The following is an 84606-nucleotide window of genomic DNA, read 5'->3' on the forward strand; positions in this document are numbered from 1 at the left end:
TCCAGCATGTCTTTCAGCTGCTCTGCAATGTTGATCAGCGGCAACAGGGTTTCCTTATCGCCCGCTTCGAATTCCAACAGGTGCATTGCATCCAGCAGGTCGCTCCAAGCCTCTTTGACTTCTTCTTCGGTTGCGTCCGCATCGTCATAGACTTCCTGTGCCTTTGCCAGGGCATTCTCGAAGAATTCCTTAGCAGACGGCACCAGGCTGTCGATCACGTCCTGCGGCACAGCGTTGGCCTCTTCCAATACGATACCCAGGATGCTCTTATCCACGCTTGTGAACGTGAAGCACAGGGTCGTGCTCTCGCCCGGCATCGTGAAGGTGTACGTGCAGCCGTCCGCTGCAAACTCGATGTCCTCGCCGTTGAGCTGCGCTCCGGAGAACGCGCCCTTGGTCGGGGTGAAGGTGAAGGTCAGCTCTTCACCCGGCTGTACCTTTGCGCCGTAGATCGCATCTGTGAAGATGATTTCCTCCGCTTCGCCCTCGACGCTCATCGATGCGTTGCCGCTCCACTGTACCGTCAGCAGCTGCGGTTCCTTCGGCAGTTCCGTCACATGTACGGATGCGCCTTCTGCGGTATACGGGACCTCTTCGCCATTCCAATCGCTCAGCACGATGTCTTTCAAGCCAAACGTGTAATCGCCTTCCGCCATATCTGCGGATGCGGTAAACTTCGCCGTAAACAGGCTGTCCAGATCCACCGGCAGGCCCGCTTCGAGATCCCCAGAGATGTATCCAAAGTTTACCTCCAATACATCGTCATGGATGCTATAGGCCATCTCGTCCTTGATCGCCTCGTTCGGCGTAACCTCGGTGCAGGTCATGCCTTCCGGATACGTCATGATCATCTGCAAGCCTGCTACAGGGCCTTCCAGCGTATCCAGGCCGCCGATCGTGCCCTTCACTTCAAACTCGCTGCCCGCTGCAACCGTCTCCGGCGCTTGCAAGCCGAGTTTTACACTTTTTTCTCCTACCGGTGTAGCCGGCTCGAACTCTGCCGTTACAGTCACACCATAACCAGGCATGACAAATGTATTGTTCTCAACAGGTACCGTTGTCTCTGGATCATCCGTCTTATACACCTTTAACGTGCCGTCCTTCAGACGATAGCTCGTCGCAGGAGTCACAGTCAATTCGATGGTCTCCCCTTCGGAAGCCTTTTCCGAAGAAACCGCGATTGCCCCATTCTCCGTAGGTGCTACTGCAACATCATACTCATACGGCTCAATCACAAAATCATCGAACATTATCCATTCCAATGTCCCATTCTTTGCCTGCGTATAAATTTCAATATGCATCTGCCCATTGGTTACGGGAACATCCTCAATCTCAACCTGCGTCCATTCGGAATTTCCGGCGGAGAGATCCACATATTTAAGCCCGCTTCCAGTGGAACCTTGCCCAAAGTCCTTGACGACAAAGCAAGCCGCACAGGGATCGGCAGTCGAGCTCGTAAACGGCGTATTTTTCACCCAAACAGATGCACGATACATTCCGTTCGGAAGGTTCTTTACGATCTGGTAAGTACTGCCGTCGTAGCCGTTGCTGCCCCAGTGCATTCCGTACCAATCGCCGCTGTGGGCCCCGCCCAGGTCGGGTTTGCTCTCCACATAGAAATTGCCATTACCGCCTGACCGATACCAAATTTCCCATCCCTCAGGCTGCTGCCCATTATAGGTAGACAATTCGAAGGATGCGTTATAGACCAAGGACGTTCTGGGGATCGACAGGTTAAACGGTATCTCTACCGTATCTCCAGAGGCGTTCTTCAAAATAACGGTACCGGAAAGGGCGCCTACCGTGTCGTCCGTCGCTTCTGTTTTCTGAAAGTCTGTGATCGAGGCTGTCATCCCATCATAGGAATCCAACATATCCTCTACTTCCGCCAACAGGGATTCCTCTGTAATGCCGTTATCCAGCATCATCTCTCCCAGGACGCTCTCCACCATGGATGCAATCGCATCCATATCCTTGCTCATCTCGATGTTGAAGTCGTCAAAGTAGATGTACTCGCCAGCTGCGGCATCGGAGTAAATCTCCAAATGCATCTTACCGCTGGTCACCGGGATGCCTTCGATCCGGATCTCGGTCCATTCGTCCGTCTGTGGAATTTCTGCGTACACAAGCCCCTGATCGCTCGGCTGGAAATTTTTCGCCACCAAACATGCGGAGGCCGGGTCCCCTTCCTTAGTGTGCTCACTGGCTTTCACCCAAACGGAAACGTCATAAACGCCATCCTGCAGATCGCTCAAACTATAGTACAAGCCGCCGCAATAATCTGCGTCGCCCTTTTGTACCGCATAGTAATCGCCGGAATGGGCATCACCCTTCTCAACATAGAAGTTTTCCAGCTTGTTTTCATTCGCCCATTCATCCCATACCAGGGCATCCAATTCTCCTTCGCTTTCACCCTCCGTGGTCAATTCAAAGGAACTGTTGGGGATTCTGGATTCGGGGATATAACGGATAGCGGGAGCTTCTACAAAGTCCGCCTCCTCGCCAATCCGAATCGCAAGGCCAGGCTCGGAATAATCCTCCGTTTTTGCGCTCAGGCCGATGCGTGCAAGCAACTCTCCGGAGAAAGTAATGGTCTTCCCATCCTCGCTGATGGTCACGCCTTCTGTATTGGTGATATTCTCAGCGGTGTCGCCCATCAGATCCTGCGCATAGATTTCCTTGCCATGCAAATCCTGGTTGAACGTAAGGGAAAGGTTGTTGTAATAGCCGAATACGCCGATCAGCCCGGTGAGATCGCCGGCATTCAGAGCAACGTCTGCCTTTGCAACCTGATACCCCGTATCGGTCGAAGTCCGGCCATATGTACCGATGCTGATTGCGCCGTTCGGGTTGCGGCTTGCCGCCACAAAGGGCTTCGGTCCGCCGTCCACCGCCGTTACAACCGGCATATCAATTCCGCGCGCAATGACAGCCGGCGCTTTCTGGGTTACTTCGCGGCCTTGCACCCGGCCCCAATCCCAGGTGTCCTCCTCGCTGTAAACCCAGGTATCCGCCAACGCTTCGTCGGAGATCACCGTCTGATAAGCATCCATCCGATAGGCGGGGGCAACCCTCTGCCACATGGTGGCACGCTGCACTTCGTCCAGCATTTTGCGGATCGGACGTGTTTCCGTAAACGTTTCATCGCCGCCAAAGAAGATGTTCGGCAGGCTACCGGAACTTGCATCTCCAATGTCATAGCGCATCACGCCAAAGATCAACCCCAACGCCGAACACATGTATACCTCGTCTTCACCATTAATCAACCCCAATTGACGGCCATTGGTGTAGGCCTGCTCCAATTGGCGTCCAATGCGCTCAAACGTCGTGGCAATGGACAAATTTCCGTTGACATCGTACGTACGGTACACATCGGAATAGCTGGCACAATAGGCGCTCCAATCGACATTGCCTTCGGAGAGGCGCGTACCGTTGTCCGCATCGCTGTTGAGCGTTCCATAACCGGTGATATGTTCAATGACCAGCTCCGGATAGATTTCATCCGCCAAGTCGCTGACCATCTGCCGCCATCCGGCGTCGCCCGAATGATTTCCCCAGTCGATCTTCCAGTAATCCACACCGGCGTATTTGCTCCATTCCAAGCGTTCCCGCCAATAGTCCTCATTCCAGGTCCCATCCTGTTCGCTGGACATCTCGCTCGCGCAGACCCAGACGCCCGCGCCCTTCCAGCCAGCATTTTCGATGTTCTCAACCAAGGTCTTCAGACGCTCTTGGGGCGTATCGCCATAATCCGGAAATTTATCCGGGCTGACAAGGAAGCTGCCAAAATAGCTGCCGTTTCCTCCCTTGGGGAGATCCCAGCCGTCATCCAGCAGGAAAATCAGATCTTGTTTGGAATCCTGATAAGCTGTGTTTACCCAGCCATTTTCACCAAACAACTGCTCATGGTTTAACATATCCCGCGGGATATTGGAATCCATTGCAGGCGTATAGTCGTCACTGTACGCAGCCCAATCCTGAAAACTCCACGTGCAAACATAGTTTGGTGTTTCCGTATTTGGCTCGTCCGGGATTAAATCGACCGGTTCTGTAGCTGCGGCAGCAGGGGCCTTTCCTGCTGTTTGGACGCTTGCCATTGCTGAAACAGGAAGCATCTGCATCAACAGACAAAGGACGACCACCAGGGATATCCATCTCTTTTTTTTCAAACCTTCCACTCCTTTTCTCTAACTCCTTAAATCCCATAAGGGCACAGAAAATCCCAATAGATTCTCTTAGCCCTTTGCCATTATGCGGCCCAAAAGCACGGCACGCCATGCATGACGGCGAATCGGAAATCTATGGGAAAAATGTTTTTACATAGCTCCATCATAGGCCGCATATAAGCGCTGCTTTTCTCCCCCCTTCCCTATCCGATCCATTTTCTAAGTAACCATTCTATATTTTAACATCCATGTAATAAATATTCAATCTTAACTATTTTACAAAACGAAATGATTGTTTTTAGGTTATTTTTACAATTTGCGTACACAGTTAATTTTAATATGGGCTCTTTGCCTGCGGAACTACCAGCAAAAAATATATATGTTTATGCTAAGGCCATACAAAGAGCTGGAAAAAAGATGGGATTCTATTCCGGCGATTCCCAGCAAGAATAAAGCCTCTAATAAATGACGAAACTGTCTATAAGTGACTTGCAAGGATTCCAACGTTCTTCGCAAACAATTTTTTGCGCTTACGCGATTCCGTATCGAGGAATGCTGCTTCGCTACGTCATCTATGCACTCTATGTACAGGCCTTTGAATCATACGATTCTCGTCGCTTGTCCGCTTTTATCCTATCGGAATGATTGGGGGATCGTTCATCATGGAGAAGCACATCCTGATCCTGGCGACCACCCACGACTTCCTTTGGAAATTCGAGCGGGAGGACGTCAAACGATTGCAGCGCATGGGCTACATCGTGCATTACGCGACAAACACCCTAGAGCCCCATTATGTCTCCTATCAGAAAGAAATTCAAAAAATGGGCGTGTTCCTGCACCACATCGACATTGCCCGGTCCCCCTTCGTTTGGCAGGATAATCAACGGGCGCTGCATCAGCTTTTGCAGCTGATCCATCGCTATTCCATTCAAGCCATCCATTGCCACACACCGGTGGGCGGGCTTTTGGGACGTTTCGCTGGAAAGTTATGCCGGGATCGGGATCTAATTGTGATCTACACGGCGCATGGATTCCATTTTTACAAGGGGGCGCCGCTGTTCAACCGATCGGTCTATTACCAAGTGGAAAAAATTCTGGCACGGTATACCGACATCCTGATTGTGATCAATCAGGAAGATTACCAAGCCGCCCAAACCTTTCGATTAAAGCCCAACGGCCTCCTCTATCATATTCCCGGCATAGGGCTTGATCTGGATACATTTCAACCTTTCTCCGAGCAGCAGCGTGAATCCCTGCGGGAAAAGCAAGGGATTGGAAAGGACGATTTTTTCCTGGTCTCCATTGGGGAACTCAACGAAAACAAAAATCAGAAAATCGTCCTGGAAGCTCTGGCGGAGATGAAACGACGTCAAAAGCATCTGAAACACCTTCGATACGGCGTCTGCGGGGATGGGTTCCTTCGGGAACGCATGGCGGGATGGATCGGGGAAATGGGACTGACCGAAAACGTCGCCTTGTACGGCTATTGTACCGACATCCCAAAAATCCTCGGCTGTGCGGACGCTTCCATTCTTCCCTCCAAGCGAGAGGGATTGGGGATGGCCGGTCTGGAATCGCTAGCAATGGGGGTCCCGGTCATCGCAGCGGACAACCGCGGGACTCGGGAATATATGAAACACGGGCAAAATGGGTTTGTCTGCCGCCACAACACAGCGGAAGAATTCCGGGAAGGAATTGAAACCATCCGAAAGCTGGACGGGCCCAAAAAAGAGAACATGAAGGCCCTTTGCAGGGAATCCGCAAAACCTTTTGCCAAAAGCCATACAAACGCCCTCATGCAGGAAATATATTCCGAAGTGAGCAAGCGGATCGAACGGAGCGTCTATGAAAAACAATATAAAAATCAGCGTCATCATGGGGGTATATAATCCGGCCTCGCAGGAACGCCTCTTCCGCTCCGTGCAGTCTGTGATCGACCAGAGCTTTGCAGAGTGGGAGCTCCTGCTCTACGACGACGGTTCACAAGCCCCCTTCACATCTTTGATTCAAGCAGCGGCAGCGTTGGACCCTCGCATCCTTTTGCTACACGGCCAGCAGAACCGCGGACTGGCCCACGCGCTGAATGTCTGCATCCGTTCGGCTTCCGGTTCTTATATCGCCCGGATGGACGATGACGACGTTTCCAAGCCGGACCGCTTTCAAAAGCAATTGGACTTTTTGGAAACGCATTCACAATATCAGTGGGTGGGTTCCCTTGCGGAATTGGTGGATTCCCACGGCGTCTGGGGCATCGAATCCGTGCCGAAGACCCCGCAAGGCAGGGATTTCCTTTGGAATTCCCCGTATATCCATCCTTCCGTCCTGTTTCGGGCAGGGGTGTTGCTCGGACACGGAGGATACGACCCATCCAGTTCCGTGGTTCAGTGCGAGGACTATGAATTGTTCATGCGGCTTCACAGCCGGGGAAACCAGGGATACAACTTGCAGGAACCCCTTCTGCAATACTGGGAGGACCGCGAATCCTATCGCAAGCGGACCTACCGGCGGCGCATTCGGGAAATGAAGGTGCGGTACCATGGGTTCCAGGACCTGGGCATTTTGCGTCCAGGGACGTTTTTTTATGTGATGAAGCCTCTGCTGGTGGGCGCGGTTCCGGCTTCCGCTCACCATTCGATCAAACATTGGAGGAAGAAGAAACCTCAGCAGATGCCAAAATAAGGGAGAGACAACCAAGCATGAGGGACGCACAGCAAAACCGGCTGGAACAATACCGGGACGATCTCAAGGGGAATCCCGCCATGGAGCGGCGCATCCGGGGATTACCCGCCGCGGGGAACGACCCGATGGCGGCCGTCTGCCAATATGTATTGGCGCCGGCCCTGGGAGGATTTACCCTGTGGCTTCTCTACCATACCCTGAAAAGTGGGAAACAACGGCTCTATTTTCTGGCGCGGGACGGGTATCTGATGTCCCGGGCCGCGCTTCTCTTTTGCGAAACGTTGCAGCTTCCCCTCGTCTGCCGGTACCTGAGCTGCTCGCGCTATTCCCTGCGGATTCCCTTCTTTCATCTGGATCAGGGGGCCGCCCTCGATGCAATCTGCCGGGGCGGAATCCACGTTACGCTCGATCAGATTCTCGCGCGGGCAGGGCTCACCGAACAAGAGCGGAGGCTCGTCGCCGGGGCGCTCTCCCTTCCGTGGAAGGCCGGGGACGTGATTCCCTACGCCAAGTTACAAGAGGTCCGCCGCCGTCTGCAACAGTGCGAGCGCTTCCTCGACTCGATGGACCGTCATTCCCGCGCCGCCATGCCCGGATTGGCCGGATACCTGCAACAAGAGGGATTGCTGGAGGAAGTGCCAGACGCGATCGTGGACAGCGGCTGGGTGGGTTCCATGCAGATGGCCTTAAACGAAGTCCTTGCTTCCATGGGACGGACAAAGCCATTGGAGGGGTACTACTGGGGCCTGTATGCCCTGCCCCCTGGCGCGGACCGTGGCGCATACCATTGCTACGATTTCGCGCCCGATCATGGCCTAACGCCAAAAATCTTTTTTAATAACTGTCTATTTGAGGCCATTTTCACCGCTCCTCACGGGATGACGACCGGATACCGCCGGATGGGGGAACAATATCTTCCGCATTATGGGCTCTCCGATGCGCACAGGAATGCGTTTGTCCATCGGCTGGAACGCCTGATGATGCCTTACATCGAACGGCTGGCAGACGAGACCAAGGAAACCGGCCTGCAGCCGGAGGCCATTGCGCGCGACAGGGAAACCATCCAGCGTCTGCTGGCAAGGTTTATGACCACCCCCTCCAAAGCGGAGGCGGAATGCTTTGGAAATCTCCCCTTTTCGGACGACGTTTTGGAGGGCGGAGAACAACCCCTTGCCGCCCCGCTGACGGAAAAAGAACTCGCAGAAAACCATTTATTCCATAAGCTCTTTGCCCTTTCCGGAAAAACAAAAAAGCCGGTACGGGAAAGCGCCTGGTATGAGGGAAGCGTCGTGCGCTGTGGAAAGCATATCCGCTATCATTTGTGGCAGTATACCCTCTATAAATGGATGCGGTATAGCAAAAAGCAGATGCAAACTCGAAGAGGGAAACGGAGGGATCGCAAACATGATTGACGCACAACAGGGAAAGCAATATGCGTTTGTCATCCGGCAGTTGACGGCCAGGGAACTCAAGCGAAAATATGCCCGCTCCTATCTGGGAGTCATCTGGAGCGTCCTGAATCCCCTTCTCTCCATGGTGGTCCTCTCCCTGATCTTTTCCCAACTGTTCCGCCGCTCCATCGAAAACTATCCCATTTATTACCTGACCGGCAACATCCTATGGCAGGCCTTCACAGTGGCCACCAATTCCTCCATGACCTCCCTAGTGGACAATAAAATGCTGTTGCTCAAAGTCAAATTCCCCATGGAGTTGTTTATCCTCACCCGGGTGTATACCGCCCTAATCAATCTCGGCTATTCGCTCATCGCCTATGTCATCATGCTCTTTGTATTCCAGGTATCGCCCAAATGGACCATGCTCTTTTCCCCATTGATCATTCTCTTCCTGTTTCTGTTTTCTCTGGGGATCTCCTATATGCTGGCCACAGCCTACGTCTTTTTTGGGGATGTCAAGCACCTGTATACGGTGCTGCTGACCATCTGGATGTATTGCTCTGCGATTTTTTACCCGGTCGAGCAGCTTCAGGGGATTATCCGGGTGGTAATCTGGAACAACCCGCTCTATACATTCATCCACTGCATGCGGAAAGTCGTGATGATGGGGGCGCTGCCGGAGCGCATCGAATGGTTCCAGATGCTATTTTGGAGTCTGGGCGTCTATGCCATCGGTTCTTTAATCTTTCAAAAGAACCGGAATCGGATTATGCAGAAACTTTGATGGAGGCGGGTGTTCAAATGCCATCCGAAAACAAGCCAGCCATAGCGCAAGGGCAAAAAAGCAAACCAGAACCCGCCATTGTCGTAAGCCATGTAAGCATGCTGTTCAAACGGGCCAAAGATGAGGCCACCAGCGTCAAAGAGCTTCTGGTGCGGGCCGTGCGGGGACAGAACCACTACGAGATGTTCAAGGCACTGGATAATATTAACTTGACCATCCAAAAAGGCGAAGTTGTCGGCATCATCGGTACGAACGGCTCCGGAAAAAGCACCTTGCTCAAGATCATCTCTGGGGCGCTGATTCCCACCCGCGGCAAGGTGCTGGTGGACCGAAAAAGCGTTCAGCTTCTCACCCTTGGGACGGGTTTTGATCCCGAGCTGACCGGCCGGGAAAACGTCTATTTAAATGGCGCGATCATCGGATACCCCAAGAGCTTCATCGATCAAAAATACCGCGCGATTGTCCAATTTGCGGAGTTGGAAGGTTTCATGGAGGAAAAGGTACGCAACTATTCCTCCGGCATGGTCTCGCGTCTTGGCTTTGCCATTGCGACCATCCGGGATACCCCGGAAATTCTCATTCTGGATGAAGTTCTAAGCGTGGGCGACATGTTCTTCCGGCAAAAAAGCGAGGCCCGTATCCGCGAAATGATCCACGGCGGTTCCACGGTCCTGATGGTCTCCCATTCCACCTCGGTCATTCAAGCCAATTGCTCCAGGGCTGTCTGGATTGAAAAGGGCCGCCTGCGGGCGGATGGCAATCCAAAAGAGGTCTGCCGCGCTTATGAAACATTGAAGGAGATGTGAGCATTGAAGGAGTGGATCTATCATCTCCTGGTCAACCGGGTGCCCGGAATCCGGGACCGGTATCTCCACCAAAGGCAAAACACCACCGCGCGCTGGAAGGTTCTTTTCTATCTGCTGTGGCTGAACGTTCAGTACTACCTTCTGTTCCGGCGGAGCTTGGGGCGCCCGGAACGCTTTCCTTTTTATGAGGAAAAGCGTCTCTACAGCGGCGGAAGCGAATCGTCCCTCAGCGAGCGGGAATCCCCGGAGGCCTTTGCCGCGAAGCTGATGTCCTTCGACGTGATTTCTATGGATGTATTTGACACGCTCCTGTTCCGGCCCTTCTCCGAGCCGGCGGACCTGTTTTATCTAGTGGGCATGGAGCTGTGCTATCCCGACTTCCGGCAGATCCGAATCGATGCGGAAGAACAGGCGCGGAAAAACAAGCAAAGGGAAACCGGTACGCGGGAAGTCACCTTTCAAGAGATCTGGGAAGAGATAGAGCGGGAAACTGGAATTCCGAAAGAACGCGGCATGCAGGTGGAAAGCTCGTGGGAACTGCGGTGTTGCTTCGCCAATCCGTACATGCTCCGCGTCGTCAAGGCTCTGCAAGCGCAGGGAAAAACCATTGTTGCAACTTCCGATATGTATCTACCCTCTGGTTTCATCCAGGAATTATTGCATCAATGCGGCTATGGAACCCTTTCCAATGTGTTTGTCTCCTGTGAATTTGGCGCGTCCAAAAGTGACGGCCATCTCTACGAGAAAATCCGAAAGCGCTTCGGCGAAGCGAAATCTTATGTGCATGTGGGGGACAACCGCCATTCCGATCTGCAAGAGGCCCAACGTCACAGGATGCAAGCGATCCTCTATCCCAATGTTCATCAGCAGGGGAACCGCTTTCGTCCGGAAGACATGTCCTCCATCACTGGCAGCATCTACCGCGGGATCGTCAACGCACAGATGCACAATGGGCTTTCCTCCTATTCGCAGGAATACGAATATGGCTTTATTTACGGAGGGCTGTTTGTAGCGGGATACTGTCAATTTATCCATGATTATGTAAAAGCGCATGACATTGAGAAAATCCTATTCCTGTCAAGGGACGGTTCGGTCTTGATGCAGGCATACCGGCGGGTGTATCCCGATGAAACAGAGACAACCCAATATGTCTATTGGTCCAGGCTGGCAGCCACGAAGCTGACAGCCGGTTACTATAAAGAGGCGTATTTCCGCAGGTTCCTGTTTCACAAAACCGATCAAACGTATACCGTCCGGCAGATCCTGGAGAGCATGGAGCTTGGCCATCTCTTAGAACCGCTTTGCCATACAGTGGAAATCGAACCGAACGCGGAATTGACGTATAAAAATGTCGGAAGGATTAAAAAATATTTCATGGACGCTTGGGAACAGGTTTTGGACGCCTACCAGGAACAGGTGGACGCGGGAAAAGCCTATTATTCCCAGGTCTTGCAGGGGTGCCGTAGCGCCGCAGCGGTCGACATTGGCTGGGCAGGCAGCGGGGCCATTTCCCTTGACGCCGCCGTGAACCGCCTGTGGGGGCTCCGCTGCGACATCACCGGGATTTTGGCCGGGACCAATTCCTGCTATAGCTCGGAACCCGACGCGGGAGAGAGCTTCCTATTCCAGGGGAAACTGGTCGGCTATCTGTACTCCCAGAGCGAAAACCGCGATCTTTGGAAATTCCACGACCCGGCGCAGAATCACAACCTCTATTGGGAACTCCTGCTCGGCGCGCCGGAGGGAAGCTTGAAAGGCTTTTACTGGGATCGAAACGGGAACTGCGAGTGCCGTTTCAAAGAATCCCGGGCCGACGCTGCACGGGTCCGTGAAATCCACCGGGGAATTCTGGATTTTGTCCAGCAATTCTTGGAAGTGGAACGCCGCCTTGGGTGTTCCATCCCCATCCATGGGCGGGATGCCTATGCGCCCATGCTCAGCGTGTGCAGCCGAAAAAACAAAGCGTTTCGAAAAGGTCTGGAGGGGTTGATGGATGAAATACACATCGCCTAGCATATCGGACAAGCCGCTCGTCCTATACCATGCGGTGAGTTCCTACCAGCTGTTGGAGGTGATCCTGCACCGCATGACCTACCACAGCCGGGAACGGGCCGTGCTGATCCTTCCGGACTTCATCACCCAAAAGTACCCGCAATATAAGAAACTGGTGACACGGCGTCTGTTCAACGAGGTGTATCTCTTCCCCTATCTCCACATTCTACACCGGGAGGAGCAGCAGATCTTGGAAGATGTGAAGCTGTGTTATGAGCAGATCATCCCCCACCCCATCACAGATTTCTCCGAAATCTATGTGGCGGGGGCGCACTTTTATTTTTCGCTCTACTTGATTCAAAACCGGATGCCCTTCCACTTTTTTGAAGATGCAGCGGGGATGTTGAGCCGGTCAAACGAACTGTACGAAACCTTGGCCGCAAGTTTCCCCACCCATGCGAGGATCGCCCGCAAGCACCGGTTGTTCAACGGCGAAAATCCCTACATTTGCAGCGTCATCTGCCTAAAAAAGGCGCAGACCATCGACGTCTCCGGGGAGCGGTATGTGGACTTCTCCGTGGAAGAAGTCCTACAAAATCTGCCGGAACGGAAGCGGAACCATTTGATCCACTTCTTTCTCAAGCACCGCCTTTGGACAAAGGCGGAAGCCATCCTATTGACGCAGCACTTTGCCAACCTCAATATGATGAGTGAAGAGGAACAGATTCGCTCCTACAAACTCCTGCGGGTCAACGTCCTTCAGGACGTCCCCCTCATCATCAAAAAGCATCCGGACGATTTCTTAAACTATCGGAAAATCTTCCCGGACGCGGAATGCATCAAAGAGATCTTCCCTGCGGAATTGCTCCCCTATGTGTTTTGGCACAAACCTACATCCATCTACACATTCGATTCCACCAGCTGCGAAAATCTCGGGAACCATTTTTTGATTCAGAAAATCGAGAGGAAATCCTATGCTGAATAACAAAGTTTTGCTTGTTGTGAATTCCGTCTATCAGCTTTTCACCGCTGTACACATGAAGCGAAGCATCCTCGCGGAAAAGGAGGCCGACCTGCTTGTGACGGACATCACCGCAGTTTTGCACACATACATCCCCCGCCTCAAGGAAACCGGGCTATTTGCCCAAGTGATCTTTGGAAAGACGAAGGAGTGGAACCAAAAATACGCGGCGGCAAAAGGGGACACGCTCGACGAAGGCTTTCAGAACGCCTCCCATACCCTGCGCTGGATGCTGAACGAAGAGCTTGCAGACTATTCGGAAGTCTATTTTTCCAACTTCGATCCATTTATCCGCATGTTGGCGTGCCAATTCGACCGCCCCTCCTGTGAATTCATCTGGTATGAGGATGGTTTTTCAACCTATGTGATCGACTATCTGCGGGAAGACCGCGCGCCGATCAACCGCCATCCGGCGGGAGGAAAGATCCGGGAGAAAGTGCGCCGGGTGCTGCTCTATGAACCGCACCTCGCCTTGCGCGGGGACCACCTCATCAACCAAGCTCTTCCCAAAGTCGACCGGAACGATCAGGAATTAAAGCTTCTGCTCAACTATATTTTCGATTACCAAAAGCCCGAGGAGCGCATGGATTTCATCTTTTTGGAGCAATCCTTCCGCGCCGAGGGCATCCAAACCAACGACCTTGCATTGATGCGTCTTTGCCAGCAGGCCGTCGGCCCCGGCCGGTTCCTGGTGAAACCCCACCCGCGCAACCCGGAAAACGTGCCCTTTCAATTGGGCCTGACCAGAAAATATCCCACCGAAGCGCCCTGGGAACTGTTTCTATTCAACGAAAACCCGGAGCATTGCACAACGATCACCGTCTGCTCCAACGCAGCGCTCACCAGCCGCATTGTATTCGGGATGGATGTCAATACGGTCATGCTGTACCGCCTGTTTGAGGGCAAAGTCCTCTGGAAGGAAGACGCCATCCTCAAGCAATATCTGCGCAAGTTCCGCCGGCAGTTCGCCGGGAACAATTATTACGTACCGCAAACGGTCTATGAACTCCAGGATATTCTCACGTATTTAGGAGGCCGCCATGAACCAACCGATCAAAGTTTCCATCATTATTCCCGTGTATCAGGTCGAAAACTATCTTGAGCGGGCTGTGGATTCCGCCATTGCGCAAACCCTGCCAGAAAAGGAGATTATCTTGGTGGACGACGGCAGCGATGACGCTTCCCCGCAAATCTGCGACCGCTACGCCCAGGAGTATCCGGATTTGATTCATGTCATACACAAGGAAAACGAGGGGCTCGGGCTGGCCAGGAACACCGGCGTGCGGGCCGCCAGAGGCGAATTCATCGCTTTCCTTGACTCAGACGACACCGTCGAGCCGGAGATGTACGAGGAACTGTATCAGAAGGCCGTCGAACAGGACGACGACATCGTGATGTGCGATGTAAAAATCATTTATGTCGACGAAAACAGGACCAGCACCGTATCATCCTACCCGCGTGAGCAGATCGACCTATCCGATTATATCGCCAATGGGAACAACATCACCTATAGCGTCAACAAGCTCTTCCGGAGGACCATCTGGGAAGAAAACCAGTACGAAAAAATGCTGTTTGAGGACATCTCCCTGATTCCCTCCCTGATTACCCGTTACCCGCGGATCGGTTACGTCCCCAAGCCCTTCTACAACTACTACCGGCGAGCCAACACCATTTCCACTTCCCTGGTGGGGAATATGGTCGACATCATCCAGGCCTTTCGGAATTTTATCGAAACCAGCGACCAGGACTACCGGGAAGAAGTGATCTATTGCGTCGCCAAACAGCTGTATTGGAATATGATGCAATCCAGGGTGCTCTTCCGGGCGGATTTCATCGACCTGCTCAAAGAGTATCAGAAAGATTTCCTGCTCAATCCGTATCTTGCCAAGGATGGGAAGACGCGCAGCATCCTGGATTTCCTGCGGGAGGAGATCATCCCGGACAAAATCATCTGCGTACATTTTGGCCGTCCCCTCCCAACCGAATTTTTGGAGGAAATCCAGGAAACCCTTCCAAAGACCAAACTGATCGACGCGGACGAGCGCTATTTTGCGCAGGAACAGCTTCCGGAAAATGTACACCAAGCCTGGGATGCGGGATATGTCTCCTATGTGGAGGAATACTGCGCGCTGAAGATTCTGTGCGCGGAGGGCGGGATCGTCCTCACCCCGGACATGCACGTCCAATTGAACTTAAAAAAATTGCGTCTCAACCGGATCTTTTTCGGGTTTGAAAACGAAGAGGAATTGACCACCGGCTGCTTTGGGGCGGTCAAGGGGCACTACGTGATTCAGGCCCTGCTCAGCACCTATGAGATGGACACCATCTTCAACAAGGCCTTTCTTCCGCTAAAAGACCGCCTTCGGGATTTTCTCGTCCTCCATTTTCATTTAAAGGTAAATGGCCGCAAACAGCTTTTAAAAAAGGAAATCCAGGTGTACCTCCCCAGCGTGCTCGCCTACGACATGAAGGACGGGGAAAATTGTTGCAAAATCGGGGCGTATCCCGTCCCGGATGGATACGAACTGATCAGTGGGCCCGTATTAAAAATGTGGTCGGACCGCCTGCTGGAAAACTGGAACCTCTACAAGCAGGAGCTGAACCGGAAGCCGTCCGTTCCCGCGAAAGCAGCGCCCGCCAAGCCTGCCCCAGCGCCTGGAAAAGTACCCCCGCCGGATTGGTACCAAAAGGAGCTGGACCGGCGCATCCAGGAGGTTGTGGACACCTACGAACACTCCACAAGCTGGCGGATTACCAAGCCGATCCGCGCCATCGGCAATTTCTTAGGAAGGTGAGGAAACCGTTATGCGCACCATCGCAATCATTCCAGCACGATACGGTTCCAGCCGGTTTCAAGGAAAGCCCTTGGCGGATCTCTGTGGAAAGCCCATGGTCTGGTGGGTGTACAACCAGGTGTCCCAATCGAAAAAAATTGACGCCGTCTATGTGGCCACGGACCATGCGGCCATCCAGCAAGCTTGCACAGAGCTTCACATCCCCTGCCTGATGACGTCGCCCGCAAACCGGACCAGTACGGAGCGCATCTACGAGGCCGCACAATCCCTTCCGGCGGACATTTATCTCTGCATCAACGGGGACGAGCCGCTGATCGACCCGAACATCGTCGAGCAAGTCATCCCCAACCGGAAAGAGGGGTTCTTCGCCGCAAATCTGATGACCAAAATCCACTCTCCCGTCGAAGTGGTCGATGAGACAAACATCAAAGTAGTGACGGACGAAGCGGACAACGCATTGTTCCTATCCCGCAGCCCGATCCCGCATCCAAAGGCCAGCGTTCACTTCGACTATTATAAACACCTGGGGGTCCTCGCCTATTCCATGGAAGCACTGCGGTTTTTCGCAGAAACCCCCAAAGGGGCCCTGGAAAAAATCGAGGACATCAACGAACTGCGCTTTGTCGAGCATGGGAGAAAGCTCCGTATGATCGAGGTGGACGCGCACACGCTGTCCGTAGATACGCCAAAGGATCTGGATTATGTCCGGGGCGTCCTGCAAGAAAAACTGGAACGGGGGGAAATCAAACTGTGAGCATTCAAGTGTTGGATTGTACACTCCGGGACGGAGGGTATATCAACGACTGGCGGTTCGGCCGCAGGACCATCGCATCTATCTTGGATAAACTGGAAAACGCCAAAATCGACATCATCGAATGCGGGTTCTTAACCGGTATGGTCGAGGAAAAGGAGTGTTCCCTCTTTAACAGCACCGCCGATATTGAAGCAGTGCTGCCAAAACAGCAGAGGAACTCCATGTACGTGGCCATGATCGCCATCGGGGAGAAAGAGCTGCATCCATCCAAACTCGCTCCCTATGATGGAAACAGCATCGATGGGATTCGCCTGACCTTCCACAAAAAGGAAATCGAAACGGCGATCGATTGGGCCAAAATTATCATGGAAAAGGGCTACCGCGTCTTTATGCAGCCTGTGGGGACAGTCTTTTACAGCGACATCGAGCTGCTCCAACTGGTGGAAAAGATGAACCAGCTCAAACCGTATGCATTCTATATTGTAGATACTTTGGGAAGCATGTACCGCAACGAGGTTTCCCACCGCTTCTATCTGATCGATGAGAACATGGACCCCGAAATCCATCTGGGCTTCCATGGGCACAACAACATGCAGCTCGCCTTTTCCAATGCACAGGTTCTGGGGAAGATCCAGACCAAACGCACCCTGATTTTGGATTCCTCTGTCTATGGAATGGGGCGGGGCGCCGGCAACCTTCCTACAGAACTCATCACCCAATATATCAATAAGAATATTTCCTCCCGGTACGATGTGACCATGGTCATGGACATCTACGATGAGTACATCGCCAACATCCGCAAAAAATACGAATGGGGCTATACGATGCCCTACCATATTGCCGCCAACCATGTCTGCCATCCAAATTACGCTGCCTATCTCATCAACAAGCAGACCCTCACCATGAAGGACATCGAAAAGATCATCCAATCCATTCCGGACGCCTACAAAGTTTTGTACGACCGGGTCTTGATTGAACAGCTCTATACGCAGTATCAGAGCCGGAAAATCGACGACAGCGCTTCCGTTCAAACGATCACCGGTTGGATTCGCGGAAAAAAACTCCTGCTTCTGGCGCCGGGAAAAAGCCTTTTATCAAAGTACGAGGAAATTATGGCGTTTATTGGCCAAGAGAAGCCGTTTGTTATCTCCGTCAATTTTTTGGACCCAAAATACCGCATGAACGCCTGCTTTGTCAGCAATCACAAGCGCATGGATGTTATCGGGCAAGAGCTTCAACGTTTCCCGGATATCCACACCATTTTGACCTCGAATATCCCAGATACCGGCCGGGAAGACTGCCTCTATGTGGACTACGACCGCTACACAAATGCGGATGAAATGATCTCCGACAACGCAGGGTTGATGTTGCTGAAGCTATTGGCATATTGCGGGGCGGCCGAAATCTATTTGGCAGGTTTCGACGGCTTCCACCACAAACACAATGGCAACTACTACCGCAGGGAACTCAACTTAAAGGTGAACGAAGAGGAGATCCTGGAAAAACAAATCCGCATCCGAAAGCAACTGGCGGAACTCTCTAAAGCCATCCACATCCACTTTTTAACGCCTTCCGTATACGAATAAAAAAGGCCTACGAGTATCCGCAAAAAAGAGAAGGCCGGTTGCATCCATCAATCGATCTTCTCTTTCATCAAAAACGAAAGGCGCGTTTTGCATATCCTCGAATCGGGTTGCAAAACGCGCCTTTCTATAAAGGGTTCAATCAATCTGTTAAATAAAGGTCAACAGCACAAAGTTCAAAATAAACAATACCGTTGCGCCCCAAAGAATCGGATGAATTTGTTTCGCCTGCTTTTTGCAGATCTTGGTGATGCAATAGAAGATAAAGCCTGCCGCAATACCATAGGAAATGCTGTAGCAGATCGCCATGAAAATACCCGCAAAGAATGCCGGGATTGCCTCGTCAAAATCATCCCATTTAATTTCCTTAAATGCCGACAGCATCATAATGCCGACAACCACCAACGCAGGCGCAGTCGCCGCAAAGGGGATCGCGCTGACAAACGTCGCCAGGAACGCGCTCACTGCAAAGCACAGCGCAACCACTACGCTGGTCAGGCCTGTACGCCCGCCGGCGCCGATGCCTGCGGCGCTCTCCACGTAAGTCGTCGTGTTGGATGTTCCGAGGATCGCGCCGATGGAAGTGGCCGTTGCATCTGCAAACAGGGCCTTGTCCATCTTGGATTTAAAGCCCACACTGGTCTCCATAGTCTTTTCATCCTGATCACTGAAGATGCCCGTACGGCGTCCCGTGCCAATAAAGGTTCCGATCGTATCAAACGTATCCGAGAGGCTGAAAGAGAAAATCGTGACCAACACCAGCGGGATCTTCGACGCATCCGAGAACAGGGAGCCTAAGCCTTCGCTGGTAAAAATCGCGCCAAAGGTCGTGGGCAGCTGCTGGCATGCCTCCGTAAAGCTGATGGTTTCCGTGGTGGTGGTTACGCCCATCGGGATACCCAGCAAAGCCGTCACAACAATGCCAATCAGGATGGCGCCCTTGACTTTGCACACAAGCAGGACAATTGTCAATGCCAGGCCGATCAGGAACAGCCAGAAGGACGGCTGGTTCAAAGTCGCCAACGCAGGCACACCGGAATCAAAAGTAATAATACCCACGTTCAACAAACCGATATAGGCAACAAAAATGCCGATTCCGCCGCCAATGGCATTCTGCAAGCTGCGGGGGATCGCTTTAATGATATATTTGCGGACTTTTGTAACCGTGATAATAATATTGATTAATCCGCAAATAAAGACCATCGACAAGGCTTGCTGCCAGGTAAAGCCGAGTGTGAAGCAAACCGTATAGACAAAAAATGCATTCAAGCCCATTCCTGGCGCCAACGCATAGGGGACATTCGCCACCAAGCCCATGACCAATGTGCCGATAATGGACGAGATAATCGTTGCTAAAAACACCGCTCCCCATTCCATACCGGATTGGCTCAACAAAGTCGGGTTTACCGCAATGATATAGGCCATTGCGAAAAACGTTGTGAAACCGGCGACAAGTTCTCTGCCTACTGTCGTCCCGTTTTGCTTGAGTTTAAAAAACCTCTCCATAAAGTCCTACCTGCCTTCCTTGTATTTTATCGCCTATGCGTCTCTCTATCACTGTCCCGAAACCATACTCCGCAATGGGTTCTGCTCCACTTCACTTTACAATGACATGCCAAATAACCTTCTTCCCGATTTTCATTTTAAAGCCGCATAGAAGGGACACAAGAGAAACCGCTGGGATATCAGGGTGGATAAACGCTTGGCTCTCTATGAAGCAGAAGCGCTCATTTTGCCTCAAAGACGTTCTATAAACACCATGGGCATAGACATCCTCCAAAATGCCAAACGCCATTTGTCTGACCTTTTCAAAACTCCATCTGTTTCTGGAAGATCGTCATCGATGGGTTACCGGACAGACTTACCCGCCATATAGAACAACAATAGCATGGGAAAAGCGTTTCTAACTTCCTTTGGCGCTCTAAAAGCAAACGTCAACCGAAATAATAAAAAAGCCGGCCACTCTTTCTAAAGTGACCGGTACATACAAATGGGATGGACACTTTAGATGCTGTCTCCGGCGCGAGCGGTCCAGCCCGGAAAAGAAAAAGAGTCTGAACGCGCCGTGCGTCCAGACTCGGTCTGGTTGCGGAGGCAGGATTTGAACCTACGACCTTCGGGTTATGAGCCCGACGAGCTACCGGACTGCTCCACTCCGCGATATTTCCGCACCCTCTCTGTGAGTGCAGAAATTATTATACTACACTTCCATATAAAATGCAAGTCTTTTTTATAATTTTTTCGTTTTCCCCTTTTCATAGAGGAAAACCAGCCCCATCCCCAATGCAACACAGATAACTGCGGCAACCATTCCTGCCACAAAAGCCGAAAATTGGTTATTTTCTCGAAAAACGGTTTCCCTTGTTCCTTCTTCCGTTTGGCCCAAAGGGACGCCAGCCTCCGCAGCGCTCTCTGCCGCTTCCTCTGTTTCGCCCACCTTGAAAGGAATATAAGGCTCTTCTCCGCTTTGCGGGGACTCCCCATCATTCGATTTTGCAGCGACATTCGAGCCGGAATTGCCGCCCGCCATCCCTGTGCCGCCGGCCCCCGCCCTTTCCGAAGCCGAACCGCCTTCTTCCGCACGAACAACGGACACCGTGTATTGCTTTGTTGTTTTGCGATCCTCCGAACGTACGGTTACAACGATCTCCGTGGTGCTTCCCGCCTTATAGAGCGTCTTTCGATTGATGGAAACTGTTGCCCCTTCCGAGGCGTTCGCCTGAAAGGTCACGGACTGCACATCCGAATCCACGGGTAATGTATATTCCAAAATGTCCGGGGAAAATGGCGGCTCCAAAGTCCCTTCGGACGGCTGTAACGCGGTGAGAAAACACGGGGATGATGCGGCGGAAGCGGATTCTTCCAACGCCCGGTTCACAGTAACCGTATACACCTGCCGGTTCTTTTTGTCCAATGACACAGCGGTAATTTTGATTTCCGTCGAAGTCCCCGCGCGATTCAGCTTTTCCCGGCTGACACTGACCGAACCGTCCTCTCCCGCCCTTGCCTGAAAGGTCAAAGACTGTACGTCCGCGCCGACATCCAACGCATATTCGGTCACGTCTGGCGAAAAGGCTGGACGCAGCTCCCCGGCCGATGGGATCAGTTCGGCCAAATAAGCTTCCCATTCGGGTTCCTCCGGTTCTTCGGCCCGGTTGACGTCCACAAGGTATTGCGTCTTCTGTTTTTGATTCTCCGAAGTGGCGGTAATGGTAATCGAAGTCGTTGATCCGGCTTTTTGCAGCGTTTTCCGGCTGACACTGACCGTTCCATTCTCCCCTGCCTGCGCGTCAAATGTAACGCTCGACACCCGATATGGGACATCCAAGGTATAATGATAGATATCGGCTGAAAAGGATGGGGACAGCTTTCCCGAGGATGGCTCCAAACTCTCCAAAAATGCTCTGTCCGATTTTGGCGGGAGCACTTCAAGCGGCGCCTTCCCTTCACAACGGGAATCCAGCTGTTCCCCTTGCCAGTTACAAACTTGATCGACCACGACCTCCAATTCTGTTTCGCCAGCCGGAGCCCCCTCATTCACCTCAAAAACATAAGTTAAAATGGTTCCGGACAGAGCGGGTGCATGGCCTAAATCCACATTACACACATACGTGCTACGCACAGGATTGTTCGTCCCATCTGTCTGCAAGGTTTTATTTTTGATCTGGCTGGACGGTTCTACACGCAAAAAGGAAAGGCGGGTATCGTCGTACGCGATGGAAACGCAAAAGCCCGCAATGTCCTTTTGGGCCGTTGTGGTATCCACGGTCAATTCTATGCGTTCCCCACCATAGTAGGACTCCCTATCTACCGAGAATACAAACGGTGTTTCCGTCTCCAAGGAAGCTGCAGCCGCCACCGTTCCTAAATGAAAAAGGGCAATAACTGAAAGGAGGAGTCCCAATACCCGTTGCAGCATTGTGTACCTCCTCCATTTTCTGTTTCCTATCGTTTCCCGGTAATCAGGCCGTCACTGTTTCCATGGCCTCCGTCGTGCGCAATTCCCGCAAGCGGCGTTTCCTGAGGATCTGCAAGCGGAACCGGTTATACCGTTGGATCACGGCAAACGGCAAATTCCCCAACAAAATCAAAAACGCAAACAGAAGCCCAATCCCTAGGGAATTGACCACTAGCATCACGACTCCGCACAGGCAGTTGGTAAGGTGCATCCACTCCCCGCGGCAGGTCTCCATAATAAACTCATCCAGATATTCAATAGAGACATCTGTCAAATGTGCCTTGGAGAAGCCGCCTTTCCCGATATGCTGCGGCAATTTATCCTTCCAAAGTTGAATCTTCAAATTATCCCGATACCAGCGCCCGCCCTTCTCCCATTTTTTCGGCAAGTAGCGCGACTTAGTGGCATCAAAAAAAGCGGTGGGGATCTTAACGCAAGCTAAGAATACCGCCACGTGCCATGCTGCAATGATAATTACACTCCAGAGGAATATCTGGAGGCCCGACAAATCTCTTAGCACGAACATTCCTTCCTTCGAAAAATCATCACTGTCTTTTAAAAAGCGATGGATTCTATCATGTATTTATGTTACCATGGGCAATGAGGTCGAAAATATACGTAAAAATATCGTTACTATTATAATACAAAGAAAAGGAGCATGCAACATGAAAGCACTTTTTATCGGCGGGACAGGAACCATCAGCAGCGCCATCTCCTCCCTGGCCATCGAGAAGGGCGTAGAACTCACGCTTCTCACACGCAGCGGAAATGGCCCGGAAGGCGCTGAACGCCTGATTTGTGACGTAAACGATGAAGACCGCGCTTTTTCCGTTTTGAAGGGCCGTTCCTTCGACGTCGTCGTGGATTTTGTTGCATTCCGTCCAGAACAGGTGGAACGCGATATCCGCCTCTTTCAAGAGCGGACCGGCCAATACATCTTTATCAGCTCCGCCTCCACCTATCAAAAGCCGCTGGCACACCCGGTTATTACAGAGAGTACCCCGCTGTACAACCCTTATTGGCAGTATGCGCGCGACAAAATCGCCTGTGAAACTTTGCTGATGGCAGCCTATCGTTCCACCGCCTTCCCCGTCACCATTGTCCGCCCCAGCCATACTTATGGGGACTGCAGCGTTCCTGTCGCCATCCATGGCGCGCAAGGGAGCTGGCAGGTGCTTGCCCGGATGCTGGAGGGGAAGCCGGTCATTGTGCATGGCGACGGGCTTTCCCTGTGGACGTTTACCCACAATACGGATTTCGCCAGAGGGTTTTATGGCCTGATGGGGAATCCTCATGCGATTGGGGAAGCGGTCCATATCACCAGCGATGAGACGCTCACATGGAATGCAGCATTTGCAGCGATCGGGCGTGCGCTCGGCGTTGAGCCTATTTTGCAGCATATCTCGTCCGACCTGCTGTCTGCGCTTCGTCCGGAGCTTTTAGGGACGCTCTTGGGGGATAAAGCAAACTCGGTGATCTTTGACAATTCCAAAATCAAACGGCTTGTGCCGGGCTTTTTCGCCACGGTGCGTTTTGATGAAGGCGTAAGGCGCACGGTGGAATATGTGCGCTCCCATCCGGAATGCCAAAAGGCAGACCCAGAATTCGACGCTTGGTGCGACCGCGTCATTAAGGCATATTCCTCTTGTGTACGGAGCTTTTAAAAAGATCAGGGCGGCCTAACGTATGGTTAGGCCGCCCGTTCTATTTGCCCTATCATCCATGCCATTGTGTGCTGTTTATATATGGATCGACGGTGCAGAATGCCCTTTGGCCTTTCTGCGGCGTTCATTTCTCTTCTCCGCTGCACGCCCAACCGCCTTCTCCAGTTCCACAACAACCAGTGGGACAAAGGCCAGCGCTGTGACAATCAGCCATTGCTGGGGTACCAGGGCAACCGTCTTGAAAATCTGGGCCAATGGCGGAATGACGATGACGCTCAGCTGCAAAACAACACACACGACTGCCGCCAAAACCAACTTTTTGTTGCGGAAAATCCCCGCTCGAAAAACGGACTGTGACGACCGCATATTAAACGTGTGTACCACTTGGGAAAAGCTGAGCACGGCGAATGCCATCGTACGCCCAATGACCGGGGACGCAGGGTCGATATCGAAAAAGATCCGCCCGATGCTGTAAGCCAAGAGGGACATCGCGCCGATGAGACATCCCTCTACGAGGATATTGTACCCCATCCCTCCGGCAAAGATGCTCTGCGTGGGCTTTACTGGCTTGCGCTCCATAATATCCCGGTCGATCGGTTCCACGCCCAAAGCCAGAGCAGGCAATGAATCCGTCACCAAATTCACCCAAAGCAATTGGATGGCAAGCAACGGCGTCGGCAAATGCAGCAGGAAGCTGACAAACACGGTCAAGATCTCCCCGATATTGCAGGAAAGTAAAAAATGGACTGTCTTCTTGATGTTTTCAAAGATGCCGCGCCCTTCGCGCACAGCCGAAACAATGGTGGCGAAATTGTCATCCGCCAGGATCATATCCGCCGCAGCTTTCGCCACATCGGTTCCGGACTGCCCCATCGCGCATCCGATGTCCGCGGTCTTTAAAGCCGGCGCATCATTGACGCCATCGCCGGTCATGGCGACCACTTCGCCGCGGGCCTGGAATGCCTGCACAATGCGCACCTTGTGTTCTGGCGATACACGTGCAAAAACCGCATACTGGTAAATATCCCGCGTCAGTTCCTGCTGGGGAATCCGGTTGAGCTCCTCCCCGGTCATTACCGAAGTCCCCGGCGTTAAAATACCGAGCTCCTTTGCGATAGCCGCTGCTGTGGCAGCGTGGTCCCCTGTGATCATAATGGGACGGATCCCGGCTTTCCGGCAGAGCGCCACCGCCTCCTTCGCTTCGGGGCGCGGTGGGTCCATCATCCCGATCAACCCACAAAAGATCAGGTCCTTTTCCAAGCTGGCACGATCGGTTGGCAGCGACGGAAGATCTTTATACGCAACGCCCAACACGCGCAGCGCCCGGCGCGCCATCGCTTCGTTCTGCGCCGCGGCTGACCGGCTGGTACAATGGGCCATCAGGATATCCGGCGCCCCTTTGGAGACCACCCGGTATTTCCCATTCCCAATTTTATGTACAGTGGTCATCATCTTGCGCTCGGAGGAAAAGGGGATCTCCAAAACCCGCGGATACAGCGCATCCAGTTCCGTTTTTGAAACAGGAGTGGCATGCACCAGTGCGGCCTCAGTGGGGTCGCCGTGTACAGCGCCGCCGGAGACGGTACAGTTATTGCACAGCACGGCCAATTTCAAAAGGTTTTGGCCCTCGGCCGAATCCATACGCAGCTTACCGGAGGCGGTTGCCAGTTCCACCACCGTCATCCGGTTTTGCGTCAAGGTCCCCGTCTTGTCAGAGCAGATGACGCTGGCGCTTCCCAGCGTCTCAACCGCCGGCATCCGGCGCACAATCCCGCGCTTTGCCGCCATCCGCCGGACACCGATGGCCAATACAATGGTCACAACCGCCGGAAGGCCCTCCGGAATTGCCGCAACTGCCAAACTGATGGAGATCAAAAACATCTCCAACGGCTTGATATGCTGGAACAGCCCCATCAGGAAGATCACCGCACAGATGATTAAAGCGCCAATCCCCAGCCATCTTCCCGTCTGTTCCAGCTTGCGCTGAAGCGGCGTCTGGGGCGCTTCCTGGTCCGAAATCATATGCGCAATGCGCCCAACCTCGGTTTGCATGGCTGTTGCCGTCACCAGGCCCTTCCCGTGGCCCGAGGTAATGGAACTATTGGCATACAGCAGATTCCGCCGGTCCCCCAGCGGCGTGTCAGGGGGATACGTCCGTCCCGCATGTTTTTCCACCGGAAGGCTCTCCCCGGTTAAAGCACTTTCCTCCGCCTTCAAATCATGCGCTTCTGTCAACCGCAGATCGGCCGGGACCAAATCCCCTGCCTTTAATAGAACAAGATCGCCGGGGACGATCTCCGCGGCAGCCAGGTTCCGTTCGATTCCATCCCGTATCACGCGGGCGTGTGGGCTGCTCATCTTTTTCAGCGCCTCAATTGCCTTTTCTGCACGGCTTTCCTGAACCAGGCCGGTAATCGCATTGATGACAACAATTGCTAATATAATAATGGCATCGATATAATCTTGATCTTTCTGCAAATACGAGGTCACAAACGATATTCCCGCTGCAACCAGCAGGACAATCACCATAAAATCCGAAAATTGCGCCAAGAACCGCCGCAAAAGGCTTTTTCTTTTCGGTGGTTCCAATTCGTTTTTCCCAAATTCCTTTAACCGGTTTCTGGCCTCCCGGGTAGGAAGCCCGTTTTGCGCGCTGGTTCCCAGCCGTTTTTCACATTCTACCCTTGTTAAGCATTGCCACTCCAACCGTTCTCCCTCCTATCGCCGCCGGGCGGCGCGTAACGTTTCATTGCCTTTCTTTTCATTCTATGCGGGGGGTATGCAAACTATTATCCTCCGATCCGGGCAATTCCCCCATAAATTCGCTGTTGCATCCCAAATAGGGTATGCTATAATGCCTATATAGGATTTTTAAAACGCAGCGGTTGGCACGTTTTCCTTTTTATGGTTGAAATTTCTAGAGTTCCTTATTTGCCTGCTGCCTTTTCTAATCCTTTCAAAAGAAAGCATTACACAGGGGCTATTGATCGTGTCCCTATTTCAGAACAAAAGAAATCCTTAAAAGGGGGCGAGGGGTTGGATTATGCCATCATGAATTTTGTGCAGCAAAACCTGCACACCGCTTTTACCGACGTCTTTTTTCCCATTGTTACAATGCTAGGAAACCATGGGCTGGTTTGGCTATGCCTAATTGCCGCCCTACTTCTGACCAAAAAATACCGCCGCTGTGGTGGGATGCTGCTGTTAACATTGGCAGCCACCTTTCTTCTAGGGGAATTCATTTTGAAGCCCATCATCGCGCGTCCCCGTCCCTTTGTGGACAACCCCAACGTCCTTTTGCTGATCCCTCCGCCAAGCGGCTATTCCTGCCCATCCAACCATTCTTCTTCCTCCTTTGCTGTGGCAACCATGCTGTGTTTTTACCACAAAAAGGCTGGAATTGCGGCTCTTGTATTGGCTTTTCTGATTGCTTTCAGCCGTATTTTTCTGTTCGTCCACTACCCGACCGATGTGATCTTCGGCGCAATACTTGGAATTTTATGTTCGGTATTGCTTTACAAAGGAAGCCAGGCTTGGCAGCATAAATATTCGAAAAAATACTTTTAGTAGACTTGTTTATACAGATTGTTTTTATATTTATGAAAAATATATACAATATGCGGTCTTTTTTTTGCAAAACCGTTTCCTTTTAAACGTAAATTCTACCTTTTCCTCTTCCATTCGACACAAGATATATCATCCTATATAGCAAATCTGCAAAGATATTGCGTAAACAATTGTTTTGTTGAATATTTCATTTTTCTCCTATTGCTTTATTTTCTCTTTTACTCTATCATAATAACAGTAACTTTGGTGAATTTATATCACTGATAAATTTTTTAGAAAAAAGGAGGATGTGAAACATTGACGAAGCATATTGGAGACATCGATCTGCCCAATACCAGTTTGCATTATGATCTCTTGGGAAATGCAGAAGATGGATATTGCATCGAGATCACTTCATGTAAGTTTGAAAGAGCTTGCGGCTTTATCTCTTCAGATTTACGCTTCGCTGAAAAGTGCGTCAAACTGTTATACGAAGGGATGGCATTTCCCTGCAACTTAAAGGATTACTTGGAAGATTTCAAATTTGATAATCATTCCTATTGACTTTCCTGTGGGGTTTGATTATACTGTAGATGATCCCTTCCAAAAAAGCCCATTTTTTGACGGATGAGGGGTACACCTGCATAAAAGCGGGTACAAAGCGAACGATAATAAAATGATCAAAGCAAAATTTATTTATAGTAAGGAGTCTTGCAAAATGAAAAAATATGTTTGCACTGCATGTGGTTATGTATATGACCCCGCTGTTGGCGATCCGGACAGCGGCATCCAACCCGGCACTGCTTTTGAGGATATCCCGGAGGATTGGGTATGCCCCCTCTGTGGTGTGGGAAAGGATATGTTTGAACCCCAGGACTAACGGTAGCTGGAGGAAGCGAACCAAAGAGCGATGCATTTTGCCTGCCCATAAGTGTGGCGAAAGGGACAAAAGAAGCTTTGGACTGCGTTGGAAGGAGTGTTTTCTCCTTCCGGCGGGACGAAGCTTCCACTCCCTGTTCTAGCGACCGTGTGGGTGGGCTTCTCTATGTTTCATCTGGAAAGGAATGGTAACAATGAGCGCAATTAAGTTGAAAGAAAATCTTTATTCTGTTGGTGTTTTAAATCCGTCGCTGCGTGTGTTTGACATTGTAATGGAAGCGCGCTATGGCACAAGCTACAACGCGTATCTGATCACAGGCGAGAAGAACGTCCTGGTGGAGACCGTTGAAGCTAATTTCTTTGACGAATATCTGGACAACATCCAGAGTGTTGTAGACATCTCGAAAATTGACTATCTGATCATGAACCACACCGAGCCGGATCACTCTGGTTCTGTGGCAAAGCTTTTGGAAAAGAACCCGAATATCACGGTTGTCTGCACGACCGCTGCTCAGAAATACCTGCGCGCGATCGCAAACCACGACTTCCCCTGCATTGTAGCCAAACACGGAGATAAACTGGACATCGGTGGCCAAGAGCTGGAATTCATTGTTGCGCCGCTGCTGCATTGGCCGGATTCCATGTTCACTTGGATGCCGCAGCAAAAGGTTCTGTTCACCTGCGACTTCCTCGGCGCACATTTCTGCGAGCCCACCATGCTGGACAGCAATATCCACTATCCGGAGCAGTATCTCGGCGAAGTGAACTACTACTATGCCTGCATTTTTGGGCCGTTTAAGCCCTATGTGCTCGCCGGCCTGGACAAGATCAAGGATCTGCCGGTCGAAATGGTCTGCCCCAGCCACGGTCCCTGCCTGGTGGAAGGCATCTCCCGCATCCAGGGCCTCTACCGCGAGTGGAGCACGCCCGCTGCGCCGTCTGGAAAGAAGGTTGTTGGAATTCTCCACGCTTCGGCATACGGCTGCACCACCAAGCTGGCACAGGCTGCTTATGATGAACTCAAAAAGAACCCCGATCTGGATGTCCGCCTGATGAACGTTGTGTTCACGCCTTTGTCGGAGGCAGCCGCACTGGCCAATGAAGCGGACGCCTTGCTGGTCGGTTCCTGCACCATCAACCGCGATGCTCCGAAGGTGGTTTGGGACGTTCTGGCCTCTGTGGACGCCATCAATACCAAACAAAAGCCCGTCGGCGCATTTGGTTCCTATGGCTGGAGCGGCGAAGCGGTTCCGATGATCAAGTCCCGCATGGAACACCTCAAATTCAAGTTTATTGGCGATGGCTTGCGGGTTTGCTTTATGCCCACCGAAGAGGACTTCGACGCGATGCGCGCATATGCAAAAGAAGTCGTTTCCAATCTGAAGTAATCCGTACTTTATAAATCTGTATACATGGAGAAACGGGCAAATGCACGGCTGCATTCGCCCGTTTCTTAATTAAAATGAACAGAGCGGCGTCCATGTCCTTTTCGACATCGGCGCCGCTTTCTGTTTGATTCATAACCGGAATATTCCTTTCCCGCCTCCTTTACTGATCGCGATGCACAGCCGTTTACACATTTGCCTGCCCGCTCTCAAAAAGATTGTTGATCGCCGGGGCATCCACTTTTGTGGACACCATCAGTTCCCCGCTTCCATTACGCAAATATACCTGATTTTGCTGTAGCCAAATCTGAATATTCTGTGTCTCTCCATTTTCTTGGGGCTGGAGGCGCACTTCATAATCGGAATTTGCGGGTAGGAATGGGGGTTCTTTCGCCGGTTGAGCCGACCCGAGCATTTGATCGAGCATATTCAAAGGGGCTTCCGCGGTCAACGTCGTCAGAGGGGCTGCTGCTCCGCCGCGATACACCACTGCGGAGGGTTCCTGTTCTCCACATCCACACAGTACCGCAACACAAAACAGCGTTATAAAAGCCATCGCCATCCATTTTTTCATCTGTCGCCGTCCCCGCTGCTCATGCCCGGGGCGTTCCTCCCTTCCATTAATCATTTGTTTTCACGGGCTCCACCAAAACCGCCAAGTTCTGATCCCGCAAAAGTAGAATCCTAAGTAACTTAGAAGCCTCTATCTGTAATACACATGATACAGAGCTTTTCTTTCAAAAAACCAGAAAAAATTCTTACAAATTCCTGTCAGCTTTCTTCTGCGGTCCAACCTTGTTCCTCCAGGAGCTGTACCACCGCAAGATCTTTTTGGTTCTCCGTAAGGGTATACGGGCTGATAGACACCTGGATTTTTCCCGTATAATCCCCCACCAAATTCTTAAGCTTGCTGCCTTCCGCCGGTTGGAACAGCCCGTTCTCATCTCCGCATCGTAGATATAGGCAGGCTACCCGCCCGCTGAAATCCTCGCGGTTCGTAATATCGAGATCCAAGGTGTCCTGGCGCAAAGCTTCGAGGAGCGCCTGCTTCTGTGCGTCGTTCAAACGATATGTCTTTGCGGCCATGTCGGATTGCTCATCATAGTTTTCGATCTCAATTTGGCTGATATCACCCGGTTCCAGATAGAACAACAGGTTTCCACTCGTCTTATACTCCTCCGAATTCACAATGTCCGAACTGAGCTGTTGCAGACGCTGCGAATTCTCTTCGGCATTTGGCGTATCGAATGGGCTCCACTGGTACTCCCTTTGGAAAGTGCTCCCATCCTTCAAGTGGTATACGATTTGATACTGTATCCCGCCGCCCTGGCTCATGCGGAACGGGAACCCCGCCTGCTTTTGGAATTCGACCACAGACCGGTGGAACTCTAAAACTTTTTCCACATTTTCCGCCTGACAGATCTCAGGCTTCACAGAAGCAAGATTTTCATATTGCTCTCCCTGTATGTCGAAATGGTCGGAACCGAATTCCTGATAGTACGTATTGTCTTCAAAGGAAACGCTTTCAATGTCCTCTATGGCAGGAATACGGTCGACATATCCAAACGCGCCGGTGGCCACCACGCCATAAAAGACAATGAACGCTCCCAAAAATACAGCATACCCTGCAAAGCTCCGTTTCATACGGGAGAACCCACGGGAATAGATCGCCTCCACCACGACATGCGCTGCAAGGGAACCCAACAGCAGTCCGATCAGGAAGTTGGCCGTGCTGGAATTGTACCAAAACAGGATAAAACCCAGCCCGAAACCACCTACCGCTGTAATCAGGAAACGGATCAAGCCCTTGGGTATCTGGAATGCAAAGGTATTCTCCGCAGACTCGCTTTTCCGCCTTCTATATAAATAGACGCTTGAGAGGAGCAAAAAGACGGCCAAAATGGCCCACCAAACAAAAAAAGTTGGAGCATCCGATGCGTGGAGGAAAATACCGACGAAGGGGGCCAAGGCCACCAACAGCGTATTGTCCAGATTCACCGTCATGTTGAACCCCGGAAGCAGGCAGCTGACCAAATACACGGAGGAATAAACCAGGATAGGGTATGCGATATTGACGCCAATCACGGAAAGGACCATATCGAGCGTGGTGCCCGTACAGACGGCCATCAACACACAGAACAAAAAGGCAGCCGCCAGAACCAGCATCAGGCCGAGCATCTGCACGAACAGATCGCCGATCTGCCCTCCCTTATTTTCTATGTTAAAGCATAGGGCGATCAAAGACGCAATTCCCACATTGAGCGCCAAAGGGATATACAGCGCGGTCAACCCGGCAAGGATGCGCCCCAGAAGCATCGCCGACCGGCGAACTGGAAGCGAATGGAACAGGTCTACGCTCCGCTTCATGTGCATATAGCGGAACAGCTGGACAGCGAACAGAAGGGTAAACAGGGCGCATAATGTGGGAACGCTCAGGGTCATTGCAAATCCCGTCATGTCCCCAAACACGCTCGCATATTGTGCGGAAACCCCATATACCTCGAGTGTCATCGGATCCATGCGGATGTTTGCGTTGGCCAAGCCAAATAATAACAAGACCGGAAAAGCTAGAAACAGCAATGCTGCGAATAGAGCCATCATTCCCCGGTTGCGCTTTAACGACCAGAGATATGTCTCGCGCAACTCGCGCTTCCAACTAGTTGAGGATGTTTTCAATATCATAGCCTGCCACCTCCATTTCACTGATAAATACCTCTTCCAATGTAAGCGGCAACACTTCCGCAAACACGGGATGCAGGGCGTTGATCTGCTCCAGAATGTCTTCCTTCGTCCCGCGTGCGACAAAGCTCACCAGGGAACCGCGCACCTCGGTCTTTAGGATGTCAAGCCCCTGGAAGGCCTCTGGGCCTGGAAGTGGCTGGAAGACGGCCTGCACCTTATTGATTCCCAGTTTCAGTTCATCCAGCTCGCGCTCAAAGAGTACACCTCCCTTGTGGAACAGCCCCACATGGTCGCAGAAATCCTCCAACTCCCGCAGGTTGTGCGAGGCAATCACCACGGTCATCCCGCGGTCGGCCACTTCGCTGCCGACAATCCGCTTCAAAAGCTGGCGCATCACCGGGTCTAGGCCATCGAAGATTTCATCCATTAATAGCAACTCTGGCTGCGCCGCAATTGCACAGATCAGCGCCGCCTGGCGCTGCATGCCCTTCGACATATTGCCAATCCGCATCTTCCGGTCCAGCGGGAACATCGCACAGCAGGCTTCATAGCGCTCCCGGCTCCAGGTGGGGTACAAACGGCTATAAAATGCCGCCATGCTGTCCAGAGATGCCTGCGGGAAAAAATACGGATAGTCCGGGATGAAGAAAATCCGGGACTTCACCCCAGGGTTTTCAAACGGGGCCTCCCCGTCCAGCGTAACGCTACCCCCATCCGGCTGATAGATTCCGGCCAACGTCCGCAGAAAAGTCGATTTTCCAGCGCCGTTGCTTCCTACCAGCCCAAAAATGGAGCCGGATTGGATCTGGAACGAAATCTGATCGAGCGCAGTGAGTATGCCAAAGCGCTTCGTCAATTGATTGGCTTCAATCATGTCCGTCACTCCCCTCTTGTTGATTCACAGCAGGACGTCCGCCCTCATAAACCTCTTTTACACAGTTTTGTGCTTCTTCCAGGGAAAGGCCGCAGTCCAAGGCCCGCCCCGCCGCATCCCGCAGCTTTTCAACGGCCTGTTCCCTTTGCTGGGAAAGCGCATTGGCGGCTTCTGCAATAAACGATCCCTTTCCCGGGACGGAATAGATGATCCCATCGCGTTCCAAAAGCTGGTAGGCCTTCTGCACCGTGTTGGGATTTACCCCCAGCTCCTGGGCCAGCGCACGTACAGAGGGGATTTGCTCATTTTTTGCAAGTGCGCCGAGCGCGGCCATCCGCGTTATGTTTTGATACAGCTGCTCATAAATCGGGAGCCGGCTCCGATAGTCCAGCGAAAACAGCACATCGTTCACCGTCCTTTCTGTATTATGTGTATTAATACAGTATAACTATAACATACAAACATTCCCCTGTCAATCACATGGGAACCAGGTTGGAAGGAGCTTGGCTTTGCGCAGCGCCTGCATGACCAACAGCAGGCACACCAAATATACAAGCAGCAGGAAGCTATTGGCCGCCAAAGCAAAATACAGCGTTGCCAACATAGCCAAAGGATGAATCTGTGTGGAAGCTGCCAGGAGTTTCGGCTCCACAATTTGCCGCACCCCACTCACAACCAGCCAGCCCGCCACCAAAAAAATCCCCTTCAGCGGGCTTCCCTGTGCAAAAAACAGGAGTGCCAACGGTAAATAGACCGCTCCCGGCCCCAATACTGGCAATAAGTCCGCAAATCCTGCAACAATGCTGAGCACTAATGGATAAGGCGCCCCAGCGGCAAAGAAGATGCATAACGTCTCCAAAAACGTGAGACAATACAACAACAGGTAAGAGGTCAAATACTGGCCGCCAATGTGCGCCCCATGTCGGGATGCCTCGCGGAGAATTCCCTTTCCCCGCGCAGAGAGCAGGTTGGACAAACGCTTCCGAATTTTTTCCATGTCTTTTGAAAAAAAATAGGTGGACACCACCATTACCAAGAACATCGCAAGCACCGCTGGAAGCGAGGTCAAAAAGCCCAATGCTGCCGTCAAAGCACTGGTGAGCACAGAGGCCGCGGCCTGTGCAAGGTTGAGCAATTGCCGCTGATTCTCCTGGATAAAATCCTGATCAATATGGTTGAGGAACTCCCCCACCTGTAGGAAAAGGCGGTTCAAAGGCTCTGTCAGACGGCCAAGGTCCACATCCCGGATGGTGCGGAGCAAATTGCTGATTTCTCCCACCAGCCACATGCCCAATAGGAACAGCGCGCCGATCAGCAGCACATACAAAGCCGCTGTGGTCACTGCGGCGGCACATCCTTCGGAGAGGGGCAACTTCTGTTTCAGGAAGCGGACAACTGGTTGTAAGAACCAAGCTAAAGCGAATCCTGCCAGGAAGGGAAAGGTATATCGCAACGTGGCCGTAAACAGCCAGAAAAGCCCTGTATATACCAGAAAAAAGACGGCATATGCTCTTCCTTTTGCTAGAAAATTCCGATCTAACATGGAAGTCCCCCCATTTCCTCTTCAAATATATGGGGGAAGGATGTATTTCTATTACGCGCAAATAGGCGCAAAAAGAGCGCCCCGCGAGCGGAAAGTGCCGTAGTTGGGTACAGCCCTACTCATCCGGCCGTTTTCCTCCACGGGAGGAACGGCGCGCCATGAGCTTTCCTTTCGCGGGACGCTCGTTGTTTTCATTCTTATTTTTCTCTTCCCAGCAGCCAATCCACAGATACATTTAGGATGTTCGCTAGGGCTGAAAGCTCATAATCCGTTACATAACGGATCTGCCCTTCCAGCTTGGACAATCCGGACGCGTTCATATCGACTCCGTTCACCTGAAGCTGAGCCAACAGCTCTTTCTGCTTCATCCCCTGGCTTTTCCGGGCCATTTCGACACGCGCCCCAACAAGATTGCGGGTCCCCAATGCTTGCTTGCGTAATCTCACCTTACATTCACTCCCTACATGCATGAATTTTTTACCAATATCACCAACAAAACGATGTGAATTTTGGATAAAGCGATTCATTGAACAACTAAACCCACACAAATCCACTCGATATTTCTATTATAGTATCTATTTGTAGAAAACGCAACAAAAATATTACATATTTTTAGCTTCTTCGGCATATTTTTTGCTTCCAATTTCTGGCCAACAAGAGAAGAAAAACATATTTGTGCTTTTGCTCGAACCTTGCTATAATAATCCTATCCGTTAAACGCCGGAATCACATCCGTGCGTGCTGTTTTACCAACCGGGACAAAACGCCCTTGCGAAAGGCAAACCAGCCCGGGACTTTATTTGTGGAGATGTTACCATGACAAATCAGAAAAAGCCCTCGCGAAATCTCACAATGCTGACCGATTTCTATGAAATCACCATGTCCAATGGCTATTTTTCCAATGGCTACCGGGACACCGTTGTATATTTTGACATGTTTTTCCGACATATCCCAGACGATGGCGGCTTTGCTATCATGGCCGGCGTACAACAGTTGATTGACTATATTAAAGACCTGGAGTTTACGGACGACGACATCGCCTATCTGGAATCCACGCACATGTTCCAGAAGGAATTCTTGGAGTACCTGCGGAATTTCCAGTTCGCCTGCGACGTTTGGGCGATCCCGGAAGGCACCCCTATTTTCCCCGGCGAGCCGATTGTCACCGTGCGCGGCCCGGTGATCCAGGCACAGCTGATCGAAACCATGCTGTTGCTCACCATCAACCATCAGAGTATGATCGCCACGAAAGCAAACCGGATTGTCCGCGCCGCACAAGGCCGCGCCGTCATGGAGTTCGGGTCCCGCCGCGCACAGGGAGCCGACGGCGCCATCTACGGTGCGCGGGCCGCTTACATTGGGGGTTGCTGCGGCACCGCCTGCACCATTTGCGCCCCGGATTTCGGCGTCCCTGCCCTGGGCACCATGGCCCACAGCTGGGTCCAGCTGTTTGACAGCGAATTGGACGCCTTCCGCGCATATGCCCGCGAATACCCCTCCAATTGTACCCTGTTGGTGGATACCTTCAATGTCCTGAAATCCGGCGTGCCAAACGCCATCAAGGTGTTTCAGGAAGAGCTGCTCCCGCGTGGTTACCGTCCCGCCGGCATCCGGATCGACAGCGGCGACATCACGTATCTGTCCCGTAAAGCCCGTAAAATGCTGGACGAGGCGGGGTTCCCCGATTGCAAAATCTGCGCCTCCAATTCCCTTGATGAATACATTATACGCGACATGCTGATGCAAGGTGCGAAAGTTGACAGTTTCGGCGTCGGCGAGCGCCTGATCACCTCCGGTTCCGAACCGGTTTTCGGCGGCGTTTATAAGCTGGCCGGCGTCGAGGACGCCAATGGCAACATTATCCCCAAGATCAAGATCAGCGAAAACGTTGCAAAGATCACCACGCCGTGCTTCAAAGGGCTGTGGCGTTTGTTTGACCGCGACACTGGCAAGGCGATTGCCGACGTCGTAACGCTACACGACGAAGTCATCGACGATTCCCAGCCGTACGAAATTTTTGACCCGGAGCACATCTGGAAGCGCAAAATGGTCACCAATTTCCGCGCCGTGAAGCTGCGCAAAAAGATCTTCGAACACGGCCAGTGCATCGCCGAGGAGCGCACGCTGGAAGAGATCAAACGTTACTGTGCCGAACAGGTGGACACCCTCTGGGAGGAAGTCACCCGCTTTGAAAACCCGCATCAATATTATGTTGACCTATCTCCGGCGCTCTGGGACATTAAAAACCGCATGATTGAAGAGAACACTGCGTTAAGCCAGCGCTGACGGATTTCTGGTTGACATCTGAGGGAAAATCAGCTAGAATAATGCCTGCGAGCAGGCTGAACAGCTGCGGGTGATACCCGAAAGGGTCCACCCGAGGAAAGTCCGAGCTCCAAAGGGCAAGAATAACGGCTAACGGCCGCCGGGGGCGACCCTAGGGAAAGTGCAACAGAGATATACCGCCGCTTTTGCGGCAAGGGTGGAAAGGCGAGGTAAGAGCTCACCAGCGCGCAGGAGACTGCGCGGCTCTGCAAACCCTATTCGGAGCAACACCGTGGAGGGACATATGCGCCGGCCCGGCGCGTCCTGTGGAGGTGGCATCGAGCTGGCGCGGCAACGCCCAGCCAAGATAGATGGCTGTTCACGACAGAACTCGGCTTACAGGCCTGGTCGCACTTTAAAATTTGTGGAGGCAAAAAATGTCTCCTAGCATAAAAAATCCCCGCTGTCTTTTTGACAGCGGGGATTTTTGTTTGCAACTTATGAAAACCATTTTACAGATTCGTATGCGAACGCAGTTCGATTTTTAATTTTTCTGGCTTACCGGACGCTGAACAACAGATCTCCATAGGTGGGATACGGCCAATATTTCTCTCCAACGTTGCATTCGATCTCATCCGCAATGGCACGCGTCTTTTCCATCTGCATCAGCACCGGGTTACGGTAATATTTTGCGCACTGTTCGACATCCTGCATATCCTCTGCCCCGGCAACCGCTGCTTCCAGCGCCTCCATCTCTTTATAGAGGTCTGCGGTCAATTGGGAGAGTTTCTTGAGCAGGGTTTCCTCTAGCTCGCAGGAAATGTCCGCACAAAGCTGCTTCTTATTGATCGCTTCTTTGCTGATATCTTTCATATACGCGCAGGCGGCCGGGAGAATATCCTTTTTAATCATATCCACCATGGTGAGCGCCTCGATATGGATCTGTTTGCAGTAGTTCTCCAATTGGATCTCACAGCGCGAAACAATCTCCGTCCCAGAAAGCACCCCGTATTTTTCAAATAGTTCAATATTCTCGGGATGCTTATAATAGGGCAATGCATCCGCTGCCGATTCCAAATTCAAGAGGCCGCGCCGTTTGGCCTCCTCCACCCACTCCGGCGCATAGTTGTTCCCATTAAACACGATGCGCTTGTGATCACGGTACGAATGGCGGATAATGTGATTTAATTCCTTGTTAAAATCCTCCGCCTTTTCCAACCGGTCGGCATAACGGCACAAGGCGTCCGCCACAATCGTGTTTAAAATCATATTGGGGCACGCAATCGAAACCGTGGAGCCCAACATACGGAATTCAAATTTATTGCCCGTAAAAGCGAACGGGGACGTCCGGTTGCGGTCCGTCGCATCCTTCGGAAACTTCGGCAGTACATCGACGCCGATGTTCATCTCTGCCGCACCCTTTTGATCGTATTCGCTTTTGTTCTCAATGGACTCCAAGATTCCAGTCAGTTCGTCCCCCAGAAACACAGAGATAATCGCCGGAGGTGCTTCGCTGGAACCGAGGCGGTGGTCGTTGCCCGCGCTCGCAACGGACAAGCGCAGCAAGTCCTGGTGTTTGTCAACCGCTTCCAAGATCGCCGTCAGGAACAACAAGAACTGGGCGTTTTCTTCCGGGGATTCTCCCGGCTCCAATAAGTTGATGCCCGTATCCGTGCAGATGCTCCAGTTGTTGTGTTTGCCGCTTCCATTGACGCCTGCAAACGGCTTTTCGTGCAGCAGGCAGTACAGCCCGTGCTTGGAGGCGACCTTCTTCATAATTTCCATGGTCAGCTGGTTGCCGTCCGTGGCGACGTTTCCCGTGGTAAAGATCGGCGCCAATTCGTGCTGGGCCGGCGCCGCCTCATTATGTTTAGTCTTCGCCAAAATGCCCAGCTTCCACAATTCTTCATCCAGATCCTTCATATAGGCGGACACGCGGGGCTTGATCACACCGAAGTAGTGATCCTCCAGTTCCTGGCCCTTCGGCGGCTTTGCGCCAAACAGGGTACGGCCGGTATAGACCAGATCCTTGCGCTTTTTATACATCGCCTCATCGATCAGGAAATACTCCTGTTCCGGCCCGACCGTGGTATTGACGCGATTGGCCGGTGTCCCAAACAGATGTAGAATGCGCATCACCTGCTTATTCAGTGCATCCATGGAGCGCAAAAGTGGTGTCTTTTTATCCAGCGCCTCGCCCCCATACGAGCAGAAAGCGGTCGGGATGCAGAGCGTGCCGTCCTTGATAAATGCATCAGAGGTTGGGTCCCACGCCGTATAGCCGCGTGCCTCAAAGGTTGCACGCAGGCCGCCGGAGGGAAAACTGGAAGCATCCGGCTCTCCCTTGATGAGCTCTTTGCCCGAAAATTCCATGATGACTTTGCCGTTTTCCACCGGATAGATGAAACTGTCGTGCTTTTCCGCAGTGATTCCGGTCATCGGCTGGAACCAGTGCGTAAAATGGGTCACGCCCTTTTCAACAGCCCATTCTTTCATCGCGTTGGCGACAATGTTTGCTACCTGCGGGTCAAGGGGTTCCCCCTGTTCCCGGGTCCGTTTCAGGGCCTTATACGTATCCTTCGGCAACCTCTCCTTCATAACGCTCTCATTGAACACCATGCTGCCAAAAATTTCCGGGATCTTCCGAATGCTCATCAAAAGTCACTCCCTATTTTATTTCAAGCGATTCTACCAGCGCCTGCAAATGGACATGCAAGGAATCACAGGCGCGCCCTCTGTATAACAACAAAAAGCGCCGCAGGGCGATCCCCACAGCGCCTTCGCTATAGCTTTTTCATTATAGCCTAACCTTCGCCAAATGTCAACTGCTACTGGCAAAATTTGCGGGAGCTTTTGGCTTCCGTTCCAACAGTACTTTTTGATTTGTGCCAGTATTCCCCCAGCGAAAACTGCCCTGAAGAAACGCAATCTTCAGGGCAGTTGATAAACATTGGATTTCTTCGATTTATGTAGCGCTGCGGAGCCCTGCCGCCACCAGATTGGCATTGTGCTGCTCCAGTGTTTCTGCAAAATAGGAATTTCCCGCCGCAGAATGGCAGAAGTAATAATAATTGGTGCTAGCTGGGTTCAAAGCTGCCTGGATGGATTCAACGCTTGGGCTGCAAATTGGTCCAGCCGGCAAGCCCGTGATGTTATAGGTATTATAGGTGCTCTGGAACCCCGGCAACTGACTGGGTACATTGCCCTGCGCCCGGTATGGATAATACATTGTAGAATCCGCCTGCAAGCGATAGACATTGACCGTATTGCCGGATTTCAAACGGTTGACAAACACAGAGGCAACGTTGGCGCGGTCCGTTGCGGTGCTTTCGCGCTGCACAATAGAAGCCAGGGTCATCACCTGCTCCTTTGTGAGGCCGGCCGCATTCTGCCAATTGATATTGGCCGTCTTTGTTTGATAATTGTTCAACATCGTCTTCAGGACACTCTGGACATTCTGTCCCTTCCAGAAGTTGTATGTATCCGGATAGAGATATCCTTCCAACTTATAATACCGGCTGTCCGCGTTCGGGATGGATGCAATAAACGAATAGCTGTCAAACGCATTGCTGTTTGCCGCATCAAAGACGTCCTTCATGCTACACACGCCCGCGCGTTCCAACGCCTGTGCGGTTTCCCGCAGGGTAGAACCCTCTGGGATCCGCACGTCGATGGTGCCGGTCTCATCCCCTACTTTCACGGACATCATATTTTCCACATTGGCATAGCGCAGATAGATGGTCGCCAAACCATCCTTCAAACCGCTGATTTCATACAGATACCGGCCGCCGGCTTTCTTCACATACTTTCCAACCGCGACGTCCGGATTGGAGGATACCGCGTCCGGAGGCGTGCCACGGTCCGGCGTGACCGTCACCGCCAGATAATACTTCTGTGCGGTTGTATTCAGTTCGCAGCTGGCTGTATCCAAACGGATCACAGGGGTGGACGCGGAAACGGACACCGCCGCCTGTGCCGTCACTGGCACGTTTGCTACGACAGCCCCGCCCAAGCAACATGCACATAAGGCCAGCGCCACGCAGCGCTTGGCAAACCTTTTTAGAACATTCATTCAAACACTCCCTTTACCATCGTCCAATTGCTTCCTCTTTTCAGTATAATCACCCGTACAAGTTCCTGCAAGCCTTCGCCTGGAAACAAATTGTGAATTTTACGTTTTTTTGCCCTCAATACCCAATGCCCGTCCTACCACATTTGTTAGGCAGCCGAACAGAATATTTGCATAATAGGTCACTAAGCGCCACAGAAGGATGGCTGGAATGATCGTTGCACCGAAAAAGGGCCCGAAAAACAGGTAAAAGCTTCCTTCCGCTCCGCCAGAGGAACCCGGCAATGGGACAAAAGCAGACACCATGGTTACAAAGGTCTGCGCTGCTAACATTGTGAATACCGTTGCATCTGGGTTCAGAGGCAAATTAAAGCATCGATAGATAAAATAAGGGATCAAACCCGCCAATGTGATTTGGACGATTGTAAAAAAGATCGTTTTCACATAGACTTTGACAGATGTCCCCATGATTTTTGCACTGTCATGGAACATCTTCATCTGCCCGTGGATCTTCTTATATACGGCGACGGGATGGCGGCACAAACGGAACCGGTACAGATTCCGCAATAAAAACCGCAGGAAGCGGTCGGTCGATTTTTCGCTCAACATAAACAGCGTGACGCCAAGGATAAAGACGCCGTTTGTCACCAGGCCGATCACCGTGACAAAAGAAAAATTGCTGATTTTCCTTTGAAAATATCCCAGACGGAAAATCACCATCACCATGGCATAGACCACCATAAGCGCTTGATATACCAACGTTTTCATTGCGACAATGGAGCCGGCTTTTCCTGTATCCATCCCCATCTTACTCATGGAGTACATCTGCATCGGCTGCCCGCCTGTAGCAAAAGGCGTCAAGGCACTATAGAGCAGGCCGGTCATCGCAATGTGGAACGACTGTGAAAATTTCCACTTAGGGTATAAATGTTTACAAAAGACCCCCAACACATAGGTTTCCAACAGCCAGCCGCCAACCATCGCTCCCAGCGTAATCAGCAGCCATTCCCAGCGCATGCTGGAAACAAGATGTCCCAGTGCGGTAATACCGTCCGTTGTAAATAGGAAATAGAGCAGAACCCCCATCGAAATCACGATGGTGATGATCGCCACCAGATTTTTTTTCAAGACTCTTACAATTTTGTCCCCCATGGGATCGTCCTCCATTTTGAAACGCCTACAACCGGGCGCCGTTTATGCCCCCTAGGGCAAGTCCCTCTTATTCTATAACAGTTTTCAAAAATATACAAGTGAAAAGTGTCCAGTGGAAGAGCACCCGCTCCCGTCTCCCTGCATAGTATGCACATGGATAAGCTCCACACTCCCACGCCTTCTTACGCGGGATGCGATATCTTGATGCGAAAGGAGAGTTACTATGGCGAATGATATGAATGAACAGATGTGTGATCTCGCACAGCCAACGCCACTGCCTGCGGTAACCGTGCCAGCCATGGCTTACGTCCCATATCAACAGTTCAGCAACATCTATACCCCCGAACAGGGTTTTGACAACGGCACCATTTTCCCAGAACTGAATAAGCCGTTCTATGGAAGGAGGGGAGAACCCAGATGAACGAACAAGAAATGTTGATGCGCAAAATTTCTTCGCTGCGATTCTCCATGTGGGAACTGCACCTGTTCCTGGACTCCCATCCAAACAACTGCGACGCCGCCCGGAAATTGGAGGAGGCCCGCAAAAAAGCGGATGAACTCACAAAACAATACGAAGCTACCTATGGCCCTCTGCACGAAACCAGCTCCAATACCAGCCGCTGGGCTTGGATCACCGGACCCTGGCCATGGGAAACAGGAATGGAGGATGATGAATAATGTGGGTCTATGAGAAGCGACTGCAATATCCCGTTAAAATCAAAAATCCCAATCCTGCACTTGCAAAAATCATCATCACACAATACGGTGGACCAAATCGCTTTTTGCGATGCATGATTGCCGCTTTTGGGGAAAACTATCCCCGGAGGTGAATGAAATGCAAAACAAATACCCGGATCTATATAGCTTACTGGAAAGCGACGGGGAAGCCCGCCAGTATTTCGACACCCTGCCGGAGTATGTGCAGGAGTGCCTGCGAGACCGCGCAGGAGGCGTAAATTCGTTTGAAAGCCTCTGCGATGCAGTGGACAAGTATACGCGCGGCGACGACTGAGCTCGAAAAGGCGATTTCGCATGAGACGGTCTTTTGCAACATATGATTGCAAAAATAGCTATAACGAGAGGATGACCGCTCTATGAGTCAACAGTATCCCTTTTCAACAGAGCCTTTGCCATACGACTACCGCGCGTTGGAGCCGGAAATCGACGCGGAAACCCTGCATTTCCACCATGACAAGCACCTGCAAGCTTATGTCGATAACCTGAACAAGGCGTTGGCCGACTACCCGGCCTACCACAGCTGGAGCCTCGAAAAGCTGTTAAAACAGGGCGACGCCCTGCCAGAAGCGATTCGGGTTGCCGTACGAAACAACGCAGGCGGCGTGTACAATCATCAGCTGTATTTCCGCAGTATGGGGCCGGAAAAAAACACCCACCCTTCCGGGAAATTGGCAGAAGCGATCGACTGCTATTTTGGCTCCTATGACGCCTGGAAAGAAAAGATGAAAACTGCCGCTGTCACCCAGTTTGGGTCCGGTTGGGCATGGCTTGCAATGGATGGGCAAGGGCGGCTGCACGTCCTGAAAACCGCCAACCAGGATACGCCGCTGACCCTGCACATGTGCCCCCTTCTGCCTGTCGACGTCTGGGAGCACGCCTATTATTTGCAATACCAAAACCGCCGTCCGGAATACGTGGACCGTTGGTTTTCCCTGATCAATTGGAAACAGGTGGAAGAGCAGTTCGCGCAATGCAGCCGATGTTGAGCGCGCAAACGCGGAAAGGAGGCGCTGGTTCGTTGGAGGAATATACCGATTTGTATCAGCTTCTTTCCAAGGACTACGAAGCCAATCAGTATTACTCGCTTCTGCCCTACGATGTGAAGCAGGCTTTGGGGTACAAGGCGGATCATATCTTGAGTTTTGACGACCTGCATGAATTCGCCATGCACTGCCAAGAAGAGGAATGACAAAGGAGGCGAAATATGGCAAACAGCTTAGACGATCTCTTCGAGGAGGCGCCGGACGTTTTACAATATTTTCTGTCGTTGCCGCCCGATATGCAGGATGCCATCAGCCTGCGTTCCGAAGAGATCCGCTCGGTGGACGACTTGCAACAGTATGTAGAACTCCTACAGAACGGATAAACAAAAAGGGGGAGCTGCCGCATTCAATCCTGCGGCGCTTCCCCTTCTTTGATGGATAGGCCGGATAGAACCCTTTCCAGCGCCCGGAACAGGATCTCGTTCTCAGCCGGCTGACGCTCCATCTCCATCCAGGCTTTCCGCCCGGTCTCTACAAACTGTTCCCTCCCCTTCGGCGCTTTCTCCCTGCGGAACCGGTAAGAGTTGCGCCGCTCTTCTCCAAAATAAACATCCACGGTAAATTCATCGCGAACATGCATGAGCAATCCCCCTGTTTTTTATATTCACGCGGTGGTTCGTCCTATTCCGCATAATGAGCCTGTCCGCTCTCTACACATGTGGTAGGAGGAATCGCCATGAGAACCGCAGCAGCTTACATCCGCGTATCCACGGACGGCCAACTGGAATACAGCCCGGACAGCCAACTCAAAGTTATCCGGGATTATGCCCAAAAGCACGATTTTCTCTTGCCGGAAGCGTATATTTTCCGGGAAGAGGAGGGAATCAGCGGAAAGGAAGCCAAAAAGCGCCCCGCCTTTATGCGGATGATCGGAATTGCCAAGCAGAAACCTAAGCCCTTCGATTGCATCATCCTCTGGAAATTCAGCCGTTTTGCGCGCAGCCGCCGGGATAGCATTGTCTACAAAACCATGCTGCGCAAGCAGCTGGGCATCGACGTCGTTTCCGTGACCGAACAGCTGGGCGACGACAAGCTCTCCCTGCTGCTGGAAGCGGTGATCGAAGCGATGGACGAATATTACAGCATCAATCTGGCAGAAGAGGTCAAGCGCGGCATGCTGGAAAAGGTGAGCCGCGGGGAACCGGTCACCCCACCCCCTTTCGGCTATCGGATGCAGGAAAAACAATACATACCCGATCCCACTACCGCCCCCATTGTTCAGTGGATGTTCCGCCTATGCGCGCAGGGGGTTCCGTGCAACGAAATCGCCCGCCGGCTCAACGCCATGGGGATTCCCACCGCACGCGGGCAACGCTGGGAAACGCGCGCAGTCGCCTATCTCTTGCACAACCCCATCTATCTGGGGAAAATCCGCTGGAACCTCCATCCGGGGACAAAGCAATCGCCCCCCGCCGGGCCAGTCCTCTCGGATGGGATGCACCAAGCCCTAGTGGATCCCTCTCTATGGGAGGAATCCCAGCGGCAATTGAACCAAAAAGGATGCAGGCGGAACAAGCGTGCTCCTCAAACAGCTTATCCCCTGCGTGGCCTTGTATTTTGCTCCACCTGCGGCGCACCGTTGGTCAAAACCTCCCGCGATGCCCTGCAATGCAGCGCCTATGCCCACGGGCTTTGTTCTGTTTCCCACTACATTTCCATGCGGAAAATGGAAGAATGGATCTTATGCATCCTGGAAGCCGACCTCCCCCCACATACTTTCGAAAGGAACCCCTGCCCCCGCGCGGATTCTTCAAATCCATTTCAATTGCAACTTGAACAGGAACGGAAAAAGTTGGAGCGTCTCCGGGACGCCTATGAAGCTGGAGCCGAGTCCCTAGAGGAATACCAACGCGAAAAGGCGCGGTTACAGGCGCACCTCACCACTCTTTCTGCGGAAGCGCACCGCTGTCAGCCTTTACGGGAAGCTCCATTCGCAGTCAACATGCGTGCATTGCTGCGGGATGGCCAACTCCCGAACGAAGCCAAAAACCGTCTGCTGCACGCCATATTCGACCGCATTGTATACGATGCAGAACAAAACCACTTGACGGTCCACTATCGAATAGAGTAAAAACCATCTCCAACCGCGATGCGGTGGGCCGCATGGCGAGCTGGGCGCCTCTCTGCGCTATTTGAGCCAGAGATACAGCATGCCCTATCCGGAGCTGAAAGCCATATTGACCGATATAGGTACAGAAGGGTCACAATGGCGCTTTGCGCATCCAAAAATATTGCGGATATCTCTTCTTCCATCGATAAAATAACTTATCCAAAAGGTTATGTGAAAGATTCCGACTTTTTTCTCCCTTCTTGTTGCTACATTGGTAAAATTTAGGAAAGGAGGCTGTTTTCCTCCCCATTAAATTTTATCGCAATTTCACGAAACCTGGAATAGAAGGTGATTGGGTGTATTTCCCTGCAAAGAAGGCTGGCATTTTACAGCCACAAATACAGCATACATCCCGCAACCACAGCGCCTTGCATGGGACTGCCGAACATTCGAACCCGATCCAATCCGGTTCTTTTTGTCCATCCCTTGTATCCGCTGTTCTGAAGCGCCTGGTGGATATCCTATGTTCAACCGCGGGGCTGATTCTTTGCGCTCCACTTCTATTCCTGTGCAGCATCATTGTCCGTCTCGATTCTCCGGGACCGGCTTTCTATAGCCAAGAACGGGTCACGCGGAATGAAAAGGTATTCCGCATCTACAAATTCCGCACAATGATCCACCATGCGGAAGCCATTACAGGCGGCGTCCTCGCAAGCGCGGACGATCCCCGCATTACCAGGGTTGGGAAGGTTCTGCGAAACACACATTTGGACGAGCTCCCACAACTGCTCAATGTTTTAAAAGGGGACATGTCCCTTGTCGGCCCGCGGCCCGAACGCCCCATGTTTGTGGAAAAGTACAAGGCGGAGGTGGCTCAATACGAACAGCGCTTTCTCGTGCGGGCTGGGCTTACCGGTACGGCGCAGGTGTACGGCCACTACTACACCGAGATTTCCGAAAAAACAGCTTACGACCTTTGGTATATCAAGCATTTTTCCCTGTGGCAGGACATCAAATTGATGTTTTTGACGGTCAAAGTCCTTTTTGAAGGGAAGCCGCTCCAAAGGGCATTGGAGAAACCGGCGCATTCTTCGCCGAAACTCCCCAACCCTCCCATCGCGAAATGAGGGACCCTATGAAACGATTCTGCCGCTACATCCGCTATGCCGGGATGCTTTTCCGATACGCCTTAGCGCTGCTCATTGGAATATTTGCCCGTCATACACCCGCATACAGGGATCTCTGGCTCTTCGCAGAGCGCGGATATGACGCCCAGGACAACGCATTTTTTCTCTTTCAATTTGTCCGGCAGAAGCATCCGGAGATCCATGCCGCCTATCTGATCGGCCGTGAATGCCCGGACTATGGAAACATTATTCGGTTGGGAAAGGCAATCGAGCCGGGCAGCTTTTCGCATTATCTGGCATTTGCCTGCGCAAAGGTAAAAATCAGCACCCACATCATGGGCTATTCTCCCCATATGTATCTGTTTACAAAGCTGGATTCCCACAGGCTGGTGCCCGGCCGCAAAGTGTTCCTTCAACACGGAATCCTTTTCAACCACATTCCAACGCTGTACTATCCCCGTATCCGCGTGAACCTGTTTGTTTGCAGCGCAGAGCGGGAATATCAAGCGATTTTAGACCACTACGGGCATCCCCAGGGCGTTGTGCAGCCGATCGGCCTGTGCCGCTACGACCATCTATTTCAGGAACACACGGAGAAGCGGCAGATTCTCATCCTCCCCACCTGGCGCGCTGCCCTGCGGGATTGCAGCCGGGAGGCCTTTCAAACCAGCGCATACTTCCATTTTTTCGATTCCCTCCTGCATCATCCACAGATGGCTGAATTGCTGGAGCAGTATCACTATACGCTGCTCGTCCAGCTTCATCCGGAAATGCAGCGTTTTGCCGCTTGCTTTTCCAGCGTCCATCCCCGCATAAAAATCAACCATTTCAACACACAGAACATCCAACAGCTTCTGCTGGAATCCAAACTCCTTATCACGGATTATTCCAGCATCTTCTTCGACTTTGCCTACCTGGGAAAGCCACTCGCTTATTACGCCTTCGATGAGGCGTATTTTTTCGCCACCCATTACCAGCGCGGTTATTTCGATCTCGAGGAGAATGGTTTCGGCCCGGTCTGCCGAAATCCCGATGAAGTCCTGCAATTTATCAAGGAGCGCTTGGCGGACAACATGCGGGTTCCCGCCCTCTATCGAGCGCGCGCCAAAGGGTTCTTTCCACCCCGCCGCACCGACCACTGTTCCCGCACCGTTTCTGCCATCCGTGCGCTTCTGTAGAGATCTTTCCAACAATTGCAGGGTGTTGGTTTTTAAGTCCGGCCAAAGGAGGGAAATCCATGGGGCCGCTGGTCAGCATAGGCGTTGCCGTCTACAACGTCCGGGAATATCTGTGCGCCTGCCTCGGCAGCGTGTGCAAGCAGGCGTCGGAGGAAATCGAAATCCTCCTGGTGGACGACGGTTCCAGTGACGGGTCCGGAGCGGTCTGCGATGCATACGCGGGGCAAAGCCCATTTGTCCGCGCCATCCATTTTCCGGAAAACCGGGGCATTTGCGAAGTGCGCAATACCATTCTCCGGGAAGCTGCGGGCCGGTGGGTGTTCTTTGTCGATGGAGACGACGAACTGCCGGATTGGTTTTCGGAGGTCGCACGGTCTTTGCCAGAGCACCTTTATGACGTTATCTTCTTCCGATATGCCGGGTACGAACATGGGAAACCCCAACCCGTTCCCCGCGGGGAAAATCGCATCGTGGACCTTTCCCCAAAGGTATTGGAAACCTATTGCATCTCCTGCGTGTCCGGCGCCCCTTGCCAGTTGCCGGACACACGCCTCCGGCAGGTGCGCCATACCTCTGTTTGGGCAAAGGCCTACCGGCGGGATTTTTTGTTGGAACAGCAGTTGTGGTTTCCGGAGCGCCAGCAGAAGTCGCAGGACGTCCTATTCAACACCCTGGTTTACCACGCCTGCCGGTCCGCCGCATATATTCCCACAGTGATGTATTACTACCGGACGCATCCGAACTCTATCTGCAACCGGTATCACCCCGACTTCCTTCCCGGAATGGAACTCCTGATGCAGCGTAATCTCGCGCATATCGATGCCTTCTTCCCGGGGAGGGCGGATGTTTTGGATGCCTTTTACCGCTACCGCGTGATTGGAATTCTGTTGGACGCCATGCGGCTCCATATCTTCCATCCGGACAATCCCCTGCCTTTGCGCCAACGCCGGGCAGCCTTTCAAGCACTTCTAAAACAGCCACTCTTCGCCTATAGCCTTGCACATCTGAACTTGGACGACTACTGGCTCGAACGGCAATTCCTCTTAAACTGCGCGCGGAAAAGGCGGTTTGCCCTTCTAAACTTTGCCTACCGGCACCCCTGGGTCCTTCGGGTATACGGCGGCACTATGCATCGGAAGGACCTTTTGAAGGACCGGTTTTTATGGAGGCGGTTTCAACGAAACAGGTGAGCATCATTGTCCCTGTCTACAACATGGAGGCGTTTGTCGCTTCCGGTGTCCAATGCCTGAAGGAGCAGACCTATCCAAACATCGAGCTGATTTTGATCGACGATGGTTCGACCGACGGCAGCGGCGCGGCCTGTGAACGCGAAGCAGGCCGGGACAGCCGCATCCGCGTTTACCACACCGTCAACCGGGGAGCAGGCCCCGCCCGCAATTTGGGAATGGACCTGGCCCGGGGCGATTATTTCCACTTTTTCGATATAGACGATTATCTTGTTCCAAACGCGATTTCCCTGCTTGTAAAAGCAGCGGAGGAAACCGGCGCCGATCTGGTGGTCGGCGGATTCGCCGTGGACGACCACAACAAAAACCAACGCGTGATCCCAAAGGCGGACCACCTCTACCGAACTGGTGAACAGGTGCGCAACGATTTTTACCCGCACATGTTCATGTTCGGGGAACAGGGGATCTTTCAATCCGCATGCTTTAAACTGTTCCGCGCGGAAACGGTGCGGAAGCACGGCGTGCGGTTTCCCGACCTTCGCCGCAATCAGGATGAAGTCTTCCTTGCGGAATATGCCGCCGTCATGAAGGACGTCTATTTCATCCCCGATATTTTATACCGCTATTTTGCCAACGACCACGCGCGGCTTTTTCAAAAGGTGACGTATGATTACTTTCCAATCATCCAGCGCTCTTCCCGCCGGATCATCGAGTTGGTACTCGGTTGGAACCCAGAAAACCAGCGTGTACGCGAAAAACTCTTCCAGGATTACTACTATAAAACCTTCCAGAGCATTTGGTTTCTCTTTAACCCCCATGGAAAGCGCTCGCACCGGCAGCGGTACGCCCGGATGAAAGAAATCGTGCAGGCCTTTCTGGACGATCTTCCCACCCGGGATTTCGGCGAAACCTCCGCTGTTTACCGGTATATGTGTAAAAAGCAGTATGGAAGGCTCTATTTGCGGATGTGGTATTTCACCTGGAAACACCGAAACGACTGAACACGGAGGGACAGCATGCGGACACAAGCGACCATTCGGAACGCGCTCTGGGGAATTTTGCAGCAGGCCGTCCTCTGCGTGTTGGGGCTTTTGTCCCGCAGGGTGATGCTTCAGACCATCGGCGTCAGCGGCGTTGGGCTCAACGGCCTGTTGACCAACGTCCTTTCCCTGCTCTCTCTTACAGAGATGGGCGTCGGTTCCGTGATCATCTACCACATGTACGCACCGCTGGCCAACGGGGATTGGGAAAAAATCTGCCGCTTGATGCAGTTTTATCGGAACGTCTACCGGAGGATCGCCTTGGCAATGACGGGTGCGGGCTTGTTACTGGTTCCGTTTCTTCCGTATCTAGTGAGAGGCGTACACTACAGCCACTCCTATGTAACGGCGGTGTTTCTGCTCTTTTTGGCGCAGACCGCGTCGTCCTATCTCTTCTCGTACAAGCGGTCCCTTCTTTCCGCCGATCAAAAGCAATATGTCATTACCATTGTAGATCTGGTCTTTCGGATCGTTTCCGTGATTGGCGGCATTGCCGTGCTGCTTCTAACCCGTGAACTGCTTTGTTACCTGTTCTTCCTTTTGATCACCGGCATTTTGAATAACCTCGCTCTTTCGCGGCGGGTGGACCGGCTGTATCCCGAACTTCTCCGCTCCCGCGCGCAGCTTCCTAGAGAACGCCGGAAAAAGATTTTCCGCAATGTGCGCGACCTGTTTATTGGGAAGCTCTCGTGGACCATCACCAGCTCAACGGATAACCTCCTGATCTCCGCACTGGTAGGCACCATCCAGGTGGGGCTCTATTCCAACTACACCATTGTTCTCAATACGCTGACCAATGTGGTCAACCAGCTCTCCGCGGCGATGAGCGGCAGCATCGGGAATTTACTGGCCACCGGGTCAAAAGCACATGTGGATGTTGTGCTGCGGCGGTTGCTATTTCTGATGTATGGGATTGCGTCGTTTTGCTGCACCTGCCTCCTTTGCCTTCTGGACCCATTCATCACGCTTGTATTCGGCAATGAGATGGTGCTGGATTTCCCTGTAGTATGCGTCTGTGTACTCAACTTTTTCTTGGCGACCATGCGCATCCCTGTCTGGAACATGCTCAGCGCCTCCGGTCTGTTCAAACGGGACAAATACATCTCGATCGCCGGTTCCACTGTCAATTTGGTGGTCTCCTTCGTTCTGGGAAAGGAAATCGGTATGTTGGGCATTTTGATCGGGACAACCTGTACATATGCCATCCAGTTTGTCTTAAAAATTCTTTTGTTCTATCGATGTTTCCTTCACAGGCCATACGGCAAACTCTTTCTGCAATTGGGACTCTATCTGGCGCTCACCCTGGCATTGACCGGCTGTGCCTATGGGCTTTGTAGCTGGATCGCCACCGGCGTTGCAATCGCTGACTTTGTGCTCAAGGGATTCCTTGCCGCTGGCTTTTCCCTGGGAAGCAATTTTCTCCTATTCTGCCGGACCGATTCCTTTCGCGCCCTGCGGCAGGTCTTCTACGATTCAAGGAACCGCTACAAATCCAACAAATCCCGAGCAACCGGCGAAAAAGGAGGAATGGCCTGAACATGCAAATGGAACCTCTCTACCAAACGGGAAAAGACGTTCAAAAGGAGGCTGAGACCATTCATGCAGACGCTTGGCTGGTCGGCCTTTATTATCTCTGCCTTCCACTCACCTTTATCACGCTGCTTCCCGGCATGTCCGCTTTGAAGGCCGTTACATTTCCCATCGCCGGTTTTCTGGCGCTGTACCGGCTTCTGCCCCAAAGCCGCAAAATATGCCTGAACAGTGTGCACCTGTTCTACACATTGCAGCTCCTGTTTATGGCGGGAACCCTTCTCTTCTACCGGGGACCGGAGAGTGCCACCGTCGTCAAAGACGTTTCGCTTGCACTGCTTGTCACCCTGTTGGCGACGTGCCGCGTTTACAACCAGGCAGAACGCCGTCTCTTCTCCCGGATCTGGCTGTTGGTGGGGCTGATCTGTATGCTCCTTTGCCTGTTCAGCAAGAAGGCCATCGACGGCGGCCGGACTGTCATCGTGGTACTTGGCTCCGAAGAGGACCCAAATTTTTTCTGTATGTACTTCATCTTTCCCGTGCTGTTTGCTTTGGAATCGTTGACCCGGAAAACCAAATTCCGGTTTTTAACCGTTCCCTATTTGATTCTGGTGTTCTATGCCATTCTCCGCACCGGCTCCCGCGGCGGACTCGCCGCGATCTTGGCCGGAGTGTTGGCGTTTATTTTTCTCGCTATACGCAGTCCCAAGGCAAGACTCTCCGCACTGTTGCTATTGCTTCTGGTCGCGCTGGTCATTCTTTTTATTGTGTTGCCCCTTCTCCCCGAGGCTGTACGGCAGCGCTATAGTCCCGCGCAAATCTGGGAGGATCAAGGCAGCGGACGGTTCCCCATCTGGTCCTATCTGCTCACCCAGGTGTGTTCCGACGCCTCTTCCCTGATACATGGTTTCGGCATCTGCTCAACCATCCCGCACATGACGGCCGCCGGATTCCAAAATACCTATGCGCACAACCAATGGATTCAAACCTTGTTCGATCAAGGGTTGATCGGCCTGTTCTTGTACGCCGCTTTGATGGGGGCGTGTTTTTTTCGCAATCTTCGCAGGAATCCACTATTTTCCTGCGGATTGGTCGCCGTATGGGGCTTTTCTCTGTCCCTGAGTCTTTACACGCATAAGCAGTATTTGAATGTCTTTATGATGTGCGCCATGAGCTTTACCCCGCCGGAAGAAACCGATTGCCAGCAAACCGGAGCATCGTTGCCCCAACGTTCCCCTCCACTAGATGGAGAAGTCCTTCGAAGGGAGGAAGAGGATTGAAAAAAGTATCCATCATCGTCCCGGTCTATAACGGGGAAGCCACCATCGCCCGGTGCCTAGACAGCTTATTGACGCAAACCTATCCCTGTTTGGAAATTCTTGTGATTGACGACGGTTCCTCCGACAGGACCAGATCGGTATTGGAACCGTACCGCGGACGGATTCACCTTCTTTGCCAAACGCACAGCGGCGTAGCTGCTGCCCGGAACATGGGCCTGCAACGGGCGGCCGGCGACTTTCTCCTCTTCGTGGATGCAGACGATTTTCTCGGGTGCGATTGTGTGGAACGCGTTGTCCAAAAGCAGCGGGAGAGCGGCGCGGACCTTGTCCGCTTTTCTTACCAGCTGGTCTATCCGGACGGGCGCATCCAGGAACCGATCGACTCATTCACGGAGGAAGTTTTCCTGCCAAAGGCTGCGTTTACAGAGCAAATTTATCCGTACTTTCTCTCGTCCATCCGCTTTAACGCGGTCTGGGCCACCCTGTATCCGCGTGAACTGCTCGCCGGCTTGACCTTCCCCACCGGCATGAAGACAGCGGAGGACGCCGCCTTCTCCCTGGAAGTCTATACCCGGGCGCAGAGTGTATTGTTGAGCATGGACGCCGTCTATTTTTATGTCCAAACGCCAACTGGGTTGACCCGGCGCGGCCTGGGGTTGCTCGACAAATACCGGGCGAATCTACAGCTCTCGGGCTATCTCCTGGAAAAGCTGCGCGTCTGGGGAATGGATTCCTTTCCAAACCGGTTGAAAACGTATCTTCGCCCGCTGATGCTCACCATTCATAAGCTTCGGCGGCTGTTGCAAGAATAAAGGAGGTTTCCATGCGGTTACAAGTTCTCATCGCCACACAGGGACAAAGCGGCCATCGCCTGCTGGACCAAATGCAAATCCGCAGCGACGCCATCATCGGAAATCAATGCGGCCGATACGAGGTGGAAACATTCTCTTTCCACGGGTATGACGTCCAGATTTATTCCTACCGGGAACGAGGGGTGGGCTTAAACCGGAACCACATCTGGATGCGCGCCGATGCGGATATTTGCCTGTTTGCGGATGACGATGTCCGCTATGATGACCACTATGCGGAAAAAATTCTCACGGAATTCTCCAAACACCCGGAGGCGGACGTCCTCCTTTTTAATTTTCACTGCAAAAATAAGACGCGCGAGGAGTATATCATCCCGAAATGGAAACGGGTCCGCTGGTACAACTCGCTCCGCTATGGGACCTATCGGATCGCGGTCCGTACCGAGCGCGTCCGCCGCGCCAACATCGCTTTCTCTCTTCTGTTTGGCGGTGGCGCCCGTTATGGCTCCGGGGAGGACTGCATCTTTTTGCACGACTGTCTCCGGCATGGCCTCAAAATTTATGCATGCCCCATCTTTTTAGGCGAAGTTTCCCACCAGGATTCCACCTGGTTTCACGGATATACACAAAAATTCTTTCACGACAAAGGCGCCTTGTTCGCCCATCTTTTCCCGCGGTTGGCAAAACCGTTCTGCCTGGCCTTTTTGATCCGGCATCCCTCCTTCCGGACCGATGGCCTTCCTTTTTGGAAGGCATATCATGCCATGAAGGGCGGCATACAGGAATATCTTGGAAAGTACTCTGAGGGGGTCCCATGTGAAAAAACGGCTGATCTTCGTCAACAATAACCTACATAGCGGCGGCATTCAAAAAAGCCTTTTGAGCCTGCTCTCCCACATCAAAGGCCAATATGCGGTCACACTGCTGCTCATGAGCGATACCGGCGAATACAAAGCGCAGCTCCCAAAGGGAATTCAAGTCTTGCACTGCTCCCCAATATTGCGTATACTTGGTATGAGTCAAAAAGAGCTGTGGCGGGAAAACCGCCTGCTCTTTTGCATCCGTTCCCTTTTTGCCGCTCTATGCAGGATCACTGGCAATTCGCTTCTTCTGCGAATTTTATCCCATGCCCAAAAACGGCTGGGGCCCTATGACGTCGCCATCTCCTGCATGCACAGCGAACCGCCGCGGGTGTTCTACGGAGGGACAAATGAAATCGTATTGTATCGCATCCGGGCAGCCAAAAAGATTGCGATGGTGCATGCCGATGTCCTGCACAACGGAAGCTGCACCGCGGCCACGGGGAAACTCTATGGACAATTCGATCAAATCATCGCCTGTTCCAAGGGGTGCCGGGAACAATTTGTCAAGGCCTTTCCAGACTTGCGGGACCGGGTTTCTGTTGTATCAAATTTTCATCGCTTTCACGAGATCCGGGCTTTGGCCTCCCAGAACCCCGTCGCCTATCCGCGCGATCAAATCCATGTCATCACTGTGGCGCGGCTGAGCAAGGAAAAAGGGATTGAACGGGCGCTGGATGCTGTCCGTGCCTGTGTGGATGCAGGCATTCCCATCCAATATCACATTGTTGGCGATGGCGCTGGGCGGCAAGCCCTTCAAAAGCGGGCGGCACAGCTTGGACTTGCCGGCCGGGTCACGTTTTACGGCATGCAGCAAAATCCCTACCGGTTTATGAAGCAGGCGGATCTCTTTTTACTCCCCTCCTACCATGAAGCCGCGCCCCTCGTCTTTACCGAGGCAAAATGCTTGGGCGTGCCCATCCTCGCCACAAGGACGGCCTCCGTGCAGGAGATGATCCTAGACGATCGGGCGGGATGGGTCTGCGAGAACACCACAGCGGCGATCGTCCATAGTTTGCAGGAGATCTGCTTCCATCGTGAAGCGCTTCAGGAAAAGCGGGAAGGACTCTCCCTCAAAACGTACCACAACGGGGAGGCCATACGGCAGTGGAACGCCGTAATGAAGGAACAGGAAATCTGAAAGGCGGGATACCATGAAAATAGCAGTTGCCGGAACCGGCTACGTCGGCTTAGTGACCGGCGTTTGTCTGGCGGAACACGGCCACTTTGTCACATGCGTCGATGTGGACGAAGCGAAGGTCGCATTGATGCAGCAGGGCGTTTCCCCCATCTATGAGGAAGGGCTCTCGGAGCTAATGAACAAGAACCGCGACCGGCTTACGTATACAACGGACTATAAGGCTGCCTACGCGGATAAGGACGTCATTATCATCGGCGTGGGAACCCCAGAAAAAAAGGACGGCAGCGCCAATCTCTCTTATGTCTACGCAGTTGCGGAACAGATCGCCCACAGCGTCACGCGGGACTGCGTTGTCGTAGTAAAATCGACTGTCCCCATCGGGACAAACGACAAGGTGGAAGCGCTGTTAAATGCCAAAAGCGACCCATCCATACACATCCATGTGGCCTCTAACCCGGAATTTTTGGCCCAGGGGACCGCAGTACGGGACACCTTGCACGCCTCCCGTATTGTCATCGGCGTGGAGGAACCGGAAACCGGCGAGCTTTTGAAAGCCATGTATCAAGAATTTGATGCCCCGATTCTCGTAACAAATCGAAAAAGCGCGGAGATGATTAAATACGCCTCCAACGATTTTCTGGCCTTGAAAATCTCCTATGTCAATGAAATCGCCCTGCTCTGCGAGCTGGTGGGTGCGGACATCGACGACGTCACGCGCGGGATGGGTTACGATTCCCGCATCGGGAACAAATTTTTGCAGGCGGGTATCGGGTACGGCGGCAGTTGTTTTCCAAAGGACACCAAAGCGCTGCACTGGCTCGCCAATTTCCACGATTATGAGATCAAGACCATCAAGGCAGCCATCGAGGTCAACGAAAACCAGAAACTCAAGCCGATCAAGATCGCCCGCAAGTACTTCGACAGTTTGGAAGGGCTGACGATCGCTGTTTTGGGCCTCACGTTCAAGCCTGGCACCGACGATCTGCGGGAAGCGCCCTCCCTGGTCAATATCCCCATCATGCTGGACGACGGGGCGCATGTCAAAGCGTGGGACCCCGTCGGCATGGAGAACTTCAAGAAGCGCGCATTGGGCGACATCACATACTGTGACTCCATTGAAAGTACCCTGGACGGCGCAGATGTATGCTTTATTTTCACCGAATGGCCGGAGATTAAAAATTTGGATGTCTCGCTCTTTTCGAAGGAAATGCGCCAAGCGATTATTATCGACGGGCGCAACTGCTATGCGCTCGCACGCATGGAGCAGGAACCGGTGATTTATCACAGCATTGGCCGCAGGACGATTTTCAATCTAAACCGTGGATGAAACGCCGGATAGCGTTTTTCAAATACAGGTAAAAATGGCGCTGGAATTTTCCGGCGCCATTTTCTTGTGATAATAAGGGATCTTTTGTCCTCTCCAATAAGTCTCAAATTGCTTTTCTATCCCCTTAATCTACGTTCCGCTTTCATAAAACTATTCACAATTGCACAAAGGAGGCCCGTAAGGCTTTCCCGCGACACGTTTTCTTCTGATTCTATTAAAAGATGCCGTCTTTCTTTACAGAGCATTTAGGAATCATTTTTTGTACAACATCCGATGCCTTTAGGGTTCTCCAATACATACGTCCATGTTGTGGGCAATCCTTTCAAATGCACCTCCACGCGCCGGCCCGGGTAGGCGATAAGATGGTCAAGCAGATAGCCATAGAAACTGTCCGAAGCAGTTTTCCCGCTTACAATCTCCCCTATTCTGTGGCGGATGTCGCGTTCCAATACGGTTCTATCAATGCCACTGCCCTCTTTTTCTTTGGAATCCACAATTCTTTCGGTCAGCTCCACCATACGGCGATCGTATTCGGCGTTCATCAATTTCATATCATCTTCGGAGATGCTCTTTGTAAAGAAAGCGTCCAGCACCCCTTTCTTTTTTTCTTTCAGTTGTGTTCGCTCTTTTTCTAATTTCTCGATGGCTCTGTGATCGCTGCTTTGAGAATCCTGGATCGCCTCCAACACAATTCGGGTGATGTCATCGATTACCATATCGTTGTCGATCTGCAACGTGCTCACCGATCGGCGTACCATCTCCATCCCCACTTCATCCCGAATTTGATACCCCACATCGCACCCTGCCAAATGCCCCACCGGATCCAGATGCCGTTTGCCCTCCGCAACAGCGGTGCCGCACCGCCACGCCTTATATCTGCTCCCGTCTTTCCGCTCCCGAGTGCGTGAAACAAAGCTTTTTCCGCATACACTGCACTGAATCTTACCGGATAGCGGATAGCGGTTCCCATGGCCGGTGCCGGTGTTTCCATTCAGATTTCGGCGGGCAATCTCCCGCTGGGCCTCTTCCCACAGTTCCCGGCCAATGATCGGCTCATGGTGATCCTGGATCAATACAAATGTTTCTTCGCCGTGGTTGTACTTTTTTTGATGGGTTAAATAGTCTGGAGTAAAGGTTTTTTTCTGCTTCAGGTCTCCGCAGTATTTCTCATTTCGTAAAATTTTTAGAATGACGGTGTTCCGCCAGTTGGGACTGCCCGTGAGGGTTTTGTAACCCGATTCTCGCAATTCACGGGCGATGACGGTGGTTCCCTTTCCTTCATGGACGTATTTATGGAAAATCAGCCGGACGATTTCCGCGCCTTGGGGATTGACGGTCATTTTTCCATCCCTCACATCATATCCCAACAGCGAGCGGCCAAACACCACGCCCTGTTCCATGCGCCGGGTCTGTCCCCATTTGACGCGGGAACTGGTGGAACGGCTCTCCTCTTGTGCCATTGTGGATTTAATTGCCAGGAGCAATTCCGATTCCTCTTTCAAGGTGTTGATCTGGTCGTTTAAAAAGAAAACCCCCACCCCCCGCTGCTTCAACTGCCGGGTATAGTAGATGCTGTCCAGTGTATTGCGGGCAAAGCGGGAAATCTCCTTGGTAATCACCAAGTCAAAACGGCCCAAAAGGGCGTCGTGGATCATCCGGTTAAAGGCGGTCCGCTTTTTCGTACTCGTCCCTGTGATCCCCTCGTCTGCGTAAACTTCATACAGTTCCCAATTCGGTTGCCGGTCGATATATTCGCGGAAAAATTTCTGCTGGCTCTCAAAGGAGTTTATCTGATCGTCCTTGTCTGTTGAAACACGGCAATATACAGCGACCTTCATCGTTGGTTTTCCTTCTTGGCGTTCTTTTCTGCCACCGTCCGATGCTCCACATAGGAATCCACATATTTCCATTCTGCTTCCGGACCAACCAGGAACAGGGTGTTTTCATCTGATCCAATGGAATGTGCGAGCTTCTCTAGGCAAAGTTGCACTTGCATGTCATTCAAAAAGTTCCGTTCTCTCAGGGAAAGCAAAACCGCCTTCCGATACAGCAGATCGAATTCTGGTGTGGTTTTTTTGTCGTCTTCCATCTTCTCCGTACATTCCAAAAAAATCGCTCTATCCTTCATTATCTGACCTCCCCTCATAAATGTTTATGAGGGAAGATGGATTGCCTTGCCTGTCCGCCGGTTTCTTTTTGGGACAGAACCGTTCCGTATCAGATGAAGATATAAACACGGCAGCGGTTCTTATTTTATAATCTCCCATATCCGTGCCCCTCTCGCCTGTAACCTTCATGTGGGGCCAAGTTTTCTTTTTTGTGTGCCACTGTGACTCTCCAATAGGTACCGAAGAACTGGCACACTTAGAGATGGTCAGCACCATTGTCTATCAGCTAACGCGCGGCCTGACCACCGAACAGATCAAAAAAGCCGGATTCGATACGTATTTTGTCGACCACACGACGGGCGTCTATCCCCAGGCGGCAAGCGGCGAAGCATTCTCCGCCAATACACTTGCCGTGACAGGGGATGTCCTAGCAGATCTCCACGAAGATTTGAGCGCCGAACAGAAAGCACGCTTGACGTACGATAACATCCTTCGGTATGCGGATGACCCGGATGTCCGTGATCCGATTAAGTTCCTGCGCGCCCGCGAAATTGTCCATTATCAGCGCTTCGGAGAGGGATTGCGCATTGCAACCGACAATTTGAATTCGAAAAACTTCTATGCCTTTAACCCCTCGTTCGATAAGAAATAAATGTGGGCATATTGTGGAAGGGTGTGTGTTCGATACGGGCAGCACCGTCGAAGGATGCAGGACGTCTATTTCCCCGATGGGCTGAAACCCTTCGGGGTTTTCTTTTGAATCTTCTCCATTCTTCCCCCACATAAAACAATCTATTAAACAGGAAGACCATCGGCGTTTACATGCGATAAAAGGGAAAATCTTCAAAACAAGGCTTCAGCACTCTTAATCCCATACATTCCTCCTACATTTGTAAGTATAAACGTTTTTGGATCATCCAAAAAGCCTCCGATCTTTCGATTCTAAGACCGGAGGCTTCTCATTTTAATGCTTAAATTGCGCATTTTAACAGTTTCCTTCATAGACATACTCCAGATACTTTCTAGCCACATCTGCCAGACGATATACCGTGGAGACCGGTGTAGCCAAACAGTCCTGCATACGATACTGCGGAAAAAAGCGCGTAATATGCAGCGGGATTTTGCAATCCACACTGCTAAGCCACGAGGAAAGCTCTCTGATTTCCTCTTCCGTATCGGTTCTTTGCGGGACAATCAAGGTCGTAATTTCCACATGCCCCTGGGCCGCTGCTGATACAATGTTCCGCTTTACAACTTCCAAGTCTCCACAAAGCTGTCCGTAAGAAGCATTTTTGAAACCCTTTAAATCAATGTTCCAAGCATCAATCCAAGGGAGCAATTTTTGAAAGGCTTCCTCCGCAATGCAGCCATTGGTGACAACGACATTTTTTAGCTGCTTTTCCTTCGCAAGCATTGCACAATCACGGACATACTCATAGCCAATCAGAGGTTCGTTGTACGTATAAGCGATTCCAATGTTGCCATCGGGAATTCGCTCTAACGCACACGCTACCAGTTCTTCCGGAGAGATATAACAGGAAACAGCCTGCACTTCGTTCGCCATAGAAATGGTATGATTCTGGCAGTACGGGCACCGCAGGTTGCAGCCAAAGCTTCCCACGGATAGAATATTTTTTCCAGCATAAAAATGCCGCAACGGTTTTTTCTCAATAGGATCCAGTGCAAGCGCCGTAACCTTTCCATAATTGATGGATATAATCCGTCCGTCCTGATTTTGGCGCGCCCTGCAAAAACCGGTTTGCCCTTCTTCGAGCTCACAGCGGTGCGGACAAAGTTCACATGTCTTTTTCATCTGTGCCGGGTCACCTCGAAGCGTTCGATCGTATACTCCTCCGAAGGATGAATCCCTGCTTTCTTGAGGGCAATGGAAATCTGCTGTTCCGGCGTGTTGACTCCGTCCAGATTTGGCAACAGCAGGCCACGCTTCCAACCTTTGGAAACGATCACTCCATATCGTTTTGCATCCAGTTCCGCAACGGATGCCACTCGTTCTGGCTTTCCAAGCACATCCACACTGTACAGCAGTTGGCCCAGTTCCTCTTTGGCCACCGAATGGAACCGTGGATCGTGTGTGCCTGCGGAAATCGCATTTTCGATGATCTCGTCCGCAACACACACCGTTTCCGGTTCAATGGTTCCGATGCAGCCGCGCAGTTGGCCATCCTTTTTCAGGGAAACAAACACCCCCGCCTCCTGTGAACACATCTCCGCAGGCGCTTCCAGCGGCCGCTTGATTCGTTCTCCCGTCTGGACATATGTTTCCAGCGCCTTCCTCGCAAGGCGGACATAGGCATCTTCCTTCTGCTTTGCCTGGTCTAGGAAGGCCCGCTGCCTTTTTTCGTATTGCTCCCCAAAGCGGCGGCTTCCGTCCTCCCCTGCAACCCAAAAAGAAGCGACGCCATATCCAACGCCAAAGGTGCCTTCATAGGAGAGCAGCTCCGATTTGACCGCTTTTCCATCCAGCGCTCCCGCCATCACCTGAAACGAACGCAAACCACACTCCGCCGCCGTTTCACAGAAAGCTTCATCGAATTCCAGGAAACGCAAAAAGTCTCCCCGCATCATCGCATTTGTGACCTGTGCATCAAATTCCGGTCCTTCCGGTGTATATCCATAGGGGCCATCTTCTTTCAACCGGTGGGATAGATCCCCGCTGGCGATAAACACCACACGCCGGTCGAGGGATTCCGCTGCCTGCGCGATACATTTGCCAAGCCGGTAATGATCCAGCGGCGATAAACCGGAAAGCCCGATGCGCACCAATCGGTAATCGGTATAACACATATTCAAAAAATAGAGGGGAATCAGCGTCCCATGATCCAACGCCCTTTTGCGTTCTCCCATTGTCCCCGCAGGCAGGTTGTGTTTCTTCGCTTGGCCGGAGAGCTCCTGCACAAATTCTGTATCGTACTCCACACCGATTTCGACATCCGGCGCACCGAATTGGCGCATATCTCCCCACGCGCTTTCTCCGGGAGAAATGTGAAAATAATCGGCATACATGACCGAATGCGGAGAAGTCAGCACAATAGTCTCCGGCTTGAAGTCCGTAATGCACTGGGCAACTTTCCGGTAGGCATCAATAGTTTTTTGAATGTCCTTTTCCTCTCCTTTTCCGACCCCCGGGAGAATAATCGGCGGATGGGGAACAATAAAGGCGCCAACAATGGACATCTACACACACCTCTCTTTATATGGTGCAAACAACCCTCGTTTTCCGATTAGATTCCGCTCAAATATTCTTCCGCCATATGGGAAGCTACCGCTCCGTCGGCCACCGCCGTAACCACCTGCCGCAAAACTTTTTGACGGACGTCACCCGCCGCAAATACACCGGGCAAATTCGTCTCCGTTGTCTCTCCTGCATCAATATATCCATTTGGCGTAAGCTTCACCGCGTCTGCTACAAGCGCTGTATTGGGGATATTTCCAACTGCAACAAAAATACCATCGCAAGCAATTTCGCGTGTTTCGCCGGTCTTTTTATTTTTCACACGAACCCCGGTCACGTTTCCGTCCGCCAAAATTGCTTCCACTACAGAATCCCAAACAAATTCTACATTCTCGCAGGCCTCAAGCGGCTTTAGATATGCCTTCGATGCGCGCAATGTATCCCGGCGATGCACCAAATAAATTTTCTTACATATCTTAGATAGAAAAACCGTATCCGCAGCAGCGGTATCCCCGCCGCCAACCACAACGACTGTTTTTTCTTTGTAAAACATACCGTCACAGGTGGCGCAGTACGAGACTCCTCGTCCACGGAGGGTACGTTCCTCCGGCAGCCCCAACTCCCTCGGGGAAGCGCCCAAAGCGAGAATCACCGCATGGCACGTATACGTATCCCCCTCTTCGGTATAAATTTTTTTCTCCGGCCCTTTCAAATCCATAGAAGAAACCTGGGCAAAGACGCTCTCGGCCCCAAAGCGTTCCGCTTGTTTCTGCATATTCATGGCGAGTTCAAAGCCGTTGATGCCATCGGCAAACCCTGGATAGTTGTCGATCTGGTCGGTCGTGCCCATCTGGCCGCCAGGAGCCATCGCCTCCAGAACCAAAGTGGAAAGTGCAGCCCTCGCGCAATAAAGCGCCGCTGTATACCCAGCCGGGCCACCGCCTATGACGATCACATCATACTGACCCAAAAGAATTCCTCCTTTTCTTGAATCGCTTGATTGGGATTCTCAAGCCCATAAAATAAGTATATCCCATTATACCGGAGAATTGAAAAAATGGGAAGGTATAAAAACAAAAGCTCCGGTAACCTTAATCACCGGAGCTTCTATATTGAGTTATTGAACAATTTCGATCCTCTTACTATCTAAAAATCTTTACCTACCATCTCGATAGACTCGGATTTTTGTATTTAGCACTTGGGAATCACCTTGGAAGCAATTCATCTTTCAAAAGAATTTCATGCGTGTTTTAACTATACTTTGGACTCACCTACTATTCTCTGTTCTCTCGAACCAACTCTTTTACGAAGAGTAAAACAGGCTTCAAATTATAGGTCACGCGATTCCCGATAAGATTTGCTCCGTGCTTTCGCACACCATCTTTGATCTTTGAAGCGTAATACGAACCGTTTCCTTTCTCAAATGAATGGTAGCTCAAACCAAATTGCCCTTTGGACTCATTCCTTTTCGTTTTATTTTATAAAAACGAGATGCTTTGGAATCATTCATTCTTGTTCATCAAGTGTTGCAAAAAGTACCCGGCCGGGCTTTTCACTTTTCTGAACATCCAGAATGATTGCTTCCCCAAGAAAAAACACGCTAATTTTTTCTTCAACTTACGATCTAACGGGATCTTATCGCTTTCAAAATTACCGCTCTTCTTGGTTCTGCGACCAACCTTGTAAGCACTTCATTTTCAGGAATTAGCATTGCAGGCATCTCAGCTCCATGGTTTCAACAATTTCTCGATCAAACTGAAATTGCTATCCGCATTCCTGCTTTCGGTCTGTATCTGTTTGAAAGGAATCCAGCTTACAGGCATTGTTGGCTTTCTCAAATGCAATTTTTCTTCAACTCTTTAATTGCTTTGTTTTCTCCTGCTTTCGCTCCGGTCTTTTCAGAATCCGGCATTACAGGCTATCCACTCCGCAAATTTAAAGTTTGTTAAAAAATTGCTTGTAGACCTCATCCTGTCTTTCGTTCTGTTCTTTCATCCAGATTTCCAGCGTCACAGGCTTTGTAGGAATCACAATGCAGTGCTCGTTAAACCACTGATCCTTTTGCTCCATCCTGCTCGTCGCTCTGTATCCATCCAATGGTTACTTACTTGGATTTACCAGTTTTTGCAACGTTTCAACTCCTCTGTATTTTCCAACCGATTTGTTTCCGCGTTGTCACCTGGCATCTCAATTGGTTGCTAAATAAAAGAAAATTAGGACAGACAACTGATTGTCTCAGGAGTTACAGCTACATGCTGTTTTTTAAATTTTATTGAATAAGCGGCATGGGCCCGACTGACCAGCCGCTATTCAGTTGAATTGGCTCACTGTTCATTGGACTCACACCCTTTCTTGAAATCATACATTGGAGACTTTCCATGCCTTCTGAAGCCAATCTTCATAATATCCTTTTTGGGATATTACCTTATGGGTTTTCTTTTGTGAAGGCATCTGCGTTTTTCTTTTTCTCTCCCCTGTTTCTGATTCTATTATAACGCGTTTTTCGTGTTTGTCAATACTTTTTTCTAACATTTTTAAAATTTATATGATATTTTTTCTAATCCGTTGCACATAAGGTCCATAGGGCTATGTAATCTTCCTGTTCTGCCAAGATACAATGCCTCTCTACCTTTCAACCGCCAGTTTTTAAATGGATTTCTCGATAACCAAAAGTTTCTGTTGACTTACTGCTCTTATAAAGGTAAAATGAGTAACAGAAAAACACACTGCGAAGGAGATGAACCGATTGAACGACGAGTTTGGCGCGGATTTGATTACTTTGATTGATGACGAGGGTGAAGAACATGAGTTTGAAATCCTCGATGTGATTGATAATGACGAAGGATGTTTCTATGCTCTGCTTCCTACCTTTGATGACCCGCAGGATGAGGTGGATTCAGAGGGCACCTATTACATTTTTGAGGCGATCGAAGAGGACGGCGAGCAGCAGCTTGCGGAAGTAGAAGACGAAGAGCTTCTCGACCGCCTTGCGGAAATCTTTGAAAAGCATTTTGAAGAGCTTTACGAAGAGGAAGATCCGGAAGAATAAGCTTTCCCTGCCTGGTGCGTGGACTTGTGTATAAATAACCCTACACTTTTAAATCGGGAGCTTTGCTCCGGCGGCAGACCGCAGACCTCCCGGCTTTTGCTGGAAGAAGGGAGTGGAAACCCGTTGGGCGGGCACCCACCTGTCTTTCGTAGGCAGGTTATTTCGCACATTACGGCCAGGCGGGATTTTTTAAATGACGCGGCTCCTGTTTTCCAAACAGGGGCCTTTCTTTATAGCGACCAAAGGCCCTATTGCCAATTTTCCGGATATCTTTGTTTATGTTTTAAAGAGGTTGTAAGCAAAGGAGTTATAAGGATGAACGGTTACCAAATTATCACGGATTCCACCACAGATCTCTCCCCTGCGCTTGCAGAAGAATTAGGCATTGAAATCATCCCCATGGAAATTACACTCAGCGGTGCGTCTTATCTTCAATTCCCGGATGAGCGTGCATTATCCAATCGGACCTTCTACGAGCGTTTGGCCTCCGGAGAAACTGCTACCACCAACCAAATTAACGCCACTACCTTTACAGAGACGTTCGAACGCTACCTTCAGGCCGGAACCGATGTACTCTATATTGGTTTCTCTTCCGGTCTATCGGGGACCTATAACAATTCGCGCCTTGCTGCGCAGGAACTCTCTGAAAAATATCCCGGCCGCCGTATTCTTGTGTTAGATTCCCTCGCTGCTTCTATGGGCGAGGGGCTGCTGGTCTACCATGCGGTACAAAAGCAACGGGAGGGCATGGGGATCGACGAACTGGCCTCCTGGGTAGAGGCAAACCGCAACCGTTTGGCGCATTGGTTCACGGTGGACGATCTGAATTTCCTCAAGCGCGGCGGGCGTGTTTCCGGCGCAGCAGCCCTGTTTGGAACTATGCTAGGGATCAAACCGGTCTTACATGTTGACAATGATGGCCACTTGATCCCTGTGGAAAAGGTCCGTGGGCGCAAAAATGCGCTGGATGCGCTTGTCAACCATATGGAGAAGGCCGTGGAGCATCCGGAAAACCAGGCGATTTTTATCAGCCATGGAAATGCCCCAGAGGACGCCGAATATGTGGCCAAGCAAGTGAAAGCGCGCTTTTCTGTACCAAAGGTCTATATCAACTATATCGGGCCTGTGATCGGATCCCATGCAGGGCCGGGGACGGTTGCCCTATTCTTCCTAGGGAAGAGCAAAGACTAGGTACATCTATGGAAAGGAAGCGATTCAATGAGCCAATACCAAATTATAACGGATGCATGTGCGGACCTTCCTGTAAAACTGGTGGAGGAATTGGGCGTTCATGTGATTCCCATGTCTTTTAATTTTGGAGAAGAAAGCTATACCCACTATCCGGACGAGCGTGAATACACCGCCAAAGATTTCTTTGACCGCCTGCGCAACGGGGATATGTCCACCACCAACCAAATCAACCAAGCAGAATTCACCGACGTCTTCGAATCCTATCTACAAAACGGTGTGGACGTCCTCTATATTGGTTTTTCCTCTGCGCTCTCCGGCACCTATCACAATTCTGTGATGGTCGCGGAAGAATTGTGCAAAAAATATCCGGAGCAAACCCTCCTTGTGGCGGACTCTTTGACCGCTACACTCGGCACGGGCCTGTTGGTGTATGCGGCTGTGCAAAAGCAACGGGAAGGGATGACCATCCAAGAGCTGTACCAGTGGGTACAAAACGAGCGCTTGCTCGTCTCTGGATGGTTCACCGTGGACGACCTCCACTTCCTCAAGCGGGGCGGCCGGCTCTCCGGTACAGCCGCGTTGGTAGGGACTATGTTAGGAATCAAGCCTATCTTGCGTATTACGGAAGACGGAAAGCTGGTCCCTATGGAAAAAGTCCGCGGACGTAAGCAATCACTTCACATCCTCTTAGAGCATATGGAGAAAACCTTCCGGGATACAGGGGATCAAGTGGTCTTCATTGTCCACGGTGACTGCCCGGACGATGCCGCCTACCTCAAAAAGGAGATCAAAAGCCGGTATCATATCAAACGTATTGTGACAAATAACATCGGGCCTATCATTGGCTCGCACACCGGCCCTGGCGCAATTGCTATCTTTTATATCGGAAAGGGACGGAATTAGCCGAATTTCAAACAGAGAGGGCCGTTGCCTATTCGCAACGGCCCTCTCTGTTTGGTTTATACATCCGCTTTCTTTCTTCAGGATTTCTCCGGTATAAAAGGATAATAAGACTTGAAGGTCTTAAACGTATATGCAAAAGATGGCTAAAACCGAATACTGTAGCTACAAAATCTAGCAAGTGATCCTCACTCTATGGGATGTAACGCTCACGCTATAAACATCGCCCATACAAAAGCCAATCGATGCTATAACTGCGCAAAAGGGCATCCATTCTCTCTTGGATTTCTTCAAAACGGCGGTGAAACCCGCAGGGTTCTATATGTGCCTCCTGCCAATTACAGCGATATCCCGGCTGCATGCATGCATTGACCAACCGGTCCGTGTCCAAAGCCTCCATCAGATCATAGACGCTTACCGTACGCAGATCCACCGCCAGACGGCAACCGCCCTCTGCACCACGGACAATCTTGATAAAACCGGCCTTTTCCAGTTTTTTTGCGATCTTATACACAAATTGATCCGGAATTTGTTCCTGCTGGCAAATGTCCGCCGCTGTCCGCTGCTCTCCACCTGCCAATGCACGCATGATGCGCAGCGCATAATCCGCTTCCCGTGTAATCAGCAGCACACTCACCTCTTTTGACTCTATTCGTACTTAGCGTAGCAAAGTTGATAATACTTGTCAAGTTTATCCTCTTGCTTTCTGCAAAAATTCTATAGATTGTATAAAAAACAAACGTAAATTTCAGTAATAAAGAAACAACCATGGAAACCGTATCTGTCCCCATGGTTGTTACGCGATTCAGTTGTTGAACAAATGCTTCCGATTCCGGCGGTACATCAGATAATCCTCTAAAATGATCGTTGCCGCCACCGCATCGACCACAGCCTTCCGCTTCTTTCCCCGCGTATCCGTGTCGTTCAGATATCCGTGCGCTGTGATGGTTGTCCCGCGCTCGTCCTGCATATGCACCGGCACATCGATCAAAGCGCGCAACTGTTCGGCAAATGCGCGCGCGCTTTGGGCGCTTTCGCCCTCGCTGCCGTCCATATTGCGTGGAAGCCCTACAACAATTTCGCCCACACGATATTCCCCGGCTTTTGCGGCAACGGCAGCCGCAAGGCGTTCCCGGTTGTATTCCTGTATAACGCCCACTGGGGAAGCCAAAAGCTCCCCCTCATCGCATACAGCCAAACCTGTACGCGCTTTTCCCAGATCAACTGCTAAAATTCTCATCGTCTACGCTCCCGATTCTCCCGCCGCCACCAGGTCTGTTTGGCAAATACGGAGACCTCTGGCGTCAAGTGGGAGGCATCATTCCATACGGCGAGGTGGGGGTTCCCCTGTTGATCGAAGTCAATCACGCTGACGGCTGTGTTGTCGCACCAATCCACATCGTTCAACTGCTCCAACGGTTTGTTCATCGCATGGCAGAGGATGTTCCGGATGGCACAGCCGTGGGACGCCACACAGACCGTCTTTCCCGGATTTTCGCGCACAATGGCACGCACCGCTTCCCATACGCGGTCATAGACCTGGCGCATGCTCTCCCCATGGGGCGCGCAAAAATTCTGCGGCGCGGTATACCAATTGGCGTCCTGCTCCGGCGCGACCTTGGGCAGATCCGCCCACAGGAGCCCCTCATAATCGCCGCCGTCGATTTCCTGCAAGCGCTTCTCCGCATGAATCGGAAGATGATGATAGCGGTTGACCGCCTCCGCGGTCAACCAAGCGCGCTTGAGCGGGCTGGAATACATGGCGTCAATCCGTATATTCCGGAGGCGCAGGGCTAAGAGCTCCAGCTGCTTTTCCCCATTGCCGGAGATCCCGCAGTCGGAGCTGCCCTGGAACCGCCCGTTCGTATTGCCCTCCGCTTCGCAGTGGCGCACCAACAAAATGCGGGTGGCCCCTTCCGGCTTTTGGGGAATGGCGTTATAACTTGATGAATGAAGTGTTTCCATGCGAACACAACCTTCCAAATGGGATTAACTCAATAGGCACACACGGCGCCCGTCAGCTCAGTCACAGAAGCAATGTGGTTCTCATCCAAATAGCGGTTCAGGCCGTCCAAGATCTTGATGGGCGCATACGGGTCTGTAAACAAAGCAGTGCCGATCTGCAGGGCCGACGCACCGGCCAGCAACATCTCCACGGCGTCCTGCCAAGTGCTGATACCGCCCAACCCGATGACCGGAACCTTGACGCGCTGCGCCGCCTGCCACACCATGCGCACAGCGACTGGGAATACCGCCGGTCCGGAAAGCCCGCCCGTGTTATTGCGGAGAATCGGCCGGCGAGTGCGGATGTCAATCCGCATACCTGTCAACGTATTGATGAGGGAGATCGCGTCTGCGCCGCCTGCTTCCGCCGCGGCCGCGATTTCCCCGATATCGGCAACATTGGGGGACAGCTTGACAATCAGCGGTTTGCGGCAATACTTGCGCACAGCCACCGTGATCTCTTCCACACTTGCGCAGGAGGTCCCGAAGGCAACGCCTCCGTGCTTGACATTGGGACAGGAGATATTCAATTCCACCATATCGACGTCGCTCTCCGAGAGCTTTTCCGCCATACGGCAGTAATCCTGCTGCGTGTTCCCCGCGATATTCGCAATGACGACCGTCCCCTGCTGTTTCAGCCAGGGAAGGTCCTCTTCAATAAAGTGATCGACACCCGGATTTTGCAGGCCCACCGAGTTCAACATCCCGGAGGGCGTTTCCGCAATGCGGGGCGGCGGATTTCCTGGACGCTCCTGAAGGGTAATGCCCTTGCAGGAAACCCCCCCCAATGTGGAGAGCGGATAAAATTCCTGGTATTCCCGGCCAAAGCCGAAGGTACCGGAGGCGGCAATCAGTGGATTTTCAAACGCAATCCCTGCGATCTTTACCTGTAAATCAGCCATGTTTCCGCCTCCTTAATCCAAAACAACATTCTGATAGGGGAACACCGGGCCGTCTTTGCAGACATGCCCCAAATATTCCCGTCCATCTGCGAGCAACTTGCAGGCGCATCCCAGGCACGCGCCGATGCCGCAGGCCATGCGTTCCTCCAAGGAGATCTGGCATTCTACACCGCGCTCTTTTGCAACCGCACAGACCGCCTTCAACATGGGCGTCGGCCCGCAGGCAAAAAGGACATCAAAATCGAGGTCCTTCAGGCAATCCGTCACCAGGCCGTGGTGCCCCATGCTGCCGTCGTCGGTGGCTATGCGCACTTCACAGCCGTTGGCACGGAAATCCTCTTCCAAAATCACAGCGTCCCGGTTGCGGAAACCGAGCACAGCGGTCGCATTCTTTCCAAATGCTTTCGACGCCTCCAAAAGCGGCGGGACGCCGATTCCGCCGCCCACAAATACCGCCTTGCGGGAACAATCCCCCAAGACAAAGCCGCGCCCGAGCGGCGCCAGGATGTCGAGGGTTGCCCCCTCTTCCAGACCTGCCAACATACGGGTCCCTTCGCCGCGGATCTGGAACACGAAGCGCAATGTCCCAGCCGCACGGTCTACGCCGCAGATCGAAATCGGGCGGCGCAGCGTCTTGCCCGGCACATAGATATGCGCAAACTGGCCCGCCTGCGCAGCCGCTGCAAAGTCCGGCGCTTCTACAACAAAGTCAAAAATATCCTTTGCAAGCTCCCGCTTTTGCAGAAGCTTGCAATCCTTTACATCGTATTTCATCATTTGATCGTCCCAATCTCCCCTACGATTTCGTCGCGCATCCGCACTGCCTCTGCTGCCGCCGCCTTTGCATAGTCGTGTTCCGGCGCATGCTGCTTCTGCCATGCACAGAGGATGGAGCGGGAGGCGTTCACGATTGCACCGCGGCCGTTGGCGTCAAAGGCCGGGGCCACATCCTTAGCGCCGCCGCCCTGCGCCCCATAGCCGGGCACCAGGAAGAAGGTATGCGGCAAGGCCGAACGCAGCTCACGCAGCTGCTCCGGATACGTCGCGCCGACAACCGCGCCAACGCCCGAATAGCCATACTTACCGGGGAGTTCTTCGCCCCACTGCTCGCAAAGCGCACCCATCGTGGCATAGAGCGTCTTCTGATCGTCCAAAACACGATTTTGCAGCTCTCCAGAGGAGGGGTTTGAGGTCTTGACCAACACAAAGATACCCTTATCCTCCGCCTTGCAGATGGAGAGGAGCGGCTTGATGCCGTCCGAACCCAGATAGCCGTTCACCGTCAGCGCATCCCCGCCAAACGGGACGCAGAGCTCGTCTTCCACCAGGACCGTGCCGAGGTGTGCCGCCGCATAAGCTTCCATCGTCGTGCCGATGTCGTTGCGCTTGCCGTCCGTAATCACGAACATCCCTTTTTCGCTCGCATAGGCAATGGTATCGTGCAGCGTTTTGACCCCCTGCCAGCCGTACATCTCATAATAGGCACACTGGGGCTTCACTGCGGGGACAATCTCACACAGCGCATCGATCAATCCCTTATTGAATTCCAGAATCGCTGCCGCTGCGCCTTCCAGGTTCTTTCCATATTTCGCAAAGGCTTCCTCCTTGATATAGGAGGGGATATAGTCGAGTTTTGGGTCCAATCCCGCCACAGTCGGGTTCTGCAAGGTTGCAATCCGCTCTATCAGTCGGTCAAATGCCATGTTCGTTTCCACCCTTCTATTTTCTCTGATCGTTTTTCTTCCTCATTCGCCATCGCGATAGACAATTTTGCCGCCGCAGATGGTCAACTTCACGCGCCCTGTCAAAAGCCGCCCCTTAAAGACCGCATTGCGGCTCTTCCCGTGCAGCTTCTCCGGGTCCACCGTCCACTGCTCCTCCGGGTCAAACAGCACCAGATCCGCCGGCCTACTGGTCTCCAATGTTCCCGCCGGAATCTTCAAGATCTTGGCCGGCGCTGTGCTCATCAACCGAAGCAGTTCCCGAAGCGTCAGCAGGCCGGGCTTGACCAGGTAGGTGATCCCGGCAGCGAGGGAGGTCTCCATCCCGATGCTCCCATTCGGCGCTTTGGAAAAATCCGCCTTTTCCTGCGGCGTGTGTGGGGCGTGGTCGGTTGCAATCGCATCGATGGTCCCATCCCGAAGCCCTTCGATCACCGCCAAGCGGTCCACCTCCGTGCGCAAGGGCGGGCTCATCCGGAAATCCGCGTCCCGCGCCCGCAGCAGGGCGTCGGTCAGGCTGAAATAATGCGGTGCTGTCTCCGCCGTCACCTGCACGCCCCGGCGCTTTGCATCCCGAATCATAGCCACCGACGTGCGGGAACTCACATGACAGATATGGATCGGGACCTGATACGCTTCCGCCAGAGCAATGTCCCGCGCCGTTCCGCAGTCCTCGGCCGCGTTGGGCACACCTGGCACGCCCAGTTCGCGCGAAACCGCCCCTTCGTTCATCAGGCCGCCCTTGGAGAGGTCAAGGTCCTCACAATGGGATACCACCCGCATTCCCAGCTCCGGCGCCGCCTGCATTGCACGGGCCATCAAGCGGGAATGGACAACCGGGCGCCCATCGTCGCTCAATGCAACCGCGCCTGCCTCCCGCAGGGCCGCAAGGTCGTCCAATTCCCCGCTTTGCAATCCCTTTGTAATGGCAGCCGCCACATAGACATGTGCATCCGCTTGGGAAGCCTTGTCCAAAATATAGCGCACCGTTTCCGGGGTATCGATGGCCGGCTTCGTATTGGGCATGCAGAGCAGGCTGGTCACACCGCCCGCCGCCGCTGCACGGCAGCCGGTGAGGATGTCTTCCTTTTCGGTAAAGCCCGGGTCGCGCAGATGGACATGCATGTCCACCAGGCCGGGGGCTACAACCATCCCGCTTGCGTCGATCACCTGCGCGTCCGATGCTTCGACCGTCCCGCCAACCTGCTGTAAAGAACCGTCTACCAGCAAAAGATCCCCGATCTGGTCCAAGTCAGAGGACGGGTCGAGAATCCTTGCGTGCCGCAGTAAAAGCTTTTCCAAAGCGCACCTCCTGGATGGAATTTTTGTTGGTTCTATTATACCGATTCCGCCAAAAAAAGTAAAGGAAGCCTTTCGCTCGAAAAACGACCGACGCTCCGGCGATTTTTCATCTATTTTTGTGTGGCGGATCGGCCAGATGGATTCTAAAGAAGACAGAATCCTTCTGGCCCTCTTTGGAATCCTCATAAAAAGGCCCGGACAGAAGCACTGTCCGGGCCTTGTATCGACCAATCTTATTTATAAAACGATTAGAATCTCTTTCTGGCAACGTAGCTGGTGTGCAGAAGCTCGTGTGCCTTGTGGCTGCCGGGCTCGCCCAAATACTCGTCGTACACCAGTTTGATCAGCGGGCTCTCGTGGCTCTTGCGCAGCGGGAGGTTCTTGTCCTCTTCGTAGAGCGCCTTTGCACGCAGGCCCTTGAGGTCTGTGAAACTGCGGACTGTTGCGGACTGGATCGGCTGGCCGCCGCCATTGACACAACCGCCCGGGCAGCACATGATCTCAATAAAGTGATAATCGGCTTCACCCTTGCGGACCTTCTCAAGCACCTCGTTGGCGTTGCTCAGGCCGCTGACCGCCGCCACCTTGACATCCATGCCGCCGACATGATAGACGGCTTCCTTGATGCCCTCGGTACCGCGCACCTCGGTGTAATCGATGTTGTCCAGGCTCTTGCCCTCCAGAACGTCCGCTGCGGTTCTGAGCGCCGCCTCCATAACGCCGCCCGTCGCGCCAAAGATCGCGGCCGCGCCGGTAGAAATACCCATCGCGTCGTCGAACTCCTCATCGGGCAGGTTGACAAAGTCCAGATGCGCACGGTTGATCAGGCGGGACAGCTCGCGCGTAGTGATGGAGATATCCGTATCCGGGATGCCCTCGCCTGCGGCATCCTGGTCGTCGCGCTTGATCTCAAATTTCTTTGCAATGCAGGGCATGACGCTGACCACGACGATGTTCTTCGGGTCAAGGCCGTTCTTCTCTGCAAACCAAGTCTTAATCATCGCGCCGGTCATCTGCTGCGGGGACTTACAGGTGGACACATTCGGCAGCAGGTCCGGGAAATAATGCTCGCAGAACTTGATCCAGCCGGGTGAGCAGGAGGTGATCATCGGCAGCACGCCGCCGTTCTTCACACGGTCAAGGAATTCTGTGGCCTCTTCCATGATGGTGAGGTCGGCGCCGAAGTCGGTGTCAAACACCTTATCAAAGCCCAGGCGGCGCAGGGCGGCAACCATCTTGCCCTTGACATTGGTGCCGACCGGCATGCCGAAGCATTCGCCCAAAGTTGCACGGATGGCCGGAGCGGTCTGTACCACGACATATTTCTCCGGATCGTTGATCGCTGCAAGGACCTCGTCGCACTGATCGCGCTCTGTGAGGGCACCCGTCGGGCAGCTCACGATGCACTGGCCACAGGAAACGCAGGCCACTTCGTTCAGCGGACGTTCAAACATACAGCCAATGTGGGTATCGAACCCGCGGCCGTTCGGTCCGATCACAGCCACATGCTGGTTGGCGCAAGCGGCCACGCAGCGGCGGCAGAGGATGCACTTTCCATTGTCGCGGACCAAATACTCCGTGGATTCATCCTTCTGGGCTTCCGGTTTTGCACCGTCAAAGTGCTCGGCGTCGTCCACGCCCAGCTCATAGCAGAGGGACTGCAGCTCGCAGCTTCCGCTGCGCTTGCAGGTGAGGCACTTGCGGTCGTGCACGGAGAGCAGCAGCTCCAGCGTGAGCTTGCGGGATTCCTGCACCTTCGGTGTATTGGTGAAAACTTCCATCCCCTCGTTGACCGGATAAACGCAGGCCGCAACCAAAGAACGGGCGCCCTTCACTTCTACAACGCACATACGGCAAGCGCCAATTTCGTTGATATCCTTCAAGAAGCACAGTGTGGGGATGTTGATGCCCGCATACCGTGCAGCCTCCAAAATCGTAGAATCCTTCGGCACCGAGAGGGGCATGCCGTTGATTTTTATATTGACCATATCCATTGATGGCACACTCCTTTCTTATCTCTTCACAATCGCGTTGAACTTGCACTTCTCCATGCAAGCGCCGCACTTGATGCATTTGCTCGTATCGATCACATGCGGCTTCTTCACGGTACCGCTGATCGCCCCGACCGGGCAGTTGCGTGCGCAAAGCGTACAGCCTTTGCACTTGTCTTCGAGGATATAGTAATTCGTCAACGCCTTACATGCGCCCGCCGGGCAGCGTTTCTCCGTGACGTGCGCGATGTACTCATCGCGGAAATAATGCAGGGTGGAGAGCACCGGGTTCGGCGCCGTCTGGCCCAAAGCGCAGAGCGAATTTTCTTTCAGATAATTGCAGAGCTCTTCCAAACGGTCGATGTCCTCCAGGGTGCCGTTGCCGCTGGTGATCTTATTGAGGATTTCCAACAGGCGGCGCGTACCAACGCGGCACGGGGTACACTTTCCACAGGATTCATCCACGGTGAATTCCAGGAAGAACTTCGCGATGTCCACCATACAGGTGGTGTCGTCCATGACAATCAGGCCGCCGGAACCCATCATGGAGCCGATGGCGATCAGGTTGTCGTAATCGATCGGTACATCCATCTGGGAGGCCGGGATACAGCCGCCGGAAGGGCCGCCGGTCTGGGCTGCCTTAAAGGTATGGCCGTCCGGCACGCCGCCGCCGATCTCCTCGACGATTTCACGCAGGGTGGTGCCCATGGGGACTTCCACTAGGCCGGTGTGCTTGATCTTGCCGCCCAGAGCGAACACCTTGGTGCCCTTGCTCTTTTCCGTACCCATAGAGGCGAACCAGTCCGCGCCCTTCAGGATGATTTGGGCGACATTGGCATACGTTTCAACGTTGTTCAGGATGGTCGGCTTTCCAAACAGGCCCTTGAGTGCTGGGAACGGAGGACGCGGACGCGGCTCGCCACGCTTGCCCTCGATGGAGGTCATCAAAGCCGTCTCTTCGCCGCAGACGAACGCACCGGCGCCAAGGCGGAGTTCAATATCAAAATTGAAATCGGTATCAAAGATATGTTTACCGAGCAGGCCGTACTCTCTGGCCTGGTCGATGGCAATCTGCAAGCGCTTTACCGCAATTGGGTATTCGGCACGGACATAAATATATCCCTGGGACGCGCCGATCGCATAGCCGGCGATGGCCATGGCTTCCAGAACTGCATGCGGGTCGCCTTCCAAGATGGAACGGTCCATGAACGCGCCTGGGTCACCTTCATCCGCGTTGCAGCACACATATTTCTGATCCGCCTGGTTCTGTGCGGCAAAGAGCCACTTCCGGCCGGTCGGGAAACCTGCGCCGCCGCGGCCGCGCAGGCCGGACTTGGTGATTACATCGATGACGTCCTGTGGGGTCATTTCCGTGAGAACCTTGCCCAACGCCTGATAGCCGTCGACCGCTATGTACTCGTCGATGTCCTCGGGATTGATAACGCCGCAGTTGCGCAGCGCAACGCGGTGCTGTTTTTCATAGAAAGGCGTATGGTTCAAAGACTTGACGGAGTTGGAATTCTCCACCACGGTCTCTTGATAAAGAAGGCGCTTGACAATTCTGCCCTTGAGCAGATGCTCCTCCACGATCTCCGGCACATCGTCCGGCTTGACCATGCTATAGAACGCGCCCTCTGGATATACGATCATAATCGGGCCCAAGGCACAGAGGCCGAAGCAGCCCGTACGGATGACATTGACCTCCTGCTCGAGGCCTTTCGCGGCAATTTCCTCTTTCAGACGCTGGATAATCAGCTCACTGTTCGAGGAGGTACAACCCGTACCGCCGCAAACCAGTACATTCGAACGATACATTTTACAGCCTCCTTATTTTGAATTCGCGCCGATGGTAAACTCCGTGACGACGTTGCCGTTGACCAGGTGGTCGTTCACCATGCGGACCGCCTTTTCCGGCGTCATCTTCACATAGGTGATCTTGTCCTTGCCGGGTTCCACAACCTCGACAACCGGCTCAAACTGGCAGATGCCGATGCATCCCGTCTGGGTAACCATGACGTTCTGGAGGCCTCTTTTCGCCACCTCGTCCACGATGGTGGTGAGGACCGGGCGTGCGCCCGCAGCGATGCCGCAGGTGGCCATGCCGACCAATACGCGGATCGCGTCGTCCTGTCCTTCCCGCAGCGTAACCTTGCCGCGGGCTTTATCTCGGATTGCCTGAAGTTCCGCTAATGACTTCATACTATATTTTCTCCCCTTTGATGCTTTCTGTTTGTTCCTTGAGAAAGTCCCGCATCCATGCCACAACATCTGGCACGTTCAGGTCCACTTCCTCGCCCAAAATCCCGCGCAACTCACGGGTATCCAAAGTAAATTCACGGTCATCAATCCTGTGATGAAAGACAAAATCCCGGTCTGTATTGCATGTAATCAATAATAGGATCGTCTCGTTGATGTCCCCCAAAGGGATAAAATCCACATGCGAGGGCACAAATTCCGCCGTCACTGTCGTCCCTTTTCCTGGCTCGGAGTCGATCCGCAGCCCGCCGCCCGTCATCTCCGCCTCCATTTTAAAGAGCGGGATTCCTAAGCCCACCTTGCGCGTGGTGCGCGTGGTGAAAAAGGGGTCTATTACACGGGCAACCTGTTCCGCGGTCATTCCGCGGCCGTTGTCCACAATCCGGATCGTCAAACGGTCCAATGCGGCGTCCTCACAGACGTCCACCGTGATACAGGATGCGCCCGCCGAAATGGAATTCTGCGCGATGTCCATCACATTTAAAGAGAGTTCCCGCATCTTAGTCGTTGTACTTTGCCAAGATCCCGTCGACCTCTTCCGGCACCAAACGGCCATACACATCATCATTGATGGTCATAACCGGCGCCAAACCGCAAGCGCCGATGCAGCGGCAAGCGGTCAAAGAAAACTTCCCATCCGGGGTACATTCTTCGGGCTGGATGCCAAGGGCAGAACTCACCTTATCCAGGACTGCAGCTGCACCCTTTACATAGCAGGCCGTCCCCAGGCAGATAGAGATATTATATCTCCCCTTTGGGGTGAGCGAGAACTGCGAATAGAAGGTCGCCACGCCAAAGACTTCCTCCAACGGCTTGTTGAGGCCTTCCGCCACCATGGTTTGCACTTCCACCGGCAGATAGCCATAAATCTCCTGGGCCTCCTGCAAAACCGGCATGATCGCGCCTTTGTCATCTTTGTGCTTTTCAATTACTTCGTGCAGCTTCTTTTCCTGCTCCGGAGTCCCTTGAAAAGGCAAATTGCTTATTTTTTTTTGCATTCTTGTTCCTCCCTGTGATTTCCAAATGCAGCAAAATGTTTCGTAATATTTCGAACATTTCGCCTCAAATGCATTATGATTTATTATAGCATACTGTTTGTAGAAAATCTACAATTTTTTTGTAATTTCTCCATGAAATATACTCGAAACAATCATGTTCAATAATTATTCATATAATTATGTAAAATTATGAATTTTGTCCATTTAAAAGCTGGATCACCGCCTCAGCAGATGCTTCCGGCAGCTCCAGCACCGGGCCGGGGTCCCGCATGTGTTCCAGGTAATGAGCGTCGGAATTTCGCAGGATGAACAGGCCCGACAGTTCCGGATTCGTTTGCAGAAGCTTCTCCGGGTCCCCGGAAAAGCTGATCTCTGCCGTACGAAACCCCGCCTCCGGGGGAATCGCCCCTAAGGAAGCGATTACGCTATATGCCGGCTTATCCACGTGCGCCGGGAAAGCTGTCCCGCCAAACCGCCTCGCCTCGCGCAGGACGTGATCCACCCCGATTTGCGTGGCGTTGATGAGCAAACGCTCCTCTTCCCCAAGGATGCGGTCTTGATCGTCCATCACCAGTTGATGACCAAAGATCTCGGGCCGATTGGGGATTCCCAGGCTTTTTTCCCGCACAAATTCTTCAAACGCCTCTGCGGACGGGACGTCCGGGAACAGACACACGACATGCGCTTCCTCCTGCGTGCACAGCTCCATGCCAGGGATCACCACAAGGCCCGCCTGCTCCCCCGCTCTGACCGCAGAGGCGGCGTTCCGGCAGGAGTTATGATCCGTCAGCGCAATGATATCGTATCCCAACAGTTTTGCCATATTGACCAAATTGTAGGGCGTCATATCATCGTCCCCGCAGGGCGAAAGGCAGGAATGCAGGTGAAAGTCGTAGAAGAACTTCATTTTTTCAGCAATTCCGCCAGCTGCGCGCCGAGCTCGTAGCTATTCTTCTCACTGCCGAGGACCAGAATATCCTGCTGCTGCGCCTTGATACGCGCCTCCTCGTCCAACGACGCATTGTCCGTCAGGACAATGCAGGCAGCGTCTGCCAGGGACGCCACGGCGATTGCATTGACATTGCCCATCACGGTAAACCATACTGCATCCGCCGGCAAGCGCGCCATGACCCAACTGAGCAGATCGCCCGTATAGCCTCCAGTCACCTCGCGGGAGAGGTCCTCCCCCACCAGCACATGCAGATCCAATTGCTTGCAAACTTGCTCAACGTTCATCGGAATCGGCCTCCTTATGATGCCCTGGCACAAAACCTCCCATAGAGGAGAGCGCTTGGGCGACCTGTTTAATTTCCTCGCGCAGAATAAAGATACACTCATTTTCCTTCGCAGATCCGCGGACCACATCCTCCGCAAATGCGCGGCAGGTTGGCGCGCCGCAGGAGCCGCAATCCAGCCCCGGCAGTTTCTCACAGATTTTGTCGATATCGGCCATCATGCGCAGGGCTTCGCCCATATCGTCGGAAAGCTTGAGCACGGGCGCAAATTCCAAATTATCCTGCCATTGCATACAAGGGGGAATCCCCTCTTCCAAATGGTTCTGCGAAACGGGGAGATACCGGCGCAGCCGCTGTAGCCGTGCCTTGGCGACATAGGCATTTTCCACGCAGAGCACCCCTCCAACGCACCCGCCCGCGCAGGCGTTTAATTCGATGAAGTCCAGCTCCTTGATGCGCTCGTCCTCCAACTCTTCCAACACGCGGATGACATTGTCCACACCGTCCGCCGCCAGATATTTGTCATTGAGCAGCGCCGCCGCCTCGCCGCCGCTGGACGCCCAGCCGACGCCGATCACACCGCACTGCATCAACGGCTCAACTGTCTCCGCTTTCTCCATTTTCTCCACCAAGGCGGGGAAAATCTCACTGATTGCAATTGCACCGTCCACATAGGACGTCTTGGTGCTAATCGGGCATTTTGTGTCCGTCACCTTAGCTGGACAGGGCGTGATAAAAAACGCGCCGATCTCTTCCAAGGGCAAGCCGGTCTTCTTCCTCGCCTCCTTTTTCACAAAGCGGGCCGCCGTCTCCATGGGGGAATTCAGCGGCAGCACATGCGAACAGAGTTCCGGGAACCGCACGCGGATCAAACGGACCACCGCCGGACACGCCGAGCTGATGATGGGCCGCTCCAGATGCCCCTGCTGCATCAACTTGCGCGTGGCATCGGAAACCAGCTCCGCACTGCGCGCAACCTCATACACCTCATCGAACCCCATCTTCTTGAGCCCGGTGAGGACGATGTCGATGTCGTCCAGATTGTTAAACTGCCCGAACAAAGCCGGCGCCGGAAGAGCGATCTTATAGGAGTAGTTGTCCAACTCGGAGAGATGGTCAAACCGCGCCCGTTTTGCATGATGTGGGCAAACGCGGATACACTCGCCGCAATCGATGCAACGCTCTGAGATAATCTGCGCCTTTCCATCGCGCACCCGGATCGCCTCCGTCGGGCAGCGTTTGATGCAATTGGTGCATCCCATGCATTTCTCTTTATCCAAAATGACCGAATGGAAGAATTTCTCCATCGTTTAATCACCGCCCACCCGGTTCCTATCGGTAAATACAGTTATGTAAAGGGCTGTCCCCTCTCCCACTTTGGTATCTATGTCTAGGATATCGGAATATTTTTTGATATTTGGAAGGCCCATCCCTGCGCCAAAACCCAAGGAACGTACATTGTCCGGCGCTGTGGACCACCCTTCCTTCATCGCTTTGCTCAAGTCCTGGATACCTGGGCCATGATCTTCGAGAACCACATAAATTTTATCCGGGTCAATTTCCACATGCGCCGTGCCGCCGCCCGCGTGGATGACCATATTGATTTCCCCTTCATACATCGCGATCGCTACACGGCGGATGACATCCGCATTGCAGCCAATCTGTTTTAGCTTCCGTTTTACATCGCTGGAAGCCGCGCCAGCCTGGGTGAAATCGTCGCCTGGCACCACATAATCAAATGTTAGGGCACTCATCCGACTTCACTTCCCCCTGACAGGCCATTGGTATAGAGCAGCCCGCATGCGGTAAACATACGGTAAGGGGTTTTCAGCACGGTGATCCCCTTCTCTTTTGCCAACTCTAGGACAGTGGCGTCAATCTCCTTCCCGCGGACAAAGATGATGCAATGCATGTCCATCATCTCCGCAGTGCGCACAACCTGTGGGTTCGTCAGGCCCGTGAGCAGTACGGATTGATCCTTGACAAAGGCCAGCACGTCGCTCATCATATCGCTGCCGCACGCCGTGCGGACCTCCAAATCGAGGTCGCCCTCTACCAGGATATCCGCCTTTAAAATTTTTACTACATCGCGTACCTTCATAGAACGTTCCTCCCGTTTCATCCTATACAATGTTTTTGGATTATAGATGATAAAATTTATGCATTTTTATTATAACATATTACAAAGGCGGAAACAACCGCTGAACGAGAAAGAGTGGCATAAAAAATACCCTTCTCTAAGTTGTTAGAGAAGGGTATTTTTGTTAATCACTATTTAGCAAAATTAGGTTTCATTAGAAGAAACCGCCGATTGTTACCGGTTTTACCATAAATGTCACTTCGGAGGGATTAAAGCCATCCTGGCTGGAATAATTCACCGTGTAAGACTGCTCCTGCGGTTCAAGGATATAGCCGTTTTCTGCCAAATATACACGTACATCGTCCTTATCGAGGGTAAATTCCCCTTCGGAGTAAACGGTATGCGTGTAGGAAAGCCTTTCGATAGGATTTCCATCTGGGTCAGCAAATTTCACATTGAATTCTGCTGGCTCCGGGTCCGGCTGCTCTTGGATTGGCCGCACCGTGAATACCACCTCGGAAGGTTCAAATACGTCATTTCCGGAAGCATCCACCCCATAATTTACGGTATAGGACTGCTCCGGCGGGACAAGCTCATAACCGTTTTCTGCCAAGTATGCCTGCACGTCATCCGCATCAAGGGTAAACTCCCCATAGGAGATGGGGCGATACGAACAGGATAGGCTCTCTATACGGTTCCCATCCTCGTCTTCAAAATACACAGAAAACGTCGAAGATAGCTGCCAGAGCGAAAAATACTTGGTAGCGGAGCCGTTTCCCGTAGCCGGGGCCGTGTAATCCACGCTCAGCGGGTTCGGCTTTCCATTCCGGATGACCGCATATTGTGCGGGCACAATGTCAAACCCTGTCAATCCTTCTATACCCGTCGCCTCTTCCAGGCTTGGGGAAGCATACTGCCAGCCATATTGATTGAGTCCACGCGAAGGAATTTTCACTCCATTCACATGGAGCACCCAGGCGTATTCATATGGATAAGCCGGGGAAGTTGTCCACTTGTATTCCACTGTAACCGTCTGACCGCAAGGGACCCATAAATATCCCAAAGTTTTATAGCCATTATCGTTGATCCGGTACTCGACCTGGTAACTTCCGTCGATCGAATAATCATATGCAAAAGCCACCGACGAAACACAAAACAACATACATACGGCTAACAGAAGAGAAACCAATCTCTTTTTCATGTATTACACCTCTTTCTCCCTGCTTATTCAATCGTTCCGGTATTGAGGCAGACCGTCAGAGTGTTCCGGTATTCCGGATCCGTCGGCACGGAAAGGACCGGATTCTCCTTTGTTCCAGAAGCGGCCGTATTGCGGATCGTACCCGTGTTCATCGTAACCAAACCCGCATTATACGTGGTACCTTTAATATTGGAACCGTCTTGCGGTGCAATCACCTTGCAATTTTCAATGGTTCCTGCATTGAGAACGGCCAGACCGCCGTTATTGAAGTACATATTAATGTCCGCATAAAGCGCCAAAATAATATCCGAATCGCTCAAATTGGGGTTGATCTTTCCCTGGAAAGTCGTGTTGCGGATCACAGCGTCTATTGTATTTTGGAACACAATTCCGCCGAAATCCATATTTTTTCCTTCGTTCTCCGGAGATGCTTCCAATACCCCGTTGATCGTGCCGTAGGAAACGCAGTCCTCGATTGTGCCGCCGTTGATCGCTACAATCGTGCCGCAATGATTGCCCGTCGTATTGATAACGCTGTCGGCTGCAATCGTCAGATTTTTCAGCGTACCCGTGTTTGTCCCAAACAGGCCCAAGTGGTCCTCGCCATTGATGGTATAACTCACACTGTACTTGGCGCCCTGGTATTCCCCGTTCAAGCTACCGCTGAAGGACGGGGTCGGCACATACTCGCCCAATGCAATATCCGCGCCCAGGACAAAATGCTTGTCGCTGTAATTGCGGATCTTATTAAACTGCTCGGCATTCATAATTAGGAAGGGGTTCTCTTCCGAACCATCGCCGCCTGCAAAACCTGGGTCCTCCGGCTTTACCTCAAATTCAATGACAGCCGGGCCATTCGATACCGGAATAGCAACTTCTTTCGACGCCTGATCTGCTGGATCGTACACATAGCCTTCCGGCGCGGCTACATAGTGGGTGGCAGCTGCATAGCCCTGTGCTGCATCCATTAGTGCGAACGTATGAGTGCCCTTTTCCAGATCACTGTAGATCTTCGAATAGCTCTGTCCCAACAGTTCCCTTGTCACCGTATTGCGGAAATCCACACGGACCTGATATGCTTCCGGATGTTCTGCAGGGTCCGGGTCCTCCGAGCTGGAACCACCTTCGTCCGGATTTCCAGCCGCAGTGTCGTCCATCTGGTACGCATTCAGCA

General features: G+C 52.4%; 77 protein-coding genes, 1 tRNA gene, 2 other RNA genes and 2 pseudogenes. 42 read left to right on the forward strand and 40 right to left on the reverse strand.

All coding sequences use genetic code 11. From position 1 onward, the window contains the following. Positions 1 to 4169: InlB B-repeat-containing protein (locus I2G69_RS11300; protein ID WP_195560798.1), on the reverse strand; the 4169-nt coding region annotated here is incomplete at its 3' end. Between the two features lie 659 nt (positions 4170 to 4828). Between I2G69_RS11300 and I2G69_RS11305 the strand changes: the two genes are divergently transcribed. From I2G69_RS11305 to I2G69_RS11355, 11 genes are read left to right on the forward strand one after another with little or no spacing between them, the layout of a single operon-like run. Beyond that, positions 4829 to 6055 carry a glycosyltransferase gene (locus I2G69_RS11305; RefSeq protein WP_191396110.1) on the forward strand — a complete coding sequence of 409 codons (1227 nt, stop codon included), beginning with the start codon at positions 4829 to 4831 and terminating at the stop codon, positions 6053 to 6055. Further along, a complete protein-coding gene (locus I2G69_RS11310; protein ID WP_195560799.1) occupies positions 6012 to 6845 on the forward strand; it encodes a glycosyltransferase in 834 nt (277 codons plus the stop codon). Before I2G69_RS11305 ends, I2G69_RS11310 begins: the two co-directional genes overlap by 44 nt. Positions 6846 to 6862: 17 nt before the next feature. Then, positions 6863 to 8257, forward strand: coding sequence for a hypothetical protein (locus I2G69_RS11315; RefSeq protein WP_191441813.1), 1395 nt, complete (start codon positions 6863 to 6865; stop codon positions 8255 to 8257). Beyond that, on the forward strand, positions 8250 to 9023 hold the full coding sequence (locus I2G69_RS11320) for an ABC transporter permease (protein ID WP_195560800.1): 774 nt from the start codon (positions 8250 to 8252) through the stop codon (positions 9021 to 9023). The genes I2G69_RS11315 and I2G69_RS11320 overlap by 8 nt, the downstream gene beginning before the upstream one ends. A 17-nt stretch (positions 9024 to 9040) precedes the next feature. Further along, a complete protein-coding gene (locus tag I2G69_RS11325) occupies positions 9041 to 9829 on the forward strand; it encodes an ABC transporter ATP-binding protein (RefSeq protein ID WP_243254956.1) in 789 nt (262 codons plus the stop codon). 3 nt (positions 9830 to 9832) lie between these two features. Beyond that, positions 9833 to 11842, forward strand: a complete 2010-nt coding sequence (locus I2G69_RS11330) for an HAD family hydrolase (RefSeq protein ID WP_195560801.1) — start codon at positions 9833 to 9835, stop codon at positions 11840 to 11842. Then, complete coding sequence (locus I2G69_RS11335; protein ID WP_087233798.1) at positions 11823 to 12806, forward strand: hypothetical protein; 984 nt, start codon at positions 11823 to 11825, stop codon at positions 12804 to 12806. The genes I2G69_RS11330 and I2G69_RS11335 overlap by 20 nt, the downstream gene beginning before the upstream one ends. Continuing rightward, positions 12796 to 13944, forward strand: coding sequence for a polysialyltransferase family glycosyltransferase (locus I2G69_RS11340; RefSeq protein ID WP_195560802.1), 1149 nt, complete (start codon positions 12796 to 12798; stop codon positions 13942 to 13944). Before I2G69_RS11335 ends, I2G69_RS11340 begins: the two co-directional genes overlap by 11 nt. Beyond that, positions 13883 to 15637 carry a glycosyltransferase family 2 protein gene (locus tag I2G69_RS11345; RefSeq protein ID WP_191520990.1) on the forward strand — a complete coding sequence of 585 codons (1755 nt, stop codon included), beginning with the start codon at positions 13883 to 13885 and terminating at the stop codon, positions 15635 to 15637. The genes I2G69_RS11340 and I2G69_RS11345 overlap by 62 nt, the downstream gene beginning before the upstream one ends. A 10-nt stretch (positions 15638 to 15647) precedes the next feature. Continuing rightward, positions 15648 to 16391, forward strand: a complete 744-nt coding sequence (locus tag I2G69_RS11350) for a 3-deoxy-manno-octulosonate cytidylyltransferase (protein ID WP_087233789.1) — start codon at positions 15648 to 15650, stop codon at positions 16389 to 16391. After that, positions 16388 to 17977 (forward strand): aldolase catalytic domain-containing protein, encoded by a 1590-nt coding sequence (locus tag I2G69_RS11355; RefSeq protein WP_087233786.1) that lies wholly within the window; start codon positions 16388 to 16390, stop codon positions 17975 to 17977. Before I2G69_RS11350 ends, I2G69_RS11355 begins: the two co-directional genes overlap by 4 nt. Before the next feature lie 147 nt (positions 17978 to 18124). On the opposite strand, the gene I2G69_RS11360 is transcribed toward I2G69_RS11355, so the two are convergent. The 4 genes from I2G69_RS11360 to I2G69_RS11375 all read right to left on the reverse strand — a co-directional run bounded on the left by I2G69_RS11360 (position 18125) and on the right by I2G69_RS11375 (position 22452). After that, the gene (locus I2G69_RS11360; protein WP_087233783.1) at positions 18125 to 19480 is read right to left on the reverse strand and encodes an NCS2 family permease; all 1356 of its coding nucleotides are present in this window, start codon (positions 19478 to 19480) and stop codon (positions 18125 to 18127) included. A 577-nt stretch (positions 19481 to 20057) separates the two neighbouring features. After that, positions 20058 to 20134: transfer RNA gene (locus I2G69_RS11365), tRNA-Met, on the reverse strand. A 70-nt stretch (positions 20135 to 20204) separates the two neighbouring features. Next, complete coding sequence (locus I2G69_RS11370) at positions 20205 to 21893, reverse strand: cadherin-like beta sandwich domain-containing protein (RefSeq protein ID WP_087230928.1); 1689 nt, start codon at positions 21891 to 21893, stop codon at positions 20205 to 20207. Positions 21894 to 21936: 43 nt separating this feature from the next. Continuing rightward, entirely contained in the window at positions 21937 to 22452 is a 516-nt protein-coding gene (locus I2G69_RS11375; RefSeq protein ID WP_140400321.1) for a hypothetical protein, read from the reverse strand. 145 nt (positions 22453 to 22597) lie between these two features. Here I2G69_RS11375 and I2G69_RS11380 point away from each other — a divergent pair, with 145 nt between their 5' ends. Continuing rightward, positions 22598 to 23596: an SDR family oxidoreductase gene (locus tag I2G69_RS11380; protein WP_087230922.1), complete on the forward strand. Its 999-nt coding sequence runs from the start codon at positions 22598 to 22600 to the stop codon at positions 23594 to 23596. Between the two features lie 75 nt (positions 23597 to 23671). Here the strand turns inward: I2G69_RS11380 and I2G69_RS11385 are convergent, their stop codons facing one another. Further along, positions 23672 to 26302 carry a calcium-translocating P-type ATPase, PMCA-type gene (locus I2G69_RS11385; RefSeq protein ID WP_195560803.1) on the reverse strand — a complete coding sequence of 877 codons (2631 nt, stop codon included), beginning with the start codon at positions 26300 to 26302 and terminating at the stop codon, positions 23672 to 23674. Positions 26303 to 26500: 198 nt separating this feature from the next. Here I2G69_RS11385 and I2G69_RS11390 point away from each other — a divergent pair, with 198 nt between their 5' ends. The 4 genes from I2G69_RS11390 to I2G69_RS11405 all read left to right on the forward strand — a co-directional run bounded on the left by I2G69_RS11390 (position 26501) and on the right by I2G69_RS11405 (position 29409). Then, entirely contained in the window at positions 26501 to 27163 is a 663-nt protein-coding gene (locus I2G69_RS11390; RefSeq protein ID WP_243254957.1) for a phosphatase PAP2 family protein, read from the forward strand. A gap of 297 nt (positions 27164 to 27460) precedes the next feature. Continuing rightward, positions 27461 to 27706: a hypothetical protein gene (locus I2G69_RS11395; protein ID WP_087230917.1), complete on the forward strand. Its 246-nt coding sequence runs from the start codon at positions 27461 to 27463 to the stop codon at positions 27704 to 27706. A 154-nt stretch (positions 27707 to 27860) separates the two neighbouring features. Then, a complete protein-coding gene (gene rd, locus I2G69_RS11400; protein WP_087230914.1) occupies positions 27861 to 28022 on the forward strand; it encodes a rubredoxin in 162 nt (53 codons plus the stop codon). 193 nt (positions 28023 to 28215) lie between these two features. After that, positions 28216 to 29409, forward strand: coding sequence for an FprA family A-type flavoprotein (locus tag I2G69_RS11405; RefSeq protein WP_087230911.1), 1194 nt, complete (start codon positions 28216 to 28218; stop codon positions 29407 to 29409). A 184-nt stretch (positions 29410 to 29593) separates the two neighbouring features. Here I2G69_RS11405 and I2G69_RS11410 read toward each other — a convergent pair whose 3' ends face one another. The 6 genes from I2G69_RS11410 to I2G69_RS11435 form a co-directional block, all read right to left on the reverse strand. Then, positions 29594 to 29980, reverse strand: a complete 387-nt coding sequence (locus tag I2G69_RS11410; protein ID WP_087230908.1) for a hypothetical protein — start codon at positions 29978 to 29980, stop codon at positions 29594 to 29596. Between the two features lie 197 nt (positions 29981 to 30177). After that, the gene (locus I2G69_RS11415) at positions 30178 to 32088 is read right to left on the reverse strand and encodes a hypothetical protein (RefSeq protein WP_140400320.1); all 1911 of its coding nucleotides are present in this window, start codon (positions 32086 to 32088) and stop codon (positions 30178 to 30180) included. Further along, positions 32063 to 32962 (reverse strand): ABC transporter ATP-binding protein, encoded by a 900-nt coding sequence (locus I2G69_RS11420; protein WP_087230903.1) that lies wholly within the window; start codon positions 32960 to 32962, stop codon positions 32063 to 32065. Before I2G69_RS11420 ends, I2G69_RS11415 begins: the two co-directional genes overlap by 26 nt. After that, complete coding sequence (locus I2G69_RS11425; protein WP_237966423.1) at positions 32955 to 33365, reverse strand: GntR family transcriptional regulator; 411 nt, start codon at positions 33363 to 33365, stop codon at positions 32955 to 32957. The genes I2G69_RS11420 and I2G69_RS11425 overlap by 8 nt, the downstream gene beginning before the upstream one ends. Positions 33366 to 33434: 69 nt before the next feature. Beyond that, positions 33435 to 34505 carry a sporulation integral membrane protein YtvI gene (gene ytvI / locus I2G69_RS11430; protein WP_087230900.1) on the reverse strand — a complete coding sequence of 357 codons (1071 nt, stop codon included), beginning with the start codon at positions 34503 to 34505 and terminating at the stop codon, positions 33435 to 33437. 197 nt (positions 34506 to 34702) lie between these two features. Then, complete coding sequence (locus I2G69_RS11435) at positions 34703 to 35032, reverse strand: helix-turn-helix domain-containing protein (RefSeq protein ID WP_242969625.1); 330 nt, start codon at positions 35030 to 35032, stop codon at positions 34703 to 34705. A gap of 289 nt (positions 35033 to 35321) precedes the next feature. On the opposite strand from I2G69_RS11435, the gene I2G69_RS11440 reads away from it, so the two are divergent. Beyond that, positions 35322 to 36791 (forward strand): nicotinate phosphoribosyltransferase, encoded by a 1470-nt coding sequence (locus I2G69_RS11440; RefSeq protein WP_237966421.1) that lies wholly within the window; start codon positions 35322 to 35324, stop codon positions 36789 to 36791. Between the two features lie 48 nt (positions 36792 to 36839). Then, positions 36840 to 37185: RNase P RNA component class A (rnpB, locus tag I2G69_RS11445), an RNA gene on the forward strand. Between the two features lie 143 nt (positions 37186 to 37328). Here the strand turns inward: rnpB and I2G69_RS11450 are convergent. From I2G69_RS11450 to I2G69_RS11460, 3 genes are all read right to left on the reverse strand, one after another. Further along, positions 37329 to 39419: a glutamine synthetase III family protein gene (locus I2G69_RS11450; RefSeq protein ID WP_195560817.1), complete on the reverse strand. Its 2091-nt coding sequence runs from the start codon at positions 39417 to 39419 to the stop codon at positions 37329 to 37331. A 316-nt stretch (positions 39420 to 39735) separates the two neighbouring features. Further along, positions 39736 to 40842: an endolytic transglycosylase MltG gene (gene mltG / locus I2G69_RS11455; protein WP_191395720.1), complete on the reverse strand. Its 1107-nt coding sequence runs from the start codon at positions 40840 to 40842 to the stop codon at positions 39736 to 39738. Positions 40843 to 40941: 99 nt separating this feature from the next. Further along, a complete protein-coding gene (locus tag I2G69_RS11460; protein ID WP_191362606.1) occupies positions 40942 to 41991 on the reverse strand; it encodes a lysylphosphatidylglycerol synthase transmembrane domain-containing protein in 1050 nt (349 codons plus the stop codon). Positions 41992 to 42214: 223 nt separating this feature from the next. Here I2G69_RS11460 and I2G69_RS11465 point away from each other — a divergent pair, with 223 nt between their 5' ends. From I2G69_RS11465 to I2G69_RS11495, 7 genes are all read left to right on the forward strand, one after another. Beyond that, positions 42215 to 42412, forward strand: coding sequence for a spore coat associated protein CotJA (locus tag I2G69_RS11465; protein WP_237966420.1), 198 nt, complete (start codon positions 42215 to 42217; stop codon positions 42410 to 42412). Further along, complete coding sequence (locus I2G69_RS11470; RefSeq protein WP_191362607.1) at positions 42409 to 42669, forward strand: spore coat protein CotJB; 261 nt, start codon at positions 42409 to 42411, stop codon at positions 42667 to 42669. Before I2G69_RS11465 ends, I2G69_RS11470 begins: the two co-directional genes overlap by 4 nt. Further along, positions 42669 to 42821, forward strand: coding sequence for a manganese catalase family protein (locus tag I2G69_RS14565; RefSeq protein ID WP_087230885.1), 153 nt, complete (start codon positions 42669 to 42671; stop codon positions 42819 to 42821). The genes I2G69_RS11470 and I2G69_RS14565 overlap by 1 nt, the downstream gene beginning before the upstream one ends. Before the next feature lie 5 nt (positions 42822 to 42826). After that, positions 42827 to 43003, forward strand: coding sequence for a hypothetical protein (locus I2G69_RS11480; RefSeq protein WP_172749560.1), 177 nt, complete (start codon positions 42827 to 42829; stop codon positions 43001 to 43003). An 82-nt stretch (positions 43004 to 43085) separates the two neighbouring features. Next, positions 43086 to 43715 (forward strand): superoxide dismutase, encoded by a 630-nt coding sequence (locus I2G69_RS11485; protein WP_195560804.1) that lies wholly within the window; start codon positions 43086 to 43088, stop codon positions 43713 to 43715. A gap of 32 nt (positions 43716 to 43747) precedes the next feature. Continuing rightward, entirely contained in the window at positions 43748 to 43918 is a 171-nt protein-coding gene (locus I2G69_RS11490) for a hypothetical protein (protein ID WP_172749558.1), read from the forward strand. 15 nt (positions 43919 to 43933) lie between these two features. Further along, positions 43934 to 44095: a hypothetical protein gene (locus I2G69_RS11495; RefSeq protein WP_172749557.1), complete on the forward strand. Its 162-nt coding sequence runs from the start codon at positions 43934 to 43936 to the stop codon at positions 44093 to 44095. Between the two features lie 23 nt (positions 44096 to 44118). Here I2G69_RS11495 and I2G69_RS11500 read toward each other — a convergent pair whose 3' ends face one another. Continuing rightward, on the reverse strand, positions 44119 to 44352 hold the full coding sequence (locus I2G69_RS11500) for a hypothetical protein (protein ID WP_191520995.1): 234 nt from the start codon (positions 44350 to 44352) through the stop codon (positions 44119 to 44121). Between the two features lie 96 nt (positions 44353 to 44448). Between I2G69_RS11500 and I2G69_RS11505 the strand changes: the two genes are divergently transcribed. The 12 genes and pseudogenes from I2G69_RS11505 (at position 44449) to I2G69_RS11560 (ending at position 57301) form a co-directional block, all read left to right on the forward strand. Then, positions 44449 to 45843 (forward strand): recombinase family protein, encoded by a 1395-nt coding sequence (locus I2G69_RS11505; protein WP_195560805.1) that lies wholly within the window; start codon positions 44449 to 44451, stop codon positions 45841 to 45843. A 16-nt stretch (positions 45844 to 45859) separates the two neighbouring features. Further along, a pseudogene (locus I2G69_RS11510) lies at positions 45860 to 45970 on the forward strand (manganese catalase family protein); the annotation flags it as partial. 208 nt (positions 45971 to 46178) lie between these two features. After that, positions 46179 to 46949, forward strand: coding sequence for a sugar transferase (locus tag I2G69_RS11515; protein ID WP_191362610.1), 771 nt, complete (start codon positions 46179 to 46181; stop codon positions 46947 to 46949). Between the two features lie 8 nt (positions 46950 to 46957). After that, complete coding sequence (locus I2G69_RS11520; RefSeq protein WP_191362611.1) at positions 46958 to 48127, forward strand: CDP-glycerol glycerophosphotransferase family protein; 1170 nt, start codon at positions 46958 to 46960, stop codon at positions 48125 to 48127. 59 nt (positions 48128 to 48186) lie between these two features. Continuing rightward, the gene (locus tag I2G69_RS11525) at positions 48187 to 49317 is read left to right on the forward strand and encodes a glycosyltransferase family 2 protein (protein ID WP_195560806.1); all 1131 of its coding nucleotides are present in this window, start codon (positions 48187 to 48189) and stop codon (positions 49315 to 49317) included. Next, the gene (locus I2G69_RS11530; RefSeq protein ID WP_191395715.1) at positions 49290 to 50315 is read left to right on the forward strand and encodes a glycosyltransferase family 2 protein; all 1026 of its coding nucleotides are present in this window, start codon (positions 49290 to 49292) and stop codon (positions 50313 to 50315) included. The genes I2G69_RS11525 and I2G69_RS11530 overlap by 28 nt, the downstream gene beginning before the upstream one ends. 15 nt (positions 50316 to 50330) lie before the next feature. Then, positions 50331 to 51890: a lipopolysaccharide biosynthesis protein gene (locus I2G69_RS11535; RefSeq protein WP_195560807.1), complete on the forward strand. Its 1560-nt coding sequence runs from the start codon at positions 50331 to 50333 to the stop codon at positions 51888 to 51890. A 2-nt stretch (positions 51891 to 51892) separates the two neighbouring features. Continuing rightward, on the forward strand, positions 51893 to 53164 hold the full coding sequence (locus I2G69_RS11540) for an O-antigen ligase family protein (RefSeq protein ID WP_195560808.1): 1272 nt from the start codon (positions 51893 to 51895) through the stop codon (positions 53162 to 53164). Continuing rightward, the gene (locus I2G69_RS11545; RefSeq protein WP_191395712.1) at positions 53161 to 53976 is read left to right on the forward strand and encodes a glycosyltransferase family 2 protein; all 816 of its coding nucleotides are present in this window, start codon (positions 53161 to 53163) and stop codon (positions 53974 to 53976) included. Before I2G69_RS11540 ends, I2G69_RS11545 begins: the two co-directional genes overlap by 4 nt. Positions 53977 to 53987: 11 nt before the next feature. Further along, positions 53988 to 54821: a glycosyltransferase family A protein gene (locus I2G69_RS11550; protein WP_191362616.1), complete on the forward strand. Its 834-nt coding sequence runs from the start codon at positions 53988 to 53990 to the stop codon at positions 54819 to 54821. After that, positions 54790 to 55974 carry a glycosyltransferase gene (locus I2G69_RS14455; RefSeq protein WP_195560809.1) on the forward strand — a complete coding sequence of 395 codons (1185 nt, stop codon included), beginning with the start codon at positions 54790 to 54792 and terminating at the stop codon, positions 55972 to 55974. The genes I2G69_RS11550 and I2G69_RS14455 overlap by 32 nt, the downstream gene beginning before the upstream one ends. Positions 55975 to 55987: 13 nt before the next feature. Beyond that, positions 55988 to 57301 (forward strand): UDP-glucose dehydrogenase family protein, encoded by a 1314-nt coding sequence (locus tag I2G69_RS11560; RefSeq protein WP_191362618.1) that lies wholly within the window; start codon positions 55988 to 55990, stop codon positions 57299 to 57301. A gap of 245 nt (positions 57302 to 57546) precedes the next feature. Here I2G69_RS11560 and I2G69_RS11565 read toward each other — a convergent pair whose 3' ends face one another. Further along, positions 57547 to 59139, reverse strand: a complete 1593-nt coding sequence (locus I2G69_RS11565; protein WP_243254958.1) for a recombinase family protein — start codon at positions 59137 to 59139, stop codon at positions 57547 to 57549. Next, positions 59136 to 59429 (reverse strand): hypothetical protein, encoded by a 294-nt coding sequence (locus I2G69_RS11570; protein ID WP_087230846.1) that lies wholly within the window; start codon positions 59427 to 59429, stop codon positions 59136 to 59138. Before I2G69_RS11570 ends, I2G69_RS11565 begins: the two co-directional genes overlap by 4 nt. Before the next feature lie 167 nt (positions 59430 to 59596). Between I2G69_RS11570 and I2G69_RS11575 the strand changes: the two genes are divergently transcribed. Next, positions 59597 to 60061: a manganese catalase family protein gene (locus I2G69_RS11575; RefSeq protein ID WP_195560811.1), complete on the forward strand. Its 465-nt coding sequence runs from the start codon at positions 59597 to 59599 to the stop codon at positions 60059 to 60061. Positions 60062 to 60394: 333 nt separating this feature from the next. Here the strand turns inward: I2G69_RS11575 and amrS are convergent, their stop codons facing one another. Genes amrS through trxB form a run of 3 tightly spaced genes read right to left on the reverse strand, consistent with a single transcriptional unit; the run spans position 60395 to position 63572 of the window. Beyond that, complete coding sequence (amrS, locus tag I2G69_RS11580; protein ID WP_191395706.1) at positions 60395 to 61222, reverse strand: AmmeMemoRadiSam system radical SAM enzyme; 828 nt, start codon at positions 61220 to 61222, stop codon at positions 60395 to 60397. Further along, entirely contained in the window at positions 61219 to 62604 is a 1386-nt protein-coding gene (gene amrA / locus I2G69_RS11585) for an AmmeMemoRadiSam system protein A (RefSeq protein WP_195560812.1), read from the reverse strand. Before amrA ends, amrS begins: the two co-directional genes overlap by 4 nt. Positions 62605 to 62651: 47 nt before the next feature. Next, on the reverse strand, positions 62652 to 63572 hold the full coding sequence (trxB, locus tag I2G69_RS11590; protein WP_207740586.1) for a thioredoxin-disulfide reductase: 921 nt from the start codon (positions 63570 to 63572) through the stop codon (positions 62652 to 62654). A gap of 1776 nt (positions 63573 to 65348) precedes the next feature. Here trxB and I2G69_RS11595 point away from each other — a divergent pair. From I2G69_RS11595 to I2G69_RS11610, 4 genes are all read left to right on the forward strand, one after another. Beyond that, entirely contained in the window at positions 65349 to 65651 is a 303-nt protein-coding gene (locus I2G69_RS11595) for a DUF1292 domain-containing protein (protein WP_054324595.1), read from the forward strand. 1 nt (position 65652) lies between these two features. Beyond that, a non-coding RNA gene (ssrS, locus tag I2G69_RS11600) (6S RNA) lies at positions 65653 to 65841 on the forward strand. A gap of 125 nt (positions 65842 to 65966) precedes the next feature. Then, positions 65967 to 66842: a DegV family protein gene (locus I2G69_RS11605; protein ID WP_087230831.1), complete on the forward strand. Its 876-nt coding sequence runs from the start codon at positions 65967 to 65969 to the stop codon at positions 66840 to 66842. 27 nt (positions 66843 to 66869) lie between these two features. Beyond that, positions 66870 to 67745, forward strand: coding sequence for a DegV family protein (locus I2G69_RS11610; protein ID WP_087230829.1), 876 nt, complete (start codon positions 66870 to 66872; stop codon positions 67743 to 67745). 211 nt (positions 67746 to 67956) lie between these two features. On the opposite strand, the gene I2G69_RS11615 is transcribed toward I2G69_RS11610, so the two are convergent. The 19 genes and pseudogenes from I2G69_RS11615 to I2G69_RS11705 form a co-directional block, all read right to left on the reverse strand. Continuing rightward, positions 67957 to 68373 (reverse strand): RrF2 family transcriptional regulator, encoded by a 417-nt coding sequence (locus I2G69_RS11615; protein ID WP_237966408.1) that lies wholly within the window; start codon positions 68371 to 68373, stop codon positions 67957 to 67959. Between the two features lie 174 nt (positions 68374 to 68547). Further along, complete coding sequence (gene ruvX, locus I2G69_RS11620) at positions 68548 to 68982, reverse strand: Holliday junction resolvase RuvX (protein WP_087230826.1); 435 nt, start codon at positions 68980 to 68982, stop codon at positions 68548 to 68550. Continuing rightward, a complete protein-coding gene (locus I2G69_RS11625) occupies positions 68979 to 69707 on the reverse strand; it encodes a histidine phosphatase family protein (protein WP_087230823.1) in 729 nt (242 codons plus the stop codon). Before I2G69_RS11625 ends, ruvX begins: the two co-directional genes overlap by 4 nt. Before the next feature lie 29 nt (positions 69708 to 69736). Further along, a complete protein-coding gene (locus I2G69_RS11630; protein ID WP_195560813.1) occupies positions 69737 to 70648 on the reverse strand; it encodes a dihydroorotate dehydrogenase in 912 nt (303 codons plus the stop codon). A 12-nt stretch (positions 70649 to 70660) separates the two neighbouring features. Then, positions 70661 to 71425 carry a dihydroorotate dehydrogenase electron transfer subunit gene (locus I2G69_RS11635; RefSeq protein ID WP_330610166.1) on the reverse strand — a complete coding sequence of 255 codons (765 nt, stop codon included), beginning with the start codon at positions 71423 to 71425 and terminating at the stop codon, positions 70661 to 70663. Next, complete coding sequence (gene pyrF / locus I2G69_RS11640; protein WP_087230818.1) at positions 71422 to 72351, reverse strand: orotidine-5'-phosphate decarboxylase; 930 nt, start codon at positions 72349 to 72351, stop codon at positions 71422 to 71424. Before pyrF ends, I2G69_RS11635 begins: the two co-directional genes overlap by 4 nt. 42 nt (positions 72352 to 72393) lie before the next feature. Further along, positions 72394 to 73671, reverse strand: a complete 1278-nt coding sequence (locus I2G69_RS11645) for a dihydroorotase (RefSeq protein WP_237966407.1) — start codon at positions 73669 to 73671, stop codon at positions 72394 to 72396. 248 nt (positions 73672 to 73919) lie between these two features. Next, positions 73920 to 75665: an NADH-dependent [FeFe] hydrogenase, group A6 gene (locus I2G69_RS11650; RefSeq protein WP_087230812.1), complete on the reverse strand. Its 1746-nt coding sequence runs from the start codon at positions 75663 to 75665 to the stop codon at positions 73920 to 73922. A gap of 18 nt (positions 75666 to 75683) precedes the next feature. Next, the gene (nuoF, locus tag I2G69_RS11655; protein ID WP_087230810.1) at positions 75684 to 77477 is read right to left on the reverse strand and encodes an NADH-quinone oxidoreductase subunit NuoF; all 1794 of its coding nucleotides are present in this window, start codon (positions 77475 to 77477) and stop codon (positions 75684 to 75686) included. Between the two features lie 12 nt (positions 77478 to 77489). Further along, positions 77490 to 77861, reverse strand: a complete 372-nt coding sequence (locus tag I2G69_RS11660) for a (2Fe-2S) ferredoxin domain-containing protein (RefSeq protein WP_087230809.1) — start codon at positions 77859 to 77861, stop codon at positions 77490 to 77492. 1 nt (position 77862) lies between these two features. Then, the gene (locus tag I2G69_RS11665; protein WP_191395701.1) at positions 77863 to 78417 is read right to left on the reverse strand and encodes an ATP-binding protein; all 555 of its coding nucleotides are present in this window, start codon (positions 78415 to 78417) and stop codon (positions 77863 to 77865) included. Position 78418: 1 nt separating this feature from the next. Then, on the reverse strand, positions 78419 to 78916 hold the full coding sequence (locus tag I2G69_RS11670; protein WP_087230803.1) for an NADH-quinone oxidoreductase subunit NuoE family protein: 498 nt from the start codon (positions 78914 to 78916) through the stop codon (positions 78419 to 78421). Between the two features lie 187 nt (positions 78917 to 79103). Then, positions 79104 to 79823: a PHP domain-containing protein gene (locus I2G69_RS11675; RefSeq protein WP_191521007.1), complete on the reverse strand. Its 720-nt coding sequence runs from the start codon at positions 79821 to 79823 to the stop codon at positions 79104 to 79106. Continuing rightward, complete coding sequence (locus I2G69_RS11680) at positions 79820 to 80152, reverse strand: hypothetical protein (RefSeq protein ID WP_195560814.1); 333 nt, start codon at positions 80150 to 80152, stop codon at positions 79820 to 79822. The genes I2G69_RS11675 and I2G69_RS11680 overlap by 4 nt, the downstream gene beginning before the upstream one ends. After that, positions 80142 to 81458 (reverse strand): [Fe-Fe] hydrogenase large subunit C-terminal domain-containing protein, encoded by a 1317-nt coding sequence (locus I2G69_RS11685; protein WP_087230795.1) that lies wholly within the window; start codon positions 81456 to 81458, stop codon positions 80142 to 80144. The genes I2G69_RS11680 and I2G69_RS11685 overlap by 11 nt, the downstream gene beginning before the upstream one ends. Positions 81459 to 81461: 3 nt before the next feature. After that, complete coding sequence (locus I2G69_RS11690; protein ID WP_087230793.1) at positions 81462 to 81905, reverse strand: ATP-binding protein; 444 nt, start codon at positions 81903 to 81905, stop codon at positions 81462 to 81464. Continuing rightward, positions 81902 to 82252: a DRTGG domain-containing protein gene (locus I2G69_RS11695; RefSeq protein ID WP_087230791.1), complete on the reverse strand. Its 351-nt coding sequence runs from the start codon at positions 82250 to 82252 to the stop codon at positions 81902 to 81904. The genes I2G69_RS11690 and I2G69_RS11695 overlap by 4 nt, the downstream gene beginning before the upstream one ends. A gap of 193 nt (positions 82253 to 82445) precedes the next feature. Beyond that, positions 82446 to 83432 carry a hypothetical protein gene (locus I2G69_RS11700; protein ID WP_195560815.1) on the reverse strand — a complete coding sequence of 329 codons (987 nt, stop codon included), beginning with the start codon at positions 83430 to 83432 and terminating at the stop codon, positions 82446 to 82448. A 23-nt stretch (positions 83433 to 83455) separates the two neighbouring features. Further along, positions 83456 to 84606, reverse strand: a pseudogene (locus I2G69_RS11705) (hypothetical protein); the annotation flags it as partial.

This window comes from Anaeromassilibacillus sp. D41t1_190614_C2, assembly GCF_015558525.1.
GTDB lineage: Bacteria > Bacillota > Clostridia > Oscillospirales > Acutalibacteraceae > Anaeromassilibacillus > Anaeromassilibacillus stercoravium.

Bases quoted from the DNA above. Each gene is read 5' to 3' on its own strand.
- I2G69_RS11550 (WP_191362616.1), top strand. From the start codon at position 53,988: ATGCGGTTACAAGTTCTCATCGCCACACAGGGACAAAGCGGCCATCGC.
- I2G69_RS11540 (WP_195560808.1), top strand. From the start codon at position 51,893: ATGCAAATGGAACCTCTCTACCAAACGGGAAAAGACGTTCAAAAGGAG.
- I2G69_RS11340 (WP_195560802.1), top strand. From the start codon at position 12,796: ATGCTGAATAACAAAGTTTTGCTTGTTGTGAATTCCGTCTATCAGCTT.
- I2G69_RS11570 (WP_087230846.1), bottom strand. From the start codon at position 59,429: ATGAAGGATAGAGCGATTTTTTTGGAATGTACGGAGAAGATGGAAGAC.
- I2G69_RS11630 (WP_195560813.1), bottom strand. From the start codon at position 70,648: ATGGCTGATTTACAGGTAAAGATCGCAGGGATTGCGTTTGAAAATCCA.
- I2G69_RS11310 (WP_195560799.1), top strand. From the start codon at position 6,012: ATGAAAAACAATATAAAAATCAGCGTCATCATGGGGGTATATAATCCG.
- I2G69_RS11605 (WP_087230831.1), top strand. From the start codon at position 65,967: ATGAACGGTTACCAAATTATCACGGATTCCACCACAGATCTCTCCCCT.
- amrS (WP_191395706.1), bottom strand. From the start codon at position 61,222: ATGAAAAAGACATGTGAACTTTGTCCGCACCGCTGTGAGCTCGAAGAA.
- I2G69_RS11610 (WP_087230829.1), top strand. From the start codon at position 66,870: ATGAGCCAATACCAAATTATAACGGATGCATGTGCGGACCTTCCTGTA.
- I2G69_RS11465 (WP_237966420.1), top strand. From the start codon at position 42,215: ATGGCGAATGATATGAATGAACAGATGTGTGATCTCGCACAGCCAACG.
- I2G69_RS11670 (WP_087230803.1), bottom strand. From the start codon at position 78,916: ATGCAAAAAAAAATAAGCAATTTGCCTTTTCAAGGGACTCCGGAGCAG.
- I2G69_RS11370 (WP_087230928.1), bottom strand. From the start codon at position 21,893: ATGCTGCAACGGGTATTGGGACTCCTCCTTTCAGTTATTGCCCTTTTT.
- pyrF (WP_087230818.1), bottom strand. From the start codon at position 72,351: ATGGCATTTGACCGACTGATAGAGCGGATTGCAACCTTGCAGAACCCG.
- I2G69_RS11525 (WP_195560806.1), top strand. From the start codon at position 48,187: ATGGGGCCGCTGGTCAGCATAGGCGTTGCCGTCTACAACGTCCGGGAA.
- I2G69_RS11690 (WP_087230793.1), bottom strand. From the start codon at position 81,905: ATGAGTGCCCTAACATTTGATTATGTGGTGCCAGGCGACGATTTCACC.
- I2G69_RS11345 (WP_191520990.1), top strand. From the start codon at position 13,883: ATGAACCAACCGATCAAAGTTTCCATCATTATTCCCGTGTATCAGGTC.
- I2G69_RS11390 (WP_243254957.1), top strand. From the start codon at position 26,501: ATGGTTGAAATTTCTAGAGTTCCTTATTTGCCTGCTGCCTTTTCTAAT.
- I2G69_RS11470 (WP_191362607.1), top strand. From the start codon at position 42,409: ATGAACGAACAAGAAATGTTGATGCGCAAAATTTCTTCGCTGCGATTC.
- I2G69_RS11650 (WP_087230812.1), bottom strand. From the start codon at position 75,665: ATGGATATGGTCAATATAAAAATCAACGGCATGCCCCTCTCGGTGCCG.
- I2G69_RS11435 (WP_242969625.1), bottom strand. From the start codon at position 35,032: ATGAATCGCTTTATCCAAAATTCACATCGTTTTGTTGGTGATATTGGT.
- I2G69_RS11530 (WP_191395715.1), top strand. From the start codon at position 49,290: ATGGAGGCGGTTTCAACGAAACAGGTGAGCATCATTGTCCCTGTCTAC.
- I2G69_RS11325 (WP_243254956.1), top strand. From the start codon at position 9,041: ATGCCATCCGAAAACAAGCCAGCCATAGCGCAAGGGCAAAAAAGCAAA.
- I2G69_RS11335 (WP_087233798.1), top strand. From the start codon at position 11,823: ATGAAATACACATCGCCTAGCATATCGGACAAGCCGCTCGTCCTATAC.
- nuoF (WP_087230810.1), bottom strand. From the start codon at position 77,477: ATGTATCGTTCGAATGTACTGGTTTGCGGCGGTACGGGTTGTACCTCC.
- ytvI (WP_087230900.1), bottom strand. From the start codon at position 34,505: ATGTTAGATCGGAATTTTCTAGCAAAAGGAAGAGCATATGCCGTCTTT.
- I2G69_RS11315 (WP_191441813.1), top strand. From the start codon at position 6,863: ATGAGGGACGCACAGCAAAACCGGCTGGAACAATACCGGGACGATCTC.
- I2G69_RS11360 (WP_087233783.1), bottom strand. From the start codon at position 19,480: ATGGAGAGGTTTTTTAAACTCAAGCAAAACGGGACGACAGTAGGCAGA.
- I2G69_RS11695 (WP_087230791.1), bottom strand. From the start codon at position 82,252: ATGAAGGTACGCGATGTAGTAAAAATTTTAAAGGCGGATATCCTGGTA.
- I2G69_RS11350 (WP_087233789.1), top strand. From the start codon at position 15,648: ATGCGCACCATCGCAATCATTCCAGCACGATACGGTTCCAGCCGGTTT.
- I2G69_RS11685 (WP_087230795.1), bottom strand. From the start codon at position 81,458: ATGGAGAAATTCTTCCATTCGGTCATTTTGGATAAAGAGAAATGCATG.
- I2G69_RS11405 (WP_087230911.1), top strand. From the start codon at position 28,216: ATGAGCGCAATTAAGTTGAAAGAAAATCTTTATTCTGTTGGTGTTTTA.
- rd (WP_087230914.1), top strand. From the start codon at position 27,861: ATGAAAAAATATGTTTGCACTGCATGTGGTTATGTATATGACCCCGCT.
- I2G69_RS11305 (WP_191396110.1), top strand. From the start codon at position 4,829: ATGGAGAAGCACATCCTGATCCTGGCGACCACCCACGACTTCCTTTGG.
- I2G69_RS11680 (WP_195560814.1), bottom strand. From the start codon at position 80,152: ATGAACGTTGAGCAAGTTTGCAAGCAATTGGATCTGCATGTGCTGGTG.
- I2G69_RS11410 (WP_087230908.1), bottom strand. From the start codon at position 29,980: ATGAAAAAATGGATGGCGATGGCTTTTATAACGCTGTTTTGTGTTGCG.
- I2G69_RS11460 (WP_191362606.1), bottom strand. From the start codon at position 41,991: ATGGGGGACAAAATTGTAAGAGTCTTGAAAAAAAATCTGGTGGCGATC.
- I2G69_RS11565 (WP_243254958.1), bottom strand. From the start codon at position 59,139: ATGAAGGTCGCTGTATATTGCCGTGTTTCAACAGACAAGGACGATCAG.
- I2G69_RS11700 (WP_195560815.1), bottom strand. From the start codon at position 83,432: ATGAAAAAGAGATTGGTTTCTCTTCTGTTAGCCGTATGTATGTTGTTT.
- I2G69_RS11665 (WP_191395701.1), bottom strand. From the start codon at position 78,417: ATGCGGGAACTCTCTTTAAATGTGATGGACATCGCGCAGAATTCCATT.
- I2G69_RS11495 (WP_172749557.1), top strand. From the start codon at position 43,934: ATGGCAAACAGCTTAGACGATCTCTTCGAGGAGGCGCCGGACGTTTTA.
- I2G69_RS11500 (WP_191520995.1), bottom strand. From the start codon at position 44,352: ATGCATGTTCGCGATGAATTTACCGTGGATGTTTATTTTGGAGAAGAG.
- ruvX (WP_087230826.1), bottom strand. From the start codon at position 68,982: ATGAGAATTTTAGCAGTTGATCTGGGAAAAGCGCGTACAGGTTTGGCT.
- I2G69_RS11560 (WP_191362618.1), top strand. From the start codon at position 55,988: ATGAAAATAGCAGTTGCCGGAACCGGCTACGTCGGCTTAGTGACCGGC.
- I2G69_RS11505 (WP_195560805.1), top strand. From the start codon at position 44,449: ATGAGAACCGCAGCAGCTTACATCCGCGTATCCACGGACGGCCAACTG.
- I2G69_RS11440 (WP_237966421.1), top strand. From the start codon at position 35,322: ATGACAAATCAGAAAAAGCCCTCGCGAAATCTCACAATGCTGACCGAT.
- I2G69_RS11415 (WP_140400320.1), bottom strand. From the start codon at position 32,088: ATGATATTGAAAACATCCTCAACTAGTTGGAAGCGCGAGTTGCGCGAG.
- mltG (WP_191395720.1), bottom strand. From the start codon at position 40,842: ATGAATGTTCTAAAAAGGTTTGCCAAGCGCTGCGTGGCGCTGGCCTTA.
- I2G69_RS11520 (WP_191362611.1), top strand. From the start codon at position 46,958: ATGAAACGATTCTGCCGCTACATCCGCTATGCCGGGATGCTTTTCCGA.
- I2G69_RS11420 (WP_087230903.1), bottom strand. From the start codon at position 32,962: ATGATTGAAGCCAATCAATTGACGAAGCGCTTTGGCATACTCACTGCG.
- I2G69_RS11575 (WP_195560811.1), top strand. From the start codon at position 59,597: ATGTGGGGCCAAGTTTTCTTTTTTGTGTGCCACTGTGACTCTCCAATA.
- I2G69_RS11485 (WP_195560804.1), top strand. From the start codon at position 43,086: ATGAGTCAACAGTATCCCTTTTCAACAGAGCCTTTGCCATACGACTAC.
- I2G69_RS14565 (WP_087230885.1), top strand. From the start codon at position 42,669: ATGTGGGTCTATGAGAAGCGACTGCAATATCCCGTTAAAATCAAAAAT.
- I2G69_RS11675 (WP_191521007.1), bottom strand. From the start codon at position 79,823: ATGAAGTTCTTCTACGACTTTCACCTGCATTCCTGCCTTTCGCCCTGC.
- I2G69_RS11480 (WP_172749560.1), top strand. From the start codon at position 42,827: ATGCAAAACAAATACCCGGATCTATATAGCTTACTGGAAAGCGACGGG.
- I2G69_RS11635 (WP_330610166.1), bottom strand. From the start codon at position 71,425: ATGATGAAATACGATGTAAAGGATTGCAAGCTTCTGCAAAAGCGGGAG.
- I2G69_RS11625 (WP_087230823.1), bottom strand. From the start codon at position 69,707: ATGGAAACACTTCATTCATCAAGTTATAACGCCATTCCCCAAAAGCCG.
- I2G69_RS11380 (WP_087230922.1), top strand. From the start codon at position 22,598: ATGAAAGCACTTTTTATCGGCGGGACAGGAACCATCAGCAGCGCCATC.
- amrA (WP_195560812.1), bottom strand. From the start codon at position 62,604: ATGTCCATTGTTGGCGCCTTTATTGTTCCCCATCCGCCGATTATTCTC.
- I2G69_RS11535 (WP_195560807.1), top strand. From the start codon at position 50,331: ATGCGGACACAAGCGACCATTCGGAACGCGCTCTGGGGAATTTTGCAG.
- I2G69_RS11320 (WP_195560800.1), top strand. From the start codon at position 8,250: ATGATTGACGCACAACAGGGAAAGCAATATGCGTTTGTCATCCGGCAG.
- I2G69_RS11660 (WP_087230809.1), bottom strand. From the start codon at position 77,861: ATGAAGTCATTAGCGGAACTTCAGGCAATCCGAGATAAAGCCCGCGGC.